General features: G+C 64.8%; 91 protein-coding genes, 1 pseudogene and 3 riboswitches. Of the genes and pseudogenes, 69 read left to right on the forward strand and 23 right to left on the reverse strand.

Annotated features, from left to right (window positions below; all coding sequences use genetic code 11):
* A partial coding sequence (locus AB1446_02045; protein ID MEW6545686.1) for an HD domain-containing phosphohydrolase occupies nt 1-1,024 on the forward strand: 1,024 nt, incomplete at its 5' end.
* A 9-nt stretch (nt 1,025-1,033) separates the two neighbouring features.
* Here AB1446_02045 and AB1446_02050 read toward each other — a convergent pair.
* Nucleotides 1,034-1,591 carry a biotin transporter BioY gene (locus AB1446_02050; protein ID MEW6545687.1) on the reverse strand — a complete coding sequence of 186 codons (558 nt, stop codon included), beginning with the start codon at nt 1,589-1,591 and terminating at the stop codon, nt 1,034-1,036.
* Between the two features lie 234 nt (nt 1,592-1,825).
* Here AB1446_02050 and AB1446_02055 point away from each other — a divergent pair, with 234 nt between their 5' ends.
* Nucleotides 1,826-2,710 carry a DUF1848 domain-containing protein gene (locus AB1446_02055; GenBank protein ID MEW6545688.1) on the forward strand — a complete coding sequence of 295 codons (885 nt, stop codon included), beginning with the start codon at nt 1,826-1,828 and terminating at the stop codon, nt 2,708-2,710.
* Between the two features lie 20 nt (nt 2,711-2,730).
* Nucleotides 2,731-4,428, forward strand: a complete 1,698-nt coding sequence (locus tag AB1446_02060; GenBank protein ID MEW6545689.1) for a D-aminoacylase — start codon at nt 2,731-2,733, stop codon at nt 4,426-4,428.
* A 38-nt stretch (nt 4,429-4,466) separates the two neighbouring features.
* Here the strand turns inward: AB1446_02060 and ytaF are convergent, their stop codons facing one another.
* Nucleotides 4,467-5,090 carry a sporulation membrane protein YtaF gene (gene ytaF, locus AB1446_02065; protein MEW6545690.1) on the reverse strand — a complete coding sequence of 208 codons (624 nt, stop codon included), beginning with the start codon at nt 5,088-5,090 and terminating at the stop codon, nt 4,467-4,469.
* A gap of 179 nt (nt 5,091-5,269) precedes the next feature.
* Here ytaF and AB1446_02070 point away from each other — a divergent pair, with 179 nt between their 5' ends.
* From AB1446_02070 to AB1446_02085, 4 genes are all read left to right on the forward strand, one after another.
* Complete coding sequence (locus tag AB1446_02070; GenBank protein MEW6545691.1) at nt 5,270-6,181, forward strand: dihydrodipicolinate synthase family protein; 912 nt, start codon at nt 5,270-5,272, stop codon at nt 6,179-6,181.
* Between the two features lie 105 nt (nt 6,182-6,286).
* On the forward strand, nt 6,287-7,489 hold the full coding sequence (locus tag AB1446_02075) for an iron-containing alcohol dehydrogenase (protein ID MEW6545692.1): 1,203 nt from the start codon (nt 6,287-6,289) through the stop codon (nt 7,487-7,489).
* Between the two features lie 44 nt (nt 7,490-7,533).
* Nucleotides 7,534-7,947 carry an SCP2 sterol-binding domain-containing protein gene (locus tag AB1446_02080; GenBank protein ID MEW6545693.1) on the forward strand — a complete coding sequence of 138 codons (414 nt, stop codon included), beginning with the start codon at nt 7,534-7,536 and terminating at the stop codon, nt 7,945-7,947.
* 75 nt (nt 7,948-8,022) lie between these two features.
* Nucleotides 8,023-9,957 (forward strand): aldehyde ferredoxin oxidoreductase family protein, encoded by a 1,935-nt coding sequence (locus AB1446_02085; GenBank protein MEW6545694.1) that lies wholly within the window; start codon nt 8,023-8,025, stop codon nt 9,955-9,957.
* Here the strand turns inward: AB1446_02085 and AB1446_02090 are convergent.
* From AB1446_02090 to AB1446_02105, 4 genes are all read right to left on the reverse strand, one after another.
* On the reverse strand, nt 9,954-11,054 hold the full coding sequence (locus AB1446_02090; GenBank protein MEW6545695.1) for an Ldh family oxidoreductase: 1,101 nt from the start codon (nt 11,052-11,054) through the stop codon (nt 9,954-9,956). The genes AB1446_02085 and AB1446_02090 overlap by 4 nt on opposite strands.
* 86 nt (nt 11,055-11,140) lie before the next feature.
* Entirely contained in the window at nt 11,141-11,449 is a 309-nt protein-coding gene (locus AB1446_02095) for a PDGLE domain-containing protein (GenBank protein ID MEW6545696.1), read from the reverse strand.
* Entirely contained in the window at nt 11,446-12,093 is a 648-nt protein-coding gene (locus AB1446_02100) for an energy-coupling factor ABC transporter permease (protein ID MEW6545697.1), read from the reverse strand. The genes AB1446_02095 and AB1446_02100 overlap by 4 nt, the downstream gene beginning before the upstream one ends.
* A complete protein-coding gene (locus tag AB1446_02105) occupies nt 12,039-13,610 on the reverse strand; it encodes an ATP-binding cassette domain-containing protein (GenBank protein ID MEW6545698.1) in 1,572 nt (523 codons plus the stop codon). Before AB1446_02105 ends, AB1446_02100 begins: the two co-directional genes overlap by 55 nt.
* 242 nt (nt 13,611-13,852) lie before the next feature.
* Between AB1446_02105 and AB1446_02110 the strand changes: the two genes are divergently transcribed.
* From AB1446_02110 to AB1446_02130, 5 genes are all read left to right on the forward strand, one after another.
* Nucleotides 13,853-15,043, forward strand: a complete 1,191-nt coding sequence (locus tag AB1446_02110) for a S8 family peptidase (protein ID MEW6545699.1) — start codon at nt 13,853-13,855, stop codon at nt 15,041-15,043.
* Between the two features lie 179 nt (nt 15,044-15,222).
* Complete coding sequence (locus AB1446_02115) at nt 15,223-16,149, forward strand: TIGR04076 family protein (protein ID MEW6545700.1); 927 nt, start codon at nt 15,223-15,225, stop codon at nt 16,147-16,149.
* Nucleotides 16,146-18,062, forward strand: a complete 1,917-nt coding sequence (locus AB1446_02120) for an aldehyde ferredoxin oxidoreductase family protein (GenBank protein MEW6545701.1) — start codon at nt 16,146-16,148, stop codon at nt 18,060-18,062. Before AB1446_02115 ends, AB1446_02120 begins: the two co-directional genes overlap by 4 nt.
* 19 nt (nt 18,063-18,081) lie before the next feature.
* Entirely contained in the window at nt 18,082-19,407 is a 1,326-nt protein-coding gene (locus AB1446_02125) for an MFS transporter (protein MEW6545702.1), read from the forward strand.
* A 63-nt stretch (nt 19,408-19,470) separates the two neighbouring features.
* Complete coding sequence (locus tag AB1446_02130) at nt 19,471-20,040, forward strand: Chromate resistance protein ChrB (GenBank protein MEW6545703.1); 570 nt, start codon at nt 19,471-19,473, stop codon at nt 20,038-20,040.
* A 69-nt stretch (nt 20,041-20,109) separates the two neighbouring features.
* Here AB1446_02130 and AB1446_02135 read toward each other — a convergent pair whose 3' ends face one another.
* Nucleotides 20,110-20,301, reverse strand: a complete 192-nt coding sequence (locus tag AB1446_02135; GenBank protein ID MEW6545704.1) for a hypothetical protein — start codon at nt 20,299-20,301, stop codon at nt 20,110-20,112.
* A 1-nt stretch (nt 20,302) separates the two neighbouring features.
* On the reverse strand, nt 20,303-20,734 hold the full coding sequence (locus AB1446_02140; protein ID MEW6545705.1) for a helix-turn-helix transcriptional regulator: 432 nt from the start codon (nt 20,732-20,734) through the stop codon (nt 20,303-20,305).
* A 219-nt stretch (nt 20,735-20,953) separates the two neighbouring features.
* Here AB1446_02140 and AB1446_02145 point away from each other — a divergent pair, with 219 nt between their 5' ends.
* The 7 genes from AB1446_02145 (at nt 20,954) to AB1446_02175 (ending at nt 30,242) form a co-directional block, all read left to right on the forward strand.
* Nucleotides 20,954-21,682, forward strand: coding sequence for a Crp/Fnr family transcriptional regulator (locus AB1446_02145; GenBank protein ID MEW6545706.1), 729 nt, complete (start codon nt 20,954-20,956; stop codon nt 21,680-21,682).
* 262 nt (nt 21,683-21,944) lie between these two features.
* A complete protein-coding gene (locus AB1446_02150; protein ID MEW6545707.1) occupies nt 21,945-23,402 on the forward strand; it encodes a hypothetical protein in 1,458 nt (485 codons plus the stop codon).
* Nucleotides 23,399-24,343 carry a UbiA family prenyltransferase gene (locus tag AB1446_02155; GenBank protein MEW6545708.1) on the forward strand — a complete coding sequence of 315 codons (945 nt, stop codon included), beginning with the start codon at nt 23,399-23,401 and terminating at the stop codon, nt 24,341-24,343. The genes AB1446_02150 and AB1446_02155 overlap by 4 nt, the downstream gene beginning before the upstream one ends.
* A gap of 164 nt (nt 24,344-24,507) precedes the next feature.
* On the forward strand, nt 24,508-25,767 hold the full coding sequence (locus tag AB1446_02160; protein MEW6545709.1) for a M20 family metallopeptidase: 1,260 nt from the start codon (nt 24,508-24,510) through the stop codon (nt 25,765-25,767).
* Between the two features lie 83 nt (nt 25,768-25,850).
* Nucleotides 25,851-26,795 (forward strand): MoxR family ATPase, encoded by a 945-nt coding sequence (locus AB1446_02165; protein MEW6545710.1) that lies wholly within the window; start codon nt 25,851-25,853, stop codon nt 26,793-26,795.
* Nucleotides 26,796-26,832: 37 nt separating this feature from the next.
* On the forward strand, nt 26,833-28,017 hold the full coding sequence (locus AB1446_02170) for a DUF58 domain-containing protein (protein MEW6545711.1): 1,185 nt from the start codon (nt 26,833-26,835) through the stop codon (nt 28,015-28,017).
* Nucleotides 28,014-30,242, forward strand: coding sequence for a transglutaminase domain-containing protein (locus tag AB1446_02175; protein ID MEW6545712.1), 2,229 nt, complete (start codon nt 28,014-28,016; stop codon nt 30,240-30,242). Before AB1446_02170 ends, AB1446_02175 begins: the two co-directional genes overlap by 4 nt.
* On the opposite strand, the gene AB1446_02180 is transcribed toward AB1446_02175, so the two are convergent.
* The gene (locus tag AB1446_02180) at nt 30,237-31,673 is read right to left on the reverse strand and encodes a D-alanyl-D-alanine carboxypeptidase family protein (GenBank protein ID MEW6545713.1); all 1,437 of its coding nucleotides are present in this window, start codon (nt 31,671-31,673) and stop codon (nt 30,237-30,239) included. The genes AB1446_02175 and AB1446_02180 overlap by 6 nt on opposite strands.
* A gap of 218 nt (nt 31,674-31,891) precedes the next feature.
* Between AB1446_02180 and AB1446_02185 the strand changes: the two genes are divergently transcribed.
* The 14 genes from AB1446_02185 to AB1446_02250 all read left to right on the forward strand — a co-directional run bounded on the left by AB1446_02185 (nt 31,892) and on the right by AB1446_02250 (nt 46,696).
* A complete protein-coding gene (locus tag AB1446_02185; protein ID MEW6545714.1) occupies nt 31,892-32,638 on the forward strand; it encodes an IclR family transcriptional regulator in 747 nt (248 codons plus the stop codon).
* 294 nt (nt 32,639-32,932) lie between these two features.
* Nucleotides 32,933-34,060, forward strand: a complete 1,128-nt coding sequence (locus tag AB1446_02190) for a 2-oxoacid:acceptor oxidoreductase subunit alpha (GenBank protein ID MEW6545715.1) — start codon at nt 32,933-32,935, stop codon at nt 34,058-34,060.
* Complete coding sequence (locus AB1446_02195; protein MEW6545716.1) at nt 34,060-34,872, forward strand: thiamine pyrophosphate-dependent enzyme; 813 nt, start codon at nt 34,060-34,062, stop codon at nt 34,870-34,872. Before AB1446_02190 ends, AB1446_02195 begins: the two co-directional genes overlap by 1 nt.
* A complete protein-coding gene (locus AB1446_02200) occupies nt 34,869-35,093 on the forward strand; it encodes a 4Fe-4S binding protein (GenBank protein ID MEW6545717.1) in 225 nt (74 codons plus the stop codon). The genes AB1446_02195 and AB1446_02200 overlap by 4 nt, the downstream gene beginning before the upstream one ends.
* Nucleotides 35,078-35,614 carry a 2-oxoacid:acceptor oxidoreductase family protein gene (locus AB1446_02205; GenBank protein ID MEW6545718.1) on the forward strand — a complete coding sequence of 179 codons (537 nt, stop codon included), beginning with the start codon at nt 35,078-35,080 and terminating at the stop codon, nt 35,612-35,614. The genes AB1446_02200 and AB1446_02205 overlap by 16 nt, the downstream gene beginning before the upstream one ends.
* Nucleotides 35,611-36,765, forward strand: coding sequence for an ADP-forming succinate--CoA ligase subunit beta (gene sucC / locus AB1446_02210; GenBank protein MEW6545719.1), 1,155 nt, complete (start codon nt 35,611-35,613; stop codon nt 36,763-36,765). Before AB1446_02205 ends, sucC begins: the two co-directional genes overlap by 4 nt.
* A gap of 5 nt (nt 36,766-36,770) precedes the next feature.
* Complete coding sequence (sucD, locus tag AB1446_02215) at nt 36,771-37,649, forward strand: succinate--CoA ligase subunit alpha (GenBank protein MEW6545720.1); 879 nt, start codon at nt 36,771-36,773, stop codon at nt 37,647-37,649.
* Between the two features lie 13 nt (nt 37,650-37,662).
* Nucleotides 37,663-39,069, forward strand: coding sequence for a DASS family sodium-coupled anion symporter (locus AB1446_02220; GenBank protein MEW6545721.1), 1,407 nt, complete (start codon nt 37,663-37,665; stop codon nt 39,067-39,069).
* A gap of 33 nt (nt 39,070-39,102) precedes the next feature.
* Nucleotides 39,103-40,311, forward strand: a complete 1,209-nt coding sequence (locus AB1446_02225) for a lactate racemase domain-containing protein (GenBank protein ID MEW6545722.1) — start codon at nt 39,103-39,105, stop codon at nt 40,309-40,311.
* 7 nt (nt 40,312-40,318) lie between these two features.
* Complete coding sequence (locus tag AB1446_02230) at nt 40,319-41,719, forward strand: FAD-linked oxidase C-terminal domain-containing protein (protein MEW6545723.1); 1,401 nt, start codon at nt 40,319-40,321, stop codon at nt 41,717-41,719.
* The gene (locus tag AB1446_02235; protein ID MEW6545724.1) at nt 41,716-43,050 is read left to right on the forward strand and encodes a (Fe-S)-binding protein; all 1,335 of its coding nucleotides are present in this window, start codon (nt 41,716-41,718) and stop codon (nt 43,048-43,050) included. The genes AB1446_02230 and AB1446_02235 overlap by 4 nt, the downstream gene beginning before the upstream one ends.
* Nucleotides 43,051-43,233: 183 nt before the next feature.
* Entirely contained in the window at nt 43,234-43,656 is a 423-nt protein-coding gene (locus AB1446_02240) for a hypothetical protein (protein ID MEW6545725.1), read from the forward strand.
* Between the two features lie 162 nt (nt 43,657-43,818).
* On the forward strand, nt 43,819-45,522 hold the full coding sequence (locus AB1446_02245; protein ID MEW6545726.1) for an amidohydrolase family protein: 1,704 nt from the start codon (nt 43,819-43,821) through the stop codon (nt 45,520-45,522).
* Between the two features lie 79 nt (nt 45,523-45,601).
* Entirely contained in the window at nt 45,602-46,696 is a 1,095-nt protein-coding gene (locus tag AB1446_02250) for an NAD/NADP octopine/nopaline dehydrogenase family protein (protein ID MEW6545727.1), read from the forward strand.
* A 160-nt stretch (nt 46,697-46,856) separates the two neighbouring features.
* Here the strand turns inward: AB1446_02250 and AB1446_02255 are convergent, their stop codons facing one another.
* A complete protein-coding gene (locus AB1446_02255; GenBank protein ID MEW6545728.1) occupies nt 46,857-47,924 on the reverse strand; it encodes an NAD/NADP octopine/nopaline dehydrogenase family protein in 1,068 nt (355 codons plus the stop codon).
* Nucleotides 47,925-48,241: 317 nt separating this feature from the next.
* Here AB1446_02255 and iorA point away from each other — a divergent pair, with 317 nt between their 5' ends.
* From iorA to AB1446_02310, 11 genes are all read left to right on the forward strand, one after another.
* Nucleotides 48,242-50,065, forward strand: a complete 1,824-nt coding sequence (gene iorA, locus AB1446_02260; GenBank protein MEW6545729.1) for an indolepyruvate ferredoxin oxidoreductase subunit alpha — start codon at nt 48,242-48,244, stop codon at nt 50,063-50,065.
* Nucleotides 50,066-50,068: 3 nt separating this feature from the next.
* Nucleotides 50,069-50,701, forward strand: coding sequence for an indolepyruvate oxidoreductase subunit beta (locus AB1446_02265; protein ID MEW6545730.1), 633 nt, complete (start codon nt 50,069-50,071; stop codon nt 50,699-50,701).
* On the forward strand, nt 50,698-52,197 hold the full coding sequence (locus AB1446_02270; GenBank protein MEW6545731.1) for a CoA-binding protein: 1,500 nt from the start codon (nt 50,698-50,700) through the stop codon (nt 52,195-52,197). Before AB1446_02265 ends, AB1446_02270 begins: the two co-directional genes overlap by 4 nt.
* Entirely contained in the window at nt 52,190-52,876 is a 687-nt protein-coding gene (locus tag AB1446_02275) for an acetate--CoA ligase family protein (GenBank protein ID MEW6545732.1), read from the forward strand. The genes AB1446_02270 and AB1446_02275 overlap by 8 nt, the downstream gene beginning before the upstream one ends.
* A gap of 102 nt (nt 52,877-52,978) precedes the next feature.
* Nucleotides 52,979-53,680 carry a Crp/Fnr family transcriptional regulator gene (locus AB1446_02280; GenBank protein ID MEW6545733.1) on the forward strand — a complete coding sequence of 234 codons (702 nt, stop codon included), beginning with the start codon at nt 52,979-52,981 and terminating at the stop codon, nt 53,678-53,680.
* 277 nt (nt 53,681-53,957) lie between these two features.
* Nucleotides 53,958-55,409, forward strand: coding sequence for an SLC13 family permease (locus AB1446_02285; GenBank protein ID MEW6545734.1), 1,452 nt, complete (start codon nt 53,958-53,960; stop codon nt 55,407-55,409).
* Nucleotides 55,410-55,494: 85 nt separating this feature from the next.
* Nucleotides 55,495-57,255, forward strand: coding sequence for an adenylyl-sulfate reductase subunit alpha (locus tag AB1446_02290; GenBank protein MEW6545735.1), 1,761 nt, complete (start codon nt 55,495-55,497; stop codon nt 57,253-57,255).
* Between the two features lie 54 nt (nt 57,256-57,309).
* Nucleotides 57,310-57,633: a 4Fe-4S binding protein gene (locus AB1446_02295; GenBank protein ID MEW6545736.1), complete on the forward strand. Its 324-nt coding sequence runs from the start codon at nt 57,310-57,312 to the stop codon at nt 57,631-57,633.
* Nucleotides 57,634-57,755: 122 nt separating this feature from the next.
* A complete protein-coding gene (locus AB1446_02300) occupies nt 57,756-60,101 on the forward strand; it encodes a hydrogenase iron-sulfur subunit (GenBank protein MEW6545737.1) in 2,346 nt (781 codons plus the stop codon).
* A gap of 37 nt (nt 60,102-60,138) precedes the next feature.
* Nucleotides 60,139-60,690, forward strand: coding sequence for a 4Fe-4S dicluster domain-containing protein (locus tag AB1446_02305; GenBank protein MEW6545738.1), 552 nt, complete (start codon nt 60,139-60,141; stop codon nt 60,688-60,690).
* The gene (locus tag AB1446_02310) at nt 60,681-61,538 is read left to right on the forward strand and encodes a CoB--CoM heterodisulfide reductase iron-sulfur subunit B family protein (protein ID MEW6545739.1); all 858 of its coding nucleotides are present in this window, start codon (nt 60,681-60,683) and stop codon (nt 61,536-61,538) included. Before AB1446_02305 ends, AB1446_02310 begins: the two co-directional genes overlap by 10 nt.
* A gap of 59 nt (nt 61,539-61,597) precedes the next feature.
* Here AB1446_02310 and AB1446_02315 read toward each other — a convergent pair whose 3' ends face one another.
* The 7 genes from AB1446_02315 to AB1446_02345 all read right to left on the reverse strand — a co-directional run bounded on the left by AB1446_02315 (nt 61,598) and on the right by AB1446_02345 (nt 68,233).
* Complete coding sequence (locus AB1446_02315; protein MEW6545740.1) at nt 61,598-62,293, reverse strand: hypothetical protein; 696 nt, start codon at nt 62,291-62,293, stop codon at nt 61,598-61,600.
* Between the two features lie 246 nt (nt 62,294-62,539).
* Complete coding sequence (locus AB1446_02320) at nt 62,540-63,529, reverse strand: hypothetical protein (protein MEW6545741.1); 990 nt, start codon at nt 63,527-63,529, stop codon at nt 62,540-62,542.
* 120 nt (nt 63,530-63,649) lie between these two features.
* A complete protein-coding gene (locus tag AB1446_02325) occupies nt 63,650-64,396 on the reverse strand; it encodes a phosphatidylserine decarboxylase (GenBank protein ID MEW6545742.1) in 747 nt (248 codons plus the stop codon).
* Entirely contained in the window at nt 64,387-65,421 is a 1,035-nt protein-coding gene (locus AB1446_02330) for a hypothetical protein (protein MEW6545743.1), read from the reverse strand. Before AB1446_02330 ends, AB1446_02325 begins: the two co-directional genes overlap by 10 nt.
* 74 nt (nt 65,422-65,495) lie before the next feature.
* Nucleotides 65,496-66,398, reverse strand: coding sequence for an L-serine ammonia-lyase, iron-sulfur-dependent, subunit alpha (sdaAA, locus tag AB1446_02335; protein ID MEW6545744.1), 903 nt, complete (start codon nt 66,396-66,398; stop codon nt 65,496-65,498).
* Nucleotides 66,388-67,047 (reverse strand): L-serine ammonia-lyase, iron-sulfur-dependent subunit beta, encoded by a 660-nt coding sequence (sdaAB, locus tag AB1446_02340; protein MEW6545745.1) that lies wholly within the window; start codon nt 67,045-67,047, stop codon nt 66,388-66,390. Before sdaAB ends, sdaAA begins: the two co-directional genes overlap by 11 nt.
* 379 nt (nt 67,048-67,426) lie before the next feature.
* Nucleotides 67,427-68,233, reverse strand: a complete 807-nt coding sequence (locus AB1446_02345) for a hypothetical protein (GenBank protein ID MEW6545746.1) — start codon at nt 68,231-68,233, stop codon at nt 67,427-67,429.
* Between the two features lie 191 nt (nt 68,234-68,424).
* Nucleotides 68,425-68,609: riboswitch (cobalamin riboswitch) on the forward strand.
* 119 nt (nt 68,610-68,728) lie between these two features.
* On the opposite strand from AB1446_02345, the gene AB1446_02350 reads away from it, so the two are divergent.
* From AB1446_02350 to AB1446_02395, 10 genes are all read left to right on the forward strand, one after another.
* On the forward strand, nt 68,729-70,813 hold the full coding sequence (locus tag AB1446_02350; GenBank protein ID MEW6545747.1) for a ribonucleoside triphosphate reductase: 2,085 nt from the start codon (nt 68,729-68,731) through the stop codon (nt 70,811-70,813).
* A 34-nt stretch (nt 70,814-70,847) separates the two neighbouring features.
* Nucleotides 70,848-71,561, forward strand: coding sequence for an anaerobic ribonucleoside-triphosphate reductase activating protein (locus AB1446_02355; GenBank protein ID MEW6545748.1), 714 nt, complete (start codon nt 70,848-70,850; stop codon nt 71,559-71,561).
* A 198-nt stretch (nt 71,562-71,759) separates the two neighbouring features.
* Nucleotides 71,760-72,563, forward strand: a complete 804-nt coding sequence (locus AB1446_02360; protein ID MEW6545749.1) for a formylmethanofuran dehydrogenase subunit E family protein — start codon at nt 71,760-71,762, stop codon at nt 72,561-72,563.
* 108 nt (nt 72,564-72,671) lie between these two features.
* Entirely contained in the window at nt 72,672-74,294 is a 1,623-nt protein-coding gene (locus tag AB1446_02365) for an ABC transporter substrate-binding protein (GenBank protein ID MEW6545750.1), read from the forward strand.
* The gene (locus tag AB1446_02370) at nt 74,294-75,142 is read left to right on the forward strand and encodes a methyltransferase domain-containing protein (protein MEW6545751.1); all 849 of its coding nucleotides are present in this window, start codon (nt 74,294-74,296) and stop codon (nt 75,140-75,142) included. Before AB1446_02365 ends, AB1446_02370 begins: the two co-directional genes overlap by 1 nt.
* The gene (locus tag AB1446_02375; GenBank protein ID MEW6545752.1) at nt 75,118-76,134 is read left to right on the forward strand and encodes an ABC transporter permease; all 1,017 of its coding nucleotides are present in this window, start codon (nt 75,118-75,120) and stop codon (nt 76,132-76,134) included. The genes AB1446_02370 and AB1446_02375 overlap by 25 nt, the downstream gene beginning before the upstream one ends.
* A 27-nt stretch (nt 76,135-76,161) precedes the next feature.
* Nucleotides 76,162-76,986, forward strand: a complete 825-nt coding sequence (locus AB1446_02380; protein ID MEW6545753.1) for an ABC transporter permease — start codon at nt 76,162-76,164, stop codon at nt 76,984-76,986.
* Nucleotides 76,983-77,969 (forward strand): ABC transporter ATP-binding protein, encoded by a 987-nt coding sequence (locus AB1446_02385; protein MEW6545754.1) that lies wholly within the window; start codon nt 76,983-76,985, stop codon nt 77,967-77,969. Before AB1446_02380 ends, AB1446_02385 begins: the two co-directional genes overlap by 4 nt.
* Entirely contained in the window at nt 77,945-78,742 is a 798-nt protein-coding gene (locus AB1446_02390) for a dipeptide/oligopeptide/nickel ABC transporter ATP-binding protein (GenBank protein MEW6545755.1), read from the forward strand. Before AB1446_02385 ends, AB1446_02390 begins: the two co-directional genes overlap by 25 nt.
* Before the next feature lie 50 nt (nt 78,743-78,792).
* Nucleotides 78,793-79,548 (forward strand): GlcNAc-PI de-N-acetylase, encoded by a 756-nt coding sequence (locus AB1446_02395; GenBank protein MEW6545756.1) that lies wholly within the window; start codon nt 78,793-78,795, stop codon nt 79,546-79,548.
* A gap of 89 nt (nt 79,549-79,637) precedes the next feature.
* On the opposite strand, the gene AB1446_02400 is transcribed toward AB1446_02395, so the two are convergent.
* From AB1446_02400 to AB1446_02410, 3 genes are read right to left on the reverse strand one after another with little or no spacing between them, the layout of a single operon-like run.
* Nucleotides 79,638-80,300 (reverse strand): methionine biosynthesis protein MetW, encoded by a 663-nt coding sequence (locus tag AB1446_02400; protein ID MEW6545757.1) that lies wholly within the window; start codon nt 80,298-80,300, stop codon nt 79,638-79,640.
* Nucleotides 80,297-81,514 (reverse strand): homoserine O-acetyltransferase, encoded by a 1,218-nt coding sequence (locus AB1446_02405; GenBank protein ID MEW6545758.1) that lies wholly within the window; start codon nt 81,512-81,514, stop codon nt 80,297-80,299. Before AB1446_02405 ends, AB1446_02400 begins: the two co-directional genes overlap by 4 nt.
* Before the next feature lie 15 nt (nt 81,515-81,529).
* The gene (locus AB1446_02410; GenBank protein ID MEW6545759.1) at nt 81,530-82,843 is read right to left on the reverse strand and encodes an O-acetylhomoserine aminocarboxypropyltransferase/cysteine synthase family protein; all 1,314 of its coding nucleotides are present in this window, start codon (nt 82,841-82,843) and stop codon (nt 81,530-81,532) included.
* 183 nt (nt 82,844-83,026) lie between these two features.
* Nucleotides 83,027-83,139, reverse strand: a riboswitch (SAM riboswitch).
* 192 nt (nt 83,140-83,331) lie between these two features.
* Between AB1446_02410 and moeB the strand changes: the two genes are divergently transcribed.
* The 3 genes from moeB (at nt 83,332) to AB1446_02425 (ending at nt 86,810) form a co-directional block, all read left to right on the forward strand.
* Entirely contained in the window at nt 83,332-84,618 is a 1,287-nt protein-coding gene (gene moeB, locus AB1446_02415; GenBank protein MEW6545760.1) for a molybdopterin-synthase adenylyltransferase MoeB, read from the forward strand.
* 336 nt (nt 84,619-84,954) lie between these two features.
* Nucleotides 84,955-85,137: a hypothetical protein gene (locus tag AB1446_02420; GenBank protein MEW6545761.1), complete on the forward strand. Its 183-nt coding sequence runs from the start codon at nt 84,955-84,957 to the stop codon at nt 85,135-85,137.
* A gap of 2 nt (nt 85,138-85,139) precedes the next feature.
* Nucleotides 85,140-86,810, forward strand: a complete 1,671-nt coding sequence (locus AB1446_02425) for a recombinase family protein (GenBank protein MEW6545762.1) — start codon at nt 85,140-85,142, stop codon at nt 86,808-86,810.
* Here the strand turns inward: AB1446_02425 and AB1446_02430 are convergent.
* Nucleotides 86,736-87,017, reverse strand: a pseudogene (locus AB1446_02430) (ATPase). The gene AB1446_02425 and the pseudogene AB1446_02430 sit on opposite strands and share 75 nt — an antisense overlap.
* 236 nt (nt 87,018-87,253) lie before the next feature.
* On the opposite strand from AB1446_02430, the gene AB1446_02435 reads away from it, so the two are divergent.
* The 9 genes from AB1446_02435 (at nt 87,254) to AB1446_02475 (ending at nt 97,417) form a co-directional block, all read left to right on the forward strand.
* On the forward strand, nt 87,254-88,072 hold the full coding sequence (locus tag AB1446_02435) for a DEAD/DEAH box helicase (protein ID MEW6545763.1): 819 nt from the start codon (nt 87,254-87,256) through the stop codon (nt 88,070-88,072).
* On the forward strand, nt 88,069-89,547 hold the full coding sequence (locus AB1446_02440; GenBank protein MEW6545764.1) for a helicase-related protein: 1,479 nt from the start codon (nt 88,069-88,071) through the stop codon (nt 89,545-89,547). Before AB1446_02435 ends, AB1446_02440 begins: the two co-directional genes overlap by 4 nt.
* Nucleotides 89,548-89,611: 64 nt before the next feature.
* On the forward strand, nt 89,612-89,857 hold the full coding sequence (locus AB1446_02445; protein MEW6545765.1) for an FmdB family zinc ribbon protein: 246 nt from the start codon (nt 89,612-89,614) through the stop codon (nt 89,855-89,857).
* Between the two features lie 142 nt (nt 89,858-89,999).
* On the forward strand, nt 90,000-92,477 hold the full coding sequence (locus AB1446_02450) for an AAA family ATPase (GenBank protein MEW6545766.1): 2,478 nt from the start codon (nt 90,000-90,002) through the stop codon (nt 92,475-92,477).
* A 188-nt stretch (nt 92,478-92,665) separates the two neighbouring features.
* Nucleotides 92,666-93,058, forward strand: a complete 393-nt coding sequence (locus tag AB1446_02455; GenBank protein ID MEW6545767.1) for a MerR family transcriptional regulator — start codon at nt 92,666-92,668, stop codon at nt 93,056-93,058.
* Between the two features lie 57 nt (nt 93,059-93,115).
* Nucleotides 93,116-94,447 carry a type I glutamate--ammonia ligase gene (gene glnA / locus AB1446_02460; GenBank protein ID MEW6545768.1) on the forward strand — a complete coding sequence of 444 codons (1,332 nt, stop codon included), beginning with the start codon at nt 93,116-93,118 and terminating at the stop codon, nt 94,445-94,447.
* A gap of 154 nt (nt 94,448-94,601) precedes the next feature.
* On the forward strand, nt 94,602-95,072 hold the full coding sequence (locus tag AB1446_02465) for a DUF523 domain-containing protein (GenBank protein ID MEW6545769.1): 471 nt from the start codon (nt 94,602-94,604) through the stop codon (nt 95,070-95,072).
* 50 nt (nt 95,073-95,122) lie between these two features.
* A complete protein-coding gene (gene tdh, locus AB1446_02470; GenBank protein MEW6545770.1) occupies nt 95,123-96,166 on the forward strand; it encodes an L-threonine 3-dehydrogenase in 1,044 nt (347 codons plus the stop codon).
* A 66-nt stretch (nt 96,167-96,232) separates the two neighbouring features.
* On the forward strand, nt 96,233-97,417 hold the full coding sequence (locus tag AB1446_02475; protein ID MEW6545771.1) for a glycine C-acetyltransferase: 1,185 nt from the start codon (nt 96,233-96,235) through the stop codon (nt 97,415-97,417).
* On the opposite strand, the gene AB1446_02480 is transcribed toward AB1446_02475, so the two are convergent.
* Nucleotides 97,414-99,051 carry a hypothetical protein gene (locus AB1446_02480; GenBank protein ID MEW6545772.1) on the reverse strand — a complete coding sequence of 546 codons (1,638 nt, stop codon included), beginning with the start codon at nt 99,049-99,051 and terminating at the stop codon, nt 97,414-97,416. The two genes, AB1446_02475 and AB1446_02480, sit on opposite strands and share 4 nt — an antisense overlap.
* 235 nt (nt 99,052-99,286) lie before the next feature.
* Nucleotides 99,287-100,054, reverse strand: a complete 768-nt coding sequence (locus AB1446_02485; protein ID MEW6545773.1) for a GntR family transcriptional regulator — start codon at nt 100,052-100,054, stop codon at nt 99,287-99,289.
* Nucleotides 100,055-100,246: 192 nt separating this feature from the next.
* Nucleotides 100,247-100,406: riboswitch (cyclic di-AMP (ydaO/yuaA leader) on the forward strand.
* 77 nt (nt 100,407-100,483) lie between these two features.
* Between AB1446_02485 and AB1446_02490 the strand changes: the two genes are divergently transcribed.
* The 3 genes from AB1446_02490 to AB1446_02500 form a co-directional block, all read left to right on the forward strand.
* Entirely contained in the window at nt 100,484-101,620 is a 1,137-nt protein-coding gene (locus AB1446_02490) for a hypothetical protein (protein MEW6545774.1), read from the forward strand.
* A 174-nt stretch (nt 101,621-101,794) separates the two neighbouring features.
* Nucleotides 101,795-103,372 carry an ABC transporter substrate-binding protein gene (locus AB1446_02495; protein ID MEW6545775.1) on the forward strand — a complete coding sequence of 526 codons (1,578 nt, stop codon included), beginning with the start codon at nt 101,795-101,797 and terminating at the stop codon, nt 103,370-103,372.
* Between the two features lie 15 nt (nt 103,373-103,387).
* Nucleotides 103,388-103,714 (forward strand): ABC transporter permease (locus tag AB1446_02500; GenBank protein MEW6545776.1); only part of this gene is annotated, 327 nt, incomplete at its 3' end.

Genomic DNA, 103,714 nt, shown 5'->3' on the forward strand with positions numbered 1-103,714 from the left:
CGTGGATGTGGTCGTTGAGTCGGCCCTGGCCAGCGTCAGGGATGTGCTGGGGGCGGAGTGGTGTGTGCTGCGGTTGCTCGATGAGGAGACGGGCGAGCTGGTGCTGAAGGCGAGCGTGGGCATGGGTGCGGAGCTGCAGGCCAGGGCAGGCCGCGTCCGGCCCGAGGGTAGCCTGTTGGGCAAAGTGCTGGAGACGGGAGAGCCCGTGGTGGTGGAAGACCTGGCCGCCGGCGGATTGGACATGCATCTGCCCTACTACTCGGCCGAGATGCGGGCGGTAGCCGTGGTGCCGGTGCGGGGGGTGGGGAAGATTCTGGGCACATTGAAGGTTTATTCCCCCGTACCGCGGCGCTGGACTGAGGAAGAAGTGGGGTATTTGGGGACCATCGCGAGCCAGACCGGGCTGGCTTTGGAGAACGCGCGTATTTACTCGGTGCTGCGCGAGTACTATCTGAATGCGGTGCGGGCGCTGGCGGCGGCCCTGGAGGCCAAGGATGTTTACACGCGGGGTCATTCCCAGCGGGTGGCGCGGTGGGCGCGGGCGTGCGCGCGCGTGCTGGGGCTTGGTGCTGAGGAGCAGGAGCAGGTGTACCTGGCGGGGCTGTTGCATGATCTGGGCAAGATCGGTGTGCGCGAAGGCATTCTGCTCAAGCCGGGGCGTCTGGACGAGGAAGAAATGAAGGAGATGCAGGGTCACCCCGTGGTGGGGGCTAAGATTTTAGAGCCGGCCAGGTTTCCGGCTGCGGTGATTGCTGCCGTGCGGCACCACCACGAAGACTACGGTGGCGGCGGTTATCCCGCGGGGCTGGTGGGGGAGGAGATCCCCCTTCTGGCGCGGATCATCCGGGTGGCGGATGCTTACGATGCCATGACGTCGGCCAGGCCGTACCGGCAGGCTTTCAGTGCCCAGCAGGCCCGGGAGGAACTGCGGCGGGGTGCGGGCAGGCAGTTTGATCCCCGGGTGGTGGACGCTTTCCTGCAGATTCCGGAAGAAGAAATAATTGCCGATAGGGGGGTAGCCTGATGCCTCCCGCTAGGTGGACCGCAGCTGGGTGAGGAGGCCCGCGGCCTCCAGCGAGCGCCGGGCGGGCACGGCCACGGCTGTGGCCAGCGCCAGCTTGAAGAGGTCCAGAGGGAGGTACGGGATCACACCTGCCCAGAGGGCCTTTGAAGGACTGAGGTGGAGCACGAGCGCAAGCTGGGTACATCCCACCGCGTACGTGGCAAGCAGGCAAAGGGCCATGCCGGCGGCAGTCCTCCCGTAGGCCGGTTGGCTCCTTCTCTCCACCACCTTACCCAGCAGGTAGGTACCCAGGACGAACCCGGTGAGGTAACCTCCCGACGGACCCAGGATGACGGCGGGGCCACTGCGCCCCTGGGCGAACACCGGTAGCCCGGCTGCACCGAGCAGGATGTAAGTGAGGATGGACAGCACTCCCAGGCGGCTGCCCAGGATGGCTCCCGCCAGGAACACCCCCAGCATTTGCCCGGTTATGGGTACGGGGGATATGGGGATGGGAATGGACACCTGAGCGAGCACAGAGATGACGGCTGCAAAAAGAGCCGGTAGGGCGAGAACTCTTGCACGCACCGTTATTCCTCCCGTCAGCAGGTACGCTTCCAGGCAGGCCTCCATGTGGCCGGCGTCAATGAGTTGTTCGTGAAACAGGGCGGGCGAACCTTCTCGAGGGAACCAGCCACGGTTCCCCACGACGTGTCGAATCGTACGGGGGCCTTCTGCGGGGTTGACCGCGCCGCAGGGGGCCTTTCTCCCTGGGGCGAGGCGTGATAGGATGGGGAGTAGCCGAACGGTGGGTGGTTCGCGGTGATCATTAGCGCCAGCAGGCGAACGGATATCCCCAGGTTTTACAGCGAGTGGTTCATGGAGCAGATCCGTGCCGGGTACTGCAGCTATCCTAACCCGTTTAACCCCGCACGGCAGGTGCTGGTTTCCCTCCGGCCCGAAGATGTCGACGTGATCGTGTTCTGGACTAAGGATGCCGCGCCCCTCTTGCCCAAATTGCCGGAGCTGAGGGAGCGGGGCTACCGCTTTTACTTCCAATTTACGGTGAACGGGTATCCCCGTTTCCTGGAACCGGGTGTCCGTCCGCTCCGCGAGATACTCGACACCTTTGCCCGCCTGGCCGACCTGATCCGGCCTGCACCCGTGATCTGGCGGTATGACCCCATCGTCCTCAGCGACGCCACCGGGCCGGACTACCACCGTCGCCAATTCGAGAGGATTGCCGCTCGCCTGGCGGGCTTCACCCGGAGGGTAGTGGTCAGCGTGTTCGACGACTACCGCCGCGCCGGTGCCCATCTGCGCCGGGCGGCGAAACGGGCCTCCGTGGGCCTCGTTCTTTCTGGGCCGGGCACCCCGGTCACGGATGCCCTGTTGCGAGACCTGGCCCAGATAGCGCGCGCAGCGGGACTGGATATCTTCAGTTGTGCAGAAGCCCGCGACCTGACTCCACTGGGCGTCCCTCCGGGTAAATGCATCGACGACCGCTTGATAAGGGAAACCTTCGGCATCCGGGCGAGCGGCAGGAAGGACCCCGGACAGCGCCCGGCCTGCCGGTGTGTCGAGAGCCGGGATATAGGTATCTACGGGACCTGCCACCACGGGTGCGCCTACTGTTACGCGCGCGGTTTCGCCGCACCACACCGTCCGCAGGGGACGGCGGCAGGGGCGCATGGGGTGGCCCAGTAGGGGTTCGGGAGGGACCGGGTGTGTATGACCTGATCATCGTGGGGGCCCTCGTCATCGACGGCACGGGTGGTCCCGCCTACTTCGCCGACGTTGCCGTGGCCGGCGGCAGAATAGTCAGGATCTCCAGGCGTCCGGCACCGCCCCGGGTTCAGGCCGGGGCAGGGCTGCAATATCCTTCCCGTGAGGACGCCGGTCCCGGAGCAGGACAGCCCTGGCCGGGCGCATGGTGCATCACCCAAGAAGGGCAGTCCTGGCCCGGCGCACGGAATGTGTTCGACGCGCGGGGATTGTGCCTGGCACCGGGGTTCATCGATATCCACAACCACTCCGATCTTACGATTCTTGCGGATCCGCGGGCGGAAAGCATGGTGAGCCAGGGAGTCACCACCGTGGTGGTGGGCAATTGTGGCTTCTCCCCGGCACCGTGGCCGGGACCGGAAGGGGGCGAGAATGCCGTCCTGATGCAGGAGGATGCTGCGTTCCTGGCGTGCGGGTTCGACGTGCCGTGGAGGTGGCGTTCTTTCGGTGACTACTTGCGCGCCGTGCAGGCCAGCCGGCCGGCGGTGAACGTGGTGGCCCTGGTAGGCCACGGCGTCATCCGGGAGCAGGTGCTGGGCCGTGCCACTCGAGCTCCCGACCGGGCCGAGATGAGGCGGATGCAGGAAATCCTCGGGGATGCCATGGCGGACGGTGCGGCCGGCATGTCCTCCGGTCTCATCTATTACCCCGGTTGCTACGCTGGTACCGAGGAACTGGTGGAACTGGCACGCGTGGTGGCGCAGGCGGGGGGGGTTTACGCCTCCCACATCCGGGGAGAGGGCGAAACGCTGCTGGACGCCGTGGCGGAGGCAATCGGGATCGCCCGCCGGGCCGGTGTCTCCACCCAGATTTCCCACCTGAAGGCGGAAAGCCGATTCATGTGGGGCCGGCTGGGCGAGGCCCTGGCCATGATAGATGCTGCCCGCCAGGAAGGGCTGGCGGTGGACTGCGATCAGTATCCCTACACCGCCTACAATACCTCGCTGGGAAGCTTCCTGCCCCCCCAGGTCATGGAAGGGGACTGGCGGAAGGTTCTTGCCTCGCGCCGGGGGAGGGAGGAAATCCGGCGTATCATGGCAGAGGGGACACCGGACTGGACGTCCTCGGTGCGCGGCATGGAATGGAGCGATTTCGTTGTGGACGGCACCGGAGACCCGTCCACCGACGGCAGGGACCTGGCGGCTCTTGCCTCCGGAAAGGACCAGGATGCCTGGACGCTCTTTTTCGACCTCCTGCTGGAGTACGGCCCCCATGTGCGCGTAATCGGCCACGCCATGCACGAAGATGACGTGGCGAAGGCCGTGGCCCGGCCCGATGTGATGGTGGGGTCGGATGGTTACGCCCTGCCCCTGGAGGGAGACGGCCATCCCCATCCCCGCTCATTTGGCACTTTTCCGCGCGTTCTGGGGCGCTACAGCCGGGAGGAGGGGGTCATTTCCCTGGAAGCAGCCGTACGCAAGATGACGGGGCTACCCGCCGCGAAGCTGGGACTCCGGGACCGCGGCCTCGTGCACGAGGGATACTGGGCAGACCTGGTGTTGTTTGACCCTCACCTTATCCAGGATACGGCCACCTTCGAACAGCCCTGGCAGCGCCCCCGCGGCATAGTGCATGTGCTGGTTAACGGGCAGCCGGCATCGGCACGCGCCGGATGCGTTCTCTCCTCGACCCCCACCTGAGGGAATGACGTCTGCGGGGGCAGGGCAGAGGGGCCGGGTCATGTGCGGTGGAACGCGGCGAGCAGTATGAGGAGCAGTCCCGGGAGCACCGACGCCTGCCCCGGCAAGCAGGCGCGGGTCGAGGCACGCCCTATGGTTACGCCGGCGGCCACGAAGGCCGCGCAGCCCAGCGACACCGTCACCACCACGTGGGCGGGAAACGCGAGCATCCCCGCTGCGAATCCTGCGCCGAAGGCGTCCAGGCCCAGGGCCAGACCCAGCAGGGCCGATTCACCGGCGTCGATGCGACCCGACCTGTCGAGGTCGGCCGCCTCGGGATCGCGCAGGATTTGCACAACGATGCCCAGCGGGCGGAGGCGCCAGGTGGCGAGGGATGGCGTCCGTGCGCGGCGCAGGTACTGATGCCATCCCTGGTACACCTCCCACAACCCGACGGCAATCAGCAGGAGCCGCCCGAGGGTCGAGGCAACTGCCGCGTCCGTAGAGGTTCGGATGGACTGACCGGCCGCGATGGATGCGCTCATGAGAACCCCGGTGAGCAGGGCGATGACCAGGTACGCGGCAGGAGGTAAGCGAGTGCCCCTGATGCCGTAGGAGAGTCCTGCGCCCAGGCCGTCCAGGCTCAGGGCAATGGTCAGCAGTAATACCGGCCAATCCGGCACGATCCGTCACCTCGCTCACCTTCCCAGTATACGCGGCAGCCATCTCCCCCACTTTCCACTTTACCGCAGCATCGGCCGTCTGACCAGCAGGATTCCCGTGTGCCGCCGGGGAAACCCAGGTGTGACTGGATGCCGTCTGGAACTGTGGCAAGGTCGAGGCGGCCCGAAGGAGTGATACGATGGCGGAACCGATGTTCAGAGGAGTGTTTGCGCCCATTCCCACACCCTTTGGGGAGGATGGAGAGATAGCGTACGGGGCCCTGCGGAAGAACCTGGACCGATGGGCGGCCACGCGTCTGGCGGGTCTGGTAGTGCTGGGGAGCAATGGGGAGTTTGCGCTCCTGGACCCCGATGAGAAGGAAGCCCTGGTGGGGTTCGTGCGCGAGCATTTCCCCGCTGACCGGCCCGTGATCGCCGGTACCGGCTGTGAATCCACCCGGGCCACCATCCGTTTCACCAGGAGGGCGGCCCAGCTGGGGGCCGATGCGGCTTTGGTGCTCAACCCGTACTATTACAAGGGCTCCATGACCGATGCGGCCCTGAAGCGGTTCTACCTGGATGTGGCGGAAGCATCCCCAATCCCGGTGATGGTCTACAACATGCCCGGGAACACGGGCCTGAACCTTTCCAGCAGCCTGGTGGTGGAGCTGGCGCAGCACCCCAACATCGTGGGGGTGAAGGACAGTTCCGGGAACATCGTACAGATTTCCGAGATCGTGGCCGGGGCTCCGGAGGGATTTGCCGTTTTCGCGGGGTCGGGTAGTTTCCTCCTGCCCACCATCCTGATGGGCGGTGTGGGTGGCACGCTGGCGGTGGCCAACGTGTTGCCCGACGAGTGTGCCGGCATCGTTTCCATGGCCCAGGAGGGGCGGCTGGAGGAGGCCCGTTTGCTCCAGCTGAAGATACTGGCGGCCAACGCGGCCGTGACCAGCCGGTGGGGAGTCGCAGGCCTCAAGGCAGCCCTGGACATGATCGGCTATTACGGTGGTCCGCCCCGACCCCCGATTCTCCCCCTGGACGAGGCTGTGCGGGCCCAGTTGCGCACCATCCTCATACAGGCGGGCGCTCTGGCTGGCTGTAACGAGCACTGATGGCGGCCAGAAGCAGGGAGCGGTGGCTGGGGCATCCCGTTTTCCGGCACAGGTTGGACAGGTGACTGCGCATGTGATGGGCGCGGGCAGAGGGGGGGCGAGGGGGTGCGAGAGGCCGTGTGGGACTTCTTCCAGTTTCAGTTGCCCACCCGCATCGTGGCGGGGATGCAGGCACTTTCCGGCCTGGGCGACGAGGTCCTGGGCCTGGCGGCGCGGGCCGATCAACGCTGCTGCGTGCTGCTGGTCACGGACCGGGACCTGGCAGGGGCCGAGCCCGTGCGGCTGGTGGTGGACTCTCTGCGGGGACGCGGGGTGGGGGTTGAGGTATTCGGGGAAGTGGCCCCCGACAGTTCGGTGGGCGTGGTACGGCGGGGTGCTGCGGCGTATCTGGAGGCAGGAGCCGAGGTACTGGTGGCGGTGGGAGGCGGTAGCAGCATCGACACCGCCAAGGCCATCAACATGATGGTGTCCACGGGGCAGGACATCCTGGACCTGCAGGGGGTGGGGGTACTGGATCGGCCCCTGCGTCCCCTGGTGGCCATCCCCACCACAGCGGGCACGGGCAGTGAGGTCACCTTTTTTGCCATGATCAGGGATCCTGACCTGGGCGAGAAGCTCCCCTTTGTGAGTGCGTACCTGGCTCCTCACCTGGCGGTCCTGGCTCCCCAACTGACGGTGGGAATGCCTCCCCTGCTGACGGCCACCACGGGTATCGATGCCCTTACCCACGCCGTCGAGGCTTTCCTTTCCGGCAATCGGGATCCTATCTCCGACGCCCTGGCCCTGAGGGCGGTGAGCCTGATCTGGCGAAATTTGCCCCGGGCCGTTCACTGCGGCACCGATCTTGAGGCGCGGGCCCATATGCAGGTGGCGGCCTGCCTGGCCGGCATGGCGTTCAATCATCCCATGGTGGGAGTGGTACACGCCCTTGCCCATGCCGTGGGCGGGCGCTACGGAGTGCCCCACGGTCTGGCCAACGCCATCTTCCTGCCCGAGGGGGTGCGCTTCAACCTGCCGGGTAACGAGGTGCGGCTGGTGGAGTTGGGCCGGGCCATGGGCCTGCCGGGCCTGCCGGCGGCGGAGGGGTACGGTGAGGCGGACATGGCGGAGGCGGCGGCCAGGGTGGTGGAGGAGACAGCCCGGTTCATAGATTCGCTGGGGATAAGGCGCAGCCTGCGGGCGGCGGGGGTGGGGGAAGAGGCGGTGCCGGTGGTGGCGGAACTGGCCCTTTCTGACGGGTCGCTTGCCGCCAACCCGCGCTGGCCCGAGTATCAGGACCTGGTGGCCATGGTGAGGTCTGTCCTGTAGCCATCCAATCCGATGGCCATCCCAATGCGAAGGGGGAAGTTTGCATGCCGTATTTCAAGGACGCCGAGGACCTGTACGACCTGCTCGGAGGTCTTTTCCGACAGGGCCGGGAGCATCCCGACCTGGCACCCAAGGTGGCAGCTTCAAAGATCCTCATCCAGTTCCAGTATCAGGAGCCCGAGGCCGTGATCACCATCAACGCCAAGAATCCCCAGGAGCCGCCGCCCTATGACGTGATCTTGGGGCCCACCGACATCAAGCCCGACGTGGTCATGACCATGAAGGCGGACGTGGCCCACGAGTTCTGGTTGGGTAAGGTGAACCTGCTCACCGCTCTGGCCCGGCGCCAGATAGTGGCCCAGGGGCCGGTATCCGTGGCCATTAAACTGGTACCGGTCCTGGGACCGGCGTTCACCCTGTACCGGCAGTACCTGGAGCAGAAAGGCCGCCAGCCCTGAGCGGCATTGCCATGATCGTGCGGGTGTCGCGGGCGGTGGCCCCGTCTTGAACCACTCGGTGCGGAGGTGAGGCCGGTGACCGGTTACCACGGGCGGTACCTGGAAGTGGACCTGACCCGCGGACAGGTGGAGGTTCGTGCCTGGCCGTCAAGCTGGGCGGAGCGGTTCGTGGGAGGAAGTGGGCTGGGGGCGTGGCTCATTTACCAGGAGCTGGGGTCTGCCCTGGCCGGGCTGCATCCCCTGGAGGCGGCTTCTCCCCTGGTCTTCGCCACCGGCCCGCTCACCGGGAGCGGGCTCCCCGGCACGGCACGATCGGTGGTGTGCGCCCTGTCGCCCCTCACGGGGATCTGGGGGGAGGCCAACGCCGGCGGCAACTTCGGTCCTGCGCTCAGGTGGGCGGGGTGGGACGGTATCCTGATCCGGGGGCGGGCGGTGCGGCCCTGCTGGCTGGAGATCACGGACCGAGGTGCCCAAATCCACCCCGGCGAGGATTTGTGGGGCCGGGACACTTACGAGACAACTTTGGCCCTGCTAGAGCGAGCCCCGCGGGGGTCGCTTGCCGCGGTGGGGTGTATCGGTCCCGCGGGGGAACGGCGGGCTCCCCTGGCGGCCATCATCCACAACCGGGGCCATGCCTTCGGCCGCACCGGCATGGGGGCGGTCATGGGGAGCAAGAACCTGAAGGCCATCGCCGTGTGGGGCAGGACCCCGCCCCCGGTCGCCGATCCTGCCCTGTTCCGCGAAGTGCGGACCCGCATGCTGGAGAAGATCAGGGAGCACATTGTCACCCAGTCCCTTTCGTTCGCGGGCACCGCCAGTTCCATTGACCTGTCCAGCCTGAGCGGGGATTTGCCCGTACGCAACTGGTCCCGTCCCACCTGGGCGGGTGTGGAGGCCATAAATGCCACCAGTTACGAGTCCATCCTGGTGGGCAAGGAGAGTTGCTTCGGCTGCCCGGTGGGGTGCAAGCGCCGGGTGCGCGTGGGGCCGCCACAACCGGGACGACCCGGGGGCCCGTGGCAGGCGGAGGGGCCGGGGCCCGAGTACGAGACACTGGCTGCGCTGGGAAGCCTGCTGGAGGTCGGCGACCTGGGTGCCATCGCCTGCGCCAACGAACTGTGTAACCGGGCGGGGCTGGACACCATCAGCCTGGGTGCCACGCTAGCCATGGCCACGGAGCTGGACGAGGTGGGGCTGCTCCCCCCGGAGATGACGGGGGGCCTCCGGTTGCGCTGGGGTGACGCCGCCGCCATGGTGGAGGCGGTGCGCAGGGCGGCCGGGGGGGAGGGGCTGGGGAGATGGCTGGAGCAGGGGACGCGACGGCTGGCGGCCGCCCTGCTCGACCACCACGGCGGCCGGGGGGACGGGGTGGCGGCGGTCATCGGGGAGGCCGCCGTGCATGTCAAGGGGCTGGAAGTCCCCATGCACGACCCCCGGGCCAACCACGGCATGGCCCTGGCGTACGCCACCTCGTACCGCGGAGCCTGCCACGTTTCGGAGATCAACTACTTCCTGGAGCAGGGTGCCGCCACCATGCCCGGGCTCGGACTGGGAGAGCCTCTCCCCGGGCCGTCCGCCGGGGGCAAGGCTCCGGTGGTGGTGGCGGCACAGGACTTCACGGGATTGGCCTGCAACTGCCTGCTGTTCTGTTACTTCATCCTGGTAGCCCTGGACGACACCGATGTTTGCCAGGCCGTGGAAGCCGTCACCGGTAGGGCGTGGACCGTGGGTGCATTGCGGGAAGCCGGGGAACGGGTCTGGATGCTGAAACGGTTGATCAACACGGCTCGGGGCGTTACCCGCCGGGACGATCGCCTCCCGGCCCGGTTGCTGAGGGCGTTCGACGAGGGGCCCGTGGCGGGGTCAAGCCCCGACCTGGAGTCCATGCTCGATGAGTTTTACCGCCTGCGCGGCCTTGACGAGCAGGGGATACCCCGTCCCGAGACCCTGGCTCGCCTGGGCCTGGCCCTGGCCGGCCTTGGGCGGGCGGGGAGTCCGGAGGAGCGTTAGAAGGGGAAGGGCCAGGGGACGCCCAGTTCGCGGCAGTTGTTCCTGATCTCCTCCAGCACCACCGCGTTAACCGGGATGCCCTCGCGGGCCCTTTCCTCCTCCGCCTCGAATTCTTTCTCTCCCGCCAGGTAGATGCGGTCCTGGCCTTCCTCCTTCGGGGAGTTCTTGAGTTCGCGGATGAATTGATCCAGGCGGGCCTTGAACTGGGCCGGGGGCATGATGGCGTCTATCTTGATGGCGGCGAAGAAGTGGCCCACGTTCGACGGCCGTCCCTGGGGATCACCGGGCGGAAAGACGTGGGTGAGGAAACCGGCTCCCGATAGCACTCCGCACAGGATGTCCACCACGCTGGCCAGGCCGTATCCCTTGTAACCCGATGTTTCCGCCGGCCCTCCCAGAGGGAAAAGCCCGCCCCCGTGCAGGATGCGGTCGGGATTGTCGGTGGGTTTGCCCGCTTCGTCCGCTCCCCAGTGGGGCGGCACCTTATCCCGGCGCCGGCTGTACACTTCTATGCGACCGATGGGCACCACGCTGGTCGCCATGTCCAGCACGAAGGGGCGCTCCTCCCCGGCTGGGGCAGCCACGCTGATGGCGTTGGTGCCGATGATCCTCTTGCGCCCGTAGGTGGGGATCACCAGGGGCTGGCTGTTGGTCAGGGAGATGCCGATCATGTCGTGGGGCAGGGCCATCATGGCATAGTAACCGGCGATCCCGTAGTGGTTACTGTTGCGCACCAGGACGGCTGCCATCCCCACTTCCGCGGCCATCTCCAGGCACATGCGCATGGCGTGCACCCCAGCAACCTGGCCCATGCCGTTGTTGGCGTCCAGCACCGCCAGCCCCGCGCTGCGTTGTACCACCGTCACCTCTGTGCGGGGGTTTATCCGTCCAACCCGCAACCGGTTCAGGTAGTACGTATTCAGCCTTTGCACCCCATGGGATTCGATCCCCCGCAGATCCGCCCGGACCAGGACGTCAGCTATGATTTCCGCCTGGTCGGGGGGGACGTCGACCCGCTCCAGGATGCGGGCGACCAAGTCCTTCATCACCTGTGCGTCGACCCTGATGTATACGGGCTGGCTGGCTCCTTCGGCCACTGGTTTCGCCTCCCCTTACCGCGTTTGCTTTGGTTTTCGACACGGCCCCCGTTTCTCCTACCGGAAATGGCAGGGGCCGGCAACCGTCAGCAATGCCGGCCAGTACGATGGACCACGACCCGGGACAGCCACCACACCGCTGCGAAGGTCACCAGCACCCCGAGCAGGCCAGCGAGGGCCGTACTTGCGCCGCCCGGTACGCCCGGCAGGGAGTAGTCGGGGATCGGTGCCTGCAGCATGGTGATAGCTCTTCCCAAGAAGGCACAGTCCTCTGCCACCCGCTCCAGGCCGTCCGGCCAGGGGCACGCGATGGGCGCCAGCAGCAGGGCTACCAGGATGGCTGCGGCCAGGATCCACCAGTGCGTTTTTTCTGCCCCTTGATAGGAGTGCGTCATGACCGTATCCCTCCTGCCGCGGTTTCAGGTAGGCCGAGCAGAGCCGGGCGGACGCGCGCCACGTAGGCCAGGACCGCCGTGGTGATGATCCCCTCGCCCAGCCCGATGAGGGCGTGCCACGACGCCATGGCCGGAACGGCCACCCGCAGCGGCACGGTGCCCGCTATGCCGAGTTCCAGGGCAGCGGCCAGTGCTGCTACCAGCACCGACAACCAGCTGGCCAGGAAAGCCGCTACCGGGTGGAATCCGGCGCCCCGTCGCAGCATCCGGTAGGTCAGGTGGGCGGTAAGGGTTCCTATCACCGCCATGTTGAAGACGTTTGCCCCGAGGGCGGTGACGCCTCCATCACCGAACAGCAACGCCTGGATTATCAGAACCGCCGTGAGGCTCAGGCTAGCCGCCCAAGGCCCGAAGAGGATAGTGATCAGGGCCCCTCCCAGCAGATGCCCCGAGGTGCCGCCCGCGATAGGGAAATTCACCATTTGGGCCGCAAAAACGAACGCGGACATGGCGGCCAGCACCGGGACCTGGCGTTCTTCCAGCTCCCTGCTCAGGCGCGAGGCTGCGTATCCCACGGCTCCCGCGCTCGCTACCGCTGTGCCGACCAGGGTCTTGGGGTCCAGAAAGCCGTCCGGAATGTGCATCTTTTCGCCTCCTCGTCGAGGAAGTTGCCGGGGTCGATTCCGGGTGGTGTCAGAGTAACCGCCCAGGGCATGCGCAGCCGGGCACGCTCCACCAGGTTCGCATCTGCCAGCAGGCCGGGCGTGCCCGCCGCCAGTACCTCACCTCCTTCCAGCACCAGGATGCGGTCTGCCCAGGCCGCGGCCAGGTCCACGTCGTGGGTGGCCAGGATGATGGTCTTGCCCGCGGCGCTCAGCGCCTCCAGGAAAGCCACCAGCTCAGTCTGGGTGGCGGGATCCAGGAAGGCGGTGGGTTCGTCCAGCACCAGGATGGGGGGATCCATGGCGAGCACTCCCGCCAGGGCCACCCGGCGCTTCTGACCCAGCGATAGGTCCTGGACCGGTCGCTCGGCCAGGTGACTTATCCCCAGCTGGTCGAGGGCGCGCGCCACCGCCTCGGCCACGCGGGCGGGAGGCCAGCCCAGTTGCAGAGGGCCGAAGGCCACGTCGTCGGCCACCGTGGGGGCGATCACCTGGTCGTCAGGATCCTGGAAGACAAAGCCCACCTGGGTCCTGGCCCAGTGGGAAGCTTCCCGGTCGAGGCGGCGTCCCCGTATGCGCACTTCACCGCGACCGGGCGAGAGCAAGCCGTTCAGGTGAAAGAGCAGGGTAGACTTGCCCGCTCCGTTGGGGCCCAGGATCGCCAGCCGGCTGCCCGGGCCCACGGTGAGGGATATCCCCTTGAGGACGAGCGGGCCGCCCGGGTAGGAAAACCAGAGATCCCGCACCTCCACCGCCATCTCACCCACCGCCACGGCTTCCTCCCCGCGGTGTGCGCTTTGCCTCTCCTCACCTGTGCGGGGACGGGGTACGGGTGGCACCTCACCCGGCAGGGGTCCTCCTGACCTGTACCCGCGCGCCACCATGGCCTGGTGGACCCGCTCCCCGCGATCCAGTGTGCGGAGCAGCGAGGCTCCGAGCAAACGTCCCAGCGTCCCCGCCGTGCGGGGATGGAGCACACTGCCCAGGTGGAACGCGCGGCAACCGAGAGCCCGCTGCATGCGCAGGATTTCGTGATGCACGAGGTCACCGTAGCGAACAGTACTGGCGATCAGGCTGGTGAGTACAGGGGGAACGCCCAGGTGGCGGAGGGTGCGCAGGATGCCCGTCCAGCCCACGATGCTGACCAGCAGCATCACAGCCAGGAGGGCGGAAACCATGCGCAGGGAGAGGATCAGCCCCTGGCCAAGCCCGGGAAGGGAGAAGTGCAGCAACGGGAATCGCACCTGCAGCGGGGCCACGAACGGGGGTGGTCCGGTGAGCCCCAGTACCGCCGTGGTCGTGGCCCCCAGCAGAAGGGGGTATGCCAGCCGCCCCGTCAGGCACCGCCAGGAAAGGCCCCGCCACCGGCAGGCGGCCACGAGAAGGAGGGCCGCTCCTCCCAGCAACCCGGCATGATCCAGGTTCACCAGCACAACTATCAAGGCCAGGAAACCGGCTACCGGAATATTGCTTCGCGCCAGCCCGGGGACCCCGACCATACCCTCACCGCCACCCGTATTGTAGCACGAACTTCCGGATGGTGCCACGTGCCTTGACGCCTCGCCCCTTGACGCCTCCTGAGCTGTGTTGCTCGTCCGCCGGCATATGGAGTGGTTTCTGCCACGGGGGAGGAATAATCTGGAGTATCAGCGAAGTATCAATCACCGATTGTGGGGTTGCCCTGAGCTTTCCCTCGCAGTTCGGGGGTAATCTGTCCATGCTAGATGGGAGGTGGCGAGACATGAGGCGCCCAGTGTGGTTGCTGGTCCTTGTCCTGCTTATGTGCGGCGTGTTCGTGGGCGGCGGGTGGGTGGCGGCTGCAACTCCGAGGGCCGCTTCTCCAGGGGCCGAGGGCCACCGGTACATCGTGGTGTTCCGGCCCGGGGTGCCCGCCGGAGAACAGCTGGCCGTGGCCCACCAGCACGGGGCCCGAGTTATCCACCGGTTGTGGGTGGTGAATGCCCTGGCCGTGGAATTCCCCTCCGTGGTCCCGCGCGCCCTGGCTTCCCATCCCTGGGTAGCCCGCGTGGAGGAGGATGCGCGGGCCTTTGCCCTGGCGCGCAAGCCACCGGCCCAGCCCGCGCAGCAACTGCCGTGGGGAGTGGACCGCATCGATGCCGACCTGGCCTGGGCATCCTCGCGGGGCACGGGCGTCAAGGTGGCGATAGTGGACACCGGGATCGACAAGGATCATCCCGACCTGGTGGACAACTTGAAGGGTGGCTACCTGGCCATCCAGACCGGTGTGTACAAGAGGAAGGGCCCTGACGGGTGGGACGATGATAACGGGCACGGCACCCACGTGGCCGGCATCGTGGCAGCCGTGGACAATACCATCGGCGTGGTGGGAGTTGCCCCGGAGGCCTGGCTCTACGGCGTCAAGGTGTTGGATCGCACCGGCTCCGGGTACTACTCCGACATCATCGAGGGAATTCAGTGGTGCATCGACAACGGCATGCAGGTCATCAACATGAGCCTGGGGGGTTCCACGGACAGCCCGGCCCTGCATGACGCGGTCATTGCCGCATACAACAGCGGCATCACCATAGTCTGCGCTGCGGGCAACTCCGGCCCCGAGGAAGACACGGTGGCCTACCCAGCCCGCTACCCCGAAGTGATCGCCGTGGCGGCCACGGCGGCAGATGACTCGGTGCCCGACTTCTCGAGCCGGGGGCCGGAGGTGGATATAGCCGCGCCGGGCGTGAGCATCCTGTCCACCTGGAACGATGGCGGGTACGCGACCGCGAGCGGCACTTCCATGGCCAGCCCCCATGTGGCGGGTACGGTGGCTCTCTACCTGGCAGCCCAGGGGCCGGCGTCTCCCGACCAGGTACGCCAGCATCTGATGGCAACTGCTGAACCTCTGCCCTATCCGTCTACCTGGGTGGGAGCGGGGCTGGTGGACGCCCAGGCTGCGGTGGGTTCCCGCTGACGCGATGTCCTGACCTTGCTTTGCACGCTGGGCAGGATGGCGGCCTCGCTGGCCGCCATCCTGCTGCTTTCGGGGTGGCCATCCCAGGCGGCTGCCCATTTTTTCGACAAGGGTAATCCGCTGTGGTTGGCGAAAGTCTCTGCATGTTTCCCGCAGCGGCCCGGTCGGGAGGGTGTTCCATGTACGACTTGCGGATAGTGGTTGAAGAAGTGAGGGGTTTTTGCGATATGCCCATGCGTCCCGGTGATTATTGCGAGCTCCGGGGCAGCCGCCTGTCGATTCCTGATGGGCGCTACTTTTGCATGTGGGCGCTGCAGAGCGTTCTCCCCCTGTTGCCGGTGAAGCAGCGGCGCATAGCCGAGGAAAACGACTGGATCCCCCGGACCTTCCGGGTGACCTGTCCGGATCCGGACGGTATGGTGATCCTCCGCATCGAGCAACTGGATGCCCGCGACCGGTCGCCCGTCGACCAACCGGGTGCACGGGGCGACTCGGCGGTCGAGCGACCGGCTCCAACTGGCCGGACGCTGGTCGAGCAGCCGAACGCGCGCCAGTGGACTCCCGCCGAGGGGAACGAAAGGGGGCCGCTTCCCCGGATGCTGGTCAACAGCCGGATGTGTTCCGGCTGCCGGTCCTGTGAGCTGGCCTGCAGCTACAGGCACGAGGGAGTTTTTGCCCCTTCCCTCTCGCGTATCACGGTGAGAAAGGATGAGGTCGGGGGGGCGGACGAGCCCGTGGTGTGCCGTCAGTGCGGGGTGGCGCGGTGTGTGCAGGTGTGTCCCTGCGGTGCCCTGGCCCGCAACCCCCGGACGGGTGCGGTGCGGGTGGATGCCGGGTTGTGCATGCGGTGTGGAGATTGCGTGGCGGCCTGTCCCTTCGGGGCCATCAGGATTCACCCCGACACCGCCCTTCCTCTCATCTGTGACCTGTGTGAGGGGGATCCTGCCTGTGTGGGCAGGTGCGCCACCGGGGCCCTGCGCTACGGCAGGGCAGGCGACCTCCGGCACGCGGCTGCGACCGGGCCGGGGGTGGCTGGTGAGGCGACTGCGGGTAGACGCAGGGACGGCGGTGCTGCTGAGTGCGAAGCCGGGGGTCAGGTGAAATGAGCGCACGGTGGGGATGTGGATACGCTGGCCGGGTACTGCTGGTGGACCTGACCGCCGGTCGGAGCACCATCGAGCCGCTTGACCACGGGGTGGCGCGCCGGTTCCTGGGCGGACGGGGCCTCAACATGCGGGTCCTGTACGATGAGGTCACCCCCGGGGTGCATCCCCTGTCACCGGAAAACCGGCTTATGTTTGCGACTGGCCCCCTGGTGGGCACCCACTTTCCGGGAGCCTGCCGCGTCAACGTGAGTGCGCGTTCCCCGCTCACCGGCATCCTGGGTGATAGCAACGCGGGCGGCTTTTTTGGCCCGGAACTCAAGTACGCCGGTTTCGATCAGGTGATCATCCAGGGCCGGGCTCCGCGGCCGGTATATCTGTTCATCACCGACGAGGGTGCTCATCTGCGCCCGGCAGAGCACCTGTGGGGCCTGGACGTATGGGAAACCCAGCAGGCCATCAGGTCCGAACTGGGTGATGAGGGAGTGCAGGTGGGAGTGGCAGGTCCGGCGGCCGAAAACGGGGTGCTTTTCGCGGGGGTATTCTTCAACCTGGCCCGTCCGGCCGCCCGCACCGGGATGGGGACGGTGATGGCGAGCAAGAACCGCAAGGCGGTGGCGGTGAGGGGCAGGGGGATGGTCAGGGTCGCCGACCCTGCCGCCTTCGCCTCCCTGGTGGGCACCGCCGATGCCGCCATATTCGCGCACCCGGAATACGATGCCCGCCGCCGGCTGGGCACCACCCGCCTGGTGCGTGCCCTCCACGGCCTGGGCTGCCTCGCCAGCTTCCACTTCCGCACCGGTTGCTTCCCCGGGGTGGACCGGGTGTCCGGGGAGCGTCTTGCTGCCACCTACCGCGTGAAGGGCAAGGCCTGCTTCGGGTGTACCATCCCCTGCAGCCGTTTCTTCCGCATAGAATCGGGGCCCTTCGCGGGCCTGGCCAGCGAGGGACCCGAATTCGAGGGCCTGGCGGGGTTCTCGTCCCGGGTGGGGAACGACGACCTGGCGGTTGCACTGCGGGCCATAGATATGTGCAATCGTTACGGGATGGACGTCATCTCCGCTTCGGAGGCGATTTCCTTCGTGATGGAGTTGGGCGAAGCCGGCCTGGTGAGTTCCCGTGAAGCGGACGGGCTGGATCTGCGCTGGGGAAACGCTAACACCATCCTGGCCCTTCTCGAAAAAATCTGCCGTCGGGAAGGGATCGGGGATGTCCTGGCCGGCGGGGTGCGCCGGGCGGCCGAACTGATCGGGCGCGGGAGCGAGCGGTACGCCATGCATGTCAAAGGCCTGGAGGTATTCCAGGCCGATCCCCGCGGGATCAAGGGTTACGCCCTGGGTGTGGCAGTGGCCAGCCGGGGAGGGGATCATCTGCGCTCCGAGCCCTGGTTCGAGCTCACCGGTGATAGCGAGGAAGCCACGCGCCGCTTCGGAGAGGCGGAGGCGGCGCAGCGCCTGTCTCCGCGGGGCAAGGGCAGGCTGGTCAAGTACTACGAGGAACGGTGCGCGCTGGCGGACTGTCTGCAGGTGTGCAAGAATACCCTGGTTAACATGGAGATTCTTCCCTACGACCAGGCCGCCTGCATACTGGCTGCTGCGACGGGCTGGGAATTCTCGGAGGAGGAACTGCAAGCATCCTGCGAGCGACTGGTCAACCTGGAGCGCTGCTACAACGCTCGCCTGGGTCTGGGGCGGGCAGACGACACCCTGCCCGATCGCTTCACCCGGGAGCCGCTCCCTCCCGACAGCGGGCCGTCGGCGGGCAGCGTGGTGGAACTCGACCAGATGCTGGACGAATACTACCTCGCCCGGGGCTGGGATTTGTCCACCGGGCTTCCCAAGGGAGAGACGTTGTCCCGTCTGGGCCTGGAGATATCTGTCAATCCCGGCGCCGCCGCACCGGGCGGGTGCAGTTAAGGAGATGCGAGAGGGGGGCATGCCCCATCCGACGGCGGTGAGGCGGGCGGTGCCGACGGGCCGGCGGGTCCTGCGCGCCGGACTTGCGGGCTGGCGGGTGCTGGTGGTGCTGTTTTTCACCGGCTGGGTCATAATGTACGCCAACCGCACCATCCTGTCCGCAGCCATGAGACTGCTCGAACAGGAGTGGTCGCTGGGCCACACCGAACTGGGCCTGATCAATTCGGCCTTTTTTCTGGCGTATGCCCTCATGCAGGTTCCGGCCGGAGTCCTGGGTGACCTGGTGTCCCGCCGCCTGGTGTTGCTGGCGGGGTGGTTCGTGCATGCGGGGGGCACCCTGGCCAGTGCCCTGTCACCCGGCCTGGGTCTCTTTACGGTTGCGCGAGTTGCCACGGGCCTGGGCCAGGGCAGCTATTATTCGACGCAGTACGCCCTGGCAACTGCTGCTGTCCCGCCGGAACGCCGGGCGAGGGCCCTGGCCCTCATCAACGCGGGCATGAGCGCGGGCATCCTGGCGGGCTGGGGAGCAGGGGCCCTGGTGCTATATCGCTGGCACGTCCCGTGGCGCGCCGTCTTCCTGATCCTGGCAGTGTTCACTGCCGGTCTGGGCGTCCTTATGACGGCCCTGGTCCGTGAAGACCGTTCGGCAGCAAGTGCGCTGGCGGGGGACGCCACCAGCGGTGGGTCGGTGCCGGAGCGGTCGCTGCGTCCGGCCAAGGGGGTTGCGGTAAGGCCCACGAGACGCGTTCTTCTCCTGGCATCCGGCACTTCCTTTTGCAGCATGTACGCGTTCTATGTCCTCTTGACCTGGCTGCCGTTCTACCTGCAGGTTGCACGCCGCCTGGAAGGCACCGAGGCCGGCCTGGTGGCTGCCCTGGTGCCGCTGCTATCGGTGCCGGCGTCGCTGCTGGCAGCCGCCTGGGCGGACCGGCCCGGCCGGGAAAGCGGGGTGCGGAGGGCAGCAGCCCTGGTGGTGCTGCTCCCGGCCGCGGCGCTGGCCGTGCTCATGGTGGGGCTTGTTCCCGGCCGCATAGCTCTGTACGGTGGTGTGGTGTTGTACGGTCTGACGGGCAAGCTGGTGGTGGATCCCTTGCTGGTGGCAGAGGTGGCCGCTGCCACGCCCCGGGAAGCGTATGCCAGCGCCTTCGGGATACTCAACCTGGCCTCCACGGTGCCCACCTTCCTCGCCCCTGCGGTAACAGGATGGTTGGCTGACCTCACCGGTCACTTCGGGGGGGCCTTCATCGTAGCCGCCGTGCTGCTCGGCATCGGTACCATCACCGCCGCGGTCCTGGCGGGGTCCGGTGCGCCCCGCCCTGGCAAGAGCAGGTCGAGGCGGAAGTGAGCGCTGCGCTGGCGGGTTGCTGCCCTGCTGAAGCAGCGGCCGTCACTACAGGGGGCGAATCTCATGACTGAGGGTCACAAGTGGTTGCTCCTGGTCTACAAGATCCCGCCCGAACCTTCACGGTACCGGGTGGCCGTTTGGCGGCGCTTGAAGGGAGCAGGGGCCGTCTACCTGCAGAACTCGGTCTGCGTCCTCCCGGATTCTGAGGCCAACCGTGACCTGTTCGGGGCCGTGGCCAGGGAGATCGAGGCCGCAGGCGGCGAAAGCTTGATGTTCCTGGCTGAAGCCTCAGATCCCGCGGAGCAGGAGAGGGTGGTCGCGCGGTTCAACAGCGAGCGCGATGCGGAATACGGGGAGTTCCTCGAGCAGTGCGCGGCGTTTCTGGAGGAAATACGTCGGGAAACCGAACGCCGGAACTTCACGTTTGGGGAACTGGAGGAAAACGACGAGAACCTCGAGAGACTGCGCGGTTGGCTGGGAAAGATTGAGGGGCGGGACTTCTTCGGTGCGGCGAGAGCACAAGAAGCCCGGGCGCGCCTGGGGGAGTGCCGGGAGGCCCTGGAGGCTTTTGCGGCGAGGATCTATGCGGCCAGCGAGGGGCAGGAGGTTGCGGGAGGCCGGGCGCCCGGGTAAGGCCGAACCGGCAGGTGACGAGCAGGCTCCGGGGTTGCTCCGGAGCCTGCTCCAATCTCACGGTGTCGCTTAACCTTCGGTCTCCATGGCACGCAGTTCCTTCTCTACCTGGGCGGCTTCGGCCCTGAGTTCCTCCAGGTAGCGGCGCAGCCGCTCCACCCGCTCCTCGCGACTGAGGAAGCGCCGGTGGAAGTGGCCACCCCCACAGCACGTGTGCCAGGCGTGCCCGTGGTGGCGCGTGGCGGTTTGGCAACAGGACATTTCATTCACCTCCCTCCCTTGTTCCTTCGTCACTGCCTGCGTGGGGAGCGGGTTTGCCCAAGATGCGGCGATACCGCTCCAGGTAAGATTCCAGGCGCTGTCGCTGCTGGTCCACGTCGGAGGCCCAGGCGTGGAGCAGTTCCCTTCCCGAATCGGTGAGCCGGTAGAGGCGCCGGGCAGGACCGCTTCCTTCCATGTCCCAGGTTGAAGTTGCCAGGCCGTCCTCCTCCATGCGGCGGAGGTTCCGGTACACCGTCCCCGCGTCCGGATAACTGCCGGCACCCATGACTTCACTCAGGCGTTCCATGAGCTCGTAGCCGTGGGCCGGCCTTTCCTCCAGCAACAACAGGAGCCACGCCTCAAGAAATCTCTCGCCCCGTCGGGGACGGCACCCGCACTCCCCGTGTCGGTGATCAGACTGCTCATCGCACAAGGGTATCGCCTCCTCGGCCGTGGGCCATTTATATGCAGGTCACATATACGTGATGACATTATATACCGACCCGGGCGTGGAGTCAACTACGGGCGTATTCCCGGGTGCCGGCCGGTTGCCTGACACGGGCCGCTCGGCTTTCGAGCTTGCGAACGCCTGACGTGTGAGGCGCGAGGAGAGTCCCCTCTTGTGTCGAAGAGAACAAGGGGGGATGCGGTCATGGGGGAAGCCGTACCCGGGCGATGCAGCAACTGTCCGGCGGCGTTGCCGGGCCGGCCCTTCGACTTCGTGGTCACAGGCGGCTACGTGGAACCCCTCGCCAGTTGTTCCCTGTTGCGTAATTACCGGGCGGGCCAGTTCATCCTGCGGGAGGGGGAACCGGCAGACGGACTGTACGTACTGCGCAAAGGGCTGGTCCGCATCTTCCTGCTCGACGAAGAGGGCCGGGAGCACACCATGCGGTTCGCGCATCCCGGCGATGTGATAGGTGGGTGTCAGTTCACCGGCAGGCGCCGGTTCAACTGCTATAGCGTGGTGGCGGTCAGCGACGCTGAGGTATGTCACTTCCCGGTGGCGTCCCACGGTGAACTGCTGGGACGCTGTCCGGAGCTTGCCCGCGCCCTGCTCGATGTGATGGCGGGCCTGCTGGACGAGTCTTACGTGCGCCTGCGGGAGCTGGCCAGCACCAACTGCCGGCAGCGCCTGGCCCGCTTGCTGGTGCGGCTCGCCGAGAGCCATATCGCTGGCGATGAGCAGCACCGCGGTCCGGATGAGCCGGTAACCATCCAGCTCCACCGCCAGCGGATGGCAGACATCCTGGGGGTCACCAAGGAGACGGCAGTCCGGGCCCTGTCGTCCCTGAAGGTAGCTGGCCTGGTAGAAACGCACGGGCGGGCCATCGTGATCAGGGACCTGCCCGCGCTGCGTCGCTTTTGCGGTCTTGGCTGAGATCCCGCCGTTCTGCTCAACGGTACCCGCCGGGGGGTGCCCGTTGATCTTTTGTTGGGACGGTGCAGTCTATGGGTATGATACCGGGGTGGCGGCGCACCGGCAAATTGACATTGATCAATGAGCCCCGTTCTCGTGCGTGCTATCCTTCAGGCAGCGCCACGCCACCCAAACGTATACCACCGGGGCGGGCGGAGTGCCCCGGGACGGCCCCTTGCCGGTTTCTCGCGGTGGCGCGTGTGGCAGGGCAGGAGGTGATGGGATGTCAGGACTCGGCAAGCGGCTCCATTACCTGTTCGCGACCACGCACGGTCTGCTGCTGATGGCCACCGCCTGGGACGCCCTGCTGGTGGCTGTGCTCTCCACGCTTTCCGGACCCCTCCTTGAACTGGGGATCGCGGCTGCCCTTCCCTTTCGGTTGGTGGAGGGAGAGGCGGTGGGGCGCAAGATCATGCTCTACCACTCCCTGGCCATGCCCTTCGTGGCAGCCATCACCTACCTGATCCTGGATCTGGTGCCCACCAGTCCCTGGCACGTGCGTACCGTGCGCACCGCCGCCACGGTCGGGTACATGGTGAGCAGCCTGGCCGGGCTGGCCTTTGCTTACCTGGTCCGCAGCTGGATCCTGCACGGTCTCTTCGTCGCCGGCCTCGTTCTCATGTTTTATGCCGGGGTGGTGCTGGCCCACGGGCTTTGGCCGCCCCGTCACCCGAACCCCCATCCCGCCTATGCCCGGTGGGGCAGGATTTCCCTGGAGCGGGTGGCCTTCTTCACGGTGACCGTGCTCACCCTCGGTTCAGCCGCCCTGGGTGCGGGCGCGGGGGCCTACTTCGGTAACGGATTCGAGGCATTCCTGGCTGAGGATGCCATCCGGGCACCGCACCACACGGTGGCCCAGCTGGCCGTCATCGGGCACCTGCACATCATGCTGGCTCTGATTGCGGTGGCCATCATGCTCCTGGTGGGACGCTACCTGGACTTCAAGGGTCCCCTGCACCGTGTGGCCATGCCCATAGCCATCGCGGGCAGCACCATCATGGCGCTGGCGTGCTGGTCGGTGATGGTGTGGGAAGCAGCGCACAAGGCCATCTACGTCGGTGCGGCCCTGGTACTGCCGGCCGCCCTCCTTCTGGTGATATACGGATGGTGGGAGGCTGCGCGCGGGGCGGCCCCCGGCCGGCGGCTGGCGGCCGTGGCGGGTGATCCCCTGTACTTTGGCATGCTGTTTCAACAGGTGTTTGTCAACTTCGTGGTGACGTTCCCCGGGATGTCCGTGGCCTTCAACCTGGACGATTACTTCCGGGTTATCCCCGCTGAGTACGAGCGCCGCTTCCTGAGCGGTCACTGGCACGTGCTGGCCGCACTCTGCGCTACGATCATGATCTTTCTGGTGGCGGACTACCTGGGGCAGCAGGGATGGATCCGCCGTGCCCTGGGATGGGGCGTACTGGTGGGTGGCGACCTCGCCTTCACCTTCGCCGTGGTGTACATGTTCGGGCCGCCCGGGGTCGACGTGACGTGGACGTGGTGGTTCATCGACGCGGGCCTGGGGACGTTCCTGGTGGTGTTGGCCATTTTCCTGGGGTGGCGCCTGGTGGACCTCCTCCGGGTCCGGGGCGACTGGTCGCGCCACCTGGCGCTGGCTGCGGCTTCCGCGCGGGGGATTAGCGAGCCGCGGTCGGCGGTTGCCGGGTCGGAATCTGCGGGGTGGCAGGCATGAACGGGGGCAATACCGTGGTGGCGGTCCCGACCGGCGCGGGCGCGGGGAGGGTGCGGCGGGCAAGCCGGGCGGTGGCCATGGTGGAAGCTACCAAGCTCCGCTCGGTAGTGCTCCTCACCTTCGTGGGATTGGCAGCGGGAATCTACGTGCTGTTCACCGTGGTACCCCCGGGTGAGCGCTCACGGGCATCGTCGCGTCTGTTGCTGAGCACGCTGGCGGTGCTCGCAGGGAGCATGGGGACAAATGCCATCACCGGTTACATCGATCGCCGCATGGACGCCACCATGGCACGCACGCGGCACCGTCCCATCCCTTCGGGGCGCCTGGCACCCGGAGAGAGCTTGGGGCTGGGCGTGGGACTGGTCGCAGCAGCTACTATGCTGACCGTCCTGACCGGGCATCTCTGGAGCACCATCTGGCTGTTATTCGGGGTGGCCGACGTGGCCCTGGTTTACAACGGCTGGTCCAAGCCCAGGACCGCGTGGAACGTCATCCTGGGGTCCCCGGGGGGAGGGGCGCCGGTCATGGTGGTGACGGCTGGCGTAACCGGCCAGGCGGCTAGCCCGGCAGCACTGTTGCTGGCGGCCCTGGTGGTGGCGTGGACGCCCATCCACGTGTGGAGCCTGGCCATCCGGTACGTCGATGATTACCGGCGGGCAGGGGTGCCCATGCTGCCCGTGGCCATAGGGGTGGAAAAGGCCTCCCGCTGTGTGGGTTGGACCGCCGTGGGCCTGTGTGCGCTGGCATCGGCCCTGCCCGCCGTGGTCCGACTGGGTGCGGTCGGCACCCTGCTGCTGGCAGCCATGCAGCTTCCGGTGCTCGCCATGAGTGTAGCGGTTATGCTGCGGCCCACCCCGGAACGGGCGTGGCTGCTCTTCAAGCTGAGTAGTCCGTACCTGGCTGGCCTCTTCCTGCTCGTGGCCATCCGCCCTGTAATTTGATTACGCCGGCGGACCAGCTGACCACGCCCGCTGCCACGGGGATCTGCTCATTGGTGCGGGCCAGGCGTGCACCTGGCCCGGGCGTGAAGGAATGAGCAGGCGTGGTGCATAACACCTGTTTTGCGGCCTTGGCCGCAACGAGACCGCCTGCGGGGCAGGCGAGGGTGGGGGGATGCAAGCTGGACCGTGGTGAGGCGGCCCTGAGCGGAGAGGGGAGGGCCAAGGAGATCCTGCGACAGGAGGTTGACAGGCTGGCACCGGCCCTGGAGGATCTTTCCCGGTTCATCCATTCTCATCCCGAAGAGGGCCTTCGGGAGGTCCGGGCCAAAGAGCGCCTGGTGGAATTGTTGGCTCGAGAGGGCTTCGCGGTGGGCCCGGGGCCGGAGGAGCTGCCCACCTCCTTTGTTGCCCGGTACTGTGTGCCACCGGGTAACCCGCAGGTGGCGTTCCTGGCGGAATACGACGCCCTGCCCGGGTTGGGCCACGCGTGCGGGCACAATCTGATTGCCGCGGTAGCCGTGGGTGCGGCCACTGCGGTCCGGCGGGTGATGGAGCGGTTCGGAACCGCGGGAACAGTGCTGGTGTTTGGTACCCCGGCTGAGGAAGGAGCAGTTGACGATGCCGGGGGGAAGGTGTATTTCGTCGAAAGCGGGTTTTTCCGGGGGGTCGATGCTGCCCTGATGGCTCACCCCTCCTCGCGCAACGCACTGGGTGAATCATCGACGGGTCGGGTGGCGCTGGAGATTACTTTCCACGGGAAGGCCGCGCACGCTGCCGGTTCGCCCCACGAAGGGATCAATGCCCTCGATGCTGCCATCCTGACCTTCAATGCCTGGAATGCCCTGCGCCAGCACCTGAAGGAGGAGGCCCGCATCCACGGCATCATCGCCGAAGGGGGAAGGGCGCCCAACATCATTCCCGACCGGGCCCGCATCCGCATGTACGTGCGCGCCCGCGATCCCGCCTACCTGGAAGAGGTGGAGCGGCGGGTCAGGGAGTGTGCGCAGGGCGCGGCCCAGGCCACTGGTGCCCGGGTGGAGTTCCGCTACACGGCACGTACGTACCAGAGTGTGCTGCCCAACCGGACACTGGCCCGGCTGTACGCGGAGAACCTGGCCGCCCTGGGGATTTCGCTGGAACCGCCGGAACCGAGAGGCGGGGGTGGCTCCACGGATGCGGGGAACGTGAGCCGGGTGGTGCCTCTCATCCATCCTTACTTCGCCATCTGCGCGCCGGGGATCCCCGGACACAGTCCCGAGTTTGCCGCAGCCGCTGCCAGCAAAGAGGCCCACCGGGCCATGCTCAACACGGCCAAGGCACTGGCCATGACCGCCTGGGATCTCTTCTCCAGGCCCGGGTTGCTCCGAGACGCCTGGGCGGAACTGGGAGGTAAGAACGGGAAGGCAGTCCATTGGAGCACCTGACCGTCAGAGGCCGGAACCCCGGGCGGAGCAGACCGCCCGGCGCGGGTGGTTCAGGAGGGGCTCCGTGATATAATGGACCTGCCATGGATTTGCAGGAGTGGGCCCGCCGCGTAGAGGACAATGTGGCGAAGGTCATGGTGGGCAAGCGGGAGGCCATCCGCCGGATCATCATCGCCCTGTTATGCCGGGGGCACGTCCTGATCGAGGACGTACCGGGGCTGGGCAAGACCACCCTGGTGCGGGCACTGGCACGATCCCTGGGGTGCGAATTCCGGCGCATCCAGTTCACCCCTGACCTCCTGCCCGCGGACATCACAGGGACCACCGTGTTCGACCAGGCCCGGCGGGAGTTTGTGTTCCGCCCCGGGCCGTTGATGGGGCAGATCATCCTGGCCGACGAGATCAACCGGGCTTCGCCCAAGACCCAGTCCAGCCTGCTGGAGGCGATGGAGGAGCGCCAGGTGACGGTGGACGGGGTGAGCCACCGCCTTCCGGAGCCGTTCATGGTGCTGGCCACCCAAAATCCCATCGAATACGAGGGTACTTTCCCGTTGCCGGAAGCCCAGCTTGACAGGTTCATTCTGCGCATCCGCCTGGGATATCCCAGTCAGTCCGAGGAGGTGGCCATCCTCGAGCGGCTGGCCGGGTGCCATCCCCTGGACGAACTGGAACCCGTCACCTCCGCGGCTGAGGTCCTGACCGCAGCGGGCCAACTGGCCGCCGTCTACGTGGATGATTCCATCAAGGATTACATAGCCCGGCTGGCCCGGCGCAGCCGGGAGCTGCCCGAGGTCTACCTGGGGGTGAGCCCGCGGGCTTCCCTGGCCCTGTTCCGTACTGCCCGGGCCCTGGCGGCCATATCGGGGCGGGGTTACGTTCTGCCCGATGATGTGAAGGAAATGGCGCCCTCGGTGCTGGCCCACCGTCTCATCTTGCGTCCGGAAGCACGACTTGACGGTACCGTACCGGAAGATGTGGTGAGCCGGTTACTGACGCAGGTTCCCGTCCCCCTACCCCACAGGGGGTGATCGCACGCCGGTACTGGTGGACCGGAGGGCCATTTATTTGTTGGCGTTGGGTATCGGCCTGGCCGTTTTCGTGGGTGGACGGCCATTTGCCGTGCTGGCCAACGCCTTCGTGCTGCTCCTCGGGGTGATGTGGCTCTGGGTGCGGTTGTCGCTGGGTAACCTGAGCGTCTACCTGGAGCCGGAGCGGCCGGTACTCACCACCTGCGACCGGACCGTCCTGCGGTTGCGCCTCAATAACGAAGGATTCCTCCCCATTCCCCGGGTTGAAATACGGGGCGTGCCCGGTTGCCGTCCTCGCCTGGAGGACCGCTTGCAGGGGCGCGTGCCCGCACTGGGGACCTCCAGCGCGGCTTTGGGGCCCCTGATCCTGCCGCGGGGGACGTACCGCCTGGGGCCGCTCCACGTCAGCGTGCGCGACCCGCTGGGGCTGTGGCAGGCAGAGACCACGGCAACGGGAGATCGCGTCACCGTGTACCCGCGCGTGTTGCCCGTGGAGGCGCCCCCCGTGGCGCCGGGGAGGTCATTCGGGCGCATTCGCACCAGGCGTCCCAGTCAGGAGGACTTCGCCAACCTGGTGGAGGTGCGGGCCTTTCGGCCGGGTGACAATCCGCGCCTGATCGACTGGAAGGCCACCGCCCGCAGGGGGTCCTGGCAGGTGCGGGTGCTGGAAGAGGGTGCGGTACCGGAAGTGTGGATCTTCCTGGATCCCGCCGGGGAGCCGGCGGTGGAACTGGCGGCATCCCTGGCCAGGTGGTTGCTATTGCACGGTTCCGTGGTGGGTATGGTGGGCCAGGGAGATCCTCCCGTGGAGGTGGGGCCGGGCAGGGGAGAGGGCAAGTGGCGCGAGGTCATGCAGGCCCTGCTGCGGGTGCAGGGGACCGGGATGCCCCTGGGTGAGGTGTTGGGGGCGCGGTTGGCCTCTCTCCCCAGGGGGTGCACCGTGATGGCCCTCACCCCCGAACTCGACGGCGTCCTGTTCGACCGTCTGTTGCGTGCTCGCCATCAGGGCATGGGCGCCTGCCTGGTGCTGGTGTTACCCCGGGATCCTGTATGGCGGCAGGCGGCCTACCTGCAGGAACACGGCGTCGGCGTGCTGGTGGCCCGGGTGGTGGGGGATCCCCCCCGCTGGCGGCTTTCCCCTTCGGGTGTGGCGGAGGCGGGCGGGCATCCCGCCGGCGGGGAGGCTCGGTCGGCTGCCGCTGGCGGGGAGGTGGGCCCGTGAACCTCCTGTTGCTGGTCGGGCTGGGGTATGCTGCCCTGGTGGCACTGACGCGGTGCCTGCTGCTGGCCATGGGTCACGGGCATTCCTGGCCCGTCCTGCTGGGAGTGGCCCTGGGGCAGTGTCTGCTGGCAGCCGGGCTGGCCTTCCGAACGCGGCATACCGCGGTCTTCTTGGGTATCCTGGCGGCAATGGTGGCCACCCTGGGTGTCCATGCAGGTGTACGGCGGGTAGTGGCCGGGGCGGGCTCCTGGGTTCGAAGTGCAGTGGCCGCCCTTACGGAGTGGATGCAGGGCATACCTCCCGTCCTCACCCCGGATCTGGTGTGGGCGGGGGCGATACTGCCTCCCTTGCTGGTGGCGGTGGTCGTGCTGGCGTTCTGCGCGCGTCGTCGTGACCCCTTCTGGCCTCTGGCCACCGGGGCGCTGATCCCGGTGCTGGGATGGTTCTCCTTTTTCGACCGCGGCCTCGATTACCTCTGCGTATACATCGTGCTGGCGATGGGCTGGCTGGCTGCCTGGCGCAACCTCACGCCCGCGCGTAGCGGGCCGGGGTTGAGTGAGCGTCTGACGGGCGTGCGGGCAGCGGCCTGGGCAGTGCTGGTGACCTCGCTTGTTCTGGTAGCGGCCCGGGGATTACCTTCTTACCCGGTGGTGTCCCCGGGTCGGCTGGCGGAGAGGTTGCTGGAAGCTGTCCCCGGCCTGGGCAGGCTGCGAGGGACGTCTGCCGCTGGGCCGGTAGGATTTAACCCCAACGCGCGCCATCTCGGGGGTGCGGTCTCGTCCGGGACGGGAGTGGCCCTGCATGTACTAATCTCGCGGGCGCAAGTACAACCTGGGTCGGCGCGGGTTCCACTACCGCGGCGCCTATATCTGCGGGGTACGGTGGAAAGCCTGTACGCAGGGAAGGGCTGGCGGGACAGTGCGGAGAGGTTCGCTATGCCCCGGGACTCCAATTCGACCGACTGGATGAGGCGTTTGGGAGAGGTGCCGTCTGCGTTCTGGCTCGATGTGGAACTGGAGGTCCGGCGGCACCTTCCTTATCTTTACCTCTTTGCGCCCTGGATCCCCGTGCAGGTCGGCTCGGAAACGTTCGCCACTGCGGACATGGAACTGACCTCTTCTCGGCCGAAGGGGAGCTACACCGTACGCGCCCGGGTGCCGCTGCATAGTGCTGCCGAGCTGAATCGCCCCGGGCAGGAAGACAGTCCCCGATGGGGTATGTACCTGCAACTCCCTCCCTCTGTCCCCAGCGAAGTCGCAGAGCTGGCACGGCGGGTTACGGCGGGTGCGGATACTGCTTTTGAGAAGGCAAAGGCCATCGAGTACTATCTCCGTGTCACCTACCCTTATGACACCGAAGTGCCCCGTCCGGCCCGGGGAGAGGATTTTGTGGCCGACTTTCTGTTTGATCTCAAGCGTGGTTATTGCGTCCATCACTCTACCGCTATGGCGGTGATGCTGCGCACCCTGGGGGTTCCCACCCGGTGGGTGCAGGGGTTCGTCATCGATCTGGACACGGGCAGGTGGATAGAAGTGCCCAGTTCTTCCGCCCACGCCTGGGTGGAAGTTTACATCCCCGATTGCGGGTGGGTGACGTTCGATCCCACTCCCCGCTATCCGGTCCCCGAGCGCGAATACGTCCCCGCCCCGGTCATAACCGTCCCCGAAAGAGACACGCCCGACCGTCCCTGGTCCCGCCCGGGTGCATTCCCCGGGCGGTGGGGGCTTGAGGAAGAACCGGGGCAGCCGCCCGTTACCTCGCCTGCCTCCGGAGGATCGGGGGTGCCCTGGCTGAAGGCGGTTGCGGCCGTGGTGCTTCTGGGTGCAGCCGCTCCGGGCGGGCGTCTCGCTTACCGCCTGGCCTGGCTGTGGCGTCAGCACCGGCCCCTGGCGGGCGAATCACCGCGCGCGTTCGTACTGCGCCAGTACCGGCTGATGGAGTACTATCTGGCCCTGGCTGGGGTGGTCAGGCAGTCCTGGCAGACTCCCCGGGAATTCCTGCGGGAATTTGCCCCTCGTCTGGAGGGGGAGGTGCGCGCTGCCCTGAGCCACCTCACGGCTGCCGTGGAGGAGGCCGCCTACGGCCCGCGGCCGCAACCCGCTGCCGCAGACCACGCCGACCTGGTATGGGAGGTGCGGGTGGTGGGGGCCTGGGTGCGCCGGAAGTTGGGTCCGTGGCAGTGGTTGCGCTGGTTGACATTTGTCTCCTCTCATCCGCGGTCATGACCGTCGTCTGCCCATGGTTCTCGCCCACGGTTTCCGGGGCTTGGGAGCTATTCCTCGGCCGGGGCGCGGGCGAAACCGGGGTGGCGGTGCCCATCCCCCGCGGGTCCGTGATACCGGCCATTTCTGCAACCGGCGCTGCCGCCTGGTCCTGACCACCACATATATAGTTGCCAGGAACGGCAATGCCCACAGCCACGTTCTCAAGCGCGAAGGCGGCGACACGGCCTCGGCTGCGACCACGGGAATGATCACCGGGGGGATATCCGGGCAGCGTACCTCCGCTTGGCCGACCCGCTGACCGGCGGCCAGGGGCGCCCGCAGCCCGGGCTCCCAGCTGGTCGCGACCTGTGGTTTCGGAGCAGCGCTTTCCCACCGGGCAAGGGGTACAACCACGTCCCGGCCTGCCGCTCCCACCAGCGTCCTGCCCGAGGGCAGGGTCAGCGTCCCCAGGGTTTCCCCTGCTCGCACGATGGTGACGGGACGGTAGTTAGCGAACGCGTAATCGAAGAGGGTGCGGACGTCGTCCCAGAATCCCCTCCCCGCTTTGAGGAGGACCACCACCACTTCCATACCGTCCTTCCGGGCGGAGGCCGCCACGCAGTGACCGGCCGCCTGGGTGTAGCCGGTCTTCACCCCCGTGGCCACGTACCCGGAATCGCCCCCGTTTTGCCACAACAGTCGGTTCTCGGTGTACAGCTTCCTGGTCGTTTCCCTGGCCGGCCACGGCATCTCCCACTGCCTGGTCCCCACCACTTCTCGGAAAGCAGGGTTCTTCATGGCGTGCGCGCTTATCAGGGCCAGGTCGCGGGCAGTGGTGTAGTGGCCGGGTGCGTCCAGCCCGTGCGGATTGGCGAAGCACGTGCGGGTGGCTCCCAGGGCGTGGGCCCGTTCGTTCATGAGCCGGGCAAACTCCTTTTCTGACCCGGCCAGGTGCTCCGCGATGGCGATGGCGGCGTCGTTTGCCGATCGCAGCATAAGGGCGTACAGCAGGTCGCGCAGGGTCTGCCTCTCTCCCTCGTCGAGGTACACCCGGCTCCCCTCGACCCGGCTGGCGTGGCGGCTGATCGTTACCACGTCTTGCAGGTTCCCCTGCTCCATGGCCACAAGGGCGGTCATGATCTTGGTGGTGCTGGCCGGGCGGAGCGGGAGGTCCGGGTTGCGCGTGTAAAGAATGCGAAATGACGCGGCGTCCATGACACATACGGCTTCTGCGTCCACGGCCGGCCAGCCCTGGGCCCGCACCACCGGGGTGGTGGCCGCGGCAACAGTCACGATGCCGGCCACCATAACTGCACAGGCCAGCAAACTGCCGATGCCCGCTCCCCGCCCGGTTTCCTTCAGCCTGACGACCGCCTGCACGCCCAGAGGTTCGCAACGCTCTGGTCGCTTCGGGTTCGCTCTTCCTGCCAACACGCCCCTGTACAGCTTCACCCGGATCCTGGTCGGTCTGCCTCGGTAGTGAATAGTCGCCCGTGATACTGCCGCATCGGTGCCATGATACTGCGGGAGTACCTCGCCGGCAAGATGGGCATTCGGGGCAGGTTGAGAGGAGCCCCGGCCTATCCCGGCGAAATGATGTCTCAGTTCTGGGAGGCGGGAGGGAACCACCGGTGAGCCCGGTCACAGCCACTAAGAGTCGAGTCCAGTCAGTGAGCAAAGCCCTCAGAGTGCTGGAAGTGCTGGCGGACTGTCCTCGTGGCGAGATGGGCATCTCGGAGGTAGCGCGGGTGCTGGGGTGGCACCGAACCACCGCATATCGTTTCATGCAGACGCTGGTGGAGGAAGGTTACGTGCAGTACCTGCCGGCCGGGGAACGTTACCGCCTTACCTTCAAACTGGTGGGACTGGCCAACCGCATGGTGAACCGGCTCGACATCCGGCAGGTGGCGCGCCCCCACCTGGTGCTTTTGGTGCAAAGGTGGCAGATCAACGCCCATCTGGCAGTGCTAGAGGACGGAGAAGTTGTGTTCATCGACCGCCTGGAATGCAGCAAGCCGTTGCGCACCCACTTCCACATCGGCCGCAGGGCACCGGCCCACGCCACCGCGGTGGGCAAGGTCCTGCTGGCCGATCTGGAGGGGGAGGCATTGCTGGAGATCATCCGCAAGCGGGGATTGCGGCGGTTTACCCCGCTCACCGTGTGCGAAGAGGAAGCGTTGTTACGGGAACTGGACGAGGTGCGGGTGCTGGGTTACGCGGTGGACCGCGGCGAGCACAACCATGACGTAGCCTGCGTAGCCGCCCCTGTCCGGGACATGACGGGGCGCGCGGTGGCCGGTATCAGCCTTTCCGGCTCGGTTTCCGAGATCCTCGGGCAGGACATAGCGGCCATGGGGCAGTCGGTGCGGGAGGCCGCCAAGCAGATATCTGCCGACCTGGGCTGGCAAGGATCCTGACGGTACCAGCGTAACTGCCGGGCCCCCTTGCTTGCCGGTGGGGCCAGAGGGGAGTTGTTTGCCCGTGCCGCCCGTATGGGCAGGCCGGGCTGTTCCGTTTTGTTAGTTGAGATGTTGTTTGCCCAAGAAGGATTCTTCGCCCCGGTGTAGAATAGTACGTGCGGTAAACGCACTCCCTGTGCGCATACCGCCCCGGCACCTTCAGGTCAGCAGGAATCATTCTGAGGGCGCCTGCGCGGTGGGCGGGATAGCAGGTTCTTGGAGGCGAGACGGTTGGCTGGGAGATCACCGGAAGTGAGGATCATACAGGGCAACGAGGCCTGTGTGGAGGGCGCGATCGTCGCGGGTTGCCGGTTTTTTGCCGGATATCCCATCACGCCTGCGTCTGAGATTGCCGAACTCATGTCCAGGCGGCTGCCCCAGGTAGGGGGCGTTTTTATGCAAATGGAGGACGAGCTGGCGAGTGTCTGCGCGGTCATAGGCGCTTCCTGGGGCGGGGTGAAGGCGTGCACCGCCTCATCGGGACCCGGCATCAGCCTGATGCAGGAGGGAGTGGGCTATGCGGCCGAAACCGAAACCCCCTGCGTCATCATCAACGTCATGCGGGGCGGGCCGGCCACGGGGCAACCCACCCTTCCCTCCCAGCAGGACATCATGCAGGCCAGGTTCGGGAGCCACGGTGACTACGAGATCATAGCCGTGGCTCCTTCTTCTGCACAGGAGGCTTTCGACCTCACGGTCAAGGCGTTCAACCTGGCGGAGATCTACCGGGTGCCGGTATACGTGCTGTCGGACGAGATAGTGGGGCACACCCGGGAGAAGGTGCTGCTCGACCCGGGGGTAGAGGTGATCCCCCGCAAGCGCCCGCCCAGAGAGGGGTACCTGCCGTACCGGCCGGGGCCGGATGGGCTGCTTCCGGGCATGCCCGCCTTCAACGAGGGCTACCGGCTGCTGGTCGACGGGCAACTCCACGACGAAACCGGCAACCGGGTGGGCCACGACCCGGAGGCCAGCGCCCGCCTGGTGCGGCGCCTGTGTGAGAAGATAACGTCCCGCGTGGACGAGCTCACTGACGTGGAGGAACTTTTCCTGGAAGATGCCCAGGCGGTGGTGGTCTGTTACGGCAGTTCTGCCCGGCCGGCCCTGGAGGCCGTGTACGCCGCCAGGGAGCAGGGTATACCGGCGGGGATATTCCGTCTGCGCGTCCTGTTCCCGTTCCCGGCCAGGCGGCTGGCCGCCCTGGCCCGGCGTGTGCGGGCTTTGCTGGTGCCAGAGATGAACGTGGGGAAGCTGGTGCTCGAGGTGGAGCGGGTGGCGGGGGGTGCTCAGGTGGTGAGCCTGCCCAAGCTGGGAGGAGCCCTGCACACTCCGGAGGAGATACTGGACGCCATCACCTCCGTCCTCAAGGAAGGTGGTCGATGATGCACCCGTTGGGAGAGAAGTACCTGCGCAAGCATACCCTGCCCACCATCTTCTGCCCCGGCTGCGGTGACGGCACGGTGCTGTCTGCTTTCCTGCGGGCCGTGGACGAGCTGGACATCGGTGAGCAGCTCGCCCTGGTGGGCGGGATCGGGTGCTCTGGTTGGATTCCCGTGTACGTGAACGCAGACACCCTGCACGTCCTGCACGGAAGGGCCATCCCCTTTGCCACCGGACTGAAAGTGACCAGGCCGGAGCGGAAGGTGGTGGTTTTCACCGGCGACGGTGACTGCCTGGCCATCGGGGGAAACCATTTTATCCACGCGTGCCGGCGCAACATCGGTATGACGGTGGTGATGCTGAATAACGCCATTTACGGCATGACTGGAGGACAGGTGGCTCCCACCTCGCCTTATCAGGCCCGCACCCAGACTTCGCCCTACGGGAACCCGGAGATGCCATTCGATGCGTGCCGGCTGGCCATCGCGTCCGGTGCCACCTACGTGGCTCGCTGGACCTCCGGTCATCCGCGCCAGCTGACACGGGCCTTCAAGGAGGCCATCCTGCATCCCGGCTTTGCCTTTATCGAGGTGCTCACCCAGTGCCCCACCCAGACCGGCCGCTACATGAAGGGGGGGCTGGACGCGCCTGCCTTGCTGAAAGACATCCGGGCCGGGGTAGTGGGGAAAGAAAGGGCCGCTTCGATGTCGCCCGAAGAACTGGCCGGCAAAGTGCAGATCGGCACCCTGCACCGCGAGGTCCGGCTGGAGTTCACCGAGGCTCTGCGCCAGCTGACGGAAGGTGATGGCAAATGAAGATCCCCTGCATCGATGAGACCTGGTGCAAGGGTTGCGGGCTTTGCATCTCCGAGTGTCCGCGTCAGGTCCTGGGGTGGTCGGGGAAGCGCAACCGCAAGGGCTACAACCTGCCCGCGGCCCTTGAGCCTCAAAAGTGTAACGCTTGCCGGTTGTGCGAACTGATCTGCCCCGACCTGGCCATCTACGTGGAGGAGGAAGAGCAGTGCGCAAAGAGGTGAGGATCGCCGGTTTCGGCGGGCAGGGGGTGATCCTGGCCGGCATCGTGGTTGCTCACGCCGCTGGCGTCTACGAGGGCAAGGAGGTAGCCCAGACCCAGTCGTACGGTCCCGAGGCCCGCGGGGGAGCGGCCCGCTGCGACGTGGTGATTTCCGATGAGCGCATCCTGTACCCCAAGGTCAGGAAGCCCCACTCCTTGCTGTGCATGTCCCAGCCGGCTCTCGACCGTTACGGGAGCGAATGCGACGAGCAGTGCCTGCTGGTCCTGGACTCCACCCTGGTGGAGAACTGGCCCCGGGGTGGGCGGGTGGCGCTGGTGCCCGCGACTTCCATTGCCGAAGGCGAACTCGGCAACCGCATGGCCGCCAACATGGTCATGCTGGGCGCGCTGGCCCGGGCGGGGGGCGTGGTTACCCTGGACTCCTTGCGCCGGGCGGTGGGCGATGTGGTTTCTCCTCGCTTCCGGGAACTGAACCTGCGGGCGCTGGAAGCCGGGTACGAAAGGGTGAGGACGGAGCCGTGAACCTGCTGGAGTATCAGGGCAAGCGTATCCTGGCCGCCCGGGGGATCAACGTTCCCCGCGGGCAGGTGGCCCGCACGGCTGAGGAAGCTGAAAATGCCGCGGCCGAACTGGGTGTGCCCGTGGTGGTCAAGGCCCAGGTGAGGAGCGGCAAACGGGGGAAGGCGGGGGGAGTCCTTCCGGCCGATACCCCGGCCAGGGCCCGGGAGGCGGCCGAGCGCATTTTGGGCATGGAAATCGGCGGTCACCGGGTGGAGGCCGTACTGGTGGAGGAGAAGCTCTCCATCGCCCGGGAGCTTTACGCGGGTATCACCGTCAGCCCGCGGGATCGGGCGGCGGTGCTCATGTTCACATGCCAGGGGGGCATGGACGTGGAGGAGGTGGCCGCCCGCTCGCCGCAGGCGATCGTTTCCCTGCCCGTGGACGGGGTCAGGCCCGTGTGGCGCCACCAGATCCTAGAATTGGTCAAGCGGGCAGGGCTGGAAGGAGAAGCGCTGGGCCAGGTAACGGGTACCCTGGGGCAGCTGGTGCGTACCTTCCTGGAGCTGGATGCCACCACGGCGGAGATCAACCCCCTGGTGGTCACCGCGGACGGCCGGGTGGTGGCGGCAGACGCCAAGCTGGTGATCGACGATGCCGCCCTCTTCCGGCACCCGGAACTGGGTAAGGAGGCCGCCCCGGTGGGGGATCCCCTGGAGGCCATGGCCAGGCAGGCCCGTCTGGCCTACGTGCGTCTTCCCGGGGGTAACGTGGGGGTCATCGCGGGAGGGGCGGGTCTTGCCCTGGCCACCATGGACACCGTGTTTGCCCTGGGAGGCAGGCCGGCCAACTTCCTCGACGTAGGGGGAGGGGTGTCCCAGGAGGGCATGGCTACCGCCCTGAGGGTGGTGGCCCGCACCCCCGGCGTGGAGGGGATCGTCATTAACGTCTTCGGCGGCATCAACAACTGCGAGATCATGGCCCGGGGTATCGCCCAGGTGCTGGACGAGGACGGGATTTCCGTGCCCCTGGTAGTCAAGATGCGCGGGCACTCGCAGGAGGAAGGATGGGCCATCCTGGCCCGGAGGGGCGTGGAGGTGGTCAAGTACGGTACCACGGGCGAGGCCGTGGCCCGGCTCCTTGAACTGATGAACAAGAACGGGGAGAGGACGTAAGCGAGATGGCCATTCTGGTGAACCAGGACACCCACGTGATCATCCAGGGCATCACCGGCACGCAAGGAAGCTACCACGCCGCTCGCATGCTGGAGTACAACGTCAAGCTGGTGGGCGGAGTGGTTCCCGGGCGGGGAGGTCGCCAGGTGGAGGGGGTGCCCGTGTTCGACACGGTGGCTGAGGCATGCGCGGCCGCCAGGGTGGATGCCTCCCTGGTGCTGGTACCGCCCCCCTTCGTGCTGGAGGCGGCTGCCGAGGCCATCGAATGCGGTATTCCCCTCGTGGTCGTGATCACCGAACACGTTCCCGTGCTCGATTCCATGCGGCTGGTCGCGCTGGCCCGCCAGCGCGGGGTGCGGGTCGTTGGGCCCAACACCATAGGCGTCATCAGCCCGGGCAAGAGCAAGGTGGGCATCATGCCGGGGTACATTTACAGCCCCGGCCCGGTAGGGATCGTGTCCCGGAGCGGAACCCTGACCCACGAGGTGGCCTCCAACCTCACCTTCCGGGGCATCGGGCAATCGACCTGCGTGGGGATAGGGGGAGACCCCATCGTGGGTACCACCTTCGTGGAGGTGCTGGAACTGTTCCGGCACGATCCCGAGACGGAAGCAGTGGTGCTGATAGGGGAAATAGGGGGAGGTGCGGAGGAAGAAGCAGCCGAGTACCTGCGGGCGGGATATCCCAAGCCGGTGCTGGCTTTCATCGCCGGCCAGACTGCCCCTCCCGAGAAGCGCATGGGCCATGCCGGCGCCATCGTGCAGGGAAGCAGCGGTACTGCGGCTGCCAAGATGCAGCGGCTGAAGGAAGCGGGAGTCAGGGTGGCCTCCACCCTGGATGGTATCCTGGACGAAGTGAAGGCCGTGCTGTCGCACGTGGCCTGACAGGAGGGAGAAGATGCGCAACAAGTGGGTGACCATCGTAAGCATCGTGCTCACCCTCGTGGCCTTGTGGGCTCTGAACTGGTCGACGCCCGGACTTGAGGCCAAGGGACGCATTCCCCTGGTGGTGTTCCTGTGGTCGGTTGCCCTGTGGATACTGCGGCCCATCCCGGAGTACCTCACGGCCATACTGGGTGCGGCGGTCATGATCTTCCTCAAGGTGCCCGGCAAGGAAGTGCTGGGCGGCTTTGCCGACCCCGTGTGGTGGATGGTGACCTTCGCCTGCATCCTGGGTGCAGCCATCGCCACCACCGGCCTGGGACGGCGGATTGCCTACACCATCATGGATAAGCTGGGCACCAGCCCCCTGCGGCTTCTGTACGGGACCACCATGACGAACAACGTGCTGGCTCCCTTCACCCCTTCCAACACGGCCCGCGGCGCCATCCTCTACGGGGTGACGGAAGGCATCTGCGAAGCCCTGGGCCTGAAGGCAGGGGAGAAGAAGGGCGACCATACCCTGACCCTGGCTAACCTCTATATCAACACCACCAACACCAACATGTTCCTCACCGCCATGGGCGGAAACGCTCTGTTCGTGTCGCTCCTGGACAAGATGACCGGGCACCGCGTGGTGTGGAGCGACTGGTTCATCGCCGCTTTCGTACCCATGCTCCCGGTAGTGCTCATCCTCCCCTATATCGTCTACCGCCTGTTCCCGCCCCAGGAGAGCGAATGGGTGCGGGGCCGGGAGTTCGTGCGCGAGCAGGTATCCCGCCTGGGTGCTCCCAGCCGGGCGGAGAAGGCCACTCTGGTCATCATGCTGGTGACCCTGGCTCTGTGGGCAACCGAGCTCCTCCATAAGGTGCCTTCCACCACCGTGTCCTTCTTCATGGCCATCATGCTCCTGTTCCCCGGAATAGGCGCGGTGAGCTGGAAAGACGTGGAGAAGCACATGCCGTGGCCCATGCTCATATGGTTGGGATTCGCCATGGGCATGGCCGGCGTGGTGAACTCCACCGGCGGCTTCAAGTGGCTGGTAGGCCGCTTCTTCGCCTCCTCACCCTGGGTGCAGTCCCTGGAATTCGCCCCGTTCATGCTGGTGGTGATCCTGGCCATCATCTTCATTCACCCGCTGTTCTCTGGCATGAACGCCATGGGCATGATCATGATCCCGGTGGTGGTGCAGCTGGCCACCGCCCGTGGGTTCGATCCCTTTGTGGCCGGATTCCTGGCCACGCTGGCCGTGACCACGGCCGCCTTCTTCCTGCCCTTCAACAGCGCTCCCAACCTCATCTTCTATGGGTCGGGGCGCTTTGAGGTGACAGACCTGCTCAAGGGGGCCATACCCCTGGCGCTGCTGATCGCAGCGGCCCTGGTGGGTGCCCTCTACCTGTGGTGGCCGCTGATCGGCCTGCTCTGATCCCAGGATAAATGGTCGCCGGAGGTGATGGCCGTGAAGAGTCCCGTGGTGGTGCCCGTCCGGCAGGATATCCCCGCTGACAGGGTGGACGACCTCGAGCGAACGCTGGTGGAAGGGCTTGAGCGAGCGGGGGTCTGGCGCCGCATCCGTCCCGGGCTGCGGGTGGCCATCACCTCCGGGTCCCGGGGATTCTCTTACAACGTGACCGTCCTGCGTACTGTGGTGGCGGAGCTTAAATCCCGGGGTGCGGAGCCCTTCATATTTCCCGCCATGGGCAGCCACGGGGGGAGCACCGCCGAAGGGCAGGAGCGGGTGCTCCGGGACCTGGGCATCACGCCCGAGTCGGTGGGTGCACCCATCCGGTCCTGCATGGAAGTGGTTCAGCTGGGGACGACCGCGAGCGGGATGCCTGTTTTCTGTGACCGGCTGGCCTACGAGGCGGATGCTATCGTGCTGTTCAACCGGGTGAAACCCCACACCGCCTTCCGGGGACCGGTAGAGAGCGGCCTGGTAAAGATGGCGGTGGTGGGTATGGGCAAGCGCCACGGGGCGGAAGCGGCTCACCGGGCGGGTTTGAGTTCACAGGTATTGCTGGAAGGCTTCCAGCTGGTGAGGGAGAAAGCGCGTCTCTTGTGCGGGATTGCCACGGTGGAGAACTTCCGGGAGGAGGCGGCGGAACTGCAGGTCCTCCTCCCGGAGGAGATTCCCGAGCGCGAGCCCCTCTTGCTCCAGAAGGCCTGGCACTATTTGCCCCGCCTGCCTTTCGACCAGCTGGACGTCCTGGTGGTGGACCGCATGGGCAAGGACATCAGCGGTACGGGGATGGACGTCAACGTCATCGGCATCCACCGGCGCATAGGCGGAACCGGCTTGCCCGACATCCGCACCATAGTGGTGCTCGATCTGACGCCTGCCACCCACGGAAATGCCCTGGGGGTGGGATTTGCCGACCTGGTCCCGCGGCGGCTGGTGGACAAGATCGACTTTGGGGTCACTTACGCCAACGTCATCACCACCGGTTTTTACGGCAGCGGCAAAGTCCCGGTAACCCTGCCGACGGCCAGGGAGGCGGTGGAGGTAGCGCTGAGGCCATTCGAGCCTGACGCCGTTCGCCTGGTGCGCATCCGGGACACCAAACACCTGGATACCCTCTGGGTATCGCAGGCGTTGCTGCCGGAGGTGGAGGCCAATCCCCACCTGCACGTCGTGGGCGATCCCCAGCCGCTGGACATAGAGGAGTGACGTAGTTTTGAAAGAGATCGTCAAGCGTGAGTTGCTGGACATCGTGGGTGAAGATCGGTTCTTCGATGACGATCTCGACCGTTTCACCTACTCGTACGACGGCTCGTTCTTGCCTCTCGTGCCTCCTCATCTGCCCGAAGCCGTGGTGCAGCCCCGGTCTGCAGAAGAGGTGGCTGCCGTCCTGCGTGTTTGCCATGCGCACGGTGTACCCGTGGTCCCCCGGGGGGCGGGCAGCGGACGTACCGGGGGCTCGGTTCCGGTCGCGGGGGGCGTGGTCCTTTCTCTCCAGCGCATGAACCGCATCCTGGACCTGGACGAAGGGAACATGATGGCCCTGGTCGAGCCCGGGGTGGTGACGTTCGATTTCTGCCAGGCCATGGAAAGGAAGGGGTTTTTCTACCCTCCCGACCCGGCGTCCTGGAAGTTCTGCACCCTGGGGGGAAACGTGGCGGAGAACGCCGGTGGGGCCCGGGCTGTCAAGTACGGGGTGACCCGCGATTACGTCATGGGACTTCAGGTGGTGCTGGCGGACGGGCGGGTGATCGAGACCGGAGGAAAGGCGGTGAAGAACGTCACCGGGTACGACCTCACCCGCCTCTTCGTGGGCTCGGAAGGGACGCTGGGGGTCATCACCCGTATCCTGCTCCGGTTGTTGCCCCTCCCCCCGGCCAAGAAGACCCTGCTCCTTTGCTTTGGGTCGGTCGATGCCGCGTCCACGGCGGTAGTGCGCATGATCCAGGCTGGGGTGATTCCAGCGGCTGCCGAACTGATGGACAGGGTAAGCATAGATGCGGTGGCCCGGGCGCATCCGGTACACGTCCCGGCGGGCACCGAGGCGGCCGTGCTGGTTGACATCGACGGGGAGCCCGAAGTCCTGGTGCCTCAGGCCCGGCGGGTGGTGGCTGTAGCGCGCGAGGCAGGGGCGATCGAGATCAGGGAGGCCGCTGATGACGCCGAGGCGGATGCCCTGTGGCTCCTGCGCCGCGCCATGGGGCCGGCAGTGGCAGCGATGGCTCCCAACAAGATAGGCGAGGACATCGCCGTACCCCGCACCGTCGTCCCCGAGATGATCCGGAGACTGCAGGATATCGGGAGGCGTTACGGGTTTACCATCGCCATTTTCGGGCATGCGGGGGACGGCAACCTCCATCCCTCCATCCTCACCGACCTGAGCCAGGAGGGCAACCAGGAGAAAGCAGATGCCGCCGTCGCGGAGGTTTTCCGCGCGGCGCTGGAGCTGGGCGGCACCCTTTCCGGGGAGCACGGCATCGGCATCACCAAGCTGCCCTTCATCACCGACGCCCTCGGCGAGGCGCAGGTAGACGTGTTGAAATCCATAAAGAGAGCCCTGGATCCCAAGGGCATCCTCAATCCTGGCAAGATCTTTTCTGGGGGCGCCGAGCGTTGACCGCAGTCGATGAACTGGCACAAATCGTGGGACAGTGCGACCGTTGCGGTGCCTGTCAGGCAGTGTGTCCTCTCTTCGAGTGCTTGGGGAAAGAGGCCACGGTCGCCAGAGGCAAGCTGGCCATCCTGCGTGCTTTCCTGGCGGGCGGTCTGGGGGCCGATCCCGTGCCCGTGTCGCGGGCTCTTGACCTGTGCCTGTTGTGCCACGCCTGTGCTGCCAACTGCCCCAGCAAGGTGAAGGCCCCGCGCGCTGTCCTCCTGGGTCGAGCCGCGTTGGCACGGTCGGTGACGCCTCCCCGCCTGGTGCGGGCGGTGGACGCGGCCCTGGCCCGCCCGGGGGTGCTGGCCCTGGCCGGCCTGCTGATGCGGGCCTACCACAACGCGCGGGTGTACCGGCTACTGAAGGGCACGGGAGTCCTGGGACTGGTCAGGGCCCTGGTAGGGGAGGCCATGGACTTTCTGCCTCCGCCGGGGGGGGTACCTGAGTCGAGGTCATCCGCTGTGGCAGCGGGCTCGTCGGGGGCGGCGGGCCGGAGGATGGCAGCCGGGGGCACCGCCCGGGGCAAAGTCCACTACTTCGCGGGTTGCATGATGAAAACGTTGTACCCGCACGTGAGCCGGGCCACCATCTCTCTGCTGGAAGCGGCCGGCTACCAGGTGGAAGTACCACCGGCGAGATGCTGCGGGCTGCCCTTGCTGGCGCACGGGCAGCTTGAGGAGGCACGGCGGCTGGCTTCCCAGAACGTGGCCATTTTCCGCGACGCTGAAATGGTGGTGACCGACTGCGCCAGTTGCGGGGCGAGCCTCAAAGATTACGGCTGGTTGCTTGGATCTGACCCCGTCTGGCGAGTACAGGCCGGGGAGTTCGCCGGCAAGGTGCGGGACGTCTCGGAGTTCCTGCTCGGGGTGAGAACAGGGGAGGCGGCCCCTGCCGCCGGGCGGGGATGCCAGGTGGACGGTCGCTGGTCTCAACTGAGAGTTACGTATCACGACCCCTGCCACCTCGTGCGGGGCCAGAAAATCAAGGCCCCTCCCCGTGAACTGGTGCGCGCGACGGGAGTGCAGTTTGTGGAGATGGCAGGGGCGGATACCTGCTGCGGTGGTGGCGGCAGCTTCCACCTGGTTCATCGCGATGTGTCCCAGCGTATCCTGGAGCGCAAGATCAGGGCGGCCGAGGAGACGGGTGCCCAGTTGCTCCTGACTGCCTGTCCCGGCTGTCTCATGCAGTTACAGTACGGGGTGCACCGGGCAGGGATCTCGCTGCGGGTGATGCACCTGGTCGAGTTCTTGCTTGCAGTGGAGCCCAGCTTGATTGGGGCGGGGCCTGGTTAAGTAGATGGCTTAAGTAGAGATTGCTCGTGAGCATGTCCCCAACGGGGCGACGCACCCCTCCTTACCCCGGCGTTGTCCCACCCCCTTGACCTCTCCCGCACGAATGCCATAAGCATGGGATGAGGCCCCAGGGCCTGGAAGGTGGGGAGGACGGTGCGGGGGTGGAGGAGGGGTTTGCTATTATTGCCTCTCGTTGTTCTGGTGGCCAGCAGCTGGCTGGTCATGCGGGCCGGTCGCCTGGCCGAAGAGGCTAGAGCACTTCCTGCCGGCGCCCGGCCTGCGAGTGATCGGTGTACGCTGGAGGCCGAGCGAAGGGTTCTGGTGTTGGAGTGCGAGGCTGCTGGTCTGCTCGCGCTGGACGGAGGGGCCGAGCAGCGTTGGGCATCCGGCCTGGGACCGCTCCCGCGGGCGGTGGGCAGGTTGCTTTCCTCGCCGGGACTGTCCGGATACGACCGGGTGGTAGTGGTAGTTTGGGGCATGGAGCCAGGACCTCTGCACATCACCGTGGGGAAAGCGGATTTGGTGGCCTGGCGACAGGGGGCGCTCACCCTGGAAGAGTTCTTCAGCCGGTGGCAGCTGGAATGGAGCGGGAAGCCACCCGAGTGAGCAGTCGTGCGAGTCCGGGCAGGAATTTTCACTGCCGCTGTAGAATGGCTGGGTTATTAAAAGCAAGGTGCAAATAGGACGGTGGTGGGATCCCTGGGTTCCCGGGTGGCGCCTCGGACGGGCGGCCGGTGGCGTGCGGGCTGACGGCGGGAGGTGTGCGGGATGCTGGACGTGCTCATCAAGAATGCACGGGTGGTGGATGGTTCGGGTAATCCCTGGTTCTGGGGCGAGGTAGGGCTGCAGGCGGGCAGGGTGGCGGTGGTTTCCCGCCGGGCCCTGGAGCTGCCGGCGGGGCGCGTCATCGACGCCGGGGGCATGGTACTGTGTCCCGGCTTCATCGATCTGCACAGCCACTCCGACTACACCATCTGGGTACATAATCGGGCCGAGAGCGCGCTGCGCATGGGTGTGACCACGGAAGCGGTCGGGCAGTGTGGCAGCACCGTGCACACCTTCTGTGGGGAAGAAGTGCGGGGCCGCATCCGCCTGGCCATGGCCCAGTCCGCCACGGTGGCACCGGCTGAGGTCGAGGTGGAGTGGCAGAGCCTCTCCGAATGGCGGGCGGCGCTCGCGTCCCGGGGAACGGGCATAAACCTGGCTCCTTTCATCGGTCACGGGACTGTGCGGGAGTCGGTGCTGGGCGTGGAGGGCAAGGGTGGCGAGCGAACCCACCCCACCCCGGAGGAAATGGACGCGATGAAGGCCCTGGTCCGCCGGGGGATGGAGGAGGGTGCATTCGGGATTTCCACGGGGCTGCGGTACGCGCCGGGGCGGAATGCGTTCACTGAAGAGGTGGTGGCCCTGGCGGCGGTGGCGGCTGAATACGGAGGGGTGCACACCTCCCACATCCGCAGTGAGGAAGAGTATCTGGTTTCAGCGGTCAAGGAACTGATAGTCGTTAGCCGGGAAGCGCGCATCCCGGCGTGCGTGTCCCACCACAAGGCCGCGCTGCCTGAAAACTGGGGCAAGGTTTTCGAGACGATCCGGCTGCTGGCCCGGGCGCGGGACGAGGGTGCCGAGGTGATCTGTGACGTATACCCCTGGACGCTGGCCCGGCAGGCGAACCTGGGGATATGGTTCGCGGGACACGTCCTCTCCTCCGAGGCGAGTGCGGTCGAGCGCGAGGGGCTGCTGGCGAGCGTCAGGGACGACGCCCGCTGGGAAGAAGTGAAGCGTAGGGCCAGGACGGGGTTCGAGAGGGAGGTGGAGCTGAACCGTGAGCGGCGCCGGGTTCTGGCGCAAAAGGGTGTGATGGTGCCCGACATCTGGGATCCGGAGACCTTCGATTACATAGTGTGGTCTCCTTCCCATCCGGAACTTGAGGGCCAGAACTTCCGGGGAGTGGCGGCGGCACTGGGGGAAGGGGATTACTGGGATGCGGTGCGCCGGGTGTACCTTGATGACGAAGGGTTCACCCAGGTGGCGGCCGGAGGGATGGCGGAGGAAGACGTGCTGCACGTGCTGAAGTGGCCGTGGTCTGCCGTCTCCACGGACGGGTTCGTGCTTGACGTCCCTCCCGACCTGGGCCGGCCCGACTGCGGGGTCCATCCCCGTCAGTACGGCACCTATCCCAGGGTCCTGGGCCACTACGTGCGGGAACGCGGTGTTCTCAGGCTGGAGGAGGCCATCCGCAAGATGACGTCCCTGCCCGCCCAATTCCTGGGGTTGCGGGATCGGGGACTGGTGCGGGAGGGCATGTGGGCTGACCTGGTGATATTCGACCCGGACGCTGTGGCCTGCACCGCCACCCACCGCGAACCGGCGCGGAACCCGGTGGGCATTGCGTACGTGTTCGTGAACGGGCAGGTAGTGATGGATGGCGGCCGGCACACGGGTGTGCTGGCGGGGCGGGTGCTGTCCCGGTGATGCCGGTGGCCGCGGGCACGCCGGTGCCGGAGGCGTGGTTGATCGGGCTAACTGATCTGGTGAAGTGGAGGTGTTGGGGATGGGCAAGGCGGTAGCTGTACTGGGCGGGGGTCATGGCGGGCACTGCATGGCAGCTGATCTGGCGCTGGCGGGTTACCAGGTGAACTTTTACGAGGTGCCAGAGTTTGCCGCCCGCGTGGAGAAGGTGCTGAAGTCGGGTGAGATCAAGCTCACGGGGATCGGGCGGCAGGGCGTGGCCAGGCTGAACACAGCTACCACCGACATGGGGGAGGCCCTTGCGGGAGTAGACCTGATCAATATCGTGGTACCCGCATATGCCCACGGGCGCTTCTTCCGGGAGATGTTGCCTTACCTGCGGGACGGGCAAACGGTGGTGTTGTGGGCGGCAGATTTCGGTTCGCTGGAACTGTGGCATTTCTTGCGCCAGAACGCTCCCGGCTTGCGGGTGCGCATAGTGGAGGCCAATACGTTGCCATACGGGACGCGCATGGTGGAGCCGGGATGGGTCGATCTACCCCTGATGGCGACGCTGGTTACGGCGGCCGCCCTGCCGGCGGTGGAGAACGAGGAGGTGCTCCCGGCGTTACGGCAGTGCTTCCCGGTGGTGCGGCCAGCCGACGATGTGCTGTCGTGCGCGTTCAGCAATCCCAACCCCATCGTGCATCCCCCCGGGTCGCTCCTCAACGTGGGTCGCATCCAGTTCAGTGGTGGAGACTTTTACATGTACCGGGAAGGTATAACGGAGGCCGTGGCGCGTGTGATCCGCCGGGTGTTCGCCGAGGTGAAGGCGGTGGCGCAAGCCTACGGCACATCGGTGATAGAGTATGAGGAACGCGATTTCAATACCACGGGCAGCATCATGGCGGTCGCATTCCAGGCGCCGTTCGATACTCTGGGGGTAATCGCCAGGATCAAGGGACCCAGTTCCATATACGACCGGTACATCACGGAGGACCTGCCGCAGGGTCTGGTTCCTATTGCGCAACTGGGGCGGAAGGCGGGCGTTGCCACGCCGGTGACCGACGCTATCGTTTCCCTGGGGGCAGCCGTGTGCGGGCGGGATTTCTGGTCGGAGGGTAGGACTCTGGCTAAGCTGGGCGTAGAGGGCCTGTCGGTGGAGGAGATCAGGCGGCTCGTCAGACAGGGCCTGTGACAATCGGGTGGCACGACGGTTGCCCTGAAAGGGAGGGGTAGGGGCAGGGGTAGGGGAAGCCCGGTCTGGCCTTGGTGGTCCATGAGGCTGGGCTGCCGCCCCTGCCCTCCCTATTCCACTTCGCAAATCCATACCAGGCCGGACCACAACCCCTGCCGGTTCACTCGAGCCTGGCGGTCAGTTCGGCGGCCGTTATGCCGGTAAGGCCAAGCCGCTCAATTGTTCGGCCCTGAGACCACATGTCACATCCCAGGAGGGCCGAAACCAGGGTCACCACTGAATCTATTACGGGAGTGGGAACGCCGGCAACCTTTGCCAGAGAAGAGTACAATACCAAACCCATCGGCACGTCCTCGGTGAGATAACGTTCCGAAAGGCTCTTCGGACCCTTCATCTTGCGGCCTGCCTCAATTCCTTCGTAGCCGAACTGGTCCACAAAAACCCGCCCGACTTCTTCCGGCAATTCACAGTGAGGAGGTCCAAGTCCGAATGCCTCTCGCACCCGAACCCTCTCCTGATCGAGCGCACGCATGACCTTCCACACGGAGGGCGTCATCGCCTCACGGTAAAGCCAGAACTCGCCCCCGGAGAACTCGATCCTGCTTGCACTGAGGAGAGTCGGCACCGGATGCACGCACGGGTTGGTGTTATTGAGGGCGACGTCCAGGATGTTCCTGGCCGGTGCTATCTCCGGGTAGAGCTGCTTGAGCACCGCAGCCGCGGCTTCCGTACGTCGTGCAGGGTACGCGGCGAACGGGTTGAAGATGGCGCGGATGTGCACCGCGACCTCATTTTCCCCGCTCATCCTGCACCCGTACGGGAGCGTAGAGGTCTCCCCCAGCGTTATATCTTTCCTTACTCCCATCTCCTCGAGCACTCTGCCAAAGACGTACGAGCCAAACCCACCCGGGATCAAGAAGACGTACTGGCCGTCTTCCAGGTGCGGTCCGCACATTCTCGCTATGGATTCCTGGGCGAACGCGGGTACAATCACGAGCACTACTTCGGCTCCCGAAATCGCTTCCTCTGGATCGTGAGTTGCCACCCGCAGCTTGGCCAGTCCTTGTCTGCTCACTCCGCTGATCTTGATTTCCCCTGTCTCCCGGATCTTTTTAAAGGACTCCGCGAACTGGGGGACTTGAAAGAGCCTTACTTCGTGCCCCGCCAAAGCCATGTCAGCCGCAGCCGCTACTCCGCCGTGCCCTGCACCCAAAACCGCAACCTTCATGCTGACTAACACCTCCTCGTTAGCGCTGTTCTCCTGAACAGAACACCGTTGCGTGGCGCGTGCCCTATTTCGCCGGCGGCCCGCAAAAATCCTCCTGCGTCACCACCTGGCCGCATCTCGAAGAAGGAATCTCCTTTAATGCCGCCTAATATTAAAAGGGGACGCGGTTCCTCCTGATGGAACGCCATCCTTGGTGGAACGCTAGGCCGATGGCCAACTCTCGCGCGGTTGGTATCCTGGCGCTTTTGAGCGGGTTCTCAGCCCCGGAGGGTGGCGTCCCGCCTGTCGGTTAACCAGCGCCGAGCGGAGGTGAACCAATGCCGACGAACAGCACGCTGGAGCAGGCGGTGGTACTTTTATCCGGCAACGAAGCCATCGCCCGGGGCGCTTACGAGGCTGGGGTGGCAGTGGCAGCTGGTTACCCCGGTACCCCCAGCACCGAAATCATCGAAGCACTGGTGAGGTACCCAGACATATGGGTCCAGTGGTCCCCAAACGAGAAGGTGGCCCTGGAGGTGGTCATAGGGGCGTCCTTCGCGGGCGCTCGCACCCTGGTGGCGATGAAGCACGTCGGGCTGAACGTGGCCGCCGACCCCTTCCTGACCTTTTGCTATATGTCCACAAACGGCGGCACCGTCATCGTGTCTGCGGATGACCCGGGCATGCACTCGTCGCAAAACGAACAGGACAACCGCCAGTACGGTCGTATGGCCCGTACTCCGGTGCTGGTGCCTTCCGACAGCCAGGAGGCAAAGAGCTTTACGGAAGCTGCTTTCGACATTTCCGAGCGGTTTGCCACCCCTGTCATCCTGCGCAGCACCACCCGCCTGTCCCATGGCCGCAGCCCGGTCAAACTGGGGGTGAGGAAGGAAGCGGCACGCCGTCTGGCGTTTGAACGCAACCCGGAGCGGTTTGTCACGCTGCCCGCTCACGCCCGCAGTTGGCACCCGCGCGTGGAAGAGCGGCTCGACGCTCTCCGCCAGTTCGCGGAGGACTGCCCCTTCAACAGGCTGGAGTGGGGCAGCAAGGAAATCGGATTCGTCACCGGCGGAGTCGCGTATCAGTACGTGAAGGAGGCGTTCCCGGAAGCCTCGGTGCTGAAGCTGGGCCTTGCCTACCCCATACCCCGGGAGCTGATCCGCAGATTTGCCTCTGAGGTGAGGTACCTGTTCGTGGTGGAGGAAGGCGACCCATTCTGGGAGGAACTCATCCTGGCCCAGGGGGTTAAGGTCGCCGGGCAGGGAGTTGCCGGGCCGTGCGTGTTCCCGCGGGTGGGCGAACTTTCGGTGGAGATCGTGCGCAGTGCGGTGAAAGAGTTCCTGGGCGCCGGTAGCGCTTCTGCCTCAGCGGGCGACCGGCAGGCTCGGGCAGGAAAAGGCGCGGCCGAAACGGTTTCGCTGCCGGCGCGGCCTCCCGTGCTCTGCCCGGGGTGCCCGCACCGGGGCGTCTTTTACGTCCTGGCCAAGCACCACCTCATCGCCACCGGCGACATAGGTTGCTATACCCTGGGGGCAGCTCCTCCCTTCAACAACATCGATACCTGCACCTGCATGGGATCATCTATAGGGCACGCTCTCGGACTGGAAAAGGCACTCGGACGGGAATTCTCGCGCAGGGCGGTGGCGGTGATCGGGGACTCCACGTTCGTCCACTCCGGCATCGCTCCCCTCATCGACGTGGTCTACAACCGGGGTACCGTCACCGTGATCATCCTGGACAACGGTACCACCGCCATGACGGGACATCAGGGGCACCCCGCTTCCGGCTGGGATGCCCGCCGGCAGCCGGCCCCGCGCATCGACCTGGAAGCCCTGTGCCGTGCGTGCGGGGTGAACGACGTCCAGGTGGTTGACTCCTACGACCTCAAGGCGGTAGAGAGGGCGATCAAGGCGGCGGTGGCCCGCGAGGAACCGTCGGTGGTCATCGCCCGGCGCCCGTGCGTCCTGCTTCCGGGTATGCGCAAGCCGCCCATCCGGTTCCTCCCCGAAAAGTGCATTGACTGCGGGGCGTGCTTCCGCTTAGGCTGCCCTGCACTGGAGAAAAACGGCAGGCGGCCCCGGCTCAACGAGGTGCTGTGCACGGGTTGCCTCATGTGCGTACAGCTCTGCAAACCGGGGGCCCTGATAGCTCAGGAGGCTTGAACCATGGTGGAAGTGACATCCCGCAGCCGGCCGGAACGCATAGACAACGTCGTCATCGCCAGCGTCGGTGGCCAGGGCGGCATTCTGGCCACCCGTATCCTTGCCTCCCTGTTCCTCAACCAGGGCTGGGAGGTCAAGACCTCGGAAGTACACGGCATGGCCCAGCGAGGAGGTAGCGTGGAAACTCATGTGCGCCGCGGCCAGAGGGTGCATTCGCCCCTCGTCCCGCGGGGGGAAGCGGATCTCCTCCTGGCCCTCGAGCAGTTGGAGGGCCTGCGCTACCTGCCCTGGCTGCGTCCGGGCGGGCTGTGCGTTTGCAGCACCGAACGCATCGCCCCCGTGAGCGTGACCCTGGGGAACCAGGCGTATCCGGGCGAGATCAGGGAGACCCTGGGGCAAACGGTGGGTACCCTTGTATGGGTGGATGCCCTGGGGATCGCCCGGGAGGCGGGGAACGTACGTGCCGCAAATGTTGCGCTCCTGGGTGCTCTGTCCCCGTTCATCGACGCGTCCGAGCAGGAGTGGCAGGAAGCCATTTGGGCCGACCTTCCTGAGCGTGTGCGTGCGGTGAACCTGGCTGCCTTCCGGATGGCCAGGGAACTCACCACCGCCGAGATGGGGAGGGGAAAGGCATGAGGGGCCTGGACGCCTTCTTTGCCCCGCGCACGGTGGCGGTGGTGGGGGCATCGCGCGACCCGACGAAAATAGGGCACCTGGTGTTGCAGTACCTTTTGGAGAGCGAGGCCCGGGTTTTTCCCGTGAACCCTTCCGCCAGCGAGATACTCGGGCAGCCGTGCTACCCCGACCTGGCCTCCATCCCCGCAGAGGTGGACCTGGCGGTGCTGGCGGTGCCTGCCCCGGCCACGGTAACCATGGTCCGGGAGTGCGTGAAAAAGGGCGTCAGGGCGATAATCGCCCAGGCGTCGGGGTTCGGTGAAACTGGAGAGGAAGGCAGGCGGCTGGAACGCGAGATCAAGGAAATACTCGCCGCCGCGCCCGGCGGGCGGCGCCCCCGCCTTCTGGGGCCCAATACCCTGGGAGTGTACGTCCCCGCACGGAGGCTGGACACCACGTTTACGGTGCGGGAACGCAGCCCCCGGCCGGGCCCCGGCGACATAGCATTCATATCTCAGAGCGGTGCCACCGCCGTGTGCATCATGGAAGCCGCCGCATCCATGGGGGTGGGCCTCTCCGCGTTCGTGGGTATCGGGAACAAGCTGGACGTGGACGAGAACGAGCTGCTCGATTACTTCGCCGCCGACCCCTCCACGCGCGCTATCGCCATGTATCTGGAGAGCTTCAGCGATGGGCGTGGCTTCCTCGAGAGGTGCCGCCGTATCACCCCCCGCAAGCCGGTGGTGGTCCTCAAAGCCGGCCGGTCGGCATCGGGGGCAAAAGCCGCTGCCTTGCACACCGGGTCACTGGCCGGCTCCGATCGCGTGGTAGAGGGAGCGCTCCGCCAGGTAGGAGCCTGCCGCGCCTACGATGAGGAAGAGCTCGTGGACCTGGCCCGGGCCCTGGGCCACGGCCGCCCCCTGGCTGGCAAGCGAGTTGCCGTACTCACCACTGCCGGGGGCCTGGGTGTGATCCTCACCGACCTGCTCGAATCCCCGGACCGGGGAGCGGGATTGGAACTGGCCACCATATCTGAGCAGGGCAAGGCCCGCCTGCGGTCCCTGCTCGTCCCCTTCGCCTCCGTGCATAACCCCATCGACCTCACGGCAAACGCGAGCAACGAGCATTATGCCGCCAGCCTGGAGGTACTGGAGGCGGAAGAAGGAGTAGACGCCATCCTGTGCGTGATGCAGTTTCAGAGCCCATACGTGGACGACCGATTGGCTCGGACCATCGTAGACTGGTTCCACTGTGGTCCCAAGCCGATGGTGGTGGTGTCCATCGGGGGTGAACTGTCCCAGCGCGGTTTGCGGCAGGTGGTGGAGGCTCGGGTCCCCGCCTATCCCTCCTTGTGGAGGGCAGCGCGTGCGCTGGCCGCCCTGTACGAGCGGGGTCGCTACCTGGCCCGGTGCGGAATCGAGCTCGTCCGACCCGAAGAGACCGCTGGCCGGGAATACGTGGCGGCTACCACCACACCGGCCACCGGCCCAAACCACGGAGGGTCTGACCATGAGTGACGCCAGGCAGCAAATACGGAGTGGTCATCCCCTGGCCGAGCACCAGGTCAAGGAATTGCTCGCCGGCTACGGGGTCTCGGTACCCGCACGCGTCGTACTGGCTCCCGGCGCCGGAGACCTTATCCCCAGCCTGCCATTCCCCTACCCCGTGGTGGTAAAAGTATCCGACCCAGAAATCCTGCACAAGACGGACCTGGGGGGCGTGCGCCTGGGAATCCGTGATGAGGCGGAACTGGAGCAGGCCCTGACGGAGATGAGGGCCAGGTTCCCAGGGAAGGTCCTCATGGTGGAGGCCCAGGAACCCCCCGGCGTGGAAGCGATCGTGGGTCTGATCCACGACCCCACCTTTGGCCCGTCCGTCATGCTCGGTGTGGGCGGAGTCTTCACCGAACTGTACCAGGACGTAGCATTCCGCGTGGTGCCGATTACGGAGGCCGACGCCCGCGACATGATCTCCCAGCTACGTGCCCGCCGCCTGTTCGAGGGATTTCGCGGCATCAGGGCCAGCCAGGAAGCCCTGGTTTCCGTATTGTGCGCTGTGTCCCGCCTGGCGGAAGAACTGGGATCTTACATCGAGCAAATGGACCTTAATCCCGTGATCGTCCACGCCGACCGTGCGGTGGTCGTGGACGCCAAGCTGCGAGTAGCAGACAAGCGGACTGCTTCTTACGGCGCTTAGGTACGCGACCGCGCGCGTGGCGCGGGGGCGAGAGTTGGCGCAGGCACAAGGGCAGGAGTTGGCGCAGGCACGCCGAACTCATACCGTGGGGCAGCTTTCGCCATGGTCGATGGGAGACGCGTCCTGGAGCGCTGGACAGACGAGCAGGTCTGGGAGATACCGCTGACGCTCGACGAGCAGGAAGAGAACGCCTTCTGCCGGAAGGCTACCCGCGTATTTTACCCTCGCGGGCACGTGATCTTCGCTCCGGGCGACGAAGCGGGACGCGTCTATTTTATCCACACGGGCGTGGTGAAGATTTGCTGGCTGTCGCCCCGCGGCCACGCAGTTACCATGGCTATCCGCTATCCCAGGGAGCTGTTCGGCCTGGCAGAAGCTCTGTGCTGCCTGGACAGGAAGTGTTACGCCCAGGCCCTCGAGAACACCGAATGCTATGTGATTCGGAGGCCCGAGTTCGAGCTGTTGTTGAGAGAAGAGCCAGATCTCTGTTTGAAGGTGGCCCGGGTGCTGGCAGCAAGGCTCAGGCAGGCCCAGCTGAGCATTTGTGATTTCGTGCGCTATCAGGTGCCGGCCCGGCTGGCTCTGCTGTTGCTCCGGCTGGCATACCAGCACGGGACCCCCAGCAAAGAGGGGATAGAACTCCGCTGGAGCTTGACCCATCAGGAGATCGCGTTTATGGTGGGAGCTTCGCGGCAGAGCGTGACCTCTGCCTTTAACGCATTCAAGAAGCACAGGCTGATCCGTGTGGAGCGCGACCGCGTACAGATTCTCAATCCGCAGGCTCTTGCGGAATGGATAACCTGAGCCGCGCTGTTGCAGGCGCGGAGGAAGAGAGCTGCGGCAGGCAAGTCGGGTCGTGCCTCCGCGGCAGCTACTGACGGCTGGGCGACAGATCTTCTGTCGTCCATATGACTATCTGGGGGTCAGGTTCGGGACAGAAAAGGCGGGCCTCCCGTGGTACCGTACCCTCGAGAATCATTTCACAAGGAAAGGGGGGACCGCGGGGCGGGCTGCAAGTTGTTTCGCTCGGACAGCTGATTGATAACCGGGTACACCTCACACCACGGGAGGTGAGCTAAAGGTGCCGGAGCATGAGGATAAGGAAGGAATTCAACAGCGGAGGCGCGTTACAGCGCTGATAGCGGCATTTCTGTTGTTGTTCGGCCTGCACTTCGCTCCGCCTCTAGCAGGCTTGAAGCCCCAGGGGCAAACGGTCCTGGGCGTTTTCCTGTGGTTCATCGTCTGCATGATATTCGACGCACTCCCCAAGGCCGTTATCGGGCTGGGGGCCCCCATGCTGGTGGTGGTACTGGCCAGGTTCAAGATAGCCGATGCATTCTCGGCATTCACGGGTAACGAGTTCTTTCTGGCTGCCGGAGCCTTCGTGTACGCCGCGATCATGATGGGCACCCCACTGGGGAGGCGCATAGCACTGGGGATAACCAACGCCCTGCGTTCCACGCGGGCAACCAGGATTTTGCTGGGCCTGTCGCTGTCGGATGTGGCCATAGGCGGGGTTCTGCCCACGGTCAGCGAAACCGCGCTATTCCTTCCCATAGCCCAGGGTGTGACGTCGCTGATGCGGGGGAAAGAGGATTTGCCGGAAAGCCGGCGGATACGCACTGCCCTGCTGCTCACGATCACTGGCCTGGTGCCTCTCTTCACAGGTCCGCTCATCCTGACCAGTCACTTCCCCAACATCATGCTGGTGGGAAACCTTGCCGATACCCAGCACATCTACCTTTCCTGGGCAGACTGGTTTCTACTCAACCTGCCCCTCTGGGGTTTGCTGCCTATCCTGTACTTCTACGTGGTACGCTACTTCCGGCTCAGCGGTCTGGAAATCCCGGGGGCTGACGTAGAACTACCCAAGATGAAGAAAGAACTGGGGAGGATCACTTGGCCGGAAATTTGGGCTCTTGCCTGCCTGTCATTAGGGCTTTTCCTGTGGATCACCGAAGGTACTCTCCACAGCGTGAAGACGGGTATGGTGGCCTTGATAGTCGTAATGCTGGCATTTCTGCCCTTCGGAAGGCTGAACTTCGACCAGATATCGCGCTACATCATGTGGGATGTCTGGGTCCTCCTGGGCGGGGCAATCTCGCTGGGCGACGTGCTGTACAAGTCGGGGGTAGCGGGGTGGCTGTCTGGGTTCGTCGTAAATCCCCTCAAGGCTGCAGGTGCTCTCCCCCCGCTCGTGGTCCTCGTGATCCTGGTGTTTGGTTTCCACATAGCGAGGGCCGGTATCGTCAGCGCTGTGGCCACGGGAGCAGTGTTCATTCCCCTAACCATCGGCATAGCTAAGCAACTGGGCTTCAGCGTTTTGCCGTTCGCGCTCATCACCATAAACTGCTTGAGCTATGCCTTCTTTCTGCCCATTTCCATCACTGCGTTCCTGATAGCCTGGGGTGCGTCGGGCACGTCCGGATGGGAAGCCATCAAGTTCGGAGTACCCCTCTCCATCATCGCCAACCTGTACGTGATCTTCGTACAGAGTGGTTGGCTGGCCCTTCTCGGCTACCCGCTCCGATGAAGGGGTAGCCAGGAAGGCTGTTTCCGCGCGCGGCCGGAGCGCACGTTCCGTCGTGTGCCCATCCAACTGATAGGAGGGAAGGCAAATGGCTGCTAAGCTGCCCACCAGTCTGGAAGAGGTCCCGGAGGTGATTCTGGAGACAGATCTGCTGATAATCGGCGCGGGCAATGCCGGATGTTTTGCCGCCATCGAGGCCAAGAAGCTTAATCCCAAGCTGAAAGTAACCCTGATCGAGAAGGCGCACATAGATCGCAGCGGTTGTTTGGCCGCCGGGATGGACGCCTTCAATGCCTACATCAAGAAGGGCCGCACCGTTGAAGAGTTCGTCCGCTGGAGCAGAAGCCAGGCGGGAGGGCTGATCAGGGAAGACCTGACCCTGAGCCTGGCAGAGGTGCTGAACCAACCCGTCGAAGAGTGGGAGAGATGGGGGCTCCCCATCGATTACGAGGAAGAAGGGGACGAGTACCATACTCGCGGCAAATGGGACATCACCATCAAGGGATCGGAGATGAAGGTGATCCTGGCCGAGAAGGTGCGGGAACACGGCTGTGAGGTGCTCAACCGGGTGGTGGCCACCAATTACCTGATGGACGGAGACCGGGTGGTGGGTGCCATGGGGTTTGGCGTCAGGGATGGCAAGTTCTACGCCATCAAGGCCAAGGCCACCATCGTTTCTACCGGGGGCGCAGCCGGCATATACAAGCCGTACAACGCCGACGGCATCGACAGCCACCACCAGCTCTGGTACTGCCCCTTCAACGTGGGGACCGGATACGCCATGGGGATCAGGGCCGGGGCCGAGATGACCACCTTCGAGATGCGCTGGTGTGCAACACGCACCAAGGATTACAACGGACCCATCGACACCATATCCGTAGGGTACAAGACCCCCATGATCAATGCCAAGGGGGAAAAGATCCTCGAGGAGCGCTACGCCCACCTGGGGGGAGACGCCGCACCCCGGTTTATCCGGGCCAACCTGCCCATGGAGGAGTGGCTGGCCGGAAGGGGTCCTTGTTACGTCGACACCAGGGGAATGTCCCCCGAGCAGGTGCGGGACATGAAAATCGATTACCTGAACGAAAGGCCCTCCTTCGTGCTCTTCTTGGCCGCGCGGGGTCAGGATGTCAGCAAGGAGCCTATCGAGATATACGGCAGTGATCCCTACATCGTGGGAGGCCATACCGCCAGCGGATACTGGGTGGATATCAAGCGAAGCACCACGTTGCCCGGCCTTTTCGCAGCAGGAGATGTGGCCGGCGGCTGCCCCAACAAGTTCGTGAGCGGGTGTGCTGCCGAAGGCATGCTGGCCGCTCGCGGCGCCCTGGAGTTCATCGAGAAGCGCCCCCACCCCGTCACCATCGACATGACCCAGATTGCCGGAGAGAAGGCCAGGGTATTTGCCCCGGCGATCCGTCAGGTCACCGATGGGGACGGAATCATCCCCAAGGAAATGGAAGAGCGGATGCAGCGCCTGATGGATGAATATGCGGGAGGCGTTCACCAGTTCTTCCGGATGAACCGCGAGGGCCTGGAATATGCCTTGAAACACCTGCGCATTTTGAAAGACCAGACCAGGTACCTCATCGCCCGCGATCTCCACGAACTCATGGAAGCCCATGAGGTGATAGATCGGCTGGACGTGGCCGAGGTCCTGATCCATCACCTGATGTTCCGCGAGGAGACCAGGTGGCCGGGTTGGCAGACCAGAACCGACTTCCCGGAGCGTAACGATGAGAGGTTCGATTGCTTCGTTAACTCCCGGCGTGATCCCGCCACCGGTGAAATACAGGTGTTCACAAGGCCATACGAGCAAATAGTGCCGGGGGACCGGTACCAGCCGTAGTTCGGTGGCCCAGCGTCGCAGAAGGCAAACCACGGGCGTGGGAGGGAACGGAAAATGCCGCCCAGAGTCAATGTGGAAAAGTGCGACGGGTGCAAGGCAGAAAAGGAACCCTTGTGCGAGCAGATATGTCCAGGGGACCTGATGACCCTGAACAGGGAGACCAACAAGGCGTACTGCAGGTCTCCCCGGGATTGCTGGGACTGTATGTCCTGCGTCAAGATATGCCCCCAGGGGGCGCTGGAAACCAGGTTGCCCTATCAATTGGGCTACTACCGTGCCAGGCTCATTCCTCTCATGGGCACCAACAAGATCACCTGGACCTGCGTAGACATTCACGGCCAGGCAGAACGGTTCGTGGTCAAGGTCCGCAACGAGTAACTGCGTGAAGGGGCAAGGGGTTGGGCAGGGTCCGGCCTGGGCGGGAGGATGCTGCCCAACCCTCAGCCATTCTAACAGGACCGCCCCCATGAACCGGCGTGCGGGGCAGGGAGGAAGTCCAAGTGGGTATCGGCATATACGTTTGCCAGTGTAACGGACAAGTGTCTACAATCATCGATACCGCCCGGCTGGCGGATACCATGCGCCGGGCCAGGGGGGTTGCCATATCTGTAGACCACCCCTGCTTATGCAGCCCTTCCGGAGTCGAATTGATCAAGCGCGGCATCAGCGAGGGCAATATAGATAGGATTATCCTGGCCGGTTGCTCCCCGCGCGTGCACGAAGAAACTTTCAAGAGAGCAGTGCAAGAGGCTGGACTGAACCAGCATCTCGTGGAACGCTGCAACATCAGGGAACAGTGCGCGTGGCCCCACGCTGGCGAGCCGGAAGCTGCCGCCCGGAAGGCTCGAGTTTTGCTCGGAATGTCCCTGGCCCGCGTGCGCCTGCTGGAGGCGTTAATGCCGGTAAAGTACCCCTCGGTGAACAGGGCACTGGTGCTGGGGGCGGGGATAGCGGGACTGAGCGCAGCCGCTGACCTGGCAGCAGCCGGGGTCGAGGTGGCCGTGGTCGAGAAGCAGCCTTACGTGGGCGGGCGCGTGGTGGGGTTTCACAAGTATTTCCCCAGGATGTGTCCGCCCCAGTGCGGGGTGGATTTCCTGCTCCAGAAACTTCGGGCCGATCCCAGGGTGACCTTCTACACCCAGGCCGAGCTGGAAGGCATCGCGGGATGCCCGGGAAACTTCCAGGTTGACCTGGTAATACGACCCAGGTTCGTGGCGCCGGAAAGATGCACGGCCTGTGGTGTGTGCGCCGACGTGTGCCCCGTCCAGGTACCCAACCCCTTCGACTTCGGTCGCAGCGCTCGCAAAGCAGTATACCTTCCCCACGCCATGGCATACCCGCGGAGCCACGTGGTTGATAGGGCAAAGTGCCTGCCGGGGTGCGATTCGTGCAGCAAGATCTGCCCGACGGGGGCCATCTGCCTCGAGCAGCAGGAAGATCGGGTGCGGATAAACGTGGGAGCCGTACTGGTCGCTACCGGCTGGGAACCTTTTGAGGCGTCGCTGGTCGAGCAGTATGGATACGGACGTTACCCCGATGTAGTGACCAACGTGGAGTTCGAGAGATTGGCCTCGCCCAACGGGCCCACCGGAGGAAGGATGGTTCGCCTTTCCAGTGGCGAGCCGATCAAGAGTATAGCATTCTTACAATGTGTCGGCAGCCGTGACTCGGAACATCTGCCCTATTGCTCCCAAATCTGCTGCACGGTCACCCTCAAGCAGATCGCATACGTGCGGGAAGCGTGCCCCGATGCCTCAATTTATGTATTCTACATGGACATGCGGGCGGTGGGTGACTACGAGCTCATGTACAGGGACGCCCAGGAGAGGCTGGGTGCTACCTTCATCCGGGGGAATCCCTCCGAAGTGGTGGAGGACCCCAGGTCGAAACAGCTCGTGGTTCGGGCAGAAGACACCCTGTCAGGGCGGCAGGTCCAATTTCTGGCGGACATGGTGGTCCTGGCCACCGGCATGAAACCCGACCCCGGATTGGGCAAGATACTACACGCCCTCGACCTCTCCCCGGAAGGGACCCAGTTTGCCGGCGGTCACGTTCAGTGTTTCCCCTTTGAGCTCCAGCGCACGGGCATTTACGCAGCCGGGTCCTGCCAGGGGCCCATGGATGTGGCCACGGCGGTGAAAAGTGCGGGCGGAGCGGCCATGAAGGCCATGCCGGTATTACGCGGGGAGATCGAGATCCCGCCGGCTGTCCCGGTCATCGACAAGACAAAGTGCGACAAGTGCAAGCGCTGCATGGAGGAATGCCCCTTTGGCGCCTGGTACTGGGACGACACCGGATACCCTGCTCCGGACCTGGCCAAATGTCGCCAGTGCGGGATCTGTCAGGGCGGCTGCCCCATGCGCGCCATCTCCCTCAAGAACTTCACCATCAAGCAGGTGGCCAGCATGATCGAGGCGGTGGACGCCTCATTTCCCGGGAAGGAACAACCTGTTGTTCTGGCGTTCCTGTGTGCTAACGATGCCTATCCCTGCGCCGACCTGGCCGGTCAGAAGGGCTACTCATACCCGCCCAACGTGCTCAGCATCCGGGTACCGTGCGCGGGTTCTGTGAACGTAGCGTGGGTCACCGATGCCCTCACCAGCGGCATAGACGGCGTGATCATATGCGGCTGCAGTGCGGATCAGTGCCATTTCGTGCGCGGCAGCGACCTGGCCAGAACCAGGCTGGAAAACATGAGGGAGACGCTGCAGCGTATGCTGATCGAACCGGAGCGCGTTCGCATGGCGACCCTGGCCATCAACGATCCGGAAGCCTACGTGCGGTTGCTACAAGAATTCGTCACCGACCTCCGGCGCCTGGGCCCGAGCCCCTTTAAGGTGACCTGAGCGTTCGAGTTCGGTACCTGGACTGGGGAGAGAGCAGATGCATATCTCGGCCATCAATGGATGGCAGCAGCTTCTGGACGCAGAGACCTGGCGTCAAGTGCGATCCTGTTACCAGTGCGGAAGATGCACGGGCGGTTGTCCGCTGGCGTTCGCCATGGCTCATACCCCTCGTGTTCTGATCCGTATGCTCCAGCTGGGCCTTGTCGCGGAGGCATTGAACTCCAACACCCTGTGGCTCTGCGCGAGTTGTTACAGTTGCTCGGTAACCTGCCCGCGAGGAATCGACCTCACCGGGTTGATGTACCGTCTGAGGCAGCTGGCTGCGGCCAGAGGTGTGAGGAACGAGAGCGTGTGGTTCTACTGCGAGTTTCTGGCTGACCTGAGTAAACGAGGAATCATCCACGAGTTGGGGTTGATGCTAGCCTACGCGCGCAGGGTCGGTCCAAAATCGCTGCTGCGACACGCCGGCCTGGGGGTACACATGATTTCGGGAAGAAAACTGAGGCTGAGGCCGCGCTGCCTCCTCGACCGGGAAGCCTTTGCCCGCGTGGCTGGCGATATCCTCGGCGGTCAGGGACGGTGCCAATAGCCATGGAGTACCAGTACTTTCCCGGGTGTTCTTTGCACGGGACGGCCAGAGAATACGATCTTTCCCTGAGGGCCGTGGCGGCCTCGCTGGGGCTGGTGTTACACGAATTGGCAGACTGGAATTGCTGCGGGGCAACCGCGGCCCGCTCGCTGAACGAGTCGCTGGCGCTGTTCCTGGCCGCGCGAAATCTGGCTATGGCTGAGCGGGGACCCGGGCCCTTGCTGGTCCCCTGCAACCTGTGCTATAGCAACCTGGCCATTGCTGCCCACTCCCTCGGTCACGAGAGCTTGAGGAAGCGCACCAACGCCGCCCTGGATAACCTTGGGCTCGCGTACTCGGGCAACGCCACGGTGGTCCACCCGCTGCAAGCTCTGATGCGCGATGTAGGGCCGGAACGCATCGCCTCGTGCGTAACGCGTCCTCTGCGTGGTCTCAAGGTGGCCTGTTATTACGGATGCCTCCTCACACGCCCCCGCTACGCCAGTATTCAGCAGTCCAACTTCAATCCGGTGTGGCTGGACAACCTCGTCCTCGCCGTGGGTGGTTCGGCAGTAGCGTTTTCGAGCAAGACCAGGTGCTGCGGAGGCCCCCTGCTGATGACCCATCCCGAGGCCGCAGCCCGCGCGTCAGGAAGGATCCTCGAGGAAGCCCGCGACATGGGTGCCCAGTGCATTGCTGTGACCTGTCCTATGTGCTACATGAGCCTTTCCGCCAGCCAGACAGGTCTCCTCAAGCGCTCACACCGCAAATACCGGATCGCGGTGCTGTATTTCACCCAGCTCCTCGGCCTTGCGTTGGGAATAAGTCCGCGGGAACTCGGCTTGCCGAGCAGGATCATGCCGCTCTGAGCACGCGGGCGGCCAGAGTTCGCCGCGTGGTCACCGGAAAGCCCCGCAGGTGGCGGCAGCTACCTGGTCTGGGTGGGGGGCAGGTTGGGCATCGCGCGGAGACGGGCCACGCGGGCTCGCAGACCCCCCAGATGCATCTCGATGGTGCGGTTATCCTGTGACAGAACCCATATCCGGTAGCGCAGGACAGCGCACTGCCTGCCCAGGACAGCCCTCTCCTTCGCGAGTTGGTTCCGGTCGAGGCTGGCCAATCGTCCCAGGGCAAACGCACACGTCAGTGCGTTTCGCAGGGCCACGGCCTCATCCCACCCTTTCTGCTGGCACAACTCGCGCAATGTGGCTTGGATATATGCAACGGTGTCAGGTTCGTCGAACCGGACCGGGGTCAAGATCAGGCGTGGCACGGTTGTTGAATCTGCTCGGGGCCCTTTGGGTTCCGCACCCGCCAGCTTGCTGTGCTCCCTCACTCCCCACCCCTTCACCCGCCCGGCGGCCAGCGTTTCTGCCAGTGCCTCGAGTTCGTGCTCTTGTTGCTCGAGTTCCTGCTGTTCGTGCTCGAGGTGCAACGCTTGCGCAGCGAGGGCCGCATATTCTACCTGGCCTTCCACGTAATCACGTGCATCGCCGTGCAGGCGAAGTTCGTCCGTATCCAGCAGCCAGGTGGCTCCACGCTCAAGGGCTTGTTTCAGGGCGGCTGGCGTCAGCCCAGTGACCCACTCGGATACCTCAGGGAGCAACTCCACGCAGGCAGGCAATCTGTGGCACCCCACTTTGCAAAATGGCTCCTGGCGCACAAGCCAGGAGCCATCAGTTGCGAAGTCGCAACATACAGCGAGCCCCATCGCTGGTTTGTCTTTTGGGTTAGAATTCGCTCCCGGGTTGGGCTTCTCCTGCCAGGCCAGCTCGAGTGGGGCTCGCCCGCGGAGCCCAGCCTCCGCGACGCTTTCGGCCCCGCCTGAAAACGTGAGCACCGGCTGCTCCACCGGGTTGCGCCCTGGACTTCACGAGTTTCGGGCGACGCCGGATGCAACCGGCGCCGTCCTGCGCCGGACGAGGGCCGGCGCGAGGAGCAGGGCGAGGCCGGCCGCCAGCGTAAGTAGCCCTGCGGTCTGCTCCATTCCCATGATTCCCTGCGCCTCGATCTCCAGCCACCGTTGCAGCAAGACGCCTGCCGGCGAAGGGGACGTTCCGGCAGCGGCCAGGTATCGGCCGAGCAGGGGTTGGCCTGCCATGGCCAGCACCACGGATCCCAGGCCAGCTACGAGCGTGGTGATGCCCAGCCAGGTGGCTGTAGCCCGGGAACGCCTGCACACCAGCCCCACGAGCAGGGCAGTGACTGCTGCGACCACGGCGGCGGCCGGGATCGCCAGCGAAACTGCGCGGACGGCGGGGCGCCATTTCCCCAGCAACTCTTCCACATCTCTGATCTCCGCTATCGATGCCGCCGACCAGCTGTCGGGCGTTCGCGACACCAGCTTGCGGAGGTTCTCCGAGACACGCCGGTCTATCTTGGCAGCACCCAGGAAATCGAGTGCTGCCGCCTTCGGTTCCCGCAAATCAATGGAAACATCGAGGGCGGGTGTACGGCCGTGCAGGTACGAAAGCAGCCCGCCGATTGCGCCATCGAGTTGCTCCTTGACCCACTGTGGGGACACGGCATGGGTGAGGCAGTCCTCCACCAGTCGGGCCACCTCTTGTGGCTGGGCTCCTTTGCCGATCTGGCGGGCGACTTCCTGGGCCACCTGGGTGGCGACGGCTGCCGAGAGCAGCGGGGCCAAGTTGGCTTTTTCCACTGCGGTGGAATGGAAGGAGGGGTTCAGTACGGTCCGGCTGATGACCAGGGCTGCCTGGCCGCACAGGAGAACCACCAGCAGGACCGCGCTCAGCCCGAACAGGGTGAGAACCCTGGCCAGGCGGCGGGGCCGGCCGGGGAGTACCCACATGATGGCCAAAGCCACCAACACCGCCATTACGATGCCACCCAGCACCATCGATCATTCCTCCCTCCCCGGCCCTTGTGATATGCATAGGGCGAACGCGGCCACCACATCGCCTCGATCGCGCTGCCAGCTATCTTCTGCCAGTGTTTTCCCGTCCGCCGGTCCATTATATCACGAATTGCGGTTGAGCGATGGCAAATAGTGGGCTTGGCTATGTGGGGAAGTGGGGTCCGCACGGCGGGCGATGATGCTGAGGGAACCGTACACCTGCATCCCGGGCCGGGCAATGACGGCAACGTGGGGATCGGGGATGATCACGTCCACCTGGGATCCGCGGCTGATGAAGGAGAGCTTCTGTCCGGCGGCCACCTCCTCCCCCGGCTGCACGAAGCAGCGGATCTTGTTCACGAAGCGGTCGGCGATCTCGACCAGCCACAGGTCGCCCTCATTTGCGGTCAGCCGCAGGGTGAGGCGTTCGTTTTCCAGGTGGTGGCGTTTCCCCATGAGGTCGACGGCCCGGCGCAGCCAGGTCAGGCGCAGGTACTCCCACATGTCCACCATGGCCCAGTTGCGAGCGGCCCGGTGGTGGCAGACCTCCGCGATCCGGCCGGCCACGGGGGCGTATACGTAGTGCACGTCCAGTGGTGACATGTAGATGCCTACCATCCACCCGTCCCGGGGAGAATGGGCGGCGCGCGTGATCTCGGGCAGGGCGATGGGCCTGCCCAGTTTGACGGACCACACTGCCCCTTCCCGGATGGGGCGAACGTATACCACCTTCCCGTCCACCGGGGCGAGGATCGCGTGCTGGTCCGGGGGTGGCCGGCGCAGGGGATCGCGGAAAAACCACACCCAGCGCAGGTAAGCGTACAGGCCGGCAACCAGGGCTGCGAGGGGGAGGAGCCACTTCAGGACCATTCTCTCCACGCCTTCCACAGGGTGTAGGGCAATCGCGGCAGGTAGTAGCCGATGAATCCCGCTATCGCCCCCGCGAGGAACGGCGCCCGTTTGCCGTTCCAGGGAGTTGCACCGGCCCATTGCCGGTACCGGGCGTCGAGCGTCAAGTACGTTGCCTCCCGGCCCGTTTCCTGCAACAGCGCCGCTGTCTCGTCCGCCGGGGTGCGGGCGACCCAGTCCTCATCGAAGCCCGTGAGTTCCCGCAGGTGCCGTACGCAGTCGGCGAGGGGCAGTTCCCGGTGGGGGTGGTCAGGAGACCGCAGACGGGCGACCTGGTACCGGAGATGGTTGTACTGGGCCCTCAGGCCATCCTCGTCCGCCCGGTCGGCGGGTGTGTCTCCGGCGGGGAGTACGAGAAGACGGTGCAGGCAGCCCAGGACCTCCGCCAGCCTGCCCAGGTCGGGGGAAGGGTCGAATACCCGTACTTCCAGCGTCCCCAGGCGCCGGGACCGGATGAGGTCCTGGAATCGGTAGGCGGGGTCGGGGCGGAGGGGTCCCAGGGCGTAGGAGTGTGCCCAGCGGAAGGACTGGCCAAATCGCCTGCCCCCCGCCCAGGGAGCGTGGGCCAGGGCGAGGGCGAATGCGGGCAGGTAGCGGACCAGCCGGCGGTAAGCGAGGTCCCACTCCACGCCGCTGATGTGCAGGTGAAGGCCGCAGGTGTTGCTGGGCTGGGTTTGATCGGGCAGGTTCCCCAGGGGGCAGAGCAACCCCTGACAGGCCCGGGCCAGGTCCCGCCGGCGCTCGGCCAGATCCTGCACCAGGGCAGCGATGCTGTCGTGCCTTCCCGTGGAGACCTCTATCCCGCTCATCAGGCCGTACCTGAGGTCCGTGCCCCGGTTGAAGTTGGACGCCGAGTGCGTGTAGTACCAGCAAGGGTCGCTCCACAGCAGCCGGGCCAGGTAGTACAGCGACCTGACCGTGGGCCGGCCCTCTTCCAGTACGAATACCTCTTCCTCAATGCCATAGACAGGTCGGCTTCCACCCACGGCATCATTTTACATGCAGGGCCGTGGATTTGCACCATACCCTTGAGGGCGCCTGGCCTGTGGACAGCGGGTGTTCACCGGGGTGTTCTCATCTGCCGGGAAATCATCTGCCCCGAGGGAGTGGCGGCAAGACCACCCTGGGCGGTTTCCCTGAGTGAGGGAGGCAGGCATCTTCCCACCTCGGCCATCGCGTCGATGACCTCGTCGGGCGGGATACGGCTACGGATGCCCGCCAGTGCCATCTCGCAGGCGGCGATGGCCACCGCGGCAGAAGTGGCGTTCCGTTTTACGCACGGGACTTCCACGAGGCCGGCCACGGGGTCGCAAACGAGGCCCATCAGGCCTTTCAGGGCGATGGCTGCGGCGTGAATGCAGTCTTCGGGTGTACCTCCGCGGAGTTGCGCGAGTCCCGCAGCGGCCATGGCTGCTGCCGAGCCGCACTCTGCCTGGCAGCCGGCTTCCGCACCGGAAAGGCTCGCCCTTGTGGCTATTACCTGCCCCACCAGACCCGCGGTGCACAGAGCATCTACCAGGGATTCTTCAGGTATGCGGGCTTCTTCCGCGAGTGCGAGAAACGTTCCCGGTATCACGCCAGAAGAACCAGCAGTCGGTGCGGCGACTATTTTGCCCATAGAGGCGTTCACTTCAGACACCGCTAGAGCATAAGCCAGGGAGCGGGTGAGGAGTCGGTTGGACGGCAGACTCCGGGGACCGTCCAGCCAGCCAATCACGCGCGACGCGTCACCTCCTGACAGGCCGGTTCTGGAGAGCTTCCCCCGTGCTGCAATGCCGTCTCGTACGGCGTCCTCCATGACACGAAGCATGGTGCGGACTTTGCCTGTGATTTCGTCTGCGGGGATTCCCGTTTCTTCCGATTCAAGCCGGACCGCAAGTTGTCCGAGAGATATGCCCTTTTCAGCCGCACTTCGTGCAAGTTCGCTGAGCGTCACCCAAATGCACCTCGCTTCAGTTGGCACCCATCGCTACTAGCTTCTGTATCCCGGGCAGGCCTTCGATTTCCCGGATTGCGCTCTGCGGTATCTCCTGGTCGCATTCAATGATGCAGATGGCGGTCTTGCCACGTCCCGCCCGTGTGATCCTCATGCCGGCTATGTTTATACCTTCTCTTGCGAGTACACCCGTTATGGCCGCGGCCACGCCGGGCCTGTCAGGGTAGGTCACAACCAGGCCCGGCTGCTCGCCTGTAAGGCTAACCTTTAGTCCGTCGATTTCCGTGACTTCGACCTTGCCTGCGCCCAGGGAGGACCCTGTTACTGATATCTTCTTCCCCGAAACACCTTCGAGATCGAGCCGGACCGTATTGGGGTGGACGTTTCCCAGGTCGGCAGTCTCAATCCGAACGTGGAGGCCGGCGGCTGACGCATGGTTGAACGCGTCCCTTATACGTTCGTCGTCTGTACCGAATCCCAGGAGTCCGCCTACCAGGGCCAGGTCGGTGCCATGCCCGCGGTAAGTGGCGGCAAACGAACCGTGAAGGGTGATGAGCGCCTTAGCGGGGGGTTCTCCCAGCAGGATTCTTGCCAGCCTGCCCAGGCGTGCCGCCCCGGCAGTATGGGAGCTTGATGGTCCGATCATCACAGGACCCAGCACATCGAGAAGCCGCATCGTGTTTGGCACCTTCCTTCTTTTCGGGCGCGGGATTATTGTAGCAGGACCCCCAGGCAGAACGCATGGTCCTTCGCGTCGTGCTGGCTGCGAGATCCCGCCAACGAGCATGCCGTAACCGCGGCGCGCGTCATCCCATGGATGCGGTTTACGGCGCTGATCATCGACAAGCCCGTCCTGGAAATGGTGGGGATCACCGTGGACACACCGCTCGGGATAAGCACCGACGGAAAGAGCATCATAAGATGGCCAAGGCAGACCTGGCCCGCATCTTCCGGGACCTGGCACAGGGACGATAGTTCCTTGCCGGGGGTCAAACCACCTGCTGCCTTGAGATACCGGGAGCCAACTCAACCCGGCCCCACAGCACAGGCAGGGATCACTCCGCCGCCATGCCCACCTCTGCCGCGTAGGCCAGGATCCGCTCCAGGGTTCTCTCCCGCACCCTGTTTATCTTCTCGAAGTCCATGCAGGGGACGTAGTAGGCCTCCATGAGGTCGTGGGTGGCCTTGGCGTCGTGGATGCAGGCGATGGCCTGGGAGAAGAGCTGGCCGAAGAGGCGCTCGCAGTCCGACATGGCGGCCCGGTTGCGTTCGACGATGCGGTCGTCCAGGCACTCGTTCATGTCCACGACGATGTCCTCGGGGGCCGGGCGCCACATATGCGGTTCGATGGACTTGGTGAGGGCCACGCCCACGGCGGGGATGACCGCGTGTTCGACCTTTTCCGGGTTGAGGGGGCAGTGGTACAGCTCCACGTCCAGGCCCCTTTCCAGCGCGGCCTGGGCCACCTTCTTGAGGAGGGTGGACTTGCCAGTTCCGGGCTCTCCGGAGATGACGTACTTGCGGGGGAGCGGCCCGATGATGGTTTCCACGTAGTTCATGAGGCCGTCGGGGGTGATGGCGGAGGCGAAGAGGTGGCGGTCGCGTCCCAGGCGGGAGGCGATGGGGCGGTGGTTAAGGATTTCGCCGATGAGAGCCGCTGCCTTCTGGTTGGCGAGGGCGTAGTCCATGGCCTGGCGGTTGAGGGTTTCCCAGTCGTCATAGACCACCTGGGCTGCTTTGAGGAAGCGGTAGGCGCGGGCGAAGCAGCGGCCCACTTCTGCGTTGGCCTCCATGATCTCCCGGCGGCGGGCGCGCAGGCCGTTCTCGTCCCAGTAGTCCCCGAGGTGGATGATCTCGTCCACGGCGCCGGGGACCTTGGGATCGACCACGTGGAGTGCGGTTACAAACGTCGATACATCGTCCCGGTGAACCGGTGCCGCCGGCGTGCACGTCGTCAGTTGAGCAGCCGTCGTGTGCGTTCGGCCCGAGTTAGGACAGTGCGCCGGTTCCCCTGCTTGTCCGCGGGAACGCCCTGTGATACAATTTCGGGGACAACCACAGATGCCGTGCGGGTGCCCCTCAGGGGGTTAAAAGGGAACCAGGTGAAAATCCTGGACGGTCCCGCCACTGTGAACGGGTAGCCGGCCCCACCGCAGGCCACTGGGCAGTTCGCCTGGGAAGGCCGGGGATGGCGATGACCCGTGAGTCAGGAAACCTGCCTGCACGGAGGCGACCTGTACCTTCGGTCGAAAGGGGAGGTGCCTTATGTGTTTTGGCATGGCCTCAATCCGTCACCGGGTTGGGGCCTTTTCCATCCCCATAACAGCGCGCCCGGAACGAGAAAGGATGGTGCCAGCATGACGCCGGAGAAAATCGTCAAGCGGGACGGGCGGATCGTCGACTTTGACCGGGAGAGGATCGTGAACGCGATTTTCAAGGCGGCCCGGGCCGTGGGGGGACGCGACCGGACCCTGGCCGAACGACTGGCTGACCAGGTGGTGGAGATCGTCAGCAGTCGTTTTCCTGACCGCCTTCCCACCGTGGAAGACGTGCAGGACGTGGTGGAGAAGGTCCTCATCGAAAGCGGCCACGCCCGCACCGCCAAGGCCTACATACTTTATCGCAAGCAGCACCAGGAATTGCGGGATTTTCGTGCCCTGCTGGTAGATGCCGAGAAGATGGTGCAGGACTACCTGGATCAGCTGGACTGGCGCGTGAGTGAAAACAGCAACATGAATTACTCCCTCCAGGGGCTCAACAACCACATCATCTCCGCTGTTTCCGCCCGTTACTGGTTGGAGAAGATTTACCCTCCCCGGGTGCGGGAAGCCCACAAAAGTGGCGATTTTCACATCCACGACCTGGGTCTCCTCGCGCCCTACTGTTGCGGATGGGACCTGGCCGACATCCTGCGTCACGGTTTTGCCGGGGTGGGGCAGAAGGTGGAAAGTGCTCCTCCCAGGCACTTCCGCACCGCTCTGGGCCAGGTCGTCAATTTCTGTTACACGCTGCAGGGCGAGGCGGCGGGAGCCCAGGCCCTGGCCAACTTCGACACTTACCTGGCGCCCTTTATCCGGTACGACGGCCTCGGGTACCGGGAAGTCAAGCAGGCCCTGCAGGAGGCCATCTTCAACCTGAACGTGCCCACCCGGGTGGGGTTCCAGACCCCCTTCGTCAACCTGACCATGGACGTGAATGTGCCGTCCTACCTGGTGGAGCAGCCGGTCATAGCAGGAGGGCAGTTCCGGGAAGTCCCCTATGGGGAGTTCCAGCCGGAGATGGACATGCTGAACAGCGCATTTTGTGAGGTGATGCTGGAGGGGGACGCCCGCGGGCGCATATTCACCTTCCCCATTCCCACTTACAACATCACGCCTGACTTCGACTGGGATAGCCCGGTGGCAGACCGCATCCTGGCCATGGCCGCCCGCTACGGCATCCCCTACTTCGCTAACTTCGTCAACTCCGACCTGTGTCCCGAGGACGTGCGCAGCATGTGCTGCCGGCTCCGGCTCGATAACCGGGAGCTACGCCGCCGGGGCGGAGGTCTGTTCGGCGCCAATCCCCTCACCGGCTCCATAGGTGTGGTGACCATCAACCTGCCCCGCATCGGCTACCTGGCCAAAGCGCCCGAACAGTTCTTTGCTCGCCTGGGGGAACTGATGGAGCTGGCGCGAGACAGCTTGCTGATCAAGCGGCAGGTCCTGGAAAGGTTGACCGAGGGAGGGCTGTATCCATACTCCCGCCACTACCTGCGCCAGGTGAAGGAATGCCTGGGGCAATACTGGGCCAACCATTTCAACACCATCGGCCTGGTGGGAATGAACGAAGCTCTCCTGAATTTCCTGGGTCAGGGCATTGGGAGCCCGGCCGGACGCCAGTTTGCCCTGGAAGTCCTTGAGTTCATGCGGAAAGAGATGATCGCATTCCAGCAAGAGACCGGCCAGATGTTCAACCTGGAGGCTACGCCGGCGGAAGGAGCGTCCTTCCGGCTGGCCAGGATTGATCGCTCCCTGTATCCCGATATCATCACCGCCGGGGCCGGGGAACCGTATTACACCAACTCCACCCACCTTCCCGCCGGCTACACCGATGACGTCTTTGAGGCCTTAGCCCTGCAGGAAGAACTGCAGACCAGGTACACTGGCGGAACGGTCTTCCACGTTTTTCTGGGGGAATGCATCGATGACGTGAAGACCCTGAAGGCTTTCCTCCGGAAGGCGTTGAGCCGCTTCCGGATCCCCTACCTGACCATCACGCCCACCTTCAGCGTCTGTCCCCAGCATGGCTACCTGAAAGGAGAACAACCCACCTGCCCGCACTGCCAGAGCCCCGCCGAAGTGTGGAGCCGGGTGGTCGGATACTACCGGCCCGTGCAGAACTGGAACGGCGGCAAGCGGCAAGAGTACCGTGACAGAAGGGCCTTTATCGTGACCGAGTAACCGGGGACAATCCGGGGCATCAGGGACGAACCTCATGTATGCCAGGGGATTGCAAAAGCTCAGTCTGGTTGACTTCCCGGAAACCATGTGCGCCACCGTATTCCTGGCTGGCTGCAACTTCAGGTGTCCGTACTGCCACAACCCGGACCTGGTCTTGCGTTCGCCCGGGCTGCCCTGGATCTCGGAGGAGGAGCTTCTGCAATTCCTGGAGGAGCGTGAGGGGTTCATAGACGGGGTTTGCGTAACCGGTGGGGAACCCACACTGGAGCCCGATCTGCCCGCCTTTCTGGCCAGGGTGAAAGCCCGGGGGCTCAAGACGAAACTGGACACCAACGGCACCCGCCCGGACGTGCTCGCCCGGTTGCTGGAGCACGGCTTGCTGGACTATATCGCCATGGACGTCAAGGCCCCCCGGGACAAATACCGGAGGGTGACCCGCAGCCGGGTTGACCCGGGGGTCCTGGAAGCATCTATCCGCCTCGTTCAACAGAGCCAGGTACCCTACGAGTTCAGGACCACGGTGGTGCCTGGCCTGCTTTCTGCCGATGACGTGGAAGCAATTGCCAGATGGATAACGGGAGCCGGGAAGTACGTGCTCCAGCCTTACCTGCCGCCCAGGAGAACATTGGACGAAAAGTGGCGGAAGCGTCCGCCGTGCCCCCGCTCCTACCTGGAACGACTGGCCTGCCGGGTAGCGCACCTGGTGGTCCGGGTTGAAGTAAGGGGTGGCGACCGCAACTTACCGTAAAGCCATCTTCTCTTCGGGCTCCCCGTGAGGGGTTGCATCCGGCTTGCCTCGCCCAACGGCTCAACCCCGCCCGGGAAGGAGGAGCCGCAGCCGGCGTCGAACCACCTGGTAGCACGAATATCTATAATGTAGCACGGGATGGCGGACGCACCAGGTTGGCTCTGGAGGCGGCGCCGGACGGGACGGGGGTTGCCGAGCATGGAAAAAGAACGGATCCTCCGGCTGGTACGTGAGGGTCGGGTAGAGCACATCGGAGCCCGGATAGCCGTGGAGTTCGACAACCGGCAGCAGGTCCCTCTCGGCTTCCGCCATGCCGGCCGCCACTACGAGGTGGTGGAGCTCATCCGTACGGAGCAACCGTCGCCCTCACAGTATCATTACCTGGTGCGGACTACGCATGGTGTGTACAACCTGGTGCTGGTGCGGCAGGATGCTGTTCCGGGGATTTCCCCTTCTGCGTGGTGGCTCGATTTTCGGGTTAGCGACGTCCCGGTGGAGGCAGGCTCGGTGGGGCCGGGGCTGGCCCTGGTGAGGGGTGAGTTGCTGGGGGCGGTGGCATTTCACGGCCACCTGTGCCCGGAGCTGGCTCTGGGCTACCGCGCGGCCATGATCGCGCGGGCCAGATTGGGCTTCGGCCGTCACGAGCACGGCGCCCAGTCGGTGGTGATGTACACTTCTTCTTCGGCTGCGGACGCGATCCAGTACCTGACTGGTTGCACGGTGGGCAAGGGGAACCTGGTACTCCAAGACACCGGGGACCAGGTTTTCTGCTTCATCAACCGCAAGGGGCAACTTCTCCTGAAGGTGCTTCCCGGGGTTCTGGCTAAGACGCCCGACCTGAGTTCGCTGGAGGAAAGAATCGAGCGGGATGAAGCTTCTCCGCAGGAGCTGGTGTCCTACCAGACCGAGGTGGATCGCCTGGTCAGGCGCATTCTGGAGTCCCCCGACGACGCGCTTTTCGCCCAGGTCTTGATCGATGGTGGCCAGCCAGCGGCCGGATGAAAGATCAGGACACTGGCCCGAGGGCAAGCAGGATTTTCAGGTGGTAGGGAGAATACGTGTAGCACGATCGCGTAATTCGTGCCACCCGGCACGCACGGGGGTGTTGCGATGAACGGGCTTTCCTTTAGGACTTTTCATAGGCTAAGGTGCATCTTGTCCACCTTGATCCTGTTCGTGGTCTGCGTTTCGCTGGGGCTGGGGACGGGATGCTCGAGGACGGGATCGGCAAATGATGTCCTGGTCGTGGGCACCACCATGGGCATCAAGGACATCGGCCTCACTGACTATTACATGGGGATTCTGCGCAGCATCTTCACTCACAACGGCCTCGTGACGCTCGACGCCGAGGGGAACTATCGGGGTGACCTGGCCGAGTCATACGAGACCAGGGACGGGAAGACCTGGACCTTCAAGCTCAGAAAGGGTGTCCAGTGGCATGACGGGCGACCCTTCACCGCGTCTGATGTGAAGTTCAGCGTGGAGTACTTGCTGGAAAAGGTCCCGACTTACAAGAGTCACTGGGCGATGATAGATTCCGTACAGGCCCCCGATGACCACACTGTCGTCGTCACCCTCAAGAAGCCAAACGCTCGTTTCCTGGTGAACCTCGGTGTCCTGCGGACGCTGCCGAAACACATATTCGAGACAGTGCAGGACCCGAAGATTTTCACGGAGCCCACCGCTATGCTGGGTACCGGCCCGTACGTCTTCGATAGATTCGACAAGGCCGCCGGGCTTCTGGTCTTCAAAGCCAACCAGAAGTATTACGGTGGAAAGCCCAATATCGATGAGGTACATGTGCGTCTGTTCAAGAATCCGGATACGATGTACATGGCTTTGCAAAAGGGAGAAATAGATACGGTGTACTTCTATGCGGCCGGCACGGACCCCATCTACGTGCCGCGGCTATTGCAAGACGACAAAATCAAGTTCATCTTCCTGAAAAACCTGGGCGTGGCCAATGCCGTCTTCTTCAACCTGAAGAAGCCGCCCGTCGATGACCTCCGATTCAGGAAGGCTCTCGCTTACGCCATCGATTACGAGGAGCTGCAAAGGATCTTTACCGCCGGTTACGGCACGGTACCCAACGCGGGTTTTGTTCCCGAGGGCACGCCGGGCTACGCGGAAACTCCCGGGATGAAATACGACAAGACGCGGGCCGTCGCCATCCTCGACGAAATGGGCTGTAAAGACGTGAATGGAGACGGCTACCGGGAAACCGCCAAGGGTGAGCCGCTCGTGCTCGACCTGATGGTCCGTGGTGACCTGGCGGAGAGTGTTCGCCTGGGTGAACTGCTGCAGAAATACTTTGCAGGAGTGGGCGTCAAGACCTCGCTCAGGATGGTGGATCAGGCCGCCTTCATGAACGTGGCCGACATTGAGAAATCGCACGTAGCCTTCATTTCCCGCACGACCCCCTGGGGGATGATGATGTGGGGAGGTTACGGCACAGGCTATTTCGACGCGCGTAATATCGGCTGGTCCCAGGTCGAGGACCCTGCGTTCTACGCGCTCGTCGATGCGGCATTGACCGAACTCGATCCTTCCCGGCAAAAGGAGATCGCCAGGAACATACAGGAGTACTACGCCGAACATCTCCCCGCCATTCCGCTGTACTGGAACACGCTCATCCAGCCGTACAGCAAGAAGTTCGAGGGGTGGTATGTGGACCCGATTTACGGGATCCTCAACAAGACCACCTGGTCCAGCCTGAAGAAAGGGTCCCCGTGATGGAGTGGCACGACCCCCAGTTCTGGGCCAGAGAGTGGGCCCGGGCCCGTGCGCAGTCGTCCCTGTACTCCGGCTATGACCGCCCTGACCGCTGGCTGGAGTTCTGGAACCTGGTGGCTACCTCATACGCCCGTCGCAACGAACAGGTGGCCGGTCACCACCGGGAGCTGGTCACGTGGCTGGCCCGGGAAGGCGTGATTACCGGGGCAAGCGTCGTGCTCGACGTGGGGTGCGGGCCGGGCACGTATGCGCTACCTCTGGCCGAAAGGGTAAGGCAGGTGGTTGCCCTCGACCCGGCTCCCGAGATGCTGCGCGTGCTGGCAGAAGAGGCTGTGCGCAGGGGGCTCGGTGAGCGGATCCGTACCGTCTGCGGGCGCTGGGAGGATGTTGAGGCTTCGGTGGATTACGACCTGGTTTTCGTGGCCAATTCCCCGGCCGTGTGGGATTACACCACTCTGTGTAAGATGAATCAGGTCTCCCGGGGGTACTGTTGTCTCGTCACCGCGGCCAGGAAGACCAGGATGGGATTGCGGGACGAACTCTGGAAAAGGGTGACCGGGAGGGAGATGCGCGGAGGAGCGTTCGACCCCATATACCCCTTTAACATCCTGTACCACGAGGGGTATTACCCGGGCATCAAGTTCATACAGTACGCGCATCGCCACAAAGACCGGCCGGAGGCATTCCTCGAGCAATACAAATGCTATTTCAGCATCTTCGGATACGAGGGCCCGGAAGTAGAAAGAACGATCCGGGATTACCTGGCTTCGGTCTGCCGGGACGGATACTGTGAGGACCAACAGGAGGGCTATCTGGCAGTCATATGGTGGCGAGCCCGTCAGCAATAGGCGCCGGCGCGAAGAGGTGCCTTCCCGTTTCCCTCTCATTCGCGACGAGGAAAGGGCTTCGGTATGTGGCCGTCCTCCTTGCCATCGTCTCCCTCAATTTCGCCATCCCCCGGCTCATGCCCGGTGACCCGGTACTGAACCTTTTGGGGGAGGAGGCGGCCCACATAAGCCCGGAACTGATACAGGAGGCGAAGAAAGAACTCGGGCTGGAGGGTTCGGCCTGCGAGCAGTACGCCCGCTACCTGAGAAACATGCTCAGGGGGAACTGGGGCGTTTCCTTTCACTACATGCGGCCGGTATCGGAGGTAGTCCGGTTTCGACTGGCGTGGACGCTCGCGCTGCTTCTCCCCGCGATCGTGCTAGCGTGGTTGTGGGCGATCGTGTTGGGGGCACTGGCAGGCTGGAAACGCGGAAGCAGGTTCGATGCCTGGGCTACGTCATTCTCCCTCTTCCTGCACGCCATGCCGCAGTACTGGCTCGCCATGCTTGTTGTAACGGTGTTGAGCCTTCGCCTCGGCCTGTTCCCTCTGTGTGGGATTCCGGCCAAAGGAGAATCTTCGTCTCACTACTTCCTGGCACTGTTGCATCACGCCTTTCTGCCGGTAGCGGTCCTTTCCATTAGCAGGGGGTCTTATGACTTTCTCATCGTCCGCAACTCCGTGGTGTCGGTTCTGGGGGAAGATTACGTCCTCGTTGCCCTGGCCAAGGGGTTGTCGAAGCGTCTGGTGTTGTTCAAGCATGTGCTCCGGAATGCCCTTGCCCCCGTGGTCACGGTTACGGCCCTCCAGTTCGGGCACATGGTGTCAGGTGCGTTAATGACGGAAATAGTCTTCTCCTGGCCCGGTATGGGGACGCTGATCTACGAGGCTGTGCGTGCCAGGGATTATCCGGTTCTGCAGGCGACGTTTCTGGTGGTGGCGTTGTGCGTGCTCACTGCCAATTTCCTGGCGGACCTGGCCTATCCGCGGCTCGAGCCCCGGCTCAGATGCTGATAAGCTACGTTGGAGGCTGATTGAGCGGTGAAGAAGGTGCCCGGGCGCGCAAAGTTAGGCTTCGGCATCGTGCTCCTTATGGGAGCGATGGGGCTCCTCGGGCCTCTTGTTTCCCCGGGCGACCCGTACTTGCCCGGCGAACCGTTCCTGCCGCCCCATCGCGATCATCTCTTGGGTACGAACGACGTGGGGCAAGACATCTTCAGCGAGCTGGTTTACGGGGCCAGGGCGTCGCTGACCGTCGCGCTCAGTGCGTCCGCGGTTGCGGTGGGGGTCGGCGTGCTGGTGGGAATGGTTTCGGGTTACTACGGCGGGTTGGTTGAAGACTTCCTCATGGGACTGGCTGACGTTGCCCTGGTGGTTCCGGGCCTCCCCCTTTTGATCGTACTGGCCGTCTACCTCGGGCCGAGCCTTTGGAATATTGCCGTCATCATCGGTCTCCTCTGGTGGGGAGGCGTGGCCCGGGTGGTCAGGTCTCGGGTACTCTCCATCAAGTCGGCGGGGTTCGTGGAGTCATCCCTCGTGATGGGTGCGTCGCACCGGTGGGTCCTGGTCAGGCACGTGGCCCCGAATCTGGTTCCCATCTTGCTCGCGAAATTGGTGCTGGTGGCAGCGGGTGCCATGGTGGCGGAGGCGGGGCTCAGCTTCGTCGGCCTGGGGGATCCGACGGCCAAGAGCTGGGGGACCATGTTACACTTTGCTTTCTCGCGGGGCGGGTTGACCAACGGTTTGTGGTGGTGGTACCTCCCTCCCGGGCTTTGCATTTCCCTATCGGTTTTGGGGCTCAGCTACATCAGCTTCTTCCTTGAGGAAGAAAGTGACCGGCGCTTGAGGAGGGCTCTTGACCGTTGAGGGAACTGCTCGAAATTCTTGACCTTCATACATATTTTCACACCGGCGAGGGGCTGGTGAAGGCCAACTATGGGGTCAACCTGTCGGTCAAAGCAGGCGAGACTATGGGCATCATGGGGGAGACGGGCTGCGGGAAAACGGTCCTGGCCCTGTCGGTGTTACGTCTCCAGCAGCCCGGGAAGATAGAACGCGGCTGCATCCTCTTCGAGGGCAGAGATATCACGGCCTTGCGCGAGTCCGAAATGGAGCAACTCAGGGGGACCCAAATCGCCTTCGTTCCCCAGGACCCCGCCACCGGCCTCAATCCGGCGTTTACCATCGGGGAGCAGCTTCTCGAAATGATACGGGTGCGGGCAGGAAGGCGCGGTCTCCGTGACGAGATGCTGCGCATTTTGGGACGCGACGGCAATGGGTTCCCCGAGGTCATCGAGACGTTGCGCGCGGTGGGGATCCAGTCGCCCGGGGAAGCGGTGAAAAGATATCCCCATCAGCTGAGCGGGGGGATGAGGCAACGCGCGCTCATCGGTATGGCCCTGCTGGGAAGGCCAAAGCTTCTCATCGCCGATGAACCGACCACTGCCCTCGACCCGGCCACGCGGGTGCGGATCGTGGAGCTTTTGAAAGCGATTAAGGGCAGGACCACCATCATGCTCATCAGCCACGACCCCGACGTGGTCAGAGCCATCTGCGACCGGGTGGCAGTGATGTACGCCGGAAGAATCGTGGAAGTTTCCAGCGCCGGGAGGGTTCTGAAGGAACCTCTCCATCCATATACCAGGGGCCTTCTCTCTTCGGTACCCCGGGGGCGAAAGGAGAGGCTTCCTTGCATCAGGGGCGAGGGTCCGGATCTCATCCGGTTCCCCACCGGGTGTAGCTTCCACCCGAGGTGTGACGAGGCGAAGGCTGTCTGTCGCGAGGAGGAACCTCCCGAGGTAAGGTTGGGTGACGTCCGGGTAAGATGCCACCTGTACGCGAGCACATGAACGGTTCGTACATTCTGGAGGTCAGAGACCTGAAGAAGTATTTCGGGTTGAACCGTGGGCTGCCTGCCGTCTGCGGGCAGCGGGAAACGAACGTGGTGAAAGCGGTGGACGGGGTGTCATTTGGTGTTAAGGAAGGGGAGATCTTTGCTCTCGTCGGACGCAGCGGATGTGGTAAGACCACGCTGGCCAAGACCATGGTAGGGCTGTACGAGCCAACCGGGGGAGAGGTGCTTTACAGGGGGTGTATCGTCTCGGGTACGAAGAGCGGTGTTCGGAGCCTCAGGCGGGAAGTGCAGATGATCTTCCAGGATAGCGGGACCGCCCTCAATCCCCGCTTGAGCATCTACCAGTCCCTGGAAGAGCCCCTGCTGCTGCGCGGCGTGAAGGATAAGAAGGAAAGGGAGAAGAAGATCCGGCAAGTCCTCGAGCGCGTAAATCTGCCGGCACACCTGGGGTCCAGACGCCCGCATGAACTCTCGGGAGGACAAAGGCAGCGGGTTTGTCTCGCCCGCGCCTTGCTCCTGGACCCTCACGTACTGATCGCCGATGAGCCCATGTCAGGGCTGGACCTGAGCGTGAAGGCGCAAGTCTGGAACCTGCTCCTCGACCTGCAAGAGGAAATGAACCTGACCTATGTACTCATTTCTCATGACCTTTCCACGATAGCCCACCTGGCCGATCGGGTTGCGCTCATGCAGGCCGGCAAGATAGTGAAGATCATCGATGCTCAAGCGTTGCTGGGCCAGAGGACCACGTCCCATCTGGAAGTTTGAGTCCGCAACTCAACCTGAGGAGCGGGCTGAAAAGGAGGAACGGTTTAGCCGTGGGAGCGGACGAGAAGTTGACGGTTTTGCTGCTGGCCAACTACGGGGCAGAGGTGGCGGAGGCAGGCGGGGCCCTGGCCCGCAACGTGCAGCTGGGGGGAGTATCGCACGCTGCCGTCTTCCTGTGCCGGCCGATGTGGCGGCCTCAGGTGGCAAAGGCGGGCGAGGTGCTGGGGGCTGAGGTGCGGTTCCTCGACTTCGACTACGGCGAAATAGGCCTCACCCATGAGGCAAAGGTAAAGGTAATCCGGGCCATCCGCGAAACGAAGCCCGATATCGTAATCATGCAGGACCCCGAGAGCGTCCTCCACCACCTGGACCCCGACCGGCGAGTGACGGTGCTCCTCTGTCTGGAGGCCCTGGCTCTGGCGGGGCGGGACTTTGCTCTCGGCGAGATGCCAGGCCTGGAGCCGCACCCGGTTCCTACCATCTACTACATGTGGCCGGAGAGGCCCAACTGCGTGGTAGACATCGGTCCCGTCTGGCATCTCAAGGAGAAGGCCTTTGCTGAACTCGCCTTTCAGATGACGTACAGTGCCCAGTATCTGGCCCGGCGGTTATCGCCGGAGAGGCTGGAGGCAGTCATCCCCGGCTACGACCAGCTGGCGTCTGACTACGAGCGCGGGCTGGCGTTCCACATCCTCAGTGAGAAGTCAGCAGCGGTGCGGGCCAGCCTCGGTTCCCACGGCCACTTTGCCCTGGCCGAACCCTACCGCCGGGAAGGCCTTTTCCATCTCGAGCGGCTCGGACCGTGAGCTCGCTTCCGAGGGCTTGCCCCGCGGGTCCCCTGACCCTCACGGGATTGAGACGAAACCTTTCCGGGGTAGAGCCGGGGGTGAGCCGATTAGCCGGGGAACCCGGGATAACCGCTCACCACAAAGAGCACCTCCTCTGCCCACCTGGCATGGCGCCGCCGGAAGGCTCGTACGGAACCGTTGACCAGACCAAACGCGCATTTTACCCTGACACCCCGGTTCTCGGTCCAGTCCAGGAAATCGTACACGGTGAAGGGGTGTACATTGATCTCGTCCCACCGGTGGGGGTGTGCTGCCGCCACAGGCAGGCGACCGGTCAGGGCAAGGCCAGTGGCAACCTTCCAGTGGCCGAAGTTGGGGAAGCTCACAATGCCCGCCCTGCCTACCCGGAGCATCTCCTCCAGGACCCGCAAGGGCTTGTGTAAGACGTGCAGGGTCTGCTCCAGGATGACGAAGTCGAAGAATGCATCGGGGAACCCCGTTAGACCCTCGTCCAGGTCAGCGTGGAGCACCGGGACTCCCCTGGCCACACTCCGCATGAGGCAGTTGACGTCTTTCTCGATGCCCAGGCCGGTTACTCGTTTTTCGCCGATCAGCCTGGAGAGCAGTTCCCCGTCTCCGCAGCCCAGGTCTAACACGGATGAGCGTGGGGGGATCATGTCGTAGATGAGGCAGTGATCCCAGCGCGGTGCTTGCGGGAGGGCAAGAGCCCTAGACGGGCCAGGGGGTGAGCCCGCGGCCTTGCGTTTCACCGGACCAGGCCCCCTTCCAGGAAGCACGTGATGATCTCCTCCAGTTTTTCTACTTCCAGAAGGAAGGCATCGTGGCCGTAAGAGGACGGCAAGTCGATGTAAGTGACCGGTTTCCTGTTGCGGCACAGGGCCAGTGCCAGTTCCCTCATCTGGCGGGGCGGGTAAAGCCAGTCGGAGGAGAAGGAGACGAGGAGGAACCGGCTGTCCGGACGGGCGCATGCTTTATCCAGATCGCCGTTCCCCCATGAGGCAGCGTCGTAGTAGTCCATGGCTCGGGAAATGTATAGGTAGCTGTTAGCATCGAACCTTTGCACGAAGGCGCTGCCCTGGTACTCCAGGTACCCCTCCACCTCAAAGTCGTTGCTGAGCTGGAAACTGGGCCCGCTTCCGTTCCGGTAACGGCGTCCGAACTTGCGGTGCATCGATTCCTGCGACAGGTATGTTATGTGGCCGAGCATGCGCGCCACTGCCAGGCCCTGGTCGGGGGCGGGCCCGCCATAGTAGTTGCCGCCGCGGAAGCTGGGATCGCTCATGATGGCGCGACGGGCCACTGCGTTAAAGGCGAGACCCTGGTCGCTAAGGCGGGCCGAAGAGGCCAGGACGATAGCTGACTTCACCCTCCCGGGGTATGCCAGGGTCCACTCCAGGGCCTGCTGCCCACCCAGCGAACCCCCTGCCACTGCCAGCAGTTTCTCGATACCCAGGAAGCTCACCAGGCGCTCCTGGAGTCTTACCCAGTCGTGAACGGTGACCACGGGGAACCTGAGCCCGTATGGTGTGCCGGTGGCGGGATCGATCGACGACGGCCCGGTGGTCCCGTAGCAGCTTCCCAGCACGTTTGAGCAGATCACGCAGTACTTGCGCGTGTCGAAGGCTTTGCCGGGCCCCACCATGGAATCCCACCAGCCCGGGCGGTTCTTCCGCCAGGGGCGCCCATCCTCGTCGGCCGCCGCATCCCACCCCGCCGCGTGGGCGTCCCCCGATAGGGCATGCAGGATGAGAATGGCGTTGTCCCGCCTGTCGCTGAGCGTGCCGTACATCTCGTACTCCACGTCGACGGGGGCAAAGGTTTGACCGCAATCAAGGGGCAGGGGGTTCGACTCATCGGCCAGACGCACCCGTTGCGGGCGCGTCCACCCCACCGACCGGGGAGAATCGGGGGGGTCATACTCTTTCCCGGCTCTGGTGACCAATACGTTGAGGGGGTCTGTCATCCTGCACCTCCGTCGTCAGTTCTGGCTGGCCACCAGGGCCTGGTCCAGGTCGGCGATGATGTCTTCCGGGTCCTCCAGCCCCACAGAAAGGCGGACGAAGTCGTCGGTCACTCCGGTGGAGAGCCGCTCGGACGGGTCCAGTTGCTGGTGTGTGGTGGAGGCGGGGTGGATGATGAGGCTTTTGGCATCCCCGATGTTGGCCAGGTGGGAGAGGAGCTTCACCGAGTTGATGAGCTTGACGCCGGCCTCGTATCCCCCTCTGACCCCGAAACCGATGATGGCGCCCTGGCCATGCGGGAGGTACCGTTTGGCCCGCTCGTAGTCGGGATGGTTCGGCAAACCGGGGTAGTTCACCCAGCACACGGCAGGGTGCGCTTTCAGCCACGCAGCTACCCTGAGCGCGTTTTCGCAGTGTCGCTTCATGCGCAAGGGGAGGGTTTCCAGCCCCTGGAGAAAGAGGAACGAGTTAAAAGGGGAAAGGGCGGGACCGAGGTCGCGGAGGAGTTGCACCCTGGCCTTGATGATGTAGGCGAGACCGGGAGCCACCGCCCGTCCGTGGGACCCGAACGTCTCCCAGTAACTCAGACCGTGATATGAGGGGTCAGGATCTGTGATTTCGGGGAACTTTCCATTGGCCCAGTTGAACTTCCCCGACTCCACTATGGCCCCGCCGATGCAGGTGCCGTGACCGCCGATGAACTTGGTGAGGGAGTGTACCACCACGTCTGCCCCGTGTTCGAAGGGCCGGAAAAGGCAGGGTGTGGTTACGGTGTTGTCCACGACGAACGGTATGCCGCGGTCGTGTGCTACCTGAGCGATGGCCTGGAAATCATCCACGTTGTTCTTGGGGTTGCCGATAGCTTCCGTGTACAGGAGGCGCGTATTGTCGTCGATGGCTGCCGCGAAGTTGGCGGGGTCGGAGGAGTCGACGAATCTTACTTCGATGCCCATGCGGGGCAGTGTGTGGCGAAAGAGGTTGTAGGTGCCTCCGTACAGGTAGTTGGTGGAGACGATGTTCTGGCCAGCCCTGGCGATGTTCAGGACGGCCAGGGTGATGGCCGCCTGGCCGGATGCCACTGCCAGCGCGCCGGATCCTCCTTCCATTTCGGCCAGGCGCTTCTCCAGCACCTCGGTGGTGGGATTCATGATGCGGGTGTAAATGTTCCCGAATTCCCGCAGGGCGAACAGGTTGGCGGCGTGCTCGACCGACCGGAACACGTAGGACGTGGTCTGGTAGATGGGTACCGCCCTGGCCCCGGTGGTCGGGTCGGGCACCTGTCCCCCGTGCAGGGCTACCGTTTCGATGGACTTTCCCCTTTCCGTTTTCATCTTGCGGGTTCCTCCCTCCTTGATCCCCGTCCTGCGGGCAGATCGGAGCTCATGCTCCTGGTAACGTCAGCTCATGGTCCTGGTAACGCGCCCCTGGGGTAAGGGTTCGTGACCGGAGGGCGCGGCCGCTGTAACGAGCAAACCCTCTCCGGGTGAGAAGAGGGTTTGCTTGGTGTCGACCCCTTCTTATCTCCCCGACCACTCTTTGCCGGCGGGAGTTGGCACCTTTCAGCCCGAGCGGGCTGAAGGTTGCCGAAGGTTCATCGGGCCCGTCCCTCCCCTTCTCTGGATAAGAAGTCCCGGTCACTTATGCGGTTGTCGATCGGCGGATGTGCAACCGAACGGCCATAGTGGTGTTACCCGATCGGTTTGCTCAACTATATAATGTGGCTGGAGGGTTTGTCAACAATACGTCCCGGCGCTGTAGCACCTGGGCCCCCCGGTGCGCCGGGTGAGACTTGCCCCGGGAGAAGGGGGAGTTGAGATTGATGGGTGACCCATGTACGCCATCGTTGCGGACCGAATCCGACCGTGCCCGGGCGGACAGCGGGGCGTCCGGCCTCTCGGGGTTCTCAGCCGGTGAGCCCCTGCTCACGCCCGAGCAGATGGAGCGTTACTCCCGGCATACGCGCCTGGTTGAGGTGGGAGTGGAAGGGCAGAAACGGCTCCTGGAATCCAGAGTGCTGATTGTGGGCGCGGGGGGGCTGGGTTCGCCTGCTGCCCTCTACCTGGCCGCCGCGGGCGTGGGGACCATAGGTATAGTGGATGGTGACGTGGTGGATCGTTCCAATATACAGCGCCAGGTGATCCACGACGATGCCAGCGTGGGAATACCCAAGACGGAGTCGGCGAAGCGCCGGATCGAGGCTCTGAACCCCGACGTTAAGGTGATCCCCTACCAGACGGTGCTCAACTCGCAGAACGCTTTGGAAATCCTCAGGGGCTACGACGTGGTGGTGAACGGGTGTGATAACTTTCCCACCCGTTACTTATTGAGCGATGCCTGCGTGCTCCTTCGCAAGCCCCTGGTGGATGCTGCCATCTTGCGGTTCGAGGGACAGGCCACCGTTTACGAGCCGGGCAAGGGCTGCTATCGTTGCCTGTTCCCCACGCCACCGCCTCCCGGCAGCGTGCCCAACTGCGCGCAGGTAGGGATCATCGGTGCCCTGGCAGGCCAGATGGGAACGTTGCAGGCCATGGAGGCCATCAAGTTGATCCTCGGGGTGGGCAAGACCCTGGCGAACAGGTTGTACATTTACGACGCTCTGGAAGGCAGCCACCATGTTGTCCAGTGGGAGCGCAGGCCGGAGTGCCCCGCCTGCGGCGACGACCCTACCATCAGGGAGCTTATCGACTACGAGCAGTTCTGCGGCGTACCGGCACCCCGGGCTGTCTCCGCCCCGTCTGCACCGCGCGCAGCGGATGCCGTGGCCACCGGGGAGGCGGCAGACCTGACCCCCCTGCAGGCGCTCGAGCTTCTCCGGCAAGGTGCCCAGCTCATCGATGTGCGGGAGCCCCATGAGTACGAGCGCGAGCACATCCAGGGGGCGCGGCTGATTCCCCTGGGCGAACTGCCGTGGAGGTCTGAAGAAATCGACGCAGAGACACCCCTGATCGTTGTCTGTCAGATCGGGGAGCGCAGCGGCACGGCGGTACGTGCCCTTCGAGACGCGGGCTTCGAGCGGGTGTACAATCTGGCGGGCGGCATGGTTGCCTGGGCCAACTACCGTCTTCCCGTGGTGCGGGAAAAGCCTCTGCACCTCGGTCACGCGTGAGCGACCTGCTGGCACCATCATAGCCATCGTCATCCTGAATGCCTGGTTGGGGTTCATCCGGGAATACCGCGCGGAGCGGTCGCTGGAGGCCTTCCCGCGTCGCTGCCCGCTTCGTGCCTGGGGTGTGCTGCCTCCTACGGGGTTAGGCTCCCAGCCTCCGGGCCTGTTGGCGTGTCGGGGTGGCCCGGCAGCCCCCTTCGGTGCCGCGACTCGTGACCGGGGCCTGTTCGTGGAGCTGGGCGGGCTGGGGCCTGGCTATGGGGTTGCTTCCACGGTTTTCCTGGACACTTTCGCCGTGCTCACTCGTAGGGATGGAGGGGAAGGGAGGTGCGGCGGGTGTCGCAGAAGTTGTCCAGCCGGGAAGCCCGGTGGGAGCGGCCGTCCCGCCGCGCTTGGAACCCCCGTGTGGTGGTCCGGGTGATAGACGACGGTGGGTCCGCCCTCCGGGACGTGCGGCGCTTCCTGATTGAGCGTTATTTGGACGCGTGTGGTGGCGTAAAAGTCGGCGAGGGCCGCTAGCCATGTTTGCGGTGGTGTACGCCCGTGTGTCGACTGAGGAGCAGGCTCAGCAGGGGTCGTCCCTTGAGGATCAGGCGGCGACGTGCGAGCGTCATGCTCGTGCGCTGGGCGCCGTGGACGTGCAGGTATTCCGTGACGTGGCTTCCGGCAGCGTTCTGCAGAGGCCGGGCCTTGAGGCCCTGCGGGAGAGGATTGCCTGCGGCGGCGTTGGACTCTTTGTCTGCTATGATCCCGACCGCCTTGCCCGGAACCTGTCCCATCAGCTTCTTCTGACGGAGGAGTTCGAACGCGCCGGGGTGAGGCTCGAGTTCGTCAATTTCGAGTGGAAGAACACGCCCGAGGGCAAGCTGTTTTACTCGCTCCGCGGCGCCATTGCCGAGTACGAGCGGGAGAAGATCAGAGAGCGCACGATGCGCGGCAAGTTGCGCCGGGCGCGGGAGCAGCGCCTGACGCACAATCCCAGGACCTACGGCTATCGCTACTGCCCCGAAGGGAAGGCGTTCGCGGTTGATCCTTCGGAGGCGGCGGTTGTGCGGCAGATGTTCGAGTGGTTTGTGGATGGCGACCTGGGGTACCACGGCATAGCCAGGCGTCTCACCGAGATGGGTATACCGTCCCCCGAGGGGAGCGTCTGGCAGAAGATGACCGTGCGGCGGATTCTCGCCAATACGGCTTACGTGGGGCTCGTGTACCTTCACCGCCACGACACGGTGGGTGTCAGGAACAGCCGGCGGCTCCCGCCTTGCCAGAGGTTGAAGCGGCGGGAGCGGCCGCGGGACGAGTGGATCCCGGTGGCGGTCCCCGCGATTGTGGACCCGGAGGTTTTCGGCAGGGCTCAACAGAAGAGCCTTGAGGTTCGGCGCCGGTATGCCGGTTCTTCGCGGGCTGAGTACCTGCTCAGCGGCCTGGTCTCCTGCGGGGTGTGTGGGTGTACGGTGCACGGGTTCCTGTCCAGCCCTCCCGGGAGGGTTGCGCGCCGGTACTACGTCTGCACCGCGAGGAACCCTGGCCGGCGGGGGAGAGCCAAGTGTGTGCTCCCCTATCTCCCTGCCGATGACCTGGAGCGGCTGGTCTGGGAGCGGGTGGTGGGGTGGCTGCGCGATCCGGGGGCCTTCCAGCGGGACCTTGTGGAGAGGGCGAATGAGTTGCTTGCGCCTTTGGAAAGGGCGATTTCCGACATCGAGGCCCAGCTTGCTGACTATGCCGAGCAGGGAAAGCGGCTCATTGACCTCTACCAGCGCGGCCTGGTCCCCTTGGTTGAGGTGGAGGGTCGCTTGAAATCATTGTCGGGCGCGGTTTCGGCCCTTTCTGCGAGGCGCGCTGACCTGCTGCGCAGGGCATCGCAGGTCCGGTTGACGACTGAGGACCTTGACCGCTTCGCACACATGGCTGCCGGGGTGGTGGACCAGCTCGATGAGCTTGATTTCGACGGCCGCCGCAGTATTGTGCGCAGGTTGATGGTTCGTGTTACCGTCCATGCAGATGCCGTGGTCCTTGATGTCCGGCTACCTGGTGATCCCGGAGAAGCCAGTGATGGCGGGGGTTTTGCGAGGGTGGCCCCGGAGCAGGCGGCGTGTATCGACGTTTGTAACGACACTGTGAGGGGCCGTGCCATCGATGAGGGCTACCTTGATGGCCGGGATGTAGAGGCCGTCCAGGGAGTTGTTGTCTGAGGAGCAGTGGTGGAACTCGATGTCCAGGCCCCGGCCCACCAGGGCCTCGCCGATACCGCGGATGAACGTGGACTTGCCCACCCCGGGGCCGCCTTTGATGACGAAGATGCGGGTGGCATCGGGCGGCGCAATGTAATCGTAAAAGGAAAAGAACCCGACTGAAGTATTGCCACCCGGGAATACTCGCTTGATGTGGCCGCGCTTGATAGCCGTCATTGCCGGTATCTCCCTTCTGACCTGCCTGGTTTCCCGATGAGTGGGGGGTGATTACCTTCCCCCGGTCCAGGCTATGGAAGCGGTGCCCCGTTGGGTGCATGTCCCCCGCGCGTTCAGACGTGGGCAACGGAGCCTCAGATGTTGCGTGTGATGGCCCTGCTCGGCCGGGGTGCCAACCGAAGCCCGTCGCAATGGTGGTGCCGGTCGTCATGTGCTAAACTAGTGTCATGAGTGGTGCGCTGGGATTCAAGCGAGGCAGGGGCCTGGGGCGGGTCGAGTTCCCCCGGACAACCGGGCCCGGTCAGCTGGACGATTTCCAGAAAGAAGCCATCGACCATCTCCTGGCCGGGGAAGATGTGCTGGTGTATGCCCCCACCGGGAGTGGCAAGACCCGTATCGCCGAGGAGTTCGCCGCCTGGCTGCTCGAGCGCGGTGGGGGGATGGGCTACACTGCTCCCCTCAAAGCCATATCCAACCAGAAATACCGGGATTTTGTGGATATATTCGGGGAACCCCGGGTAGGCCTGCTGACGGGCGACATTTCTATCAACCCGGGGGCGCCTTTGCTGGTGATGACCACCGAGATATTCCGCAACCGCTGTCTGACCGAGCCCGCCACCCTGTCCCGGATGGCCTGCGTGGTCCTGGACGAGATTCACTACCTGGGGGATGAGCAAAGAGGGACGGTGTGGGAAGAGAGCGTCATCTTCTGTCCCTACCACGTGATCATCCTGGGGCTTTCTGCCACCGTCTCAAATGCCGCCCAGCTGGCTGAGTGGATGGCGGGGGTGCGGGGGCGTCCGGTGCACGTGGTGTACGAGTCCAGGCGCCCTGTACCCCTGGAGTTCCGCTGGATATTGCCCGATGGCCGCGTCGTGGAGGAAACCCGCGCCCGGGAAGCGGTGAGGAGACTGGCGCGCGGGAAGATGCGGCCCCGGCGGCAGCCGTGGCAGGCGCGGGTGGGGGAGGGCGACCAGGCCTGGGGCGATGTTCGGGCGGGCGGCCGGGGCCGGTTGTGGGCGGGCGAACCGGAGGGTCTGCTGTGAGCGAGCAACGGGCCGTACGCCCCCGCGTGATCCGGGCCGACGATCCCGACCCGGGCACGGTGCTGGAAGCCATCGCGTCCTCGGGCGGGCACTTTCCCCTTTTGTATTTCGTCTTCAGCCGCCGCCAGACCGAGGAGATGGCCGAGCAGGTGGCGGGAGAATGGGATTTTCTCCTGCCCGAAGAGAAGCGGCGGGTGGCGGCCGAGGTCAGGGAAGCCCGGCAGACTTACCCCGGGTTGCTGGGTCTGCCGGGGCGGCGCACGTTGTTGCGTCTCCTGGTGCAGGGAATAGCGTACCATCACGCCGGGCTGGCGCCGCAACTGAAGTTGCTGGTGGAGAGGCTCTACTGTCAGGGGCTGGTGCGCGTGGTGTTCTGCACGGAGACTTTCGCGGCCGGGGTAAACTATCCCGCCGCCTCGGCGGTATTCCACACCTGTCGCAAGTGGGATGGCCGGGACTTCCGCATGCTGCGCGCCCGCGAGTTCTTCCAGATGGCCGGCCGGGCCGGGCGGCGGGGGTTTGATCCGGTGGGCTGGGTCTACGTGCGTGTGCCTTCCGATCGTCCCGAGGAGGCCGGCTTTTACCGGGAGCAGGCGGTTGAACCCGTGGAGAGTACCTTTACCGTGTCCCCGGCCACCGTGCTCAACATGTGGCAGTGGGGAGACCAGAGCCTGGTCGAGCGTTTCCTGGACAAAAGCCTCCTCACTTTCCGGGCTACCCGGCAGATCGAGGCGACCAGGCGGGAGATGGCAGCACTGAAGAGTCAGCTCGAGGGTGGGGTGCTCAAGGGTAAGAAGGCCCGCGCGGCGCAGCACCGCATTCGCCATCTGGGCCGCCGGGTAGAGGAACTGGCCAGGTTGGCCCAGGGACCCCGGCGGCAGTTTGCGGCTCTGCTCGACGTACTGGGGAAGCTGGGCTACCTGGGGTCGGAGGGACTGCATCCGCGCGGGATGTTCGCGGCCCGGCTCCGTTACCAGGAGATCCTTGTCACCGAGATGGCGTTTCGGGGACTCCTCGTGAAGCCTCCTGCGGCTGATGTGGCCGCCATCCTGGCCGGGGTGGACTACGAGCCAGGGCGTTATCCGGCCGTGGAACCCCTTCACCTCCGCTCCATGGCCGGCGTCCGTCGCTTGCAGGAGACTCTCGTGCGCCGGGGGGTTCCTCCTGAGTTCTGTCGCTGGCACCCGGAGCCCTGCCTGCTGGCCTACCGGTGGTACCAGGGATGCTCTTTTGCCGACCTGCTGGGCCTTACCACCCTGCAGGAAGGCGACATCATCTCCATCCTGCGCCGGGAGATAGACTTGCTCCGCCAGCTGGAGGAGGCTGCCGCCAGCCTCTGCCTGTCCTACCACTCCATCGCCGCCCGCGAGGCCGGCGAAACCTCCGCCGGGGTGGCAGCCCTCGAGCGGTTAAGGGAGAGAGTGAGTCACATCCGGGCGCGCCTTGACCGCGACGAAGTGCAGGCCGTGGTGTGAACCGGCAGGCGGCTTGACAATTCTATCATGAGGGCTAAAATGCGATTGCAGGAGGTGTTGGGCGGTGCCGGTGTACGAGTATGAGTGCGAGCATTGTGGCGTGTTTGAGGTCTACCGCAGCATTACCGCCGAGCCCCTCGAGAAGTGTCCTCAGTGCGGGGGCAGGGTCCGCAAGCTCATAAGCCGTCACGTCAACGTGATTTTCAAGGGATCGGGGTTCCATACCACCGATTACCGGAGTGAGGAATACCGCAAGCGGGAAAAAGAAGAAAAGAGCCAGGCGAAAGACAGCACCGCCGCCAGTTCGTGAGAGGACGGCGGCGACCGAGGCAGGGCCGGCCATCCGGCCCGTTTTTGTATCCTGGAATAGTTTCACGCAATGGTGGAAGGCATTGGCCGACCGGGGCGAGAAACTGAAATAGTACATACCCGAGCGGAAGGGAGGAGGCAGCGTGCCGGTTTCGGAACTGGAGCCCCAGGCCTTGCGGCTGGTGTGTGACCCCAACTGCTTTCCCTACGAGACCACAGACCAGGTTCCGCCGCTGGAGGGGATGATAGGGCAGGACCGGGCCATGCGCGCCATGGAGTTCGGCCTGAAGGTGCGCAACCCGGGCTACAACATCTACATGGCGGGGGTGCCGGGCACAGGCAAGACCACGTACGCCCAGGCCCTGGTGAGCGAGGTGGCCCGCCAGCAGAAGCCCCCCGATGACTGGTGCTACGTTTACAATTTCGACGATCCCGACCGTCCCGTGGCCCTGCGCCTGCCGCCTGGGAAGGGCGGGGAGTTCCAGCGGGACATGGAAGAACTGGTCCAGGACCTCAAGGTGCACGTCCCTCGTGTCTTCGAAAGCGCGGACTACGAGCAGCAGCGGTCGGAGACCATGAGCAAGTACCAGAGCCGGATTTCCGAGGTTCTGCGCAGTCTCGTAGAGCGGGCACGGGCGGAGGGGTTCGCTCTCCAGCAGACGGCAGCAGGCTTTCTGGTTGCCCCCCTTATACACGGTCAACCCATCACCAGCGAGCAGTACCAGGAGTTGCCCGAGCAGGTGCGCCGGGAAATCGAGCAGAGGAGCACCCAGGTCCAGGAGTGGATTTCCGAGGCCCAGCGCCAGGTGCGGTTGCTGGAGAAGGAGGCCCGGGGAGCCATCCGGGAACTGGAGCAACGCATTGCCCGGGTGGCGGTAGGACCCCTCATCGAACGCCTCCAGGAGAAGTGGCGGGAGTTTCCCCTGGTGGTGAACTACCTGTCCCGGGTGGAGGAAGACGTCCGCAGTAATCTGGAGGAATTCCGGGCGTCCGAGCACGAGACGGCGCCCGTGCCCTTCCCCTTTGCCCCACCCCGCCAGGAGCGGGAAAGCGCCGTCCTGCGCTATCGGGTGAATCTCCTGGTCAACAACGCGGGTGCCCAGGGGGCGCCGGTGGTGATGGAAACCAACCCCACCTACTACAATTTGTTCGGTGGGGTGGAGTACCGCAGTCACATGGGGGTCATGGTCACCGACTTCACCATGATCCGAGCGGGGGCCGTGCATCGGGCCAATGGCGGCTACCTCATCCTGCAGGCCCGGGATGTGCTGGCCAATCCCGGTGCCTGGGACGGCCTCAAGCGTGCCCTCAAGAATCGCAGCATCCAGATCGAGAACATGGGGGAGCAGTTCCGGCTCATCCCGACCCGCACCTTGCGTCCGGAGCCCATCCCGCTGGACGTGAAGATCATCCTGGTGGGGAACGCTCTGCTGCACATGCTCCTCCATTACTATGACGAGGACTTCCGCAAGTTCTTCAAGGTGAAGGCCGACTTCGACACCGAGATGCCTCGCAACGCCGAGAACCTGGAGGGTTACTTCCGGTTCCTGGCTTCCCTCTGCCGCCGGGAAGGCATCAGGCACCTGGACCGTACTGCGGTGGCCAAGGTAGTGGAGTACTCTTCCCGGCTGGCCGGCAGCCAGAAAAAGCTCTCCACCCGGTTCAACGAAGTGGTAGAGGTGGTTTACGAGGCCAACGTGTGGGCGGAAGGCGACGGGAGTCCGGTCATCACGGCGGCGCACATCGAGAAAGCGATCGAGGAGAAGGTCTACCGGTCCAATCGCATCGAGGAGAAGATCCGGGAAATGATCGCCGAGGGAAAGATCCTCGTCGATGTGGACGGGGCCGTCGTGGGCCAGGTGAACGGCCTCTCGGTGCTCCAGGTGGGGGACTACGCTTTCGGGCGTCCTTCCCGCATCACCGCGCGCACCTTCCTGGGGGAAGAGGGCGTGGTGAACATCGAGCGGGAGACGGAGATGTCGGGCAACATCCACTCCAAGGGAGTGTTGATCCTGGGAGGGTACCTGGGCGGGAAGTATGCCCAGGACAAGCCGCTTTCTCTCTCCGCCCGGCTGTGCTTCGAGCAGACTTACGAAGAGGTGGAGGGCGACAGCGCATCCAGCACGGAACTGTATGCGCTGCTTTCCAGCCTGTCCGGTCTTCCCCTGCGACAGGATCTGGCGGTGACCGGTTCTGTCAGCCAGAACGGGGAAGTGCAGCCCATCGGCGGTATCAACGAGAAAATAGAGGGATTCTACGCGGTGTGCAAGGTCAAGGGGCTGACCGGACGGCAGGGCGTGATCATTCCTTATCAAAACGTGGACGATCTCATGCTTAAGGAGGAAGTGGTGGAGGCGGTCCGGGCGGGCAAGTTCCACATCTACCCCGTGCGCACGGTGGATGAAGGCATCGAACTCCTCACGGGTGTCCCTGCGGGCACCATGCAGCCCGATGGTACCTATCCGGAGGGGAGCCTCCACTATCTGGTGGATGGCAAGTTGCGGGAGATGGCAGAGAAGCTCACGGCGTTCGCGGGTGCAGCTCGGGGCCGTCCCCGCCCCAGTCGGCGCAATCGCCGAGGAGCAGGCGATGCGCCTCCCGATGAGCCCGACGAAGAGTGACGAGGTGATGGCACCGGGCGGGTCGGACGCCGTAGCAGGAAGCGGACCCGCCAGTGGATCTCCACTTCTTTGTCAGGATGATGTCAGGTTAGACGACAAACAGTTGACTTTCGGTGGGGCCCCGGCGTATGATGCAGCCGGGGCCCGGATTTGGCCGGGAATAAAAGGGGGAAAAGGGGGCGAACACCTTGGCCGAGGGCGACGACCGCTTACCGGTGTACCCAATGCGGGTGGTGTGCGGTATGACCGGGCTGACCGAGCGGCAAATCCGCTACTGGGAAAAGCTGGGGCTCATTAGCCCGGCCCGCACGCCGGGAGAGCAGCGGCTTTTTTCCCAGGCGGATGTCCAGCTCCTGAAGCACATCAAGCGGCTGAAGGAAAGCGGGATACCGCTGCGCAGCATCAAAGCGCGCATGACCCGCTTTGCGGGGCCGCTGGCTGGCCCGGTACCCATCAAGGGTGCCCGGCTGGAGAACGGGTGGCCGTACGAGGATGCCCGCTCGCGCTTCGGTGTCATACCGATGGCGCCCCAGGGTGTGGAACGGCCGGAGCGCCGTCAGGCCCCCCGCAAAGCACCCTGACAGCAGGGATGGCAGCCCCCGCAAAGCACGCAAAAGTAGGGAGGAGAGCGAAAAACCATGCCCAAGCTCACCAGGGAGGATGTCCTGGCTCTGGCCAGGGAAGAAGGGGTAACCGAGATACGCTTACAATTCACTGACATCCTGGGTATTATCAAGAACGTGGCTATCCCGATAGACCAGTTGCCCAAGGCCCTTGATGGCCAGGTGCTCTTTGACGGATCCTCCATAGAGGGCTTCGTGCGCATCGAGGAGTCGGACATGCTCCTGGTGCCGGATCCGGCCACCTTTGTGCTGCTACCCTGGTCGGATGACGGCAGCCGCGTGGCCCGTCTCATGTGTGACGTGTACAATCCCGATGGTACTCCCTTCGTGGGTTGCCCTCGCCTGGCCCTCAAGCGAGTGGTGGCCGAGGCCGAGGCCATGGGGTACATCATGAACGCGGGCGTTGAGGCGGAGTTCTTCCTCTTTCAGCGCGATCCGGACGGGCGTGGTACCACCCGCACCCATGACCAGGCTTCTTACTTCGATCTGGCTCCCATGGACAGGGGGGAGGATGCCCGCCACGATATGGTACTGGCCCTGGAGAAGATGGGCTTCGAGGTGGAGGCCTCCCACCATGAGGTGGCCCCCGCCCAGCACGAGATAGATTTCAAGTACGCCGACGCCCTCACCACGGCGGATAACCTGGCCACCTTCCGCTGGGTGGTTCGGCGCATTGCCTTAAACCACGGGCTGCACGCCACCTTCATGCCCAAGCCTATTTTCGGGGTAAACGGTTCCGGGATGCACACCCACCAGTCCCTTTTCCGGGGTAACGAAAACGCTTTCTTCGATCCCGCCGCCCCCAACCAGTTGAGCTCGGTGTGCATGCATTACATCGGCGGGCTCATGGCCCATGCCAAGGCGGTAACGGCCATCTGCAATCCCCTGGTGAACTCCTACAAACGGCTGGTTCCCGGATACGAGGCGCCCGTGTACATTGCCTGGTCGGAACGCAACCGTAGCCCCCTCATCCGCGTACCCGCCCGGCGCGGCCTGAGCACGCGCATAGAGTTCCGCAGTCCCGACCCCTCGTGCAATCCCTACCTGGCCCTGGCGGTCATGCTCAAGGCGGGATTGGATGGGATCAAGAAGCGCATCCAGGCGCCTCCTCCCCAAAACCGTAACCTGTACCACATGACGCCGGACGAGCGGGAGATGCTGGGGGTGGACACCCTTCCCGGCACCCTCTGGGACGCCCTGCAGGAACTGGACCGGGACCCCGTCATCCAGGAGGCCCTCGGGGATCATATTTACCACCGGTTCCGCGAGGCCAAGATCATCGAATGGAACGCTTACCGGACCCAGGTCCACCCCTGGGAACTGGAGCAGTATCTGCAGGTGTTCTGACCGTCAGTGCTCACCGGTGGGCCGAGCTGAAACGGTAAGTTAGCAGGGGGCGCGTACCAGGGCAGGTGCCGCTCAAGCAGGGAGATACGGCCAGCGAATAGAATCCTAACAGGGAGTGCAAGCTCCCCCGGAGGCAATCCGCGGGGGGCTTTGCATGCGCGCAGGGGTGGCGACGGCCGGGGTGAAGCTGGTTCTGGTGAGCGCGTGCCTGCTTGGTGTGCGGTGCCGCTACGACGGCGGAAGTAACTTTTCCCCGGAGGTGGCGGGCGCAATGGGGACGTGCTGCCTCATCCCCGTGTGCCCGGAGGTCCTCGGCGGGCTGCCCATTCCCCGGCCTCCTGCAGAGGTGGTGGGCGGGGACGGCACCGACGTGCTGGCGCGCCGCGCCCGGGTAGTCACGCGCGAGGGCGGGGACGTCACCGATGCTTTCGTGCGTGGGGCGGAAGAGGTATTGCGTCTGGCCAAACTGGCGGGAGCGGAGGAAGCGTGGTTGAAGGGACGCAGCCCTTCCTGCGGGGTGAAGTGCATCCACGATGGCACGTTTTCGGGCGGCATGCGGCCGGGGCCGGGGGTGACCGCTGCCCTGCTCGGTAAGGAGGGGCTCCGGCTGCGAGAGATCGATTGAGACGTACTGCGCGGTCTGGCCTGGGTCGACGAGGTGGGGGGTATGGGCGCATGAAAGCAGTGGTGAAGGCAGGACCGGGTCCCGGCGCTGAGTTGCGCGAGGTGGAGGTGCCGCGCCCGGGGCCGGGTGAGGTGCTGGTGAAGGTGAAGGCGGCCTCCATCTGCGGCACGGACTATCACATCTACCGCTGGGACCCCTGGTCGGCGGGGCGGGTGAGGCCTCCCCTGGTGCTGGGGCACGAGTTTTGCGGAGAAGTGGTGGAACTGGGGCCTGGGGTGGATACCCTGGCGGTGGGGGACTACGTCTCGGCGGAGAGCCACGTGGTGTGCGGTTCCTGCTACCAGTGCCGCACGGGGCAGGCGCACGTGTGTCAGAACACGAAGATCCTGGGGGTGGACCGGGACGGCTGCTTTGCCGAGTATGTGGTCATCCCGGCTGTGAACGCCTGGCGGAACAGCCCCACCCTGCCTCCCGATGTGGCCTCCATGCAGGAGCCCCTGGGGAACGCTGTGCACACCGCCCTCTGTTTTCCCCTGGTGGGCCGCACGGTGGCGGTGGTGGGGTGTGGTCCCATCGGCCTGTGTGCCGTAGCCATATCGCGGGCGGCGGGTGCGGCGAGGGTGTGGGCGGCGGAGGTGAACCCTTATCGGCAGGAACTGGCGGCGCGCGTGGGTGCGCACCGGGTGATTGACCCCCGCCGGGAGGATCTGGCCCAGGTGCTGCGGGAAGAGACGGGCGGCCTGGGTGTAGACGTTTTACTCGAGATGTCCGGTCATCCTGATGCCATTCGGGCGGGGCTGCGGGGGACAAGGTCGGGGGGTGAGGTGGCGCTCTTGGGATTGCCTCCGGCGCCCTTTGAGTTGGATTTGGGCGATGAGGTGGTGATGCGGGGCCTCAGGGTGCAGGGGATCACGGGCCGGAAGCTGTGGCAGACCTGGTATCAGGTGAAGGTGCTGCTTGACTCGGGGGTGCTGGATGTGACCCCGGTGATCACCCACCGGCTTCCCCTGGAGGAGTTCGGGCTGGGCATGGAACTGATGGCGCGGGGAGAATGTGGTAAGGTAGTGCTGTACCCGGGCGGCGCGCTCTCCTGACGCCTTTCCCCTGCAGGTGGGTGCGGACCGCAAGGGACGGGGACGACTCTGGAGGGAGGTGTATTCGTGGCGGGTGCTCTTTCTTACCTGGAGGACCAGGTGCGGGAGTTGAAGGAGCAGGGGATATTCCGTCCCCTGGCGGTGCTGTCGGGCCCGCAGGGCCCGCGGGCGGTGATCGATGGCAAAGAGGTGGTGAACCTTTCTTCCAACAATTACCTGGGGTTGAACACCCATCCCCGCCTCGTTGAGGCGGCGGTTGAGGCCACGCGCAGGTACGGAGCGGGTTCCGGTGCGGTGCGGACCATCATCGGGACCATGGATCTTCACCTTGAACTGGAGCGGAAGCTGGCCGAGTTCAAGCACACCGAGGCGGTGCTGGTGTTTCAGGCCGGGTTCACGGCCAACACGGGGTGCATACCTGCTCTGGTGGGGCGGGGTGACTGCATCATATCGGATGAGCTCAACCACGCTTCCATCATCGACGGGGCGCGGCTTTCCCGGGCGGATATCAAGATCTACGCCCATCGGGACATGAACTCCCTGGAGGAGAAGCTGAGGGAAGCCGAGCGGGAAGGTTACCGGCGCAAGCTGGTGATCACGGATGGGGTATTCAGCATGGATGGGGACATCGCGCCGCTTCCGGAGATCGTGGAGTTGTGCGAGAAGTACGGTGCCATCTCGTATGTGGATGATGCCCACGCCTCGGGTGTACTGGGGAGGAACGGCCGGGGCACGGTGGACCACTTCGGGCTGCACGGGCGGGTGGATGTGCAAATTGGCACGCTGTCCAAGGCCATCGGAGTATTGGGTGGGTATGTGGCTGGTCCAAGGGTGCTCATCGAATGGTTGACGCAGCGGGGTCGTCCGTTTTTGTTCAGCACGTCCCATCCGCCTGCGGTGACGGCGGCGTGCATGGCGGCGATTGACGTGTTGCTGGAGGAGCCGCAATTGGTTGAGCGGCTGTGGGACAATGCCCGCTATTTCAAGGAAGGGCTGAAGAAGCTGGGCTTCGACACGGGCGCCAGTGAGACACCTATCACGCCGGTGATCATCGGCAAGGGTCCGGAGACCATGAAGTTCTCCGACCGCCTATTCGAGGAGGGGGTATTTGCCCAGGGGATCACCTATCCGACGGTGCCGGCGGAGAAGTCGCGGGTGCGGACGATTGTGACGGCGACCCATACCCGTGAGGACCTGGACTTCGCCCTGTCTGCGTTCGAGAAGGTAGGGCGCGAGCTGGCCATCATCTAGACGTTGCTGGGTGGCTGCGGTGCAGAGCGTCGGCGGTACATGATGGCTCCCAGAATCAGTGAGATCACACCCAGCCAGCCCAGCGGGTCTGCCCGGGCGAAAAGCCAGGTTGGTCCCGGGCCAGGGGATATACGTGCCAGGAGAAGGCGACTTCCGGGCGGGGAAAGGGTGGTACGCCAGGTGGGGGCATCGGCTATCAGGCTGATGCCCCCAGCTGCACTCCAGCCACCGTAGCCGGGGCTAATGCCCCCACCTGTGCCCCAGCCGGCGTGGAGCAGGCTGATGCCATGGGAAGCAGCGTGTGCCACCAGATCAAGGGGGGAGAATCCGGCGCCGGCGGTGGTTAGTGCCAGGGTGGATCCGGGGGCAGCCAGGCGAGGTCCCGCCACCAGAGAGGCCAGCTGCCTCACCGCCCAGCCTGAGTCCGCCCGGGGGGCGGGGGAGGATATAAATGGTCCCCCTACCAGGGGAAGGAAGGTCGCCTGGAGACCGTCAATAGGAAACACGAACGCCCGGCCGGGTTCCAGGCGCTGGCCCCGCACCTGTCCATCCCCCCGGGGTTTCGGATACACCACTGCTACCCCGCGGGCGAGGCCGTCGGGCGTCCAGAACCCGTAAGGCAGTACCAGTATTGCGCCAGTGACGCGGGCCAGCCTTACCAGGTGGTCCCCGCCCGCCCTGTCGGTGACGGGATCGAAATTCAGGTAGTCAAGTGGCCACAACACCAGTTGGGCACCCTGGTCCCTGGCCTGGCGGGCGCCCCGTTCCGCCTCGGCGAGCAGTACGGTGGTAACTCTGCCCGCATCCGCTGCCTCGAGGGCTTGCCAGATCAGGGGGTGGGTGTGGTGAGTCCACCCCGGTTGCACCACTGCCACGGTGATACCGCCGGGCGCCGAGCGGGGGAGCAGCCCGGGGGAGAGCCAGGGGACCAGTACTGCCGCCGCCAGCAGCAGGGCCAGGCCGGGGAGGGTCCAGCGCCGGACCTGCTTCCACCGGTGGTACGGCGCCGGTGGACTGCCCGGGGGCGAGGTGCCGGCGGACGGGGTGCCCGGGGGCGAGGTGCCCGTGGGCGGGGCGGCGCGAACCGGAGTGAGACGCAACAGCGCCTGGACGAGCAGGAACTGGGGGAAGGCCACGGCCAGTGTGGCGCAAGATGGTCCCATCCATCTGGCCAGGGGGTAACAGAGAGGATGAGCATGGGAGGCGGCTACCCAGGTGGCATGCCCCCACGGCTGCCCCAGCGCGTGAGCCAGGAGAAGCCTCACTTTCTCGATGCCCACCACCTGCAGGGTTCCCAGCAGGGCCAGGAAGCGCCAGCCCGTGCGGCGGTGAAAGGCAGCGTCCCCCAGCACGCAGGCCCACACCGCGAGCAGCTCTAACCCCCTGGTCAGATACCCGGATGCGGGCTCAGATGCCAGGAATATAGCCCAGCCCAGGACGGGCAGGAGGGCGGACGGCACCGGGGCGGGTTGAGGAATGACCAGGTGCAGACCGAGGAGCAGGGGAATCCAGGCGCCGGCCGCCAGGGGTGAATACCCGGGGCTCACGCCGAGAGAGAGGACCATACCCGAGGACAGGGCCAGCACCAGGCCTGCCATCCACCTCACTGCCCGCTCTGCCTTGCCGGGTCGCATGGGGGACGCCTCCCGGGGTGGTTCGCCGGCTGGGGTCCGGGTCCGGCCCCACAAATCCACCCCTGCCAGATGCTATGCTCCCAGCGGGAGGTGTCTTCCTCGTCGCTATCCCCGGCCCTTCTGCCGCCGCCCGGGCTGCCACCAGCAGAGAGAATGTCACGAAGGGTAGTGAAACGACGAGGTCCGGCCACAGGGTCAGGCCGGCGCGGCCCATGGGCCGGGTGCCTCCGTTCCTTCAGATTTGGTACTGTCGTTGCACGTTAAACCGGTACTTGTCCCCCCGGTACGTGGCGCGCCGGTGCTCCAGGGGATTCCCGCGGTCGTCCCTCACCAGGGAAGTGACCACGAATACGGGGGCTCCCCTGCGCAGGTGCAGAATGCGGGCAACTGCCTCATCGGCAGCCAGTGCTTCGAAAGTTTGCTGCACGTTCACGGTTCTAAGGCCCAGGATCTCTCCGTAAAGCTCGTACATGGTGAAGGCTTGACCCTGCCCGGCCCGTTCCCGGGCCTTTTCGGCTACCTGCGGCCCCAGATGAGGGGGAAGGTGGGAAACATACAGCACCATGGGATCTCCGTCCGCCAGGCCCAGGGTGCTTATTTCCGTCAGGGGCGCTCCTGCCTGCGTCCCCAATAGGGTGGCCAGGGCGACGTCAGCGGGCACGGTGCGCACGCCCAGCACCCGCATGGAGGGCTGCTGACCCTGCGCGCGGATGGTTTCGGGGAAGCCGGTGATTTGCACCAGCGGCTGGGCGATCTTGGGAGGAGCCACGAAAGTGCCCTTCCCGTGAATGCGCACCAGCAGTCCTTCCTGCTCGGCCTGGGCGAGGGCCTGGCGGACGGTGGTGCGGCTGACCCGGAAGCGCTCGCAGAGTTCCCGCTCGGAGGGCATGCGTTCTCCCCGCGCCAGCTGCCCGCTCTCGATCCAGTTCTGTAGGATTTCCTTCAGCTGCGTGTGCAACGGCACGGGGCCCTGATGGTCTATGGTCAGTCGTCCCGTTGCCACCCTGCCACCTCCGCCCATAGCAGCGACGGTGAGAACCAGGTCATGCATAGGCCACGACCACATCATACCACGGCGGCAATGTAAGGAAAAGGGCGGCTGGCTGCGGTCGCGGTTGACACCCACTCCCAGGGGGTGGTAAGATTTCTTTAACTGAATAGGTGCGTCTGGTTGGCATTCCACCGTGGTGGAAGTCCGCCCGGTGCGCTGAATCTCCCTGCGGGGAGAGCGGGGGACCCAACTCCGGGGGCGAATCCCGGCCGCTGCCGGCGCTGCTTAGCCGTACGGCCGGGTAGGGCTAGCTCCTTCGGCCCGAGCCCGTCAGCTAACCTCGTAAGCGTGGAAAGGGGGACGCTTGGGCATGCCCAGGGTCTTCCCTGGGCATGTTCTTCCCCACCCGGGCGTCATCAACCGAGAGCGGAGGTGTTTCCCATGAGTCTTTCCGCGCGTGAGTCGAGAGGGGTAAAGGTGGTGGTCCTCGTCGACCGGAAGCCGGCGGGCGCGAAGGTCGAGCGCGATCCCCACGCGCTGGTGCAGTCGCGCGCGACCGCCGCGGCAGTGGTGGCTGCGTTGCGGGAGCTCGGTCACAACCCAATACTCGTGGAGGCCACGGGAAGCTTGTTCAGGCGGCTGGCGAGCGTTAGTCCCGACCTGGTGTTCAACCTGGCCACCGGGCTGGGTCAAAAGAAGCAACAGGCCAACGTGGTTGCTCTGCTCGAGGCGGCAGGCGTTCCCTTCACAGGCTCTCCCCTGGAGAGTCACGTGCTGGCCCTGCACAAGCCCCTGGCCAAAATGGTTTTCCGCCACTGGGGGATCCCCACCCCCGCCTTCCAGGTGTTTCAGGACGCCGACCAGCCCCTGCACCCGGGGCTGCCATTTCCCCTCATCGTGAAGCCCACCAGCGAGGGTTCCAGCGTGGGCATCGGTCCGGAAGCGGTGGTAGGGGACGAGAATACATTACGGGCAGCAGTGGCCCGGGTCCTCAACGAGTATGGCCAGTCGGCCCTGGTCGAGCAGTTCATCCCCGGCCGGGAGTTCACGGTGGGGATCCTGGGCAATGACCCGCCGGTGGTCCTGCCGCCGGAAGAGATAGTCTTTCCGCCCGAAGAGGTCGAGGTGGCGGGCGAGATTTACGGCTACGTAATGAAGGAGCGAGACCGGGTCGAACGCTTGTGCCCGGCGCCCCTTTCACCCGGGCAGCGGAAGGAAATCGAGGAGATGGCCCTGCTTTCGTTCCACGCCTTGGGGTGCCGGGATTACGCTCGTGTGGACATCCGCATGGACCGGGCCGGGGTGCCGTTCGTGCTGGAGGTAAACACCATGCCCGGTCTGCAGCCGGGGTACAGTGAGCTGCCCCGGCTGGCCCAGGCCGCCGGGCTGGATTACGTGAGCCTGATCGGCCGTCTGGTGGGGGAGGCACTGGACCGCTTCCGCCGGGAGAGCGGCAATGCCCTGTTCCGCTGCACCGACCGGCTGGCGTTTAGAAGCAAGGTGGCTCCCCTGGCGTTGTTTTCCCCGGGCAGTTGGCCCGCCCGAGAGAGCCTGGCCCACTACCCCGCGTGCGACTGACCCGCATTGCGTTTTCCCCTGCGGCAGGAAAACGGCGGGGTCACGGCGAAGAGAGGGAAAACTCCGGTTGTAACCGGTCACAACCAGCTTCCCCGCGCGCGGCACACCACTGGCTCTGCTGTGCACGACGCATCGGGGAAACTGGCAGGACAAGAAGGTGAAGGAGGGAGGAGCATGCGGAGAGGCGTGGGGCGAGCCTGGTATTGGGCACTGCTGCTGATCCTGGCCGCAGGCCTGCTGCTGCCGGGCTGCGCGAAGAAGGAGGCAACCCCTGAGCCCGCGGGCAAGACCCTGTCCCTGGTGATCGACGCCGAGGCCAACCGGAAGGATGAAGCGGAGGCCATTGCCGCCAATCTCCGGAACATCGGTGTGCAGGCAGAGGTGCGCGTTTGGGAATGGAGCGCCATGAAGGAGAAGATCCTGGCCGGTGAACGGCAGATGTACCTCACCGACTGGGGGAGCGCCTATTTCGACCCGTTCGACCTGGCGGTGCCCAAGTTGCGGACGAAGGACCGCGGGAACTACTCTTTTTACAGCAACCCCGAATTCGACGCCTGCATGGACAAAGCTCTGACGAGCATCGACGAGGCTACGCGTAAGGAGGCATACTTCAAGGCCCAGGATATACTCTATCAAGACGTCCCGTGGGTCTTCGGCTACTTCCGCGAAGAGGTGGAAGGTGCTTCTGCGGATATCCAGAACTGGCAGCCCAGCATGGATTCCCGCATCAACCTGCACGACGTGTCTCTCAAGGGCGGAGACACCATCGTGGTGGGGATGAAGACGAACAAGATTGTAACCCTCGATCCAGCGATGCACAGGGAGCGGGACACCGAGACGGTAATCCGCAACATCTTCGACGGGCTCGTCACCCGCACCTGGGATGGCAAGGTAGTGCCGGAGATAGCGGAGTCCTGGACTAACCCCGCCGCCAACATCTACGAATTCAAGATCCGCAAGGGCATCAAGTTCCACAACGGCGAGGTGCTGGATGCCGACGACGTGGTGTTCACCTTCCAGCGCATCCTGCAGGAAGGGGCCATTGGTGGGCAGTCGTCGCCGCGCAAGGGGCTCCTGGGTCCTTTGGAGAAGGTCGAGAAGATAGATGCCCACACGGTGCGCTTCACCCTGAAGAACCCCTTCCCCGTTTTCCTCCAGGCTCTGGTTCACTTCCAGATCGTACCTAAGGATTACATCAAGAAGGTGGGCGACCAGAAGTTTGCCGAGAAGCCGGTGGGCGCTGGTCCATTCAAGTTCAAGGAAGGCCGGCTCGACGACCAGATCGTGCTGGAACGCTTTGACGGTTACTACGGTGGTTCTCCCGACCTGCCGCCGGTGGGTCCCGCTCCCGCCAAGCGGGTGATATTCCGCATGATGCCGGATCCCGCCACCCGCATCGCGGCCCTCAAGGCCGGGGAAGTGCACATCATCCAGCAGGTACCGCCCGATATGGCCGCGGACCTGGAGAAAGACCCCAAAGTGCAGGTCAAGAGGGTGCAGGGGACACGAGTGTACGCAGTGGAGATGAACTGCGCCAAACCCCCCTTCGACGACGTGCGGGTGCGCAAGGCCATGAACTACGCCGTAAACTGGGACGAGATCCTGAAGACCGTCTACGGGGGCAGGGCCACCCGGCTGGCGACGTGCTTCTTGCCCAGCGGATTCGGATTCAACCCCGATTTGAAACCCTACCCCTATGATCCCGAGAAGGCGAAGGAACTGCTCAAGGAAGCAGGATACGCCGTCAAGTAAGGTCGGGGGATTGCGGTGCGCGGAGTAAGGATACTGGAGCGGGTCCTGGCTGCCATCCCCATCATGGTAGGTATCGCGGTGGTCGTCTTCGCCTTCATGCGCTTCATGCCCGGTGATCCCGTGGACATCATGATCGGGGAAGCCGGCGGGGTGACCGAGGCGGAGATCGAGATGCTGCGGGCCCAGTTCCAGCTGGATAAGCCGTTGCCGGTGCAACTGGGGCTTTACCTGGGGCGACTGGCACGCGGGGACCTGGGTTACTCCATATTCCGCTCCCGCCCGGTGATTGACGTCATCGCGGAGACCATCCCGGCCACGGTGGAGCTGGCCATGTTCTCGCTG

The organism is Bacillota bacterium, from assembly GCA_040757085.1.
GTDB lineage: Bacteria > Bacillota > Sulfobacillia > JACIYH01 > JACIYH01 > JACIYH01.

Bases quoted from the DNA above. Each gene is read 5' to 3' on its own strand.
- AB1446_02070 (MEW6545691.1), top strand. From the start codon at position 5,270: ATGGCGGAACCGATGTTCAGAGGAGTGTTTGCGCCCATTCCCACACCC.
- AB1446_02080 (MEW6545693.1), top strand. From the start codon at position 7,534: ATGCCGTATTTCAAGGACGCCGAGGACCTGTACGACCTGCTCGGAGGT.
- AB1446_02095 (MEW6545696.1), bottom strand. From the start codon at position 11,449: ATGACGCACTCCTATCAAGGGGCAGAAAAAACGCACTGGTGGATCCTG.
- AB1446_02100 (MEW6545697.1), bottom strand. From the start codon at position 12,093: ATGCACATTCCGGACGGCTTTCTGGACCCCAAGACCCTGGTCGGCACA.
- AB1446_02105 (MEW6545698.1), bottom strand. From the start codon at position 13,610: ATGGTCGGGGTCCCCGGGCTGGCGCGAAGCAATATTCCGGTAGCCGGT.
- AB1446_02110 (MEW6545699.1), top strand. From the start codon at position 13,853: ATGAGGCGCCCAGTGTGGTTGCTGGTCCTTGTCCTGCTTATGTGCGGC.
- AB1446_02115 (MEW6545700.1), top strand. From the start codon at position 15,223: ATGTACGACTTGCGGATAGTGGTTGAAGAAGTGAGGGGTTTTTGCGAT.
- AB1446_02120 (MEW6545701.1), top strand. From the start codon at position 16,146: ATGAGCGCACGGTGGGGATGTGGATACGCTGGCCGGGTACTGCTGGTG.
- AB1446_02125 (MEW6545702.1), top strand. From the start codon at position 18,082: ATGCCCCATCCGACGGCGGTGAGGCGGGCGGTGCCGACGGGCCGGCGG.
- AB1446_02130 (MEW6545703.1), top strand. From the start codon at position 19,471: ATGACTGAGGGTCACAAGTGGTTGCTCCTGGTCTACAAGATCCCGCCC.
- AB1446_02135 (MEW6545704.1), bottom strand. From the start codon at position 20,301: ATGTCCTGTTGCCAAACCGCCACGCGCCACCACGGGCACGCCTGGCAC.
- AB1446_02145 (MEW6545706.1), top strand. From the start codon at position 20,954: ATGGGGGAAGCCGTACCCGGGCGATGCAGCAACTGTCCGGCGGCGTTG.
- AB1446_02150 (MEW6545707.1), top strand. From the start codon at position 21,945: ATGTCAGGACTCGGCAAGCGGCTCCATTACCTGTTCGCGACCACGCAC.
- AB1446_02155 (MEW6545708.1), top strand. From the start codon at position 23,399: ATGAACGGGGGCAATACCGTGGTGGCGGTCCCGACCGGCGCGGGCGCG.
- AB1446_02165 (MEW6545710.1), top strand. From the start codon at position 25,851: ATGGATTTGCAGGAGTGGGCCCGCCGCGTAGAGGACAATGTGGCGAAG.
- AB1446_02195 (MEW6545716.1), top strand. From the start codon at position 34,060: ATGCACCCGTTGGGAGAGAAGTACCTGCGCAAGCATACCCTGCCCACC.
- AB1446_02200 (MEW6545717.1), top strand. From the start codon at position 34,869: ATGAAGATCCCCTGCATCGATGAGACCTGGTGCAAGGGTTGCGGGCTT.
- sucD (MEW6545720.1), top strand. From the start codon at position 36,771: ATGGCCATTCTGGTGAACCAGGACACCCACGTGATCATCCAGGGCATC.
- AB1446_02220 (MEW6545721.1), top strand. From the start codon at position 37,663: ATGCGCAACAAGTGGGTGACCATCGTAAGCATCGTGCTCACCCTCGTG.
- AB1446_02245 (MEW6545726.1), top strand. From the start codon at position 43,819: ATGCTGGACGTGCTCATCAAGAATGCACGGGTGGTGGATGGTTCGGGT.
- AB1446_02250 (MEW6545727.1), top strand. From the start codon at position 45,602: ATGGGCAAGGCGGTAGCTGTACTGGGCGGGGGTCATGGCGGGCACTGC.
- AB1446_02255 (MEW6545728.1), bottom strand. From the start codon at position 47,924: ATGAAGGTTGCGGTTTTGGGTGCAGGGCACGGCGGAGTAGCGGCTGCG.
- iorA (MEW6545729.1), top strand. From the start codon at position 48,242: ATGCCGACGAACAGCACGCTGGAGCAGGCGGTGGTACTTTTATCCGGC.
- AB1446_02265 (MEW6545730.1), top strand. From the start codon at position 50,069: ATGGTGGAAGTGACATCCCGCAGCCGGCCGGAACGCATAGACAACGTC.
- AB1446_02270 (MEW6545731.1), top strand. From the start codon at position 50,698: ATGAGGGGCCTGGACGCCTTCTTTGCCCCGCGCACGGTGGCGGTGGTG.
- AB1446_02275 (MEW6545732.1), top strand. From the start codon at position 52,190: ATGAGTGACGCCAGGCAGCAAATACGGAGTGGTCATCCCCTGGCCGAG.
- AB1446_02280 (MEW6545733.1), top strand. From the start codon at position 52,979: ATGGTCGATGGGAGACGCGTCCTGGAGCGCTGGACAGACGAGCAGGTC.
- AB1446_02290 (MEW6545735.1), top strand. From the start codon at position 55,495: ATGGCTGCTAAGCTGCCCACCAGTCTGGAAGAGGTCCCGGAGGTGATT.
- AB1446_02295 (MEW6545736.1), top strand. From the start codon at position 57,310: ATGCCGCCCAGAGTCAATGTGGAAAAGTGCGACGGGTGCAAGGCAGAA.
- AB1446_02305 (MEW6545738.1), top strand. From the start codon at position 60,139: ATGCATATCTCGGCCATCAATGGATGGCAGCAGCTTCTGGACGCAGAG.
- AB1446_02320 (MEW6545741.1), bottom strand. From the start codon at position 63,529: ATGGTGCTGGGTGGCATCGTAATGGCGGTGTTGGTGGCTTTGGCCATC.
- AB1446_02325 (MEW6545742.1), bottom strand. From the start codon at position 64,396: ATGGTCCTGAAGTGGCTCCTCCCCCTCGCAGCCCTGGTTGCCGGCCTG.
- sdaAB (MEW6545745.1), bottom strand. From the start codon at position 67,047: ATGCGGCTTCTCGATGTGCTGGGTCCTGTGATGATCGGACCATCAAGC.
- AB1446_02350 (MEW6545747.1), top strand. From the start codon at position 68,729: ATGACGCCGGAGAAAATCGTCAAGCGGGACGGGCGGATCGTCGACTTT.
- AB1446_02355 (MEW6545748.1), top strand. From the start codon at position 70,848: ATGTATGCCAGGGGATTGCAAAAGCTCAGTCTGGTTGACTTCCCGGAA.
- AB1446_02360 (MEW6545749.1), top strand. From the start codon at position 71,760: ATGGAAAAAGAACGGATCCTCCGGCTGGTACGTGAGGGTCGGGTAGAG.
- AB1446_02365 (MEW6545750.1), top strand. From the start codon at position 72,672: ATGAACGGGCTTTCCTTTAGGACTTTTCATAGGCTAAGGTGCATCTTG.
- AB1446_02370 (MEW6545751.1), top strand. From the start codon at position 74,294: ATGGAGTGGCACGACCCCCAGTTCTGGGCCAGAGAGTGGGCCCGGGCC.
- AB1446_02375 (MEW6545752.1), top strand. From the start codon at position 75,118: ATGGTGGCGAGCCCGTCAGCAATAGGCGCCGGCGCGAAGAGGTGCCTT.
- AB1446_02390 (MEW6545755.1), top strand. From the start codon at position 77,945: ATGCCACCTGTACGCGAGCACATGAACGGTTCGTACATTCTGGAGGTC.
- AB1446_02405 (MEW6545758.1), bottom strand. From the start codon at position 81,514: ATGACAGACCCCCTCAACGTATTGGTCACCAGAGCCGGGAAAGAGTAT.
- AB1446_02410 (MEW6545759.1), bottom strand. From the start codon at position 82,843: ATGAAAACGGAAAGGGGAAAGTCCATCGAAACGGTAGCCCTGCACGGG.
- moeB (MEW6545760.1), top strand. From the start codon at position 83,332: ATGGGTGACCCATGTACGCCATCGTTGCGGACCGAATCCGACCGTGCC.
- AB1446_02425 (MEW6545762.1), top strand. From the start codon at position 85,140: ATGTTTGCGGTGGTGTACGCCCGTGTGTCGACTGAGGAGCAGGCTCAG.
- AB1446_02435 (MEW6545763.1), top strand. From the start codon at position 87,254: ATGAGTGGTGCGCTGGGATTCAAGCGAGGCAGGGGCCTGGGGCGGGTC.
- glnA (MEW6545768.1), top strand. From the start codon at position 93,116: ATGCCCAAGCTCACCAGGGAGGATGTCCTGGCTCTGGCCAGGGAAGAA.
- AB1446_02465 (MEW6545769.1), top strand. From the start codon at position 94,602: ATGCGCGCAGGGGTGGCGACGGCCGGGGTGAAGCTGGTTCTGGTGAGC.
- tdh (MEW6545770.1), top strand. From the start codon at position 95,123: ATGAAAGCAGTGGTGAAGGCAGGACCGGGTCCCGGCGCTGAGTTGCGC.
- AB1446_02480 (MEW6545772.1), bottom strand. From the start codon at position 99,051: ATGCGACCCGGCAAGGCAGAGCGGGCAGTGAGGTGGATGGCAGGCCTG.
- AB1446_02490 (MEW6545774.1), top strand. From the start codon at position 100,484: ATGAGTCTTTCCGCGCGTGAGTCGAGAGGGGTAAAGGTGGTGGTCCTC.
- AB1446_02495 (MEW6545775.1), top strand. From the start codon at position 101,795: ATGCGGAGAGGCGTGGGGCGAGCCTGGTATTGGGCACTGCTGCTGATC.